This window comes from Methylocaldum sp. GT1TLB, assembly GCF_051027445.1.
In the GTDB taxonomy this organism is placed as follows: Bacteria; Pseudomonadota; Gammaproteobacteria; order Methylococcales; family Methylococcaceae; genus Methylocaldum.
This window is the reverse complement of record NZ_CP194898.1, coordinates 115,343-230,685: the sequence shown is the minus strand read 5'-3', so window position 1 is coordinate 230,685 and position 115,343 is coordinate 115,343. Positions and strand designations below refer to the sequence as shown.

The window sequence follows — 115,343 nt, the reverse complement described above, 5'->3', positions numbered from 1 at the left end:
AATTGTGCCACGAAGTACCGAATTTGCTGCGGGAACTTTTCCGCCATGCCAGCGCCAAGCTGGACGAGGAAACGGATCAAGTAATTGTCAACAAGCGCGCGGCAGAAGACCGGGTTGCCATGTTTATCCTGAATCTGTCCGACCGCCTTCGAAAACGCGGCTTTTCGCCGGTGGACTTCAATCTCACCCTTACTCGTCAGGAAATAGGCAATTTTTTGGGATTAGCACTCGAGACGGTCAGCCGTACCTTGCGGAATCTAGAAGATGCCGGGCTGATTACGGTCCGCCATAAACATATCCGTATACTGGATCTAGAGGCATTGAGAGCCACATATACCCACCGCTGATTCAGCCTAACCGCATTTTCAACAAGCCCGAATAATTCGGATCTTCGCGGGACGGCAATGTCCCTAGCGCCACGGGATACCGGCCGGCAACCCATAGAGAAATATCGCCTCACAAGACCTAAACGAAAAAAGGCGCGCAGAGCTGAACTCGGCGCGCCTTTAAGTAGAGACTGAAAAAGGATAATTATTTCTTCTCAGACTCTTTGAATTTCGTTAGAAGACCTTTCGCAGGCTTCGCTTCTTTAACGGTATCGGCAACCTGAAGGTATTTTTCTACCGTAGCGTCCAGATCAGCCGGTTGGCCCACTACCATCACGGCGCCCATGCGAGCACCCCAGTGCGGCGGACATTTGAAGACGTACAGACCCTCTTTCTCGACGGCATAGTCGTAATCGGCGCCCATAGCGGACAGCATTTTCGGAGCCCCTTCCGGCCACATGCCTTCTACGCTCTCCACGAAATGGGTCGCCATATTGCGGAACGAAATAACATCGCCAACTTTAGCGTGAATAAACTCGGGCGCGAATTTCACACCTTGGCCTTTTACTTCGATCGTCTCCGCGTTAACGGCGGCCGATGCCAGCATCGCCACACCCGCCACAGCAAGCATCGCTTTCTTAGCAAAAATCATTACATAACCTCCAACACTACTGTTTTTCGTTCTCACGGATACCAGGCAAATCGGACAACAAACCCTGTTTTGCCAAAGCCGTTTTCCTGAACTGATCCGATATATCACCGTACACCGCGGCGCAGGATGATACACCAATTTGGCTTAATTAGCTATGAATGATATTTAAGCCTGCGCATCGAAAACCGTATTTCCACGGCTCATCAGCCGAACTGTCCGGAATTTCCCTCAGAAGAGTCGTCGCCGTACAGATCGCTCATTTTATAAAAGCCATGAATATGCCGAATCATCACCATGATTACCGAAGCAACGGGCAATGCGAGCAACACCCCTAGGAAACCAAACAGCTGACCGCCCGCCAGAACAGCAAAAATGACCGCGACGGGATGCAGTCCGATCTTATTTCCTATCAGCCACGGGGTTAACCAAACGCCCTCAAGCATTTGGCCTACGCCGAATACAGCCAAAACCGGGACGATCGACCACAAATCTCCGAATTGTGCCAACGCCGCTATCGATGCAGCCACCACGCCGGAGATGGAACCCGCATACGGTATGAAACTGATCAGCCCGGAAAACATGCCGATAAGAAGCGCCAAGTCCAGTCCGGCCAGCCATAATCCGATACTGTAAATCGTGCCCAGAGCGGCCATGACCGCAAACTGACCTCGAAACACGGCACTCAACACTTCATCCGATTCTTCCGCCAATATGACGACAACCGGCGCCCAGCGACGGGGCAAGAGATCGTGGACACGGGCGACTATGTCATCCCAGTCCCTCAGCAGATAAAAGATGACCACCGGAATCAGCACCAGATTCATCAGCCACGAGATGACTACGGCGCCGGAATGCGACAAAGAGGACAGCACAGTGGTCGCCACCCCTCCCGCCTGCTGCCAATGCCCGCTCAAAACCCCGGCCACCTGTTCCAGATCGACAAACTTGATGCGGACTCCTAAATGTTTTTGCACCCAAGGGACAACGGACGTTTTAAACCAGCGGGTGTATGCGGGGAGATTATCGATGAACCGGCTGATCTGCTCCTCTAACATTGGGATGATCAGCAGAAGCACTAGACCGATAACCAAAACGATGACTGCAAACACGACGATGACGGCATTTTGACGTTTTAGTCCGAGCGCTTCCAAACGGTCGGCAAGGGGATCGCTCAGGTAGGCTATCAGCGCGCCGGCCACAAAAGGCGTCAAAATGGGCATCAATAAATAAATCAGCCAGCCGACTGCGAGAATGCCGGCTACTGCCATGCATTTGTTCAAATTAGCCATCCCCGCCCTGTTAACGGTTCACGAATATGACAAGCACCGGCGTCGACTCACCTAGACGAGCGCCCCGAAACGCATTCTATGCGTTTACGTTTGAGCGCCTGACAGGCCGCGGTTGCGTCCTCCTTCGTCATTCCGTTGAAAATGGCCAGATAGAGCTTTTTTCTGCCCTGTGAGCGCGCGGTCACCGTTGCACGTGCATGACGAAGCGGATATGGAGCGAGCTTCAAAGCCTTCGACAGCCGCTGTTCCGCCGGCTTTTCGGCGGAAAATGTGCCCACACGAATGTGCCAGGCCTGCTTTCCACGATTGGTGCCCGATTTCTCGCGTCCATCTCCTTCATCGGCGGAGCGCCTGTTGCCTCCCGCTAACTTGACGTTTTTCTTTCCGCCCGACTTCTCGACCGACCGTTCAGGCAATTTTGGACGCGAGAGTAAAGCAGGCGGTTCCGGTTGGTCAAAGGAGGCCGTACGCACCTCGTATTCCAATCCGTTGAGCTGCGCAAAGCCGTAGTCGAGTATATCCTGCATATGGGCATCCCTCGCCGAAGCGCTGGTTCCGCCAAAAACTACCCCTATCAGCCGTTGACCGCCTCGCCGCGCCGATGCAACGAGGTTAAAACCGGACGCATTGACGAACCCGGTCTTGATCCCGTCCGTTCCCGGATAGTTTTTCAGGAGATGGTTGTGATTATGAAAGCTACGGCCCTCGAACTGGAACTGGGTCGTAGAGAAGTAGGGATAGTACTGGGGAAAATGTTTGTACAGGGACTTCCCGAGCCGGAACTGGTCCCAAGCCGTCGTGACTTGATTGGGATCGGGCAAGCCGGACGCATTTCGGTAGACGGTGCGCTCCATGCCCAGCTCGCGAGCTTTCTCGGTCATCAGCTGCGCGAATGCGGACTCGGAGCCGGCCATTCCCTCGGCTATCACCGCCGCCGCATCATTTGCGGACCGGGTTACCAAAGCCAATATGCCTTGCTCGACCGTGATCGTATCGCCTGATTTCAACCCCAATCGCGACGGGGGACGAAGAACCGCAAACCGGGACGCCCGAAATAGGGTATCGGAAGATAGGCGTCCGTTAGCCAAAGCTTCGAAGACCAGATAAAGCGTCATCATCTTGGTGAGCGATGCCGGATGCCTCAACTCGTCGGCATTCCGCTCGAACAGTGGACGCTCGGATTCGACTTCCACCACTAGTGCCGCATAAGGACCGGCCTCCGCTCGATGAGCGAAGAAAAAGCCAGTCGCCAAGACCAATAAAGCCAAGACCAAGAGGTGATTGTGCTCAATCCAATGCATCGTTATCGTCAAATTCTTATGAATGCGTGATTTTTGCCAAATCTGCACGGGGCAGCCGGAAATTCACTCCTGAGGCAACCCGCTGGGCAGGAGAGACCAGATCCAAAAATTCAGTCTCAGCGCTGCTTCAATACGCGCTGCTTTTCGCGCTGCCAGTCCCTTTCCTTTTCGGCGGCACGCTTATCGTGCTGCTTCTTACCTCTCGCTAAACCGATTTCCAGCTTGGCACGTCCGCTTTTCCAATACAGCGCGAGCGGAATTAAAGTATAACCTTTGCGTTCCACATGACCGATGAGCTTGCTCAATTCTCGACGATGCAGGAGCAGCTTCCGGGTTCGGATGGGATCGGGTGTGACATGGGTGGAGGCAGAAGCCAGCGGAGAAATATGTGCTCCGAGCAGCCAGGCTTCGCCGTTTTTCAGCGTGACATAACTCTCCTTCAGCTGTGCTCTTCCCGCACGCAAGCTTTTCACCTCCCACCCTTGCAGGACTAGTCCCGCCTCGTAGCGCTCCTCGATGAAATACTCGTGCGTGGCTTGCCGGTTGAGAGCGATGGCGCCACTTCCGGCTGTATCCTTGTTTTTCTTTGCGGCCATGTACTTAAGACTAAATTGCCTGACTCGATGGAAAAATCTTGTTATTTTACCCCAACCTCGGGTTGCCCGGACCTTCGATTGGCTCAGCATAATAATTCGGAGAACACATGACCGATCAACGCTTTCTGCACAACCAATGGTCATCGCGCTTGGCGTTCGTTCTGGCTGCAAGCGGTTCGGCCATAGGCCTCGGGAATATCTGGAAGTTTCCCTATCTGGCCGGCGAAAACGGAGGCGGAGCGTTCGTCGCGGTTTACCTCTTATGCGTCGCTGCCATCGGTATTCCGATCATGATCGCAGAGACCATGCTGGGGCGCCGCGGTCGGCAAAATCCTATCAATACCATGTTGTCGCTGGCACAGGAAGCGAAAGCCGGTCCTGCCTGGCACTATGCCGGTTGGCTCGGCGTATTGTCGGGCTTCCTGATTCTGTCCTATTACTCGGTCATCGCCGGCTGGTCGATGGTCTACATCTTGAAGATGAACAGCGGCTACATGAGCCATATCAGCGCCGAAACCGCCGCACGGGTATTCGACGACCTCAAAAGCGCTCCGGAAATTCAGTTTATCTGGCACACTGTCTTCATGGCCGCCACGATGCTCATCGTCAGCCGCGGCGTCAGCGGCGGACTGGAGCGAGCCACGCGCTTCATGATGCCGGGCTTGTTCATCATGCTCATACTCCTGGACGGTTATGCGATGAGTTCCGACGGATTCGGCCAGGGAATGTCGTTCCTGTTCAAGCCGGATTTCAGCCGCATCAACGGCGAGAGCGTGCTGGTCGCGATGGGGCAGGCCTTTTTCTCTCTCGGATTGGGCATGGGCGCAATCATGATCTACGGCTCATATCTCCCTGATCATGTTTCGATTTCGCGGTCTACCATTTTTGTCGCCTCCGCGGACACCCTAGTGGCTTTATTGGCGGGTGTTGCCATTTTTCCAATCGTATTCGCCAACCACTTGGAGCCGACCATGGGCCCCGGCCTGATTTTTCAGACGCTGCCCATCGCCTTCGGTCAAATGCCCGGCGGTTCACTGTTCGGGGTGTTGTTTTTCGTTCTCGTATTTTTTGCGGCGATTACTTCCGCGATTGCCTTGATCGAACCGGCCGTGGCCTGGCTGTCCGAAAACCAGGCGATGAGCCGCGAGAAGGCCTGTCTTTGGAGCGGACTGGGCTGCTGGCTGTTGGGGCTCGGAACCGTATTTTCGTTCAATCTATGGTCCGGAAATACCTGGTTCGGCAAGAATTTCTTCGAGCTCGTGGATTTTCTCACGGCCAATATCATGTTGCCCGTTGGCGGCATCTTGGTTGCCTTATTTGCCGGCTGGATCATGAGGCGCGAGACCTCGGAAACGGAGCTCGAAATGGGGTCGGCTTATAACTATTGGCGTTTTACTATTCGCTACGTTTCTCCCTTGGCTGTCGCCCTCGTCACCCTTAGCGCCGTCGGCGTGATTTGATTCGGTAAAGATCGGACAAGCAGCAAAAGAAATGAAAGTCGAAGTCGCTTACGCGAAACCGGATGTACAGGTCATTCTCACCGTGAACGTACCGGAAAATGCGACAGCGGAAACCGCCATCGCCGCATCAGGTATCCTGGACCGTTTCCCGGAGATCGACCTGACAAAGGACAAGATTGGAATTTTCAGCAAGGTCTGCTCCATCGACCAACCGATAAAGCCGGGCGACCGAGTGGAGATTTATCGCCCCTTGATCGCCGACCCCAAAGAAGCTCGGCGCGCGCGGGCAGCGAAGAAGTAGAACCGCGGACCGAGACTCCTCGCACTCTACTAATCGCCTTTTCGGAACAAACCCGTGATCTTTTCCCACAAGCTTTTCTCGCGCTCGATCTTCGGGATATCGATCGTCACATCCTTGCCGGGTTCAATCTCGGGAAGGTTGCCCGGTCGGAAGTCACCCTGAAGCCCGATCAATTCATCCTTGTCGAAAACCAGGGTAATCCGCTTCTGCATCCGTTGCTTGCCACCGGGCTCGTTGGAATAGATATAGTCCCAGCGATCGTCGTGGAAAGGATCGACGACCAGTGGCGTACCCATGATGAATGCCACTTGCCGCTTGGTCATACCGGGCCGAAGTTGATCCACCATTTGCTGAGAAACGATATTGCCCTGATGGATGTCGAGCCGGTACACCCCAGGTAGGGACTCTTTAAGCTTTTCGGTGGAACAGCCGGCTAAAAACAGAGTCAGGCAGTAGGTTATTACGATGAAACGCTTCGGCATGTTATGATTGCGGAGAATCGGACCCAACGTCCAATCATACTCGATCGACAGAGTTAAAACACTGCGTAGGTTGCCGCTTTGGAAAGTCAAGACATACGAAACGCCGGGCTTAAAGTGACTCTCCCGCGCGTCAAGATTCTAGAGATGCTGGAAAACCGTAGCGGATCGGATCGACACCTGACAGCGGAAGAAGTCTACAAGTCGCTGCTCAGCGAGGGTGAAGAAATCGGCTTGGCCACAGTTTACCGAGTCCTGACCCAATTCGAGGCGGCGGGCTTGGTCAAACGCCATCATTTCGAAGGCGGAAACTCGATCTTCGAGCTAAACCGCGGCGAGCATCACGATCACATCGTATGCGTCAAGTGCGGCCGAGTCGAAGAATTCAGCGACGAGTTCATCGAGCGCCGCCAAAACGAAATAGCAAACGAGAAGCATTTTAAGCTGACGGATCATTCGCTCTGTCTCTACGGCATCTGCATGGATTGCCAAAAGGGCCAATCGCCTCTCTGATTCCCGACAACCTTCTTTTTCCCCATGAAGCTCACTTTTTGCGGAGCCCGGTCGATATCGGCGCATGTTTAAGCCACTGATCTTTTTCATCGGTCTGCGCTATACGCGGGCTAAGCGGCGCACGCGCTTCATTTCGTTCATTACCTTCACTTCGGTTCTGGGCATCGCCTTGGGCGTCACCGCCTTGATTACAGTACTGTCAGTAATGAACGGATTCGAAGCGGAACTTCGCGAACGCATACTGGGCATGACTTCGCATGCCTCCATCTCCGGCTTGGATGGCCAACTGCGGAACTGGCGCTCGCTTGAACCCCCGCTCGAACAAGACTCCCGTATTCTAGGCTGGGCACCTTATATCGAAGGTCAAGCCATGCTCAACTCGGACCGCCGAGTTAGCGGCGTGATGCTGCGCGGCATCATGACCGACTACGAACCGCGCGTGTCCGAGGTCGCCAACCGCATCGTGGAAGGCCACCTCGAAGCGCTCAAACCCGGCGAATTCGGCATTATTCTCGGTTCTGAGCTGGCTGATTATCTGGGTGTCCTCACCGGCGACAAGGTGACCGTCATCACCCCGCAACTTACGGCAACACCCGCCGGCATTCTGCCGCGCCTCAAGCGCTTTACGGTAGTCGGAGTTTTCCAGGTCGGGATGTATGAGTACGACCGGAATCTGGCGCTGATTCAGCTGGAAGACGCCGCCAAGCTGTTTCGCCTCGATGACGCCATATCGGGGCTTAGACTCAAGCTGGACGACGTATTTTACGCGCAGCGAGTGGCGCGGGACCTTGGCCCCAAACTCGATGGGCGTTATCAGATTGCCGACTGGACGCAGTCGCACAGCAACTTCTTCAAAGCCATACAAACCGAAAAGCGGGTAATGTTCATCATTCTCCTACTCATCGTCGCGGTCGCCGCTTTCAACATCGTCTCCACACTAGTTATGGTGGTCACCGACAAGCGTTCGGATATCGCGATCCTCCGAACCCAGGGCATGACTCCACTCGAAGTCATGGGAATATTTATCGTGCTCGGTACGGTCATCGGTACGTTCGGCACCTTGCTGGGCGGTGTCGGCGGAGTCTTATTGGCGTGGAATGTGGAAACCATCGTACCGGCGATCGAGCGGTTGTTCGGCGTTCATTTCCTGTCGGCCGACGTTTACTACATCAGCGAGCTGCCGTCGAAACTGATCTGGTCCGACGTGTACCGGATTACCGGCATGGCCTTCCTGCTTTCCATCCTGGCGACGATCTATCCGGCCTGGCAGGCATCTCGCATCAAGCCCGCCGAGGAACTCCGTTATGAATAAGCCGGTGCTGCAGTGCCGCGATCTGCACAAGCGTTATGCCCAAGGCAATCTGAGCGTCGATGTGTTGCAGGGCATAACGCTTTCCGTCGAACCGGGACAGCAGGTCGCCATTATGGGAGCGTCCGGCTCGGGCAAAAGCACGCTTTTGCACTTACTCGGGGGTCTAGACGCGCCAACCCGAGGGCAAGTCCAACTGGACGGCGTGGACCTGGGAACACTGAACGAACGCAAGCTCGCCCAACTGCGTAACCGGGTGCTTGGATTCGTCTATCAATTCCACCACCTGCTGGGTGAATTCACGGTACTGGAAAACGTCGCCATGCCGCTTTTGATAGCGAAGCTGCCGATACATGAAGCAAGAAAGCGCGCAGCGTCGATGTTGGAGCGGGTCGGACTCGGCAAACGTCTGGAGCATAAACCCGGAGAATTATCGGGCGGCGAACGCCAGCGCGCAGCCGTCGCCCGTGCGCTGGTCACGAAACCGAAGTGCGTTTTGGCTGACGAACCAACCGGAAATCTGGATCGAAAAACCGCGGAACAGGTGTATCAACTCATGCTGGAGCTGAACCAAGAAAACGGGGTGAGTTTCCTAGTCGTCACTCACGATCCGTCTTTGGCTCAGCGGATGGATACGATATTGCATTTGGAAGACGGACGGATCGTCAAGCCGGAAAACACATCCGAACCCGTCCGCCTAAAGCAGCATTACGATTAGCCTGCTTTCTTCGCGACAGGTTTCGCTGCTCCGATCAATCGATCGTTCTGATGCTTGTGCCGGTGTTCCAGGAACTTCTTGTACGACGCGTAGCTTTCCCGGACCATAATGGCCGTACTCAATTCCGCATTGCGGAACTTTCTCAATTCCACCTGATGTCGCACGGATCGCCGCCACATGAAAAGTATGCCGAAATAGCCTAGGACGGCCCCGAGGTGCATCAGAATGGCGCAACCAATCAGCAAGGGTGCCCCTAACTCCAATGCTTTTTCTATGGTGAACAGTTCCGAGAACTGATCGAAGTCGAAAGCTGCTTGTCCCATAACAAGCGCGCCTACCTTGTAGGCGAAGTAATACATCGGCACCCAGGTCAGCGGATTGGTAATCCAGACCAAGGCCACGGCGATAGGTAAATTGGCATTGAAATAGATCGCCAAAACCGCGGCGATGATTTGTTGCCAGGGCAATGGCGGGGTATACATGGCCCATAGCCCTATGGCAAAAGCCCGTGATACCGACCGACGGTTCAGATGCCATAAATTCGGCGAGTGAAGCTTATCCCCCAAAAACTCCAGCGATTTAATTTCCTTTACTTTTTTCGGGTCCGGCAAGTAGCGCTTAAAAAACTTTTTAGGCATAGCCCTTAACTGGGATGGTTGTGAACTATTTTTTTAGGTAAAAGGCGCGCTATTGTACGGATTTGAAATTCAAAGTTGAATGAAATTCTCCATCCACAAACCCGCAGCCCGCTGGTTCTTCCGCTAGCCATCGGCTTTGTCGGCGGGGTCAGCGCTGTCCAGCAACTTCCGTCTTTGCCCGGTGCCTGGGCTTTCGTCCTCTTGAGCTCCGCTTTCGGTCTAGCCGTTTATTATAAGCTGCGTTTTCCGGCAGCATTTGCGTTCGGCATCCTCTGGGCGCTTGCCTTTGCCGGAATTCGACTCGACCAAGGTCTTCCGACTGCAACTGAGAGACAAACGGCCGTCGTCGAAGGCGTCGTTCGTACCATTCCCCAGCCCGTGGACCACGGTTTCCGTTTCGACTTCGATATTGAACAAACTCTACAGCCCGACGACCTAAGTTCGCCGTCACGCGTTCGCCTGAGCTGGTATGACCGCGGAGTTTCGCCAAAAGCGGGCGAACGCTGGCAGCTCAGAGTAAAGCTCAAGCCGCCGCATGGAATGCTGAACCCGGGAAGTCTCGACTACGAACAATGGCTGTTTGCCCAGGGAATCCGCGCGGTCGGTTACGTCGCGAAGTCTCCGGACAATCGGCGGCTCGATGCGGGAGACAACCGGTATTCATTCGAAATTTGGAGGCAGGCCCTTTACGATAGCCTTTCGGCAACACTGAACGACGAACCCGCAGCCGGAATCATCAAGGCTCTGGTCATGGGAGTCGACGATGACATTACGCCCATTCAATGGGACGTGCTTCGGCGCACGGGCACGACTCACCTGGTTGCGATTTCCGGCTCGCATATCGGTTTAGTCGCAGGATTTGTCTTTTTCGTCATACGCCGAATGTGGTCGAGGTTGGGCATCATGCGCTGGTCGCCGCCGCCTGTTGCGGCCGTTTGTGCTTTTGCGGCCGCCCTCTTCTACTCGGCGCTGGCGAACTTCGCGATTCCCACTCAACGCGCCATGATTATGATCGGCATCGTCATGGGCGCCGTCATCGGCCAGCGGCATCTCAATAGTTTTCATGTCCTCGCGACGGCCTTGCTGGCCGTGGTGCTTTACGATCCGTTGGCGGTTCTTTCGGCGGGATTCTGGCTTTCCTTCACAGCTGTCGCTCTAATCCTTTTCGCTGTTTCATACAGAAGAGGCGAAATCGGCGGTTGGCGGGCCATGATGCGGGTGAACTGGGCCACCTCGCTAGGCCTTGCACCCATGCTGTTGTTATTCTTTCAGCAGGTTTCGATCATTTCTCCAATTGCCAACTTGTTTGCCGTCCCCGTGATCGGCTTGCTGCTGATTCCGGTTTGCCTGACCGGCGCACTGCTGTTACCGATACTGCCGGTGGCGGGCGAAGCGCTGCTGATCCTGGCATCACGCCTGCTTGAATGGACGTGGCCTTTTCTCCAATGGATTGCCGAACAGCCGGTGGCTCAGTGGACCCATGCCGGACCGCCGTTCTGGACCATTCCGCTGGCATTGAGCGGCTTCGTGCTGCTGCTATCCCCCAAGGGCATTCCGGCGCGCTGGCTCGGTCTCGTTCTGGCCGTTCCGGCCGTGACCGCGCAGCCCGATAGGCCGCCTCAAGCGGGCTTCCTGCTTACCCTGCTCGATGTAGGCCAGGGACTCGGCGTTGCCGTCGAGACTAGCGAACACCTCATGATCTTCGACACCGGAGCCCGGTTCGGGAGCCGGTTCGATATCGGCTCCGCCGTCATCGAGCCTTATCTCCGCCATCGCGGGATCGAGCGCATCGACGCCTTGATCGTAAGTCACGGCGACAACGACCACATCGGCGGCGCGCCGTCGCTGCTCAGACGATTTGTGGTCGGGCGGACTTATACCAGCGTGCCGGAAAAGTTATCGGAATTTTCGACTGAAACCTGCAAAGCCGAACAGTCCTGGGAATGGGACGGCGTCAAATTCGAGATGCTCGCGCCCATCGAAAAAAGCGAGCGCGAGAACGACAATTCCTGCGTATTGAAAATCAGCGGGCCCGGCGGCAGCGCACTATTGACCGGCGACATCGAAAAAACCGGTGAACGCCTATTGGTTGACCGTTACGGGCATCTTTTAGCCAGCGACATTCTGGTCGTCCCCCATCATGGCAGTAAAACCTCTTCAAGCTCCGCCTTTTTGGCTGCCGTGAAGCCTCGTTACGCTCTCATTCCCGCAGGCTATCTGAACCGATACGGGTTTCCTCATCGGGCGGTGCTGCAACGCTACGGAGACATGAACATACCGGTACTGAATACCGCCGAGACAGGCGCACTTACCGTGCTCGTAGGCAACCGGAAGGATGATCTAAAACTGGAAAGCTACCGCAGGGAAAACGGCCGATACTGGAATGCTCATTCCGCGGCGATGGCGGAATGGGCGGAAACGAAAAATCAAGTAAGACGATCAGAACTCGAGGACCTGAGTTTCCTTCAATAACGCAAGCACTTCGTCCGCTTCCATTTCATCGGCCGAAACATGGAGCGCGCTCAAACCGTCGCCACTCGGGCTTGCTTCGCAAGGACAGATGCAGATCAGTCCGGCATGGTTGATCTGCTCTGCAATGGCTTGAACCTGTACGCCCAGCGCCTCGTTATCCAAAACGGTGCTGGCATGCCCGACATCGAAGAGCTTCCGTTCGAGTTCATACGCCACATCGTGCCGGCGTTCGCCGGTAATCCATAGCGTCACCGCCTTTTGTCCGAAACGCGCGCTCCGCTCTTCAACCGTCACCCGCCGTAAACCGGATTCGCCGTCCGCCTGACTTAGGATCATGCCGGCGCCGACGGTGACGTTGGTCAGGCGATCGATGACGATGAACGATCCGGTGCCCTTGCAAACCTTGTAAGGATCGAACGCGATCGGCCCGCTCAGGGAGACCTCGCACAAGCCGATTTCGTTCAGCTTGAGCTGGTCCGCCGGAAGCTGCTCCAAGGTATTGATATCGACGCGGTGATGGATCTGAGAAACCGAGCCGTTGACCACCTTGGTCATCTGCTTCAGATAATACTGGCGGCCCGGAACCAAAGGCGCCTCGGTCATCCACACGATATGGGCCTTGAAACGGGTGCCGAGCATCGGCAAGTCATCGGAACGGACCAGCATGTCGCCGCGGCTCACGTCGATTTCATCCGTAAGCGTGATCGTAACGGCTTGAGGCGGAAATGCTTCTTCCAGTTCTCCGTCGTAAGTCACGATGGACTTGATGCGGCTGGTCTTCTTGGACGGCAGCACCGTAATCGGATCGCCCTTGCGAAAAACCCCCGCGGCCACGGTGCCGCTGTAACCGCGGAAATCCAAATTCGGTCGATTGACGTACTGCACCGGAAAGCGCGGATTCGTAAAATTCTGGTCCTTGGCGATCTCGATGGTGTCCAAAAGCTCCATCAGCGCCTGCCCCTGATACCAGGGCATTTCCTCGCTACGGCTGACGACGTTGTCCCCCTTCAAAGCCGACAGCGGGATAAAGCGGACATCGTGAATATCCAGTTTTTCGATGAACGCCAGGTAATCGCTGCGTATACGCTCGAATACATCGGAGCTGTAGCCGACTAGATCCATCTTATTGATGGCTACGACCACGTGCCTGATGCCCAGCAGGGACACGATAAAGCTGTGACGCTTGGTCTGCGTCATCACGCCGTGGCGCGCATCGACCAGAATGATGGCCAAATCGCAGGTGGACGCTCCGGTCGCCATGTTGCGGGTGTACTGCTCGTGCCCCGGCGTGTCGGCGATGATGTATTTCCGCTTCGCCGTGGAGAAATACCGGTAGGCCACATCGATGGTGATGCCCTGCTCCCGCTCGGCCTGGAGCCCGTCGACCAACAGCGCCAAGTCGATATCGCCGCCGGTGGTACCCGATTTGACGCTGTCCTTCTTGATCGCCGCCAGCTGGTCCTCGTAAATCATTTTCGAATCGTGCAAAAGGCGCCCGATCAGGGTGCTCTTGCCGTCGTCGACATTGCCGCAGGTCAAGAAGCGCAATAATTCCTTGCGCTCGTGCTGAGCGAGATAGGCGTGGATATCGGAACTGATGAGCTCGGACTGATGAGACATAGACTAATTCACTGGATGAATGGGTCAGACGCAGACGCCAACGTTGAATGCACGCTCGGCACCTTCCATAGCGAAAATCAGAAATAACCCTCTTTTTTCTTCTCTTCCATCGACCCCGCTTGATCGTGATCGATGACACGCCCTTGGCGCTCCGACGTCTTGGTCAGCAGCATCTCCTGGATGATGTCGGGCAAGGTGGCGGCGGTCGATTCGACGGCGCCGGTCAAGGGATAGCAACCCAGGGTACGGAAGCGGACCATCTTCATGATCGGCTTTTCGCCGGGTGCCAGCGGCATGCGATCGTCGTCCACCATGATCCATATCCCATCGCGCTCGACCACCGGCCGCTCTTTGGCGAAATACAACGGGACGATCGGAATGTTCTCCAGATAGATGTACTGCCAAACATCCAGCTCGGTCCAGCTCGAAAGCGGAAACACCCGGATGCTCTCGCCCTTGTTGATCTTGCCGTTGTAGAGATTCCACAGCTCCGGCCGCTGATTTTTCGGGTCCCAACGATGGTTTCGGTCACGGAAGGAATAAACGCGTTCTTTCGCCCTCGACTTCTCCTCGTCCCGGCGCGCGCCGCCGAATGCCGCATCGAACTGGTATTTGTTCAAGGCTTGCTTGAGAGCCTCGGTTTTCATGACATCCGTATGTTTCTTGCTGCCGTGAGTGAAAGGACCAATGCCCTGTTCCACGCCCTCCATATTGACGTGCACGATGAGATCCAGACCCAGATCGTGGGCGCGGCGATCGCGAAACTCGATCATCTCCCGGAATTTCCAGGTCGTATCGACATGCATGAGCGGAAAAGGCGGTTTGCCGGGAAAAAACGCCTTCATCGCGAGATGCAGCATGACTGCGGAATCTTTGCCGATCGAATAGAGCATTACGGGACGCTCAAACTCGGCAGCCACCTCGCGAATGATGTGAATACTTTCGGCTTCCAGCTGCTTGAGATGGGTAAGTGTGTGTTCGTTCATGGAAAAGAGTGTTGATCCCGAAACCCGGAAAGAGATTCATCCCATTGTTAATGGCGCTCAATACTATCATAAAAGCCGTCAGCCACTCCGGGGGAACAAATACTGGCATCCTATAATGATATTGATTATCATTATCTCACGCTTTTTCGATCGATTCCCCGTCCCAGGTTTTTCGCCGTGATCCAGATCCGAATTCTCCTTTCACACTTGGCGGTTCTACTGCTGTTTTCCGGAGCCGTGACGGCCAATTCGACGCGAACCTACTACATCGCCGCCGAAGAAATCTTGTGGGACTACGCCCCCTCCTATCCCGTCAATCCCATGCATGGCGCAGAATTCAACGAGGACGAGAAAGTCTTCGTCGAAGGGAATAACGCCGATCGGATCGGCCGACAGTATTACAAAGCGCGTTATATCGAGTACGCCGACGCCAGCTTTACCCAAATCAAGGAACGTCCGCCCGAGTGGCGGCACTTAGGGATACTAGGGCCTGTCATTCGTGCCAACGTCGGCGACACCATCAAAGTGGTGCTGAGGAATAAACTGGCAAACATGCCGATTTCACTCCATCCGCACGGCGTGCTTTACCGGAAGGACAGCGAAGGCACTCATTACGCGGACGGCACATCCGGAGATGACCGCAAAGACGATACGGTCGAACCGGGCGAAACCCATACCTATCTCTGGCAAGTACCTGAACGTTCGGGTCCGGGTCCCGAGGACCCGAGTTCGATCGTGTGGCTTTATCATTCCCATGTCAACGAGGTGGTCGACACGAATACCGGCCTGGTGGGACCCATCATCATTTCCCGCCGCGGGGTTCTGCAGAACAACGGTAAACTGAAAGGCATCGACCGCGAATTCGTCGTGCTGTTCACCGTGTTCGACGAAAACAAGAGTTTCTTTTTGGACAAGAACATCAGCACCTTCGCACCGGCCGCCACGGACAAGAAAGAAGACGAAAGCTTCGTCGAAAGCAACTTGATGCACAGCATGAACGGCTACGTCTATCACAACCTTCCGGGAATGACGATGAAAGAAGGCGAAACCGTGCGCTGGTATCAACTGTCCCTCGGAACCGAAGTCGATCTCCATACCCCGCATTGGCACGGCAATACGCTCACCGAGACCGGGCGCCGCGTAGATGTCGTGAATCTGCTTCCGGGAACCCACGTCACCGTCGATATGAAACCCGACAATCCCGGCGTCTGGATGTATCACTGCCACGTCAATGACCACATCGACGCGGGCATGATGGCCAGTTATACGGTCACGCGCCGAAAGTGACAATCAGGTCGCGCCTGCGGAATTCCGCAGGTCGAACCGACCGCACGATTGCACTATTGCCTTGCGATGCCAAAAGAGAGATGCTTCGAACCGTATGAAACCTGCCGAATAACACTTTCGGAGTGCCATATGGACCAGCAGATGCATAACTTCGAGCAAGTTAAAGATGTGCTCGACTACGGTATTCAACTACACAGCCAACTGACAGAACTTTACGATTCGCTGAACCAACAAAACGATCAGGCTCGGGTAAAAATGCTTTTGGATTACCTCAGCCGCCACGAAAAAAATCGGGAACAGGCGATGCAGCGGTTCGAAGATGGATCGCGCAAGAGCATCCTCAATTTCTGGCTCCAATATTCTCCAGGCTCCAACGTCGAACAACTGCTAAAGAATTGCGCCGTTAGGCCCAATATGTCCGTCGATGACGTCATAAAGATCGCCATGGCCTTCGACAACGCGCTGATCGAACTCTATAAAGGAGCGGCAATCATCGTCGACGATCCGCATGCCAAAGAAGTGTTCGCGAATCTCGCGGAGATGGAAGAACAAGAGAAACACCGCTTCGTCCGCGACGCGGAATGGATGGACGATCTCTGAAAGACTGAAAACCAGTTCTACTCACGGACTTGTCCGTGCTTAAGGCCGGAAACACCCTTCCGGCCTTAAGGAAGACTGCATCTCACGAGAGATGAGCGCATAGCGCCATGCCGCTTTAGCGTGATTGAAATTTGTCCCCTGCCGGTAGTCGCTAGCCTGCATTACCCGATCCCTTCAGCGTATCGCAACGTTCCGCCAAGAAAAGCTGTTTCGCACGATTATCGCGCCACGACTCAAACGCTGGTTGCTCGAAACTTTTTTGCCGTTATACTGTCTATCTTCCTGACCTAGGGGGCGACTTGGCTTCGACGAGGATCGCAAAACCCGAGGTGCATGCCGAGGTGCAGATAACCTCGTTAATCAATCTGCAACCAATATAGTTGCCAACGACGACAACTACGCTCTGGCCGCTTAATCCGGCCGGCCTCTGATCCGAAGCCCGCTTATAGGCGTCGGTTTTCGGGGGTAACCCAATTGTAAGCTCGCGATGAGGTCTGTCCGGGGCCGATTCGCTAAAACCTAACGGAACCGCCGGCCGTCTTCCCTGCCGCTCGGGTAGCGACCGGTTAAATCAATAGAGTCGGATAAGCATGTAGAGCCAAAGGCGGAGGATTCGCGGACGCGGGTTCAATTCCCGCCGCCTCCACCAAACACCCATTCAAAGACATCCAAAGAAATCCGTAAGCCCGCGTAAATGCGGGCTTTTTCGTTTATATTCCATCCATCGCGATCCTATAGAGTCCGTTGACATCCGGGGTAACTGGGGGCACTTTCGGGGTAATTCAGTTATCCTACAAGGCGTTACCTCCATGCTCTGACCGATACCGCGCCGCGATCCGCAATACAAAGGCCGGGGCAAAGCCGATCAAGCTGGAATGACTGAAAGTCTTACTCCATAAGGCTTTCGTCGATTTCCGATTGACGCCGCCTCAACGAGATGAAAACCGCGTCTGACCTCTTTCGGCGGCGCGTTTTACTTTGGATGTTCACAACTTACGCCGCTTTTCGTGCAACAACACTTTTACCTCGCGCACGTACGCCTCGGAAATCACGCCAGCCGTTTCTGGGCGAACCTGGTCCAGATCACCCGAGAAAGACTTTGATCTGGACATAGAGGGCACGACCGTCACGATCGCCCATATCGAGCGACCTCGAAAGGTATGTGGTGAGTGACGCCTCCAGCGGATCACGTCCAGGTATTGATGCACGACCTCTTCCGGTGGCTGGCGACCGGTGAAGAGCACTCTGATTACCAGTTCCGTGTTTCACTACGAGTTCAAGTTCATCCATCCCTTCACAGACGGCAACGGCCGCATGGGGGACCGTGGCAGACCTTAACCTTCCCGCTGGAATCCCTCGTTCGCCGGCATCCCGGTAGAAAGCCTGATCTATAAGCATCAGGCGAAGTACTACCAGGCACTGCAAAACAGCATGAAGCAAACCGACTCAGCTCCCTTTATCGAGTTCATCCTCAGGATGATCCTTTAGGTGAGGGCGGAAAACTTGCAACACAACAAGTGATAACCTGCCATGGCCTGAATTAGCGTTGGCGTTTCCGGCAGCCGCTCCGGCTTCGGACGGTGGTGCTCGGGGTGCTACACCACATTCGAAAATCCCCGATCCAACACACCCCGAGATCAGCGCCAAGCGCATTCGTCCGGATCGAGCGTGAGCTTTAGACACAGCGAGTACGGCATATCCCACAGATCCGCTCTACCTGGCTTTTCTTTTTTAGGCTTTACAACAACTTATAGACGTCAGAAAAATTTTTTCTATCGGAAGTGCGGGATTAGCCGCGCTCATACGTCATTAGGGATAAGAAGCAACAAAAAAGGAATCGTCATGAGGATCAAGCAAGGCCGCCCCGCCTCTAGCCGAAGGGTCGACCCGAACGGAACTCGAGCCTCGGAATCCGGGACAACGAGCGGACCGGAGTTTCCTTCGGCGCGCTATTTTCAGGTTCATTTCGAATATCTCGAGGAGTTGCTCGCCGACGTTCGCCTGCGCCTCGATGCGTTGCGACAGCAAGTCGCCGATTTTCAACAAGATTCCAGTTACAGTCCTGCCGATAACACCGGATGCCAGCCCTCCGGGCAAGACAGCCGGATTGCACGCCAAGTGCCGGAAGAGTGCGGGACGGAGGCACACCGCAACAAATCATCCTCCGTCGGACCGACACTCTCGCTCCAAGGCGTCGACAAGTGCCAGAAGTCGCGGCGCAAGACGACGAGCGCGGTCGCTCCCATATTCGGCACGGTGTCCCGAGAATGAGCACATATTTCTTTTCCGGGGACCCGCCGTTCGATGGTCCCGGAGGTACGCCGGTCACGATGGCCGAGATTCCCGTTACCTGGAAGCGACCGCTCGCGGTGGCTGCCGCCGCCGGACTGGCCGCCGTACTGCACGGTTTGCTTTTCTTCTGGTATCTCGCCCGCCCGGAACCTGTGCCCTTCACCGAAGCCGCGCCGCTGCCGATGATCGACATGGTTCTGTCCGCGCCTCCCGCACCGGCGGTGACCCAGCCGACCGTACCGTCCCCGCCGACACCTCCGAAGGAAGCGAAGAAACCCGATCCCAAGCCGGTGAAAAAACCCAAACCGAAACCGGTGCGCAAGGATTCCGCGGTCAAACAGGTCGAGCCGCAAAAGCAGGAACAAGCGGACACCGCACCGCCAGCACCGGCGGCACCTTCCGCACCGCCCCAAGACCGTGCCGCTGCTCCGCGCAACGACACCTATACGCCGGCCAGTTCGAACGCCAACTATCTGAACAATCCGAAACCGGTTTATCCGGGCATCGCGCGCCGCCGACACTGGGAAGGCCTGGTCCTGCTGCGGGTCTACGTTACCGCCGACGGCCGCTGCGGCGAGTTATCGGTGCAACGATCGAGCGGCCACGACGTATTGGACGAAGCAGCCCTCGAGGCGGTGAAAAAATGGCGCTTCGTGCCCGCCAAGCGCGGTGATGTCGCGCAGGCAAGTTGGGTTACCGTGCCCATCGAGTTCCAATTGGAATGACCCGGATGAGAGGAACGTTTCGTTAGGTGGCTAGGCGCGTCGGGCAGAGCTTTGTCTTTGACGGTCGGCCGTCGCCCGCCTTAACCATCGTTCGGGACTGATCGGTGAGTGATGCTGTGCGGCGAAGTTGCGACAGGCACGAGGGCGCAGAAACCGTGCGGCCCACAACCGCGCGAAACAAACGAAATCACAATCTTAAACGCGAGAGGAGATCATGTTTAACCTATCGGAAACCGCCATTGTCGACGGCACTCTGTGCATGCTCGGCTGTTTTTCTCTGCTGACCTGGAGCGTGATTCTGCTGAAAGCGGGGGAACTCGGTTTGAACAAGCTGCGCAACCATAGCTTTCTGAAAATTGTCAGGAACGGCTCGGAGCTCGGTATCGATCAAGAATCGGTAAGCCACAGCGCGGCTCAGCTCGCCCGGGTGCAGCAGACCGGGCTGAAAACCCTGGCGCGGGCCAAGGTACAATTGGCTTTCCGCGCCGATAAGCATGAAGCCTGGCACGACCTGATCGAACGCGCCATGCGTTTGCAGATTCAAAAGGAGAAGGCCCGGATGGACGCCGGTCTCGGCTGGCTAGCCAGCATCGGCAGCACGGCGCCGTTCGTCGGCCTGTTCGGCACGGTATGGGGCATCATGCACGCCCTCAAGGACATCGGCGCCAAGGGTTCGGCCAGTCTGGAAGTGGTGGCCGGCCCCATCGGCGAGGCGTTGATCGCGACCGCCTTGGGCATTGCCGTGGCGATTCCGGCAGTGATCGCCTACAACTTCTTCCTGCGTCAGAACCGGCGCATCGTCATCGCACTGGACCACTTTGCCAGCGAGTTCCTGCACGCGACAATCCAAGACCATCTGATCCAACAAACGGTGACCGAACATGGCCATACAATTGCCCAATGACGACGACGGCGGCGAAATGAGCGAGATCAACGTCACGCCTCTGGTGGATGTGATGTTGGTGCTTCTGGTGGTGTTCATCGTCACGGCGCCGCTGCTGACCCAGGTGGTTCGGGTCAAATTGCCCAAGACCGAGCAAACCGAACCGGCACCGGACCAACACATCGCCATCCTCAGCGTGAACGCGGAGGGACAGCCGATGCTGGACGACCGTCCGGTGCCGCTGGAATCCTTGGAGGCCGAGTTGAAAGCCCTACAGGAGCGCGATCCCGAGATCGGCATCCAGCTCCAGGCCGATCGGGCGGCAGTGTTCGATGCCGTGGCCAAGGTCATGGCCAGCGCCCAGCGTTCCGGGATAGGCAAGCTGTCGTTCGTGACCGTCCAGCAATGAGAGGGGGTTTTCGGCCGATCGGAACCCCGGAATCCTAGGTTCGTGGCGACGCATGCCGTCAAGCAAAACTTCCGCGACGCTTATTTTGCGGACCACATGTCCTTCCGGCCCAAGTATTGGAGGCTGCTCTTGCGATTCCTCGAATTTGCGGCATCGAAACTTAGCCGTTCCACGCCCGAGATGCAGCTCGTGTCCGGCTCACCGTACGGATCATCGAGGAAGGAGAGCATCACGCGTGTCCCGCAATGATCAGCCGGTTTATCGCCTTTGGCGCCAGCCATAAGCGAATTCAAAATCACGACGTGCCCGGCGTCGGGCACTGTGACGAACCGCTGATTGGGGCCATTCAAGTCCTCTCGAATCGGTATGGCTTCGGCCAGGGGAGTATTCGAGTCGATATCGCTGTTGAGCATCAACGCGGGGGCTCGCGTGTTAGCGTGCAGATCGCTCAATGGATCGCGGTACGCCGGCCAGACCTGCGCATCGGCCAATAGAGCCAGCGAGGGCGCCACGTTCAACCAGGCGTAGAATCCCTCCGCTTCGTTCATGATTTGCGCGAAAGAAGTACCTTCCCACAGCTCCGAAAGCGTGATGTGCGAACTAAGGGGTGCCGAGTACTTCACCTGTTCGTAAGGTACGAAGCCAGGTCCCGGATCGGCCGCGGGCGCTTCCGAATCCGCCGCCGAAAAGAGCGACTCCGAAGAGAGTGATCGGATCAGATGTTCCAGTGCCATAACGTCGTCCGGAACACAGCGATTCAGCCGTAACACCACGGCCGGCATCAATCCTCGCAGGTCGGTCCTCTCAATCATCGTACCGAATAAACTGCGTAAATAGGAACGGGTTAGGGGCGAATCCAGTCGCGCCTGCAACTCCGGGCACAGTTGCCCCTGATCGAGGCGCGCGAAAGTCACGCCGAGAGCGGTCCACGGATCGGCGGCGATGCCGGCCAGGCGCCGACGGCAGTCGGCGTCCTTCGCGCAGCGGTCCATCACCATTCGCGCCGCCGCATTGGTACCGCGTTCAATCGTGTCGTACGCTTCGTACCCGGTTGCGACGATCGAATCGAGAATTACCGCATCGGGCTGCTCACCGCGCAGGGCCAAGTACCGCTGCACCAAATACGTGCCGTAGGAGACGCCGTACACTACCACTTCCCGACCGGGCGGACGTAGCCGGTCGATGATGTGAGCGAGATCACGTGCGGTGTTGGTGACGGTAAAATCCTCGATACCCTCCGGCCAAGCTCGGCGCAACTCGGCCAGGCAGTCCAGCGCATCCTCGGGCGCAACGATCGCCTCGTCAGCCGCGGCGGCACAGTAGAGCGGCGCCGAATTGCCGATGCCGCGCTGCTCGAAGATGTAGTAGTCCCATTCCGGGCGCAGTTCCGCAAAGGATTGAGACTGTTGCGCGAACCCGATGGCCGATGCGCCCGGCCCGCCGGTGACAAACCATAACTGTCCGCGCTTTTCGGTTTCCGGCGCGCTGCCCCGCACTCGCGCAACGAATATCGGAGCCGTTCTACCGGGATTCGAGTATCTGAGCGGTACCGGAATGAAGGCGCATTCCGCAGCTACATCCTTAAATTCCGGGTAATCGGGACACTCGCCCCACTGGATCGACGGCTCGGACGTCGAACCGACAACACCACCGCTGACCGCCAGGACGCACAGGACTAAGGCCAAGTGCAGCGGATTCCTGAATGAGATTTCGAACCGAAGCGGCATGATTCCTGTCCTTGCCTGAGCTGTCCGTAGTAGTACTCGGATTACAACACCGACGCCTAGGTCCTTCGAGCAGCCCGTCACCGCCCGAGTCTTGCCTGACATCCACATCAATATGTATTAGACGAGCATCCTCGGCAAAGATCGCGATCCGATGGCACGTTCCCGATCGTCGTCCGGTGCCGGGGATTCGGTCTCGCGCACTAGGCCGTCCGAAATGTCATTCGCAGCGGAACCACTTCGCCATTCCGCTCTACCGCGGACCACAGATGAAATATATTTAGCGGCAGAGAGTCTGAACGATCATGGAGGTGCGCAGAATGAATATCGACGTATCGAATATCCGGAACGACAGGTCTCTCTCCTGTCTCCTTTATTTGTATCTGTGGCCGCTCTGGATCTTTGAAAACGTAAATGTGGGCTCCTTCCTGGAGCGCGCTGCGGCATACCGCCGCAACCGATCCAAGCGGGTCTACCTGCCAGGCTACACGGCGAAGTGGATTGTCATCTTCGCGATACTCATGGCCATGCTATCGGCGCTCGAATGCATGGGAAACGTCTTTGCCGCATGGAAATTCTCCTTCACCCTTCTGGCATGCGGAACGGGTATATTGGCAATTTTGGCTTTCGTTGTGGTTGTGATGACCGTCGCCATTTATTTGTTATTGACTCATTGGGAGTACTGAGATTCTACTTGCAAGAGTAATCGAATCGGCACGGGCGCCGGGGCCGTCATCCGCCTCCGGCGCTCGCCAGATGTAGCGAGCGGATATTCGTCACCATGCTCTTCAGGCACTGAGTTACGGCACAGCCAGCCGGCAGCATCCGACAAGATAGCCACACTTGCCACTTCGCTCCCGGCTCATCCCGCACCTTTCGAACGCTCACAGGCGTTCCCGTCATCCCGTGATCGAACAAACCGGAAAATACGCCAAAGATTGCTGCGGAGCACACACGGAGAGCGTAAATTAGACCTGCCGCTGATCGTGTGAAACCGCGATCAAAGGTCCTCGAATTTCCTTGAGAGGAAAAACCAATGTTGAGACAAAAGATTAAAGAACGGCTGAACGCCGACGCCAAAAAGCTCACCGAGAGCGATATCAAGCGAGTGATCGAAAAGGCCGACGACATAAAGCGGACGTTCGAATCCAAAGGTCCGCTCGGCCGTTTCCTGCGGGACGTCAAACTGATGATCGCACTGGTGCGGGACTATCGGAACGGCACCTATCGCCAAATCCCCTGGTATGCGCTCTCGGCGATTGTCGCCGCCCTCCTCTACGTCTTGAGTCCGGTCGATCTCATCCCGGACGTCATCCCGATTCTGGGCTACACGGACGATGCGCTGATGTTGAGCGTTTGCCTGCTTCTGGTCGAGCAACAACTTGCTGAATACGAGTCCTGGACCGCCGAAATGTCCACCTAAGCTAGCGATTTTCGCAAGATACGGCGAGTATCCGAATCGCATCATCTGCAAACCGCCGCTTCGATCACGGCCTAGGAAAACTCGGTTAGCCCGCATTTCTCATACCCCTTCGTAGCGAGGGCGTCGAGACGCCGCTGTGGCGCGCCGCACGGACTGAGTGACGGTGTCGTTGTAGGTCGGCAATCCTTTGCCGACGAGCGTGTGTCGGGAAAGGATTGCCGACCTACGATACGACGTCGAGCCGGCGTGAAGGGCTTCTCCGAGCGGGTGGCCAAGGAACGCCACCCCGAACTTGGCGCGGAGCCGGACGGCGCGTCACGGCGAGCGGATCGGCGTCCGCAGTAGGAAGGGCGGCTCCGGCGCTCCCGGCCAGCCCCTTCCCCGGATAACCGTTTGCGATTGGAAGGGTCGCGGCTAAAGCGACCGTTTGCGATTGGAGGGTATGAGAAATGCGGGCTAGGTAACCCCACGTATTGTCTTAACCTATTCCGAGCGATCTAATACCTGCCACTCGGCTCGGACATCCGCCATAACCCGCGGGACGCGCGGATTGATGCGCCGAGTGCGAAACGGGATGTTTCGTCCCAGAGAGCCAAGGGAATAGCGGTCTTCTGGACGTCTCCACGGATGGCGAGTATCAGCACTGAGTGATGACGGGGGTCAACGGGTGGGAGGCCACTCGGGCTCGCCGAAGTCGGCGGGAACACGGAGGTTCAGCCCGTCATCACTCAGTGGCTTTCCCGCGAACGTGCACGCGCAGCCATGATCCAAATTTCTTCCTCGTCGCGATTTCCCCGCTGGGCACGGACGGCAACCCGCATCTTCGTCGCCGGACAGTTGCTCAAGGCGGTTTCCCGGCTGACTGTAGGCAGCCCGGTGGCACGGGCCATAGCGCTCGTCAAAGTGATCCGGATGGTTCGGAACCGACGGCGCGTTTGATCGGTAATCGGATCGCCTCACGAATGAAGTCGATCTTCAACCGCTGGCGCCCATCTTCGACGCAACGTTCTTGCCGCCTCGACCATATGAGCCAGGGTTTGCTCCGCCTCCGGCCATCCGCGCGTCTTGAGTCCGCAGTCGGGATTGACCCAGAGCCGTTCCGGAGAAATGGCCTCGCACGCTTTTTCCAGAAGGCGCAGCATCTCCTCTTTGTCCGGTATGCGGGGAGAGTGAATGTCGTAGATACCGGGGCCGATGTCGTTGGGATAACGGAAATCGCGGAAAGCGGTCAGCAAATCCATGTCGGAGCGGGAGGTTTCGATGGTGATCACGTCCGCGTCCAGATCGGCGATGGCCGGCAAAATGTCGCTGAATTCCGAGTAGCACATATGGGTGTGGATCTGGGTATCGTCCGCCACGCCGGATGAAGCCAGGCGAAACGCTTTTACCGCCCAATCCAGATAGCCGTTCCGGTCCCGCCGCTTAAGCGGCAAACCTTCCCGAATAGCAGGTTCGTCGATCTGGATGGCCGCGACGCCCGCTTGCTCCAGGTCGTCGACTTCGTCGCGAATGGCCAGGGCGATTTGCAGAGCAGTGGTAGCTCGGGACTGATCATCTCGTACGAAGGACCATTGCAGGATAGTCACCGGACCGGTCAGCATGCCTTTAACCGGCTTTCGGGTCTGCTTCTGGGCATAGGCGATCCATTCCACGGTCATGGGCTTCGGCCTTGACACGTCGCCCACGATGATCGGCGGCTTGACGCAACGGGAGCCGTAACTCTGCACCCAACCCTGCCGGGTGAAGACGAAACCCTCCAGTTGCTCGCCGAAATACTCCACCATATCGTTGCGCTCGACTTCTCCATGCACCAGGAGATCCAACCCGAGCGCTTCCTGTTTGTGCACGGCTTCGCGTATGGCTTTGCGCATGGTTTCCCGGTACAGGGCGTCGTTCAGCTCCCCGTTGCGGTAATCGGCGCGGGCCTTGCGGATGTCCGGCGTCTGCGGGAAGGAACCGATCGTGGTGGTCGGAAAGACAGGCAGCCGCAGCCTTTTCTGCTGCAATGGGATCCGTTCGGGAAAGGGCGAGTAACGCCGAAAATCCGCTTCGGTCAACTGGTCGAGACGGGCCCCGACCGCCGGATTGTGAATCCGCGGTGACGTCGCCCGGTTCTGCAACACCCGATCCTGGGCTTCCAGTTCGGTCCGGATGGCATCCACGCCCAGCCGCAAGCCTTTGTCCATGATCGCCAGCTCATCGAGCTTCTGCACGGCAAAGGCCAACCAGTCTTTGATCTCTGGATCCAGTTCGGACTCCGGCTCCACGTCTACCGGTACGTGGAGCAGTGAACAGCTCGGCGCCAGCCACAGCCGCTTGCCCAGCTCGGCACGGGCGGTTTCGGCCAGCGCCAGCGTGCGTCTGAGGTCGGTACGCCAGATGTTGCGGCCGTCGATGAGCCCCAGCGACAGAATTTTGTCCGAAGGATACCCGTCGACGAAAACCGGCACCTGATCCGGCGCTCTGACGGCATCGATATGCAATCCAGCCACCGGCAGCGCCTTCAGCAAACTCGCCTGATCCGCCGCCGAATCGAAATAGGTCGCGAGGAGAATTTTCGGCCCCGCCGCTGCCAGAGCGCGGTAAGCCTCCCGATAGCCGGCGAGCCAATCCAGCGGCAGGTCGAGCACGAGGGCCGGCTCGTCCATCTGCACCCAGGCGACGCCTTGATCTTTAAGTCTCCGGAGGATTTCCGCATAGACCCGCACCAGATGGGGCAGTAATTCCAGCCGGTCGAACCCTTCTTCCTTCGCCTTGCCCAGAAACAAATAGGTCAAGGGACCGATCAGCACAGGCTTGGGATTGAGTTTCAGAGCCTTGGCCTCCTCCACCTCTTCGAACAACCACTCCGCGCCCAGGCGGAACCTCGTGTCGCGATGGAATTCCGGGACGATATAGTGGTAGTTGGTGTCGAACCACTTGGTCATTTCCATGGCCGGCTGATCCTTGCTGCCTCGGGCCAGTTCGAAATAGCGGTCGAGATCCGGAGGCTCGTCGCCGAAACCGAAGCGTTCCGGAACGGCTCCCAGCAATACCGCCATGTTCAGCATTTGATCGTAATAGGCGAAATCGCCCACCGGCACCAGGTCGATCCCGGCTCGGGCTTGGAGTTTCCAATGCCGTTCGCGCAACTGTCGGCCGGTTTGCTTCAAATCCGAGAGACCGATCTTGCCGGTCCAGTAAGCTTCCAGAGCCTGCTTCAACTCGCGCTTAGTCCCGATGCGGGGAAATCCCAAAGAATGCGTCACCGCCATGAGTCTGCTCCTCTTGTAGGTCGATTCGGAGCTGGCATGATCGGCTCGCGATGATTATTATTCAAACTCAACTTTTTCATAAACTTCATCGATTTTGTTCATGATTCAGTCGATTTTGGAGCTGCGCCATTTGCAAACCCTGCTGGCCCTGGTGGAAACCGGCACCCTGTCCCGAGCCGCGACCCGGATATATCTCTCCCAATCGGCGATCTCGCATCAGATCAAGCAGCTGGAGGAGCACTACGGCGTCAGCCTGTTCGAGCGCAAGAGCCAGCCGCTGCGGCTCTTGCCGGCGGGCCAGCGCCTGCATACGCTGGCGGAAACAGTCATGAAACTGGTCGGAGATGCGGAGCGGGACGTCGCGCGCATCGCCCAGGGCGAAGCCGGGCAGCTCCGCATTGCGGTGGAGTGTCACACCTGCTTCGATTGGCTCATGCCGGCCATGGACCAATTCCGGGAGCACTGGCCGGAAATCGAGCTGGATCTGGTCTCGGGCTTCCACACCGACCCGTTGGCCCTACTGCTGGAAAATCGCGCGGAACTGGTGGTGGTTTCCGAGCCGCAGCACCGCTCGGGGCTTGCTTTTCATCCACTGTTCAGTTTCGAAATCGTCGGCTTGGTGTCGCGGCAGCATCCGTTCGCGCCCAAACCCTTCCTGAAACCCGAAGATTTCGCCGCGGAAACGCTGATCAGCTATCCGGTGCCGGACGACATGCTGGACATCGTGCGCAAGGTCCTGAAGCCGGTCGGAATAGAACCGAAACGGCGCACCGCCGAACTGACGGTGGCTATCCTACAACTGGTGGCCAGCCGTCGCGGCATTGCGGCCTTGCCCAACTGGACGGTTCAGAGCTATCTGGAGCGGGATTACGTCTTGGGAAAACCGATCGGCAAAAAAGGTCTGTGGAGCGCCTTGTACGCGGCGACCACCGCGCCGATGGCGACATCGGCCTTTATGCTGGACTTCCTAGATACCGTACGTTCCAGCAGCTTCCGGAACCTGCGGGGACTTCAACCGCTGTCGTAGCCGGTTGGGTCTGCCCGAAGACGGCTCGTAGGTAATTTTACGTGCTTACAAGGCGCGCAAAGGAGGCTTGAATAGAGTCCTCTGTAAATTTGTCGCACCTTATCTTTGATTTCCTCAGTCACGACCCGAACCTGTTTCGGTATCGATTTACACCGACCACTCGTCGAGATCAGTTCCGCTCGATGTCGTCGACATTCCGATGCGGTTTGAGCGTATAATGGATAAATCTTCCACGGCTATGAATCCTCGATTGTCACAATCAAGCACCAAAATTCCCCTCGGTACGGCAGTACTGTATAAACCCAAACGACCGCGCTTTTTCAAGGACTCCTACCTCCCCGGTCAACCCGCCATCGTCAAACGCTATTCGCGCTTCAACAGCGACGACTGTTTTATCGAATTTCCTTCCGGCGGCATTTTGCGGGTACCCGAGAGCGACATCGAACCCGTGGTAGCGTAGCTACAATCTGGTGAATTCGGTAATCACCCCAAAATCGACCATGGGTCCAACGTAGCGATGTGGTTTGATGCCGCGGTTGCAGGCGTTCGGGTCCGTTGTGTGCCGTTGCTTCCGCCAGAGATCCCCGCGTTTTATGCCGGTGGCCGGTATGAAACGACTCAGCGCGGCGATTCCAAGATAGACGCTAGCGCCTCCGCCAACGCTCGGCACTGAGCGTCGGTGCCGACGGTGATGCGCAGGAATTGCTCTATCCGCGGCTGCCTGAAGTGCCGCACGATAATATGCCGCTGCCGAAGCAGCGCAGCCAGCTCCGCTGCGTCCCTATGGGGATGCCGGGCGAATACGAAGTTCGCGCCGGACGGCAATACCTCGAATCCCAATCCGGATAGCTCCCGAACGAGCTGATTCCGGCTCCGGATGATGGCTAGCCGCGTGCTCTCGAAATAGTCCCGGTCCTCGAACGCCGCCACCGCGCCGGCGATGGCCAAGCGATCCAGCGGATAGGAATTGAAGCTGCCCTTCACGCGCTCCAAAGCCTCGATCAAACCGGCGTCTCCGATGGCGAAACCTACCCGCAGGCCGGCCAGGGACCGCGACTTGGACAACGTTTGTATCACCAGCAGATTGGGGAAGCGTTCGACCGCCGCCACGGCGGATTCGCCGCCGAAATCGATGTAGGCCTCGTCTATCACCACGACCGATTCCGTGTTGTTTTCGAGCAGCGCTTTGATATGGGCGAGCGGCAGCAGGCAGCCGGTAGGCGCGTTCGGGTTCGGGAAGATGATCCCGCCGTTCGGGCGCCGGTAATCGTCGATCCGGATGTCGAAGCGCTCGGTCAGCGGAATGCAGGTGTGCTCGATGCCGTAAAGACCGCAGTAGACCGGATAAAAACTGTAGGTGATATCGGGAAACAGAATGGGCAAGTCGTGCTTCAGCAGCGCTTGAAAGGCATGGGCCAGCACCTCGTCCGATCCGTTGCCGACGAAGATTTGATGTTTCTCGACGCCATAAAATCGGCCAATGGCCTCTTTCAGGCGATCGGCATCGGGATCGGGATAAAGCCGGAGCGTTTCGCCCATCTCGCCACGCAAGGTTTCTAACACCTTGGGCGAAGGAGGATACGGATTTTCGTTGGTGTTGAGCTTGATGAGATCGTTCAACCTGGGCTGCTCGCCGGGCGTATAACGCGTCAAATCCCGAATGGCGGGACTCCAAAATTTATTCACGAATTACCGACTCCAGTTTCATGGGTATACAAATCACGCCCGAAACGTCGACCGCTTCGGATTGCCTGACGAATCCGAATTTTTCGTATACGGCGACGGCATAACGAGACGAATTCACGGTAAACACACCTGGATTTCCGGCACTGAGACTCGCGGCTTTGGCGACTTCCCAGAGCCTTCTGGCCACGCCCTTGCTCTGGAAACGTTCGGATACGAACAAATGATAGAGATGGCGATTGTCCCTGATTGCGATCACACCGGCCAATTCGCCATTTTCCTCGGCAAGGTGATAGCGGTAACCCGACTCCAGGTAGCTCCTGATCGCGACCTCGCTCATCGACTCGAGCAAGCGGCCGGCTCCTTCCTCGGAAAATTCGTGCGCGATGTACTTGCCGGCGAGATCGCGAAGGAGCGCGCTGATGCGTCGCGCATCATCCGGAGTGGCAGCTCGAATGTCCATTCATGGCTCGCCTGGAACCTCACTCGTAAGGCGTACCGTCTTTGCGGAAGAACCGATAAGAGCCGCGAACCGCACGCGCCTCCAAATCTTCGTCGGGATAGTTGGCAAGGTCCCCCGGAAGCCGGTCGCCGATTTCCAGATAGACCGCGACGGATTGTCCGCGGTTGATCAGCTGATGCCCGTCCGGCTGGCCGCCCGGAAATCCGGCACATAGTCCGTGGACTAGGATTTGCTCCCCTTGCTCGGTTACCAGGGTCAATTCCCCCTCCAGAACGTAGATGAACTCGTCCTGCCGGGTATGCCAATGCCGCAGCGCCGACACGGCGCCCGGCTCCAGTGTGACCAGGTTGACGCCGAAGGTCTGCAGGCCCAGCGCATCGCCGAGAGCCCTTTTGCTTCGTCCGGCGGTCAATGAACGGAGTCGTTCCGTCGGATAGGTCGAGGCGGTTCTGGCGGGAACACGGGAAGGGTCGAGCGCGGGTAATGTCAAAGATGTTTCTGTCTTCATCGGGCAAATTTCCAATTAGGCTGGTTCGAAGAGTGGCTCACCGGTCGTCGTGCTTGGGGAAATCTCCGCTGCATTCGATGATGCTCTATGCGGACTGGAGGTCTTTCTCCATGCCGTCAATACCTGCGCTGATAGCACCGCGCACTAGCTCGGCCACCGATGCGGCATCTTCGGGCTGCGATTCGAAATCGATAGTCCACACTACAACGCCCAAGCCATCATAAGACTTAAAGACTTCGACCGTCCCTTTGTAATAGGTTACGGGAAATGGAGATATCGGCCGAAGATATATCAATCGCATGTTTATGTCGTCGATTTCTTCAATAGTGTCTTTTATCTCGCCGCCGCCTGCTACGGTCATATATCGCAATGCGCCCTTTCCATCACCCTCTACTCTGCACGTTTCGATGAACGGAAACCAAACGTCGAGTCTTCCTATTTTTCGGATCGCTCCCCAAACCATATCGGCGGGGACATTTAGCTTTTTCGTAATCGGTTGTTTAGTAAACATCGACATCTCCTTAACCAGTTTTCGCGATCGAATGAACACCTTTGTGACAATGCCGCACCGTTCTATCGATCTACAACGACTTCAATCTACAACGAACCTTTTGGCGGCCCGTGCGGCGTACTGTAGCAACACGATCTATCGTTCGTATTGGAAAAAACCGACAAGCGGAAGCGGCACAGTCCTAAACAGCGTGGCCGAGCGTGAAACGGAGAGAAATATAGAGGCGCGAGAAATGGCCAAGAGGGTTCTTCGAGCGATAAAACAATCACCCTTAGAGCGTTTTCATCGCGCTCGTACGGCAAAACCGGCTTGGCGGACGTCGTTGGCGCCTTCGGCTCGGGTGAATGGATTCAAGTATTCGTAGGTCGGCAATCCTTTGCCGACGAAGACGCTCGCCGGGACGTGGCGTCGGGAAGGGGGGCTTCGGCGCTCCCGAAGACGCCGTTTGCGATTGGGAAGGATTCCCGACCTACTCGTGAGTGCCCGTACAGCAGATATGAAAATGCTCTAGCGTCCGGCTCCATGTAGATTCAATAATCCGGAAAACTGTATGGTTTTGGAAGCTTCCAATCGAGGATGGATGGATTCCGGCGACATCCCGTAAAGCTCATGGAAATCGCGAATCATGTGGCTCTGATCGTAGTAACCTGCTGCATATGCCGCATCCGCCCAATTTGAAAGCATTCGGCGCTGGAAAAGCGCGTTCCGCAAACGGACGATACGAGCATATTTCTTGGGCGTAGCGCCGACATGAAACTGGAACCGCCGTTCGAGCGTGCGTTCGGTCAAGCCTAAAGTTCGGGCGAGCTTCGAAATGGGATGATTTCCGTTTGACTTATCCAACTCCTTGCACGCTGTTTGAATCAGCAAATCCTCATTGTCCCGATTCAAAATCGAAAGCAAGAAATGCTCGACACATTGGACGCGCTCGCTAGCGCTCCTCTTAAGAGACAAGTTATCCTCGATTTCTTCTATCGAATATTTGGGGAAAATATCTCTACAGTCCACCCGCCTTTCGGCGCAATCTCTCACTATGCCGCGACAAAAAACATTTAACCCCCATGGGGTAAGGCGCGCCGAAACCCCGGATACTTTTCCAAAAGACCCAAGATCACTGCGAAAACTTTGAAAACCGGCGAGTCCGCTACGGGTTGTATAAATTCGGTCCTTGTGCGCCGTGGTCAATAAATCGGCATACAAAAAACATAAATAGGTTGCGGTATCCGGCAAGATCGTCAGCGCCGAGTTGTCAGCACCCATTAAATCGTCATAGTCCCAAATCGCCGTAACATAAGGTGCCAGCAAGCGAGATGGCCGAAAGATTCTTAAACTCATAATGACACACCTGTTTATCGAGCACGGCAGGCCGTGATCTCTCGGTTGTCCCTGCCCATGAGTCGCGACTTTGAGAGGCGGGTAATTGAGCTATCTTGGGCCCAGCGCATTTTCATCCCGATAGTACGGACACCGCGACGGGAGAGATGAACGCAATCCCCCCTGGCCCAATGCTGTTAAGTTAACTCGTCATTCCGGCAGGGATTGCTCACCCCATCCCTGGGGTTCGTCCTACGGACCGTGCTCCGCACGTCCAAATTTGCTCCTGGCAAATTTGTGCCGGACAAATCGGCAGGATGGCCGATTTGCACGCGAAGCGTCCGTAGGGTGCCGCACAGGGACTGTGCGGCATGAATCCAGGGCACAGGGAAATGACACGCCTCTGCCATCCATGGCTTCTGGACCCCGGCATTCCAATCGCAAACGGTGTCTTCGGGAAGGGCGTGGCCGGCGCTCCCGGCCAGGCCGTTTGCGATTGGAAGGGTCGCGACTAAAGCGACCGTTTGCGATTGGAAGGGTCATCCCAGCGCTCCTGGGATGACCGTTTGCGATTGGAGCACCGAAGCCACCCTTCCCTGCCGGGGTGACGTCATTCGCCTTAACTTAACGGCATTGCCCCCCCTGGCCCCTTTTGCAAAGGGGGGAATGACGCTTGCCTCCCCCCATTGTGAAAGAGGGATCGAGGGGGATTCAAAACGCCGGCCGAGCACCGGATCCCTGTCGGTTTTCTCATCGGACCGACACGACCTAACGTCCAGTAGATGGCGCGTTGCCGCGTAAGCCGTCGTCGGTAAGCGAAAACGCCATATCCGCCGCGAATCTACGCCGCCAAAGTATCCCCGTCAATTGCAAGCAGGTTGAGACTCAGCGCACAACTCGAGACGTCCGGCCCGATAAATTCCGGAATGTGGCGCCCCGTCTCTTTTCAAAGACATGGACCCGGTTTAGTGCCGTTCTTGTCGTTCCCGCTCTTTTTCCGGAATTTTCTCTTTGGATGTGGCGGCATCGACCAGTGCGTGGCACGCGCTGTCCTCGGCCAAGCCGAGTTCGATCCAGGGAATCAATGCTGCCGCCGGAGTCAGGAGCGCTCCCAGCGCTACGGAAGCTGCGCCGCGGGCGATCAGGGGCGCAGGCTCGGGATAGGGGCGCGGCTTTTTCAGGTTTCCTTCGATCTTGATCGGATTTCGCGCGCTGAACGGGCTGAAGTCCTTGGGATGGGCGGTCAGGCGGAGATCCAGGGCCTCGGTGGCCAGATTCACCTGGCCTTCCATCAGCACATTGGTATCGGTGGTATCCATCAGGAACAACTGAGTCTTCACCACGCCGTCGCTGACGATGAAGTCGGCGATGGTGCAGCGGACCGGAATGCTCGGATCCGTGCCGATGAGTTTCTGGAGACTCTCCGCGAAGTCGATACCGAACAGTTCCATCATCAGGTTGCTGATGCGGCCCTGTTCCATCAGGATGGTTATGCCGCCGTCCGCGTGAGCGGCCATCTCCGCCACCGAGTTGCCGGCGGTGGTCAGATTCACGCGGCCGAAAAAGGTGCCGGCGGTTTCTTCTTCGAACGGGGTTCCGGCCACCAGCCGCTTGAACGGCACCTTGTCGATTTTTCCTTTGACTTCGGTCTGTAATTTGTCGCCGCGTGCGTTCAGAGTCACATTGGATTCGATCGCCCCGAAGCCCACGGTAAGCTTTACCGGTTGGATCGTCAGCATGCCTTGATCCATTTTGACATGCACGGACACATCGTCCACCGGCATCCAGGGGGTCACGATATTGCTGCTTTGGAAGCGCACGTCCCCGTCGGCGGCGCGCAAGCCCTCCACGGGATACGGCTTGTCGGGAAGCAGTCTCGGGCGCTCCGGTTCCTCCGGGGACGGCGTCGGATCGGCACCGAAGACGCCCACGAAATCCTTGAAGTCGAGTTTGCGGGAAACCACGTCGCCTTGCAGGTAGGGCCGCTCGTCCCGCATCGTGAACATCAGGTCGCCGGTGAGATCGCTGTTGCCGAGACTGCCCTCGAACCCCTTCAACAGCCAGCGTTCGCCCTCACGGTTAATCTTTCCGCTGAACCGATACGGCGGCGTTTCGGGTATCCACATGGGCGCTATGGAGGCGAGCGCCGCGAGATCCGGCCCTTTCGCCTCGAACTGCAAATCGGGGCCCTGAAGCTCCAAGGGTTCGGCTATCGTGCCCGATACCTTGGCCTCGGTCTTGCCGTACTCGACTTCGACGTTAACCGGGAAAGGCTGATCTTCTTGCCAAAGATCCAGCACCGAACCGCCTCTGACCTTCAGCGTGAATTGTTCCTGCTGCAATCGGCCCTGGCCGCTCAGTTCGACCGCCTGCTCGTCCGACTCGCCGACCACCGTCGAAACGTTCATGTCCAAGCGGGTATCCGTGGTCGGATCGCGGAACAACAAGCGGCCGTCGTCGATGGCGAGGCTATCGATTTTCGGAACCCATCTTTCGCTAACGGGGGCTCCGGCCGGTTCCCGCTTCTCTTTTTTGTCGCCGAACTCCCAATTGGCCATTCCCTCGGGATTCCGTTCGAGCAATATGTGGGGTTTCGAGACGCGGACTTCCGGAAGCACGATGCGCCCTTTGAAGAGTTCCGGAATTCGGACGGCGAACGCCAGCCGGTCGAGGGTGAACATCTCCGGTTCGCTTCCCCAGGGCGCATTGGCCAGTTCCACGTCGTTGATCGTGAAGCGCGGCGTCCACGACCAGTCGGCGCTCAGATCGCCATTGATCGCGAATTCGCGGCCCAGGGACTTGCTGACCGCCGTGGATAGCGGCTCGCGAAGCCTGTTCAGGTCGAAGAAGGCTATGACGAGAACGATGGTAAGAATCAGAATCCCGATCAGGGCACCGATTCCGATAGCGATCCATTTCAAGACGCGCAGCATAAGCTTTCCCAAGGAAATCGGTTATCGGGCTGATCGGCAACCCGCCTGGTGAAGGCCGGTACCGCTCCAAGTTCCTCCCGGATTCCGCTCTCAATGTCCATAGTACCCTCGGCGCCGCGAGCGATTTACACGGTCCGTATCTTTCAAGCCTCGCTGCCGGCGAATCCGCTCGGTCGTACGATGCCTTGCCGGATAGACCTGTCGCCGTCCAAATTCTCTTAAGGAAGCTCTGAATAAGTGCGTTTTATTGGTGGCTCCGATAAACCGGCCGGGGCTACCAGCCGAAAAAGGTCGTTTTTCCCTCCCCAATTGGCGCCCGCTATCGGCGCTCTTTCCGCCCCTCGCCCCCGGTTTTCCGGGACGATGCACGGATTGATCCCTAGGCCGCCATCAACTCCTCCCGCACCTGGTAGAGATTGCCGAGGGCAAACAGCAGGTAGAGTTGCTGCCCGTTTTTGAAGAGTCCCCGGTACCGGACCTTGGTATAGCCGAATTGGCGTTTGACGATCCGGAATGGGTGTTCGACCACCGCCCGCAGCGCGGCCAGCATGCGGTTGTGAAGCGCTTGTTCCGCAGGCAAGTCCTCGCCCTTCTTACGCTTGAAGGGAAACGCCCAGACCGGCTCGCCCTCCTGGCGTTCGACCTCCAGATTGCGGTCCTTGCGGGTATAGGCCCGATCGCCCAGGACGACCTGCTCCTCGCCGTGCAACAGGGCATCGGTCATGACCCCGTCCGCCACCTTGGCGGTGGTGACTTCCATCGTGTGCACCAAGCCTGAATCAGCATCCACGCCGATGTGCGCCTTCATGCCAAAGTGGTAATTGTTACCCTTCTTGGTCGAACTCATCTCGCCATCCCGCTTCCGCTCGCGGTTCTTCGTGGACGGCGGGGCGGCGATCAGGGTGGCATCCACGATGGTCCCTTGACGCAACAATAAGCCCTTTTCCGCCAATAGTGCCGCCGTTTCATCGAATAGGGTTTGCGCCATCTGATGGGTTTCCAACAGGCGCCGGAACTTGAGGATCGTGGTTTCATCCGGCATGGCGTCCTCGCCCGCATCCAGCCCGGCAAACTCGCGTAGCATCGGAATGTCATGCAGCGCCTCTTCCATCGCCGGATCGGAGTAGCCGAACCAGTGCTGCATCAGGTGGATGCGCAACATCGTCTCCAAAGGAAAGGGACGCCTGCCCCGGCCGGCCGTCGGGTAGTACGGCGCAATCCGGCTCGTCCACAACCCCCAAGGAATCACCTGCTCCATGTCCTGGAGAAATTTCTGACGCTTGGTCAGCTTCGGTTTCTTCACAAACACGGTGGCACTGAGTCCGAGTTGCTTCATCTGGTATCGACCTGTCGAAAATTGGACGTTGGGCGTTATTTTATCGGGGCCAGGGACTTATTCAGAGTTTCCTTAAATCGTTATGACCGCCGATCCGGCAAAAAGGTCGTTGGAAAGACGCTTTCCATCCTTAGACAGTACGGATGATTGTTCCCCCACGATTTCGCTATCGACCCGATCCGCCCGCTCACGGAACTTTTGATTTAGTATCGCGTCAATACGATCGTCATCGCCTCGGTACCCCGCATTGGGTGGTGTAAGCCAGGCGTAAGTATCAACGAGATGAATCCGCGTCCTTGGAGATTTCTGGAGACAATCATGTTCAAGCTTTTCCCGCCGAATTCTAAAACCACGGGATCCGCCATCTTGGCCTTGAGCGCTCTAATTTTCTCGGCAACGACACTGGCTGACGAGCCGCCTGTCGAGGCCACATCCGATGCAGTCGAGTATTGCGAATCGCTCGGCATGGTGAGCGGGCACTCGGGCTACGGAAAACATGGCGGCGTGCACTGGGAGCGAGTCGCAAAAGGCCGGGCGCTACGGAAAGCGGACAATCTCGGAGCCACTCATATCGTATGGGAAAGCGCCACCCCTCGCGGTGCATTCAATGGTCATGTGACCGGCAACATCTACGAGTGTGAATGAGTAACCGGCTCCGCGAGAGGTGAAACGCCGCTCGCGGAGCCGATCGCGCAGGTCTTTCGCATCCCGCCGCGCGTTGGGGCAGAGGACTCGATACCGGTATCGAAGAAAATATCCGAACCGTACTCGATCACCGTTATCCGGGAGAGGTCGAAACGCTCTTCGTTTTCGACGACGCACACGAACCGGCGCTTCCCTTATTAATCAGGCCCGTAAATACCCTCCTGGTATTTCGGGCCGCCGCCCAGGCCGGTACACGCCCGGCCTGGGCTCACGCGGCTTGTCGCCGCGCCGGGGCATCCCTGCCCCGGATTAACCCGGCCTATATTTATAGGCCGGGTTAATAGTCGAAAAAGCGCTTGCCGAGCGGAAGCGAGCCGGACAGGCCGTCGACGCGCGAGTCATTCTTTGCGGCCACACGCCGATTCTCAAAACAGACGTCCGCGCCGAATCATTCGCTGGATACGCCTGCGCGAATGCCGTTCGCTAGCGGTTTTCCAGTCGGCTGAAGGTGGAATCCAGCGCTCTCTTCAGCTTTTCCGCGGCTCCGTTGACCGCCTGCTCGACGCTGTCGGCCCTGTGACTGACCGCTACCGGCTTCAGGCCCGCAGGGCGAGCCTCGAGCAGGCAGCGTATATCGTCTTGACCGATCTTGTGAGCGTTGATGTCACTGAGATGAGCTTCCACCCGGGTGACCCTTTCGCCGAAACGACCCAAAATCGCCGCTACCGAATCCTCGACCCAGTGGGCCAGTTCGTCGCGGCCTTCGATGTTGCTGTCGGTGTTGAACTGAATCTGCATGGACGCGTCCTTTTGCCTAGGCTATCCGGGAACGACCCTCTTAATAGCGATAAATCGCGGCAACCCCGGTCCCGGTGGGCATCCGCTCGGGGGGAACGACGACCACCTGGCCGCCGCTCCTCATGACCCACTCCGCGAGATCGTCGAGCAGATCATCGACCTCGGGGTGAGCCAGGTCGTCGAATTCGACCTGTCCGGTCGTGGAATCAATTCGGCCGGGAATCTCGCAGCCGGCGTCGATCAGCAAGCTCGTAACCCGACCGGCTACGGCCGCCTCGGCGACCTGGGCCGGATCGTCGGCACCGAGCCCTTTGGCTTTCGCCGCGCCGAATGCCTCCACCAGCTCGTCCAGCCTTGCCAGATAATAAGGCTCGACCGCCCGCCACGCGCGCTCCCGCAGTTCGTCGGCGGACACCGCGTCCGGATGGACATCGATGCCTTCCTCCAGCAGGAACGGGTTATGGCTCACCCGGCGGAAGAGATGATGGTGTTCCGGCAGCGCCGCGAGCACCAAGGGCAAGCCCGAGGGCCGCGAATGATGTTCCAGCACGGCGCGGTCGACGACGCGAAAGAACCGTTCCGCATCAAGGTCCACCTCGTCCTTTCTCCCGCCCTGGCCATGGTGCATCGCCGGACCGGCGGGGCCGGAGCCATAGGTGGAGACGGTCAGGTGCGGCTCGGTCAACTCCTCGCCCAGCGCTTCGATGATGGTGCGCGGGACCTCATCGGCCAGTTCGATTTCGTCCAGTGCGTCGCGATTCCCTTCAAAAAGCTTGATTTCCTTACGATTCAGTCCGAGAACCTGGTAGCGATCGGCCGACTGGAGGATGCGCAGCAGGGGTTTGGTGTGGAAGCTGTCGGCCACTACCGCCAATTCCGGAACCGGCCGCTGCAGCCTATAGGCTAGGAACAAGCCGGGCGCGGCCAGTACGGCTAGTCCATCCAGCGTGTGATTCCAGAAGCCGCGATCGGCGGCCAGGTTTCGAAACGGCTCGATGAGCGCTCGAATCTTTTCTTCCGGATAGGTCCGCCGCAACGAGTCTTCCAAGGCTTTCACCAGGTTCCGAAACCGGATTCGGTCCTGCTGGTTATCCGGATGGGACCGGTGAGTCGGCGCGTACAGCGAGAGGCATGGGGGCCCTTGAACGTCGAAGAAGAGCCCGGTGGGGTAATCATGTGCCGGTGAATCCATAAAGCCTCCGGGGCAAGGCGAAAGTCCTGAAAAATACCCAAGATGAATAAGTATCAATGACCAAGAACGTTCGCCAATCGTTCCCCTGCTTTCAGCCGGCCGCCTTCCGCTGCGATGATTCCCGTTGTTCCGGTCGGCGCGGCCTCCCCCGTCTCTCTATAGAGCCTGCCAGACAAACCAGAGTCCCAGACCGAGCGAGCCGAGGCCGAGCACGATCAGTCCGCCGGCCAGCGTGTCCGCCAGCAAGATCCAGCCGACGCCCAACCCGGCGCCGCGGTGCAAGTTGCCGAGCAGGGCGAAGACATTCGCTTCGCCGCGCTTGACGGTGACGAAAGCATTACCTTCCCAATATTCCGCTTGGAGGAAGCGTTGCGGCGTACGCGCGGCGATCTGCCAGCGCGCCGGCTGCCGCACCTCCACGCCGTTCCAGATAACGGTCTTGCCAGGCTCCTGCATGATCTTCGCCTTGTCGGATGGGAACTGCAGCGCTTCTGCTAGCCATAGTGCCAAGGCCTTGGGATCGGCGGGACGCGGTTCCGGCAGCGGCAGCTGTATCACGGTCTGCTCCATCCGGGCGGCCGGAATTTTCAACTTCTCGTGGTGATTGAGCAGAATTCCCGTGGTCCCGAACAAAAACCCCAACGCCGCGCCCCACAGCCCTATCCAGGCGTGAGTGCGGCGCAGCCATTTGAGGAATGCCCCGCGCGCCAGACGCCTCGGGAGGAACAAGTATCCGCCCGAGGGCTTGGAGCGCGGCGAGTGAGCCGGAAGACCGAACTCGGCGGGCTTCATCAGAATCTCACCCGCAGCGCGGCTGTGGCGGCAATCGGCGAGCCCGGCATGATGTTGTTGTTGCTGTGCGCCGAAGCGTAATACTCCTTGTCGAATAGGTTTTCGACGTTGACCTGCACCTGGACATTGTCGTTGACCGTGTAATAGACGGCCCCGTCGAAGCGGAGGAAGCCCGGCAGGGTGACGTTATTGTCGGTGGCCGCGTACATTTCGCTGCGGTATACCGCGCCGAGGCCGACGCCCCAATGAGGGGTAATGTCGTAGCGGTTCCAGAGCGAAACCGTGTGTTCCGGGACCTGGGCCACCTTGTTGCCTTTCGGAGCGCTGGCCGACAAGCTCTCGGTGATTTCGGCATCCTGGTAGGCGTATCCGCCGATCACGCGCCATTGGTCGGTGATGTTGCCGCTTATCCCCAGTTCTATGCCTCGAGTGCGCTGGCCGTCGACCAGGAACGACGTCGCGGGGTTATTGGGGTCGGTGGCGATCGCGTTGAGGCGATCGAGCTGATAAAAGGCCAGGGTCGCCGACAGATCGGGACGGATGTCCCACTTCGCACCCACCTCGTAGTTCTTGAACTCTTCCGGCTCCAACGAGCTATTGGCCAGTGTCAGCGAGGCCAATTGATCGCCCGCTCGCGGCACATAGGCCATGCTGTAGCTCGCATAGATCGAGAGCTCGTCGAACGGCTTGAAGATCAGGCCCCCGCGCGGCGACCAAAGGTCGTCATTGGTGTAGAAAGTCTGGCCGTTGCGGTTGTTGCGGAAATCGACCTCGAAGTTGTCGTAGCGAAGCCCCGCCACGAGTTGCCAGTGCTTGGTGAGCTCGATCTGATCCTGAAAATAGCCCGCCGCGATGGTCGCGAGGCCGTGGTTGTCCGCATCCGTGGCGCTTTGCCGGAAGGTGACGGGGCCGGTATATCTCGGATCCGCCACGGGAACCCTGGCCGATGTCGCATTGGGACCCACCGCCGTGAAATATCCGGTCTGGCGAAAGTTGTCGGTTTCCTGGTGACCGAACTCGGCGCCGGTCAACAGAGTGTGTTTGAACGGTCCGGTTTCGAGCTCGAACGTCAGATCGGTCTGGTTGAAGAAATTCTCGCGCTGGGTCGCGTTGTTGTAGGCCGAGATCGCCACCTGGTCGCCCGCGGCACTGACCGCCCCCGGGAAGATGTTCTGGTAGAACTTGTCGTAGATCGCATAACGGGTGCGGTTGCGGAACTTGATCCCGTTCCCGAAGTCGTGATCGATCAAGGCGTTGAACGCGTCGACTTTCGACCAGGTCGGACTGCGCCTCGGATCGCCGAAAAACGTGGAAACGTCGGCCTCGACCGGGCGGCCCGAGAACGAAGAAATGCCGCGGTCCGCGACACGGTCGTCCTCGTAATGCTCGTAGCCGAAGGTCACTTGGGTCTGATCGCCCAGACGCCAGGACACGGTTGGATTGACGCCCCAGCGCTCGGCATGGAAACCCTCGCGAAAGCTGCGTGAACTCTCCCACATGCTAGTGAGACGAACGGCGAAATTCTCGTTGATGGCTTGGCCGAAGTCCCCGGTTAACCGGAATTTGTCCCAGGAACCGACCTGAAAGCTCGCCTCGCGCGGGTTCTCCCAGTTCGCTTGCTTGGTTACCCGGTTGATCAGACCGCCGGAGCTGCCGCGGCCGAAAATCATCGCGTTCGGGCCTTTCAGCACCTCCACCCGATCGATGTTGTAAAGATCGCGGAAATACTGGACATCGTCGCGCATGCCGTCGACGTACATATCGCCGGTCGTGGCGTTGCCGCGAAAAATCACCGCATCCCGGTTGCCTTCCCCTTGCGACATCACGACGCCGGGCACGTAGCGGACCGTATCGGCGATGCTCTGCATGTTCTGGTCCTTGATCAGCTCCTGCGTGATGACGGTGATCGACTGCGGAACGTCGATCAGGGGAGTGTCGGTCTTGGTCGCCGTCGTGGTGCGTTTGGCCATGTAACCTTTCGTGTCGCCGCCCGCCTGTTCCACCTTGCCGACCACTTTGACCTGGTCGAGCGTGGTGAGATCTTCGTCCGCCGCGATGGCGCCATCCGTCGCGCACGCCAGGGCAAGCGCGAGTGGCGTTCCGGCCAACGCCGTGGATTTAAGCCGGTAGTTGTTATTCTTAGTCATGGATGTTTTCCCCAAGTTAACTGGTTCTGATGGCTGGCTACCTGGCTGGAAAACGGCTGGGTGGCTAATTCGTATGTCAAGGCTTGGCGTCGTTCGGATCGGAGACGAAGCCGATGCGTGTCACGCCGGCATTGGCCGAGGCGGCGAGCACTTCGGCGATGATCTGGTAGGCCGTGGCCTTATCGGCCCGGAGGTGCACCTCGGGCTGAGGCTGCTGCTGCGCCGCCGCCGCGAAGCGCTCGCGCATCCCTGCCCGGTCGATCGCTTCGTTGTTCCAGAAAAGCCGGCCGGCTCCGTCGATCGCCAAATCGACGTGCTCGGCCTGGTCCGTGCTCGGCTGGCTCGCCGCTCTGGGCAGATCGATCTTGACGTTGTGGGTGAGCAAGGGCGTCGTGATCATGAAAATGACCAGCAAGACCAGCATGATGTCGATGAGCGGGATCATGTTGATCTCGGCCGAGGGACGCATGCCGCCCTGCCCCTGGCTGAAGCTTCCGAACGCCATCACGCACCTCCCGCGACGGCCTGGCCGACCGCGGCGCTTCGGTCATCGGCTTCGGTCCCGACGCAATGCGCGCCGGTGGTCAGGAAGGCAAACAGGTCGTGGGCAAAGGCATCGAGCTTCGCCAGCAGCAGCCGATTGGAGCGGGCGAAGGCGTTGTAGGCCAATACGGCGGGAATGGCCACGGCCAGCCCGGCGCCGGTCATGATCAGCGCTTCGCCCACGGGACCTGCGATCTGATCGAGGCTCCCCTGCCCGCTCATGCCGATGTTGACCAGGGCGTGGTAAACGCCCCAAACGGTGCCGAACAAGCCGATGAAGGGCGCTGTGCTGCCGATGGATGCCAGCACGGTGAGCCCCCATTCGAGGGACGCGGTTTCCTCGTCGATGACCCGGCGCATCGAACGCGTCAGGAATTCCGCCGCCGAACCCGCTTCGTTCAGCCGCCCCGCGCCGTGCCGGGCATGATGCCGGGATGACACCAGTGCATGATAGGCGAGATGCGAAAACGGTTCGTCCGGGTGGTGCTCTTCCAATTGCAATTCCACGGCATGCAGGGAAGAGGCGTTCCAGAAGGACTCCAGAAAACGCGCCGTCCGGCGGCGCGCGATCAGCGCCTGCAGGTTCTTCGCCACGATGAAATACCAGCTCGCGACCGACATGCCGACGAGGATCGCGAAAATCGCCTTGCCGGCCGAGTCGCTTTGCGCCAGGAAATGGGTCAAGCCCAGGGTTTCTGTCGTTTCCATAGGATTATCCTTCGAGTGAGAATGAAATCGGGACCAACACCCACGCCGGCACGGACTTGTCTCCCTGGCGGGCGGGAACGAATTTCCACTGCTTTACGGTTTCGAGAGCGGCGGCATCGAGCCGGTCGTATCCGCTGGAGGTCTGGACGTTAACCGCTTCGGCGCCGCCGCCGGCATCCACCAGAACCCGAAGCACGACTTTGCCCTGTTCTTTTCGGCGGAGGGAACCGACCGGATAGGCCGGCGCCGGATTGCGCAGATAAGCCGCGTTGAAGCGTGGCGGAACGACCGGCCCCGGCGACGGAGCCGTCGCCGATACGGCTGATGGCGGCAGTACCGGGCCCGGCGCCGCTTCGGTCGAAGTTGGACGTGGAGACGGTTCCTGTTCGGCAGTCGTCTGCTGCACGGCTGCCTGGCTGGGCCTGGACAGGATCGGCGACCGCTTGGCCGACGGTCGGACCTGTTTCGGCTTGGGCTTCGCTTTCGGTTTGGGCGTTTCGGTCTTGGGCTTGACGGGTTCTACCGGTTTCTGTACGGCCTGGGGCGCATCGGCTTGCGGGTGCGCCGTCGAAATCAGGTCGACCATGACCGGCGCCGCTTGCGGACTCTGCACTGCCGGCACCGACTCGTCCTCTATCAGCATCGGTAGCACCGCGGCATGGACCAGGGCGGCCCCCAATATGCCGGCGGTGCGAACTCCCCAACAACGATCGACGATTGAGATGCCGGGCCAGAGACGGTCCGGCGGAAAAGTGGCTGCCCACATGATGCTGCCTCACCAACAGAAGCGTAACTAAACCAAACTGTCTGGCTGGCTACCTATGCCGTGAGGCCGGGTGGCTGGCTACGAGAGTGTGTCGGAACCTCCGACGCGTTCCACTAAGGTATTTTCCGATTCGGGGTAAGGGATCCCGATGTGTAGGTCGGCAATCGTTTGCCGACAGCAACAGTCCGGCCTGCGGGTTTGTCGGCAAAGGATTGCCGACCTACGCTCTCCCCTCCCGGGACGAGTCTCACACACACAAACTATTTCGTCAGAATGAGCTTGTCGTTGCTGGTTAGGCGCAGACGGTATTCGTCTCCGCCATGTTCGATCACGATTTCACGACCGGAGCCCAACAACTCCGCACTTGTGACTCTGCGCTTCGAATGAAAGGGCCCCGCATCACCCCGACGATGCGGGCGATCGGTTTCGGTTCGGTTGCTTGGGCTCATACTTTTTCCTCATGTCGTTCAGCGGCGGCGGACGGCACATCCACCCTGTCGCAAATGATATCCATTATCATTTTCATTGACAACCGTTCTTGCTGCGCCTGACTCGTCGAGCCATGGGAATCTTTATGCGACCACCGAGGTCATAGGAATCAAAGAACTCAAAAAAATCCGCCACTGGGGTATCCAATATGACAAGCGACGACGTCCCCCCCATAAGGACCGATGGATTCGAATTCATCGAATATACCGCCCGTGACACTCAAGCCTTGGCGAGACTTTTCGAGCAGATGGGATTCAAGGCCGTGGCCCGCCACCGGTCCAAGGATGTGGTTCTATACCGGCAGGGAGAGATCAATTTCGTCATTAATCACGAACCGGGGAGTTTCGCCCAGCGCTTCGCGGAGCGGCACGGGCCTTCGATTTGCGCCTTCGCGATTCGTGTCGAAAATGCCGCCTGGGCCTTCCGGCGCGCGCTCGAACTGGGCGCCAGGCCGTCCGCCAGCGAGGCTGGTCCCATGGAACTCAATATCCCGGCCATCCGAGGAATCGGACGGAGCCTGATTTATCTGGTCGACCGTTATGGAGAGCATTCGATCTACGATGTCGACTTCGTTCCCATCGAAAACGAGCCGGCGGAACCTTTCGGGGTCGGCCTGACCCGCATCGACCATTTGACCCATAACGTGCGCAAGGGCCACATGGACGAATGGGCCGATTTTTACGAGCGCGTCTTCGGTTTCAGGGAAATCCGCTATTTCGACATCCACGGCAAGGCGACCGGGCTGAAATCACGGGCGATGGCGAGCCCCTGCGGAAAGATCCGCATTCCCGTCAACGAGCCTTCCGATCCCAAGTCGCAGATTCAGGAGTACCTCGACCTTTATCACGGCGAAGGCATTCAACACGTTGCTCTGGCCACGGACGACATCTACGCCACCGTTGAGCGGCTCCGCGAGAACGGCGTCCGCTTCATGGACGTGCCCGATACCTATTACGAGCGGGTGAACTCCCGCGTTCCGGGCCACGGTGAGAATTTGGAGCGGCTGCGGCGGAACCGGATTCTCATCGACGGCCTGCCGGGCAACAAAGTGGGCCTTCTCCTGCAAATCTTCACCGAGACCGTGATCGGGCCGATTTTCTTCGAGATCATCCAGCGGAAAGGCAACGAAGGATTCGGCGAGGGCAATTTCCAGGCGCTGTTCGAGGCGATAGAAGACGATCAAATGCGACGGGGGGTAATCTGATGTTCCGCTGGATTTCACTGCCGAGAGTCGAGGGCGTCGCCGCCCGCCAGGCTCACGCCGATTTGCCCGAGGGCACTTACGAACGGGAATTGGGGCGGGAGGGCTTCTACGGCCCTTCCACGCAAATGCTCCACCGCCATCCGCCGACCGGCTGGATCAGCGTCGAGGGACCGCTCAGGCCGCGCGCCTTCGATACCAACCAGCTCACCGGAACCAGCGTCTCGCCATGGGACGCCACGCCGATGCTGGGCAATCTGAGCGTGAAAATCCGGTGCTGGCATACCTATTCCGCCATGGACCACCTGGTGCGGAACGGCGACGGCGACGAATTGCTGTTCGTCCACGAGGGCTCCGGGCATCTTTATTGCGACTACGGCCATCTCGCCTTTTCCGAGGGCGATTACCTGGTGATTCCACGGGGCACCCTGTGGCGCATCGAAACCTCCGGCATGGGCGTCTTCCTCCTGATCGAGGCGTCCAACAGTACCTACCGGCTTCCCGAAAAAGGCATCGTCGGAGCCCATGCCGTGTTCGACCCGGCGGTCTTGGACACGCCCAAGATCGACGACGCCTTTCTCGCCCAGCAGTCGGACCGGACCTGGCGGGTGCTGGTCAAGCGGCGGGATCGGCTCAGCGCCGTGACCTATCCCTTCAATCCGCTCGATGCCGTCGGCTGGCAGGGCACGCTGATGCCGGTCCGGCTCAACTGGCGCGATATCCGCCCGCTGATGAGCCATCGCTATCATCTTCCGCCTTCGGCCCATACCACCTTCGCCAGCGAGCGCTTCGTCGTGTGCACCTTCTGCCCGCGGCCGCTGGAAAGCGATCCGGGTGTGCTCCGGGTGCCCTTCTATCACAACAACGACGATTACGACGAGGTGATCTTCTATCACCGCGGCCATTTCTTCTCCCGCGACAACATCCATCCGGGCATGATGACCCTGCACCCCAGCGGAATCACCCACGGCCCTCATCCCAAGGCATTGGAGGCGGCTAAGGCGAGGTCGCGCACCGAAACCGATGAGGTGGCGGTCATGATCGACGCCCGCGACGCCCTCGAAGTGGCCGACCTGCCCCGCGGGGTCGAGTGGGCGGGCTACGTGGATTCCTGGAAATAGCCATGAAACTCGCTTCGCTGAAATCCGGAAGCCGCGACGGAACCCTGGTTATCGTCGACCGGGAGCTGAAAACGGCATTCCCCGCCCTGGAGTCCGGCTTCTCAACGCTGCAATCGGTACTGGAGAACTGGGAAGACGCCGCACCCGCACTGGAAACCACCTATCGCGCCCTCAATCAGCGCGAGCTCGATGCGCTCCCCTTAAGACCTACCGAGCTGGCGTCGCCCTTGCCCCGAAGCTATCAATGGCTGGACGGAAGCGCCTATCTGTCCCATGTCGAGAGGGTGCGAAAGGCCCGCGGCGCGCCCATGCCGCCTAGCCTGTACACCGATCCCCTGATGTATCAGGGGGGATCGGCGGCTTTCCTCGGCCCACGGGACCCGATCCGGCTCGCCGATGAAAGCTGGGGACTGGATTTCGAGGCGGAAGTCGCGGCGATCACCGACGACGTGCCTATGGGAACGACATCCGAGGAAGCGGCCTCGCACATCAAGCTGCTGATGCTGGTCAACGACATTTCGCTGCGCAACCTGATTCCCCAGGAACTCGCCAAAGGCTTCGGGTTCCTGCACGGCAAACCCGGACCGGCCTTCTCGCCGGTTGCGGTGACGCCCAACGAATTGGGAAATGCCTGGGACGGCGGCAAGATCCACCTTCCGCTGCTGACCCACCGGAGCGGTATTCTCGTCGGCAATCCCGACACCGGCCAGGGCATGCAATTCGACTTCCCCGCCCTGATCGCCCACGCCGCCAAGACCCGCCCCCTCCCCGCCGGCACCATCATAGGCTCCGGCACCGTCAGCAACGCGGACACCGGGCGGGGATATTCCTGCATCGTCGAAAAGCGCGTCCTCGAACAGATCGAATCCGGCGAAGCCCGGACGCCTTATCTCCGGCGCGGCGAGACGGTACGGATCGAAATGCTGGACCGGAACGGGCGCTCCGTTTTCGGCGCCATCGAACAGGACGTGCTGCAGTGATGGGCCTGGAACTGTATACCTACTTCCGAAGCTCGGCCGCCTACCGGGTCCGCATCGCGTTGAACCTCAAAAGATTGTCTTACCGGCCGCAATTCGTGCATCTCGCGAAGGGCATGCAGCGGCAACCCAAATATCGTGAAATCAATCCGCAGGGACTGGTACCGACCCTGGTGGACCGGGGAACGCCGTTCACGCAGTCCCTGGCGATCATAGAGTATCTGAACGACACCTATCCCGACCCGCCGCTGCTGCCACGCCGCCGCGACGAGCGGGCTTACGTCCGAGCGCTTGCGCAAATCATCGCCTGCGACATTCATCCCTTGAACAATCTTCGGGTCCTACGGTATCTCGCGGAGGTGCTGGGCCAGGACGAGCCGGCCCGAAACGCTTGGATTCGGTACTGGATCGAGGAAGGGTTCGGGGCGTTCGAGGAACAGCTCGCCCGCCACGGAGGCAGCAGCCGATTCTGCTTCGGCGACACGCCGACCCTTGCGGACATCTGCCTGGTGCCGCAGGTGTTCAACGCCCGGCGCTTCGGCTGCGATTTGAACGGGTTCCCCCGAATTCGAGCGATCGACGAAAGCTGCCTTGCGCTCACCGCATTCCGCGACGCGGCACCGGAGCAGCAGGCGGACGCCGAGTAGTGAATTTCTCGGGTCGGCGTAGCGCCGGGAGTGCCCATGTCGGCAACGGATTGCCGACCTGCCGGAGAAATTCGGAACGAATTCGCGGGTCAAATAAGTAGTTTTCCTTCTTATGTTATGAGGAGGTTCCATGATAGCCGTCGCCGACTCCAAACTTGAGCGCTATGCCGAGGAACACCGCTTGTCGGGCCTGACCGCTCCGACGCTCGAGGCGCTTGCGACGAACCGGACCGGGTATTCGGTCGACAAGGCCCAACGCTTTCTCGCCTTTCAGCGGCGCATCGACACCGAAATGCTGAGACACCGGATCATCACCGACAATCGTTATACCGCCTGGTTCAGCCAGGGCGAGCAGACCTTCGATCAGGTCCGGGCGTTCATCGTCCAGTTCTCGGTGTTTTCGAACCAGTTCCTGGTGGCCCAGCTTCAAAAAATAATCAATGCCGATTCTCTCGAAGGCATGCGGGCCTCCAAGGAAATTCTCGCCAACGAAATCGGCGTCGTCTTCAATGCCGGGCGGAAAAGGTCCGCCACGCGCGATCCCGACCATGAGGTCGATCCCGAACTGGTCTCCACCGAGGGCACGGTGGAAGGCGGCATATTCCATTTCCGTGCGGCGCATTTCGAGTGGCTGCTGCGAATCGCCGGGGAGCTCGGACTCGGATTTCAGGATCTCGGCGGCCGCAGGCACGGCACCCCCGCCACCCTCCATTTCTGCGACGAACTGATCCGGCTCTACGGCAACGAGAACTACGCAATCACCCAGGCCGCGAGCTATGCCGTGGAAAACTGGGCGGCGGCCGGTTTCTGGCAGGAACTGATCGACGGCTTGGTCCGCTACAACGCGCGTACCGGCTCGAACTTGCCGCTCGCTTTCTTCACCTGGCACAACCGCCTCGAAGCCCAGCACGCCCAGCATACCCAGGAGGAACTGGAAGAGCTTTATTTCACCCGCGACATCGACGAGGATGATTTCATACGTTACGGCAACGAAATGCTCGACGGCGTGGCGGTGTTTTGGGACGGTCTGGACGAGCAGCGGCGGGCGTTGGCGAAAGCGGCTTAAGCAGCGCTTCCCGCAAATCGTAAATATGAGGAGTCGCTTGCGCGACAGCTATTTGAATGTAGGTTTCCGAACCCACGGTCGGCTTACTTTCTTTTGCTCGGCCAAAAGAAAGTAACCAGAGGGAAGGCCGCCCGGTTGCCGCTTGGGTCCTGCGCTGCTACGAAAACCATCCTTGGTTTTCGCCCTTCGGGCCAGCGTACCGCTGTTCAAATTCGCTCCCGGCGAATTTGTCGCTTTCGGCGGGAGGCGCGGCAAACGGGATAAGAACACAAAACCGGAAACGCAGAACCTGTCCTGAGAAAAGTCGAAGGACTTATTCCGGCTATTGGAGTTTGCGTGAAGTAACGATCCACCGGCAAAGCCAGTGGCTTTCGACGGCTGGCCCCTCAAAGGGGCCTGACCGCCATCGGGCAAAAGCCATGTCGTCACCCCGGCAGGGAAGGGGCCGACTAAAGGCCCGTTTGCGATTGGAATGCCGGGGTCCAGTGACCACGGATGGTTTCGACCATTCACAATCCCTGTGAACTGGATTCATGCCGGGCGATCCTGCCCGGCACCCTTCGGGCGCGATGCGTGCAAACCGGCTGTCCTGCCGGTTTGTCCGGCACAAATCCGCCGGGAGCGGATTTGCATTTACCCGGAGGGCACCGGGCAGGACAGCCCGGTGTGAATCCCTGCCGGAATGACGGCCCAGCGAAATTGGGACAATACCTGACTCCCGGAAATGTCAAACTTTGCGAGTCCCCCGGCAGAACCGGGGGTTTTCCCGCGATAAATAATCTGGAGCGCCGTCTTGAATCAACTGCTCTGGCAACCCACCCGCTCGCGCATCGAAAGCACGAATCTGTACCGATTCACGCACATTCTGCGAGACCGATGGAGCATCGAATTGCCCGATTACGCTGCCCTTCACCGCTTCTCAATCGAGCAAATGGACGAATTCTGGCTGAGTCTGTGGGACCACGCGGGAGTCGTGGCGGAGACGCGCGGCGACCGCATTTTGGCGGACGGCGACAAGATGCCCGGCGCACGGTTCTTCCCCGAGGCGCGGCTCAATTTCGCCGAGAATTTGCTCAAACGCCGGGATGACGGAGACGCCATCGTCTTCTGGGGCGAGGATAGGGTGCGCCGGCGGCTGAGCTGGCGCGAGCTTTACGAGCGAGTCAGCCGTCTGGCGCAGGCTCTCGAAGCCGACGGCGTCGTGCCGGGAGACCGGGTCGCCGCCATCATGCCCAACCTGCCGGAAACCGTGATCGCGATGCTCGCCGCCGCATCGGTCGGGGCGGTCTTCACCTCCTGCTCGCCCGATTTCGGCGTACAGGGCGTGCTGGACCGGTTCGGGCAAGTCGGACCGAAGGTTCTCATCGCCGCCGACGGATGCTTTTACAACGGCAAAGCCCATTTCGCCGCCGACAAGCTCCGCACCATCGTGGCCAACTTGCCGAAGCTCGAACGCATCGTCCTCGTTCCCTATATCTCCGAGCGGCCCGAGCTAGAGGCGCTGGGCGAACGGGCGATTCGCTTCGACGATTATCTCGCGCCCTACCAAACGCGCGAGATTCCCTTCGCCCGGCTACCTTCCGACTCGCCGCTATACATTCTCTATTCGTCCGGCACGACCGGCATCCCGAAGTGCATCGTTCACGGCGCCGGCGGCACGCTGCTCAAACATTTGGAAGAGCTTCTGCTGCAATGCGATGTGAAACGGAACGATCGCGTGTTCTATTTCACCACCTGCGGCTGGATGATGTGGAACTGGCTGGCCTCCGCCCTCGCCTGCGGCGCGACGCTGCTCCTTTACGACGGTTCTCCCTTCCACCCCTCGGGCAATGTGCTGTTCGATTTCGCCGATGCCGAGGGCATGACCCATTTCGGCACCTCGGCCAAATACATTGACGCCTTGCTCAAGGCGGGATTGGAACCGAAGCGCACGCACCGGCTGACATCGCTGAGGACCGTTCTTTCGACCGGTTCTCCCCTGGCGCCGAACAGCTTCGACTACGTTTACGAGCGCGTCAAATCCGACGCCTGCCTGTCCTCGATCTCGGGCGGGGCCGATTTGATCGGCTGCTTCGTGGGCGGCAATCCGATGGGGCCGGTTCGGCGGGGCGAGATCCAGGCCAAGGTTCTCGGCATGGCGGTCGAAGTCTTCGACGAAAACGGCCAACCGGTCGTCGGCACGAAAGGCGAACTGGTCTGCACCAAACCCTTTCCTTCGATGCCGCTGGAGTTCTGGAACGACCCGGACGGAACCAAATACCGCGAGGCGTATTTTTCCATGTACCCCGGCGTCTGGCGGCACGGCGACTGGGCCGAGATCATGCCGCACGGCGGCATCGTCATTCACGGCCGCTCCGATGCGGTGCTGAATCCCGGCGGCGTGCGCATCGGCACTGCCGAGATCTATCGGCAAGTCGAAAGGCTCGACGAAATCGTCGAAAGTTTGGTCGTCGGCCAGAATTGGGATAACGATGTCCGCATCGTGCTGTTCGTGCGCCTGCGCGAAGGCCTGAAGCTGGACGAAGCGCTGGCGGCAAGAATCCGGAGGCAGATTCGCGAAAACGCGAGCCCGCGCCATGTTCCGGCCAAGATCGTGCAGGTCGCCGACATTCCCCGCACGCTCTCCGGCAAGATCGTCGAACTCGCAGTACGCGAGATCATTCACGGACGCCCCGTGAAAAACCGCGACGCGCTCGCCAATCCCGAGGCGCTGGAACTCTTCAGGAATTTGCCGGAGCTGGCGAGCTGAGGGATTTGAGCCGGGCGTGTCATGCCTGATGCCGTTCTCCCGCCCGGCCGAACGGGACGCGCGTTCGTGTCGGCAAAGGATTGCCGACCTACTTGGGTTTGCCTACAAGCGTAGGTCGGTAATCCTTTGCCGACGATGCCTGTATAACATCAATCAATCAAGCGGAGACACCCCGATGAATCAGCGCTCCACGAAAGAAATCTACTACGCCGACTACCTGCAACTCGAGCGTCTCTTGAGCGCTCAGACGCCCGAAAGCCGCCGGCATGGCAGGGAAGCCCACGACGAGATGCTGTTCATCATCACGCACCAGGCTTACGAGATCTGGTTCAAGCAAATCCTGCACGAACTCGAGTCGGTGCTCGGTGCATTCGCGGTCACGCCTTTGGACGAACACAGCATGGGCGTCATCGTCGCCCGTCTCGAGCGCGTCATTGCGATACAAAAGGTCTTGAATCAGCAAATCGACGTTCTGGAGACCATCACTCCGCTGGATTTTCTCGATTTTCGCGATTACCTGATCCCCGCTTCCGGATTTCAGAGCGTGCAATTCCGCGAGATCGAACTGCGCCTGGGGTTGGGCGTTCACGTTCCGCAACCGGTCACCGGCCGGCTCAGATCCGAGGATGTCGCATACCTGCGTGAAATCGCCAGCGAGCCAAGTCTTTTCGAACAGGTGGACGCCTGGCTGGCGCGCATGCCCTTCCTCAAGTTCGAGGGCTATGACTTTTGGGAAAGCTACCGTCAGGCGGTCATGGCTATGCTGGCGAAAGACCGGCGCTCGATCGAGACGAATCCTTTATTTTCCGATGCCGAGCGAAGCGCGCAGCTCGCCGAGCTGGAAAACACCCGGCGGAAATTCGATTACCTGCTCGATCCGGCAGGATTCGAGCGGCTCAAGGCGCAAGGCATGTTTCATCTCTGCCAAACGTCCGTGCTATCGGCCCTCTTCATCCAGCTTTACCGCGACGAGCCGATTCTGCACCTGCCGTTCCGCCTGCTCAGTCACCTGATGGACATCGACGAACAGTTCACCACCTGGCGCAGCCGCCACGCCCTGATGGCGCAACGCATGCTGGGGAGCAAAATCGGTACCGGGGGAAGCAGCGGACACGAATATCTCCAGGAAACGGTGGACAAGAAGCGGATCTTCAAGGATTTGTTCAACCTCTCGACCTTTCTGATCCCGCGCTCGTCCTTGCCGGCCCTGCCCAAGCGGCTGAAACAGAGCCTCGACTTCCATTTCACCGGAGAGCAATGTGTTTGAACCGGCGCCATTCTTGTCAGGACATTTCGGTAGCATCAGGCTCATTTTGGCGCCATCTCCCCCGCGGAAGCGGGCTTTAAACCGCGAGCGTTCGCCTAGGTGACTCATTCGGCGATAGGAATGTAGGGCGGGTTAGCGGAGCGTAACCCGCCGATTCGCGGTCGCTCGGTGGCTTACGGTCTAATCTGCCGTACAAAAATCAATCCCTTATTCAAGGCGATTTGGAATAAGGCGTCATGGCTCGGCTTCCAGCGCCAACGCCTGTTCCAGAATTCTGCGCTCCTCCTGATTGAGGTCCAGGAGGATGGTGCGATCTTTGCCACCGGCCTTGAGAAAATCGACGCCCGTCCGAAAGATGCGCAGAGGCACCCGGAATGCATCTATATCTCGACCGGCATCTTCCCAAGCCGAGGCCCAGAGTTCCAGGCTGTCCGAAGCGGGTAAGTCTTCCCCGGTGCGGTAGAGTGAACCCAAGTGGCTGGTCAACGCCTCCCCCAACTGGAGGATAGCGTTATGGTCCTGGTAGACCCGTACTAGTCCGCGGGTTCGCTCCCGGCGGATGCCAGGAGTCAGGGTGCTTTCGAAAAAGGCAGCGATGATACCCTCCGAATCGCCCACATAAGGCTGCTCCTTGGAAGCGCCCTGCGCCAGACCCTCCGCGAGCACGGAGATGGCAGAATCCCACCGTCCAGAAGCGATGCAGATCTTCGCGAGGGCGAAATGCGCCTCGACACGCAATGCAATCGGCGCTTCAATTAGTCCACGGACTTCCTCGAAGTCGTGCTCGGAGTGCTTCGCATCATTCACCTGCCAATAGGTCCAGCCCCGGCTATAGAGCGCCATTGCGACTTGCTCAACGGGTGCGTTCGGCAATGCGATGACGGCGCTGTAGTCGGCAAGGGCCTTCTCGGACTCACCGAGCTGTCCGTAGGTCCGGCCCCGGTTGTTGAGCGCTCTTGCGACTTGCTCGACGGGCGCGTTCGGCAATGCGATGACGGCGCTGTAGTCGGCAAGGGCCTTCTCGGACTCACCGAGCTGTCGGTAGGTCTCGCCCCGGCTAAAAAGCGCTCTTGCGACTGGCTCGACGGGCGCGTTCGGCAATGCGATGACGGTGCTGTAGTCGGCAAGGGCCTTCTCGGATTCACCGAGCTGTCGGTAGGTCCAGCCCCGGTTAAAGAGCGCTCTTGCGACTGGCTCGACGGGTGCGTTCGGCAATGCGATGACGGCGCTGTAGTCGGCAAGGGCCTTCTCGGATTCACCGAGCTGTCGGTAGGTCCGGCCCCGGTTAAAGAGCGCTCTTGCGACTGGCTCGACGGGTGCATCCGACATTCCAAAGATTGGGTACAGTGCCTCGATCGCTCGTGCAAACTCCCCCTCTTTGAAGTAAATCTCACCAGCAAGCAGACAGGCCGAAGCCCTCACGGACGCGGACTGGCCGCCGCTTTCATCGGCAATCTCCGCAAGCAGACTCAACGCCTGATCCTTGTTGCCTTTTGCCCATTCCCCGCACGCCAGGGCTAATTCTTCGGATTCCCGGGCATAGGATTCGATGCGCGAAAGCCATCGTTCACCCTGCTCATCGCCAAGCTCGGTTCGAAATCCTTCCACCAGAAGTTGCGCCCGCAAATCGCCCAGCTCCGAATTCTTCTCCATTGCAGCTTGCAGATAAGCGCGGGCTATACTGCCCGTGTCACACCCTTGCAGACGGGCCGTGAGATCGCGAGCGTCGTACCAGACCCTGAGAAAGTCCACCAGGAGACGCATGGGCTCGCTAGTCTGGTTCTCCTTCACTTCCACACAGATGCGCATCAAAGGTTCGGCGATCTCGTAGAGGGATTCGCGTCCTCGCTGGGCGGATTGGACATAGCCTTTATCGCGCAAGTCCTTGAGTTGGCTGGAAATGGTCTGATGACTGGCGAAAAGCCGCTTGGCCAACTCTTTGACCGGCGTGGGCCGCTCGCGAGTGCACAGGTACTCGACAATCTTCCGCTGCTGGGCGGGAAGCCAGCGGATGCGCTCCTGATAATAAGGCGTCATTTCGTCGATCATCTTGGAGAAAGGTCCTACCAGGGCGTCGATGTTGTCGCGCGTGATGAACTGGGACAGGACGATGTAAATCCGGTGGTTACCCCCGGACAGATGATGCAACGCACGGATGCGGGCGCGGCCGGTCGGACTGTGCAGAAAAGCGGCCACGTCGGGTTGTCCGTTCAGCGTTGCGATCTTGCCGAGCAATTCGGCGGCCTCTTCGACCGAAAGCGTCACGAGCTGCTCGGTTTGAAAGAATCCGAAGAAAACGCTATTGCGCTTGGTAATGTCATCTACAAGCCGCTGCGCTGTAGCAACAATGGTCAGCACCGGGTGCTCCTGAATCAAAGCCCGCAGCCGCTGTTGGCCCGGCTCGCCTAAACCTTCGAATAGGGCGTCCAGGTTTTCCATTACTACCAGCAGAGTCCGATCCTTCAATTGCTCCAGCAGCAAGTTTGCAAGCCAGTGCTCGGCGGCGTCAGGCTCCAAATCGTAGATGGGCTCCAAGGATGCCTCGCTGTAGTCATCCGGATAGCGTTTGACAAGAGCCAGATAGATCCGGCGCAGGAATTCGAGCAGTGTGGTACTGGTCTCATCTTCATTGAGCCAGGCGATATTCAGGTGCTTCTTGAGTTCCTCATCCTGACCGAGGCGGTGGACCAACAGTGTGACCAGGTGAGTTTTACCGGTACCGCGAGGCCCGACAAACAGCAGATGATGCTTGTTGCCGGTAGTAGCGCTCTCGCGGACCCGCTCCACGGCATCGTCCAGCATCGCCTGGCGCTGCACGAAGATCGCCTCAAGATCTTCCGGCGCGGTGCGACTGGGGGTGAATACAGAGAGAAATGTACGATCGTTCATGGCCGGCTCGTCTCAGAGTCCTCGGGAAAGCATCCACCAGCGCTTCAGCAGCGGAAAGCGGAACTGGTAGCAACCATGGGCGTCCCGCGACAGATAATGATCTTGCTCGACCAGTTTAAGCAGGCCTATCAGGCTCTCCCGTTCGGAGAGAGTGCCCGTGCCTTTCAGTTCGGTTAGCAGTTCATTGACGGAAACCGGCTGGTGGCGAACCGCGATACCGTCGAGGATGCCAAGTACGGCTGATTCGTTGTCCTTGCCGTAGTAAACCGGGATGCGCTCGCGGTAGTGACTTAGCTCCCAGGGATCGTTGGTGTCCAGCAGTTGACGGGACACAATCGTTTCGACGGCATCTGGCGTTGCCTCCCGGCCGGAAAGCTTGAGCGCCTTGACGATGTGGTGGATGTAGAAAGGAAACCCATCCGAGATTCGGGCGATGGTGTCGGCGACAGCCTCCGGAGCCTTGGTCGGGATACCCTCGCCTGTGATCAGTTTCGTGGCCAATTCGGCGGCTGCCACCGAGTCCAGGGGCAGAACCTCGAGAGGGAAGGTGTCGTTCAATGGTGAGTTGGCATAATTCTGGCGCTTGAGGCTATGGATAACATGGTGGAATCCAATGGAACCGGTGAGAATCATCCGGAGCCCCCTGTCACCCTCGCCTTGACGTAGCGCGCGCAGAGTATCGAGTACCTCCATGGCCATGATCTCTCCCTCGCGATCGCTGATGCTTTTTAGCATGTAAGGGACTTCATCCCACAAAAAAAGCGGGCGTTCGTCGTGCTTCTCTCGTTCTTCGACCAAGTCTTCGATCGCCTTGGTAAGGATCTCCTTCCAGGGCGCCTGAGCTCCAAACGGAGGCAGCTTGAACACGCCTCCGACCTCGGTCCCGCCCATAGTGTTGAGAAAGTCCCGAACGCGTCGGGCCGTCCATTGACGAGCCGAGAGAAAGCCATCGACCTCTCGATAAACAGCGAGGGCGAACTCCAGGGCCGTGTGGCACTTCTCCAAATCCTGAAAAATCGGAACCCAGCCGCTAATCGGCTCTGCGCAAAGCTTTTTGATGATCGTCGTCTTGCCGATGCGCCGCTCGGCATTTATACGAATCGATTGTTGATCGATAGTGTCCCAGATTTGCTTGATGATCTCGTCACGACCAACAACCTCGTTTAGATCGATCTGACCGCCCGGATTAGCTTTCATATTAGTCCTTTAAGCGTTTATGTTTTTCATCATTGTACGTTATCTTTAACGTACGTCACATTCAATGTATTTAATTAGACTCTAACCAACTCTACATTTTCAGAGTTTCCTTCCGTGACATCGCCGACCTAAGGCTAAGTGAGCGATAATTTCGGATAATTGTCGATCCTACCCGGCTGTCTGACTCACCCGCTTTGAATACATCCATGGCCGATTTCTCCGCCAGCGAACCGACGCCCTTCGAAGGATCGCTCACTCGTCCGGTGATGCGCGCCCTCCCCGAACTGCGGGAGCTTCTGATACTCGCGGAGCACGTCGCGGATGCGGGCTGGGATTGGGCGCGGGTGGAAGTTTTGGCGGAATTGCATCACGGTGAGGAATCGTTTCCGCTGCTGGCCTTTCGCTTCGGTCCGTCCGATCCCGCCTTGCCGGCTCTGGCGCTATTCGGCGGGGTCCACGGGCTCGAACGTATCGGCACGCAGGTCGTGACCTCATATCTCCGGACCCTGGTGGAAATGGCTCGCTGGGACCGGGTGACCCGAGACATGCTCTCCACCACTCGCCTGCTGATCATGCCACTGGTCAATCCGGTCGGCATGTATCTCAAACGGCGATCCAATGGCAACCGGGTCGATCTCATGCGAAACGCGCCGGTACGGGCGGAAGGATTATCCCGTTGGCATCTATTCGCCGGCCATCGCATTTCTCCCGCATTACCCTGGTATCAAGGGCAGGAAGACGCGCCCATGGAGATCGAAGCGCAAACCCTTTGCGATTGGGTGCGCCGCGAGATCTTTCCCGCCCGAACCGCACTCAGCATCGACGTGCACTCCGGCTACGGGAAGGTAGACCGCCTGTGGTTTCCCTTCGCGAAAACCCGGAAGCCCTTTCCGGCACTGGCGGAAGCCGTCGCCTTGAAGCACCTGATCGACAAGACCCATCCCAACCACGTCTATTGCATAGAGCCCCAGTCCCGCCAGTACCTCGCCCACGGCGACCTGTGGGATTACCTCTACGACGAATACAGAACCGTCCGGCCCGACGGCCGCTATATTCCCTTCACCCTGGAGCTGGGTTCGTGGCTTTGGGTGAAGAAGAACTGGTCGCAGGCATTCTCGGCCCTCGGCGTCTTCAATCCGCGCCTTCCTCACCGCGTGCGGCGGACCCTAAGGCGTCATCTTTTGCTGTTCGAGCTTTTCTACCGCGCCGTACGCTCGCCCGAGCCATGGACCGAGCTCGACGAAGCCGAGCGAGAGCGGTTAAGGCGTCAGGGCTTGGAATGGTGGTATGACGGATGATGAGACGCGCAGCCGCCGGACCAATCGGCCGGGTGTCGATTGGCACGCACTGTGCCCATATGATTCGCCGACGCATATTCTGGTCTACGGTACATTTTCGTGCGTGCTGAATTCTCCTGTATGACGCGCAGGATCAGCGCGCCGCCGGGTTGTCTGCTGATTTCGCATCCTCCCTGGCGCTCGCCCGCTGGGCGCTTCACGCATCCAAATCGACTCCCGCCGGTGAAGTTCCTCTGCCGACCGCCGAACTTCCTGGCGATTTGGATCGCACGCTTACCCTTGATGTAGCCCACCACGTTCGAAACCGCATACTTCGGCGGAATGCTGATACACATATGAACGTGGTCGCCCATCAGGTGACCTTCAACAATTTTCGATTCCTTGTGCCCGGCGAGCTCATGAAATATCTCTCCAAGATGCCGCTTGAGCGCACCAAAAATCAATTTCTTCCGCCGCTTCGAACCGTCCCCGCCGCAGAAGACCTGCAACAGGCCGCGCACTCCCCCTGGTTTTGCATGCTCTCCTCGATGGCCGCACCGGCGCGGCCTGCGTCGGCCAGGTCTTGAGCCGCTGTGAGCTTGGATGTCAGGGAGTCGGCGCTCCCCAAGCTGCCGATCGTCCCGAGTTCCTCTCCTGGAGCGGGCTGATCGTCTGCATGGTGCTGGGGATCGTAGTGACGACGTTCACGGTCACGGGGGCCGCGTGCGCGACCGAGGTCCCCGGAAACCCGACGATCCACAGCGTGTACGTGCCGGGCGTGACGGTGGACGCGACACCGATGGTGAGCGTGAAAGAGAAGGACCCATTGGGCGGGAGGGAGCCGATGTCCTGGGGGAAACCGGGCGCCGTGAAGCCGGCCGGCAGCGCCCCTCCGGTCGGCTGGGCGAAGATCCCGAGCTTCACGGCCTCTCCCGTGAACCCGTTCAGCGAATTCACCGTCACCGTCGCCAGGCCCTGTCCGCCTTGGGTGACGTTGATCGTAGGAAGGGGCGAGAAGGAGTAGTCGCTGACGAGGACGAGTTTGTCGGCGAAGCCATCGCTGGCGCCACCGCCGTACCTCGGCTGAGCGGCTCCCATCTGGTCTGCGTTGCTCGGTGGGATCTCGCCCGCCAGATAGACATTGAACCCCGAGATGGACGGCGGAACGGCGAGGGCGGTCGCGACGTCGGACGATCCAAAGGAGAAGAAGACCGAGTTCTGGAGGACCGCCGGGTCCGCGGTCGGGAATGTTTCGGCGAAGGCCTTCAGGTCGTACCCGAGTACCCACAGGAAGGCATCAGGGCCGGTGATCCCCTCCGGGTCTGTATCGAACGACCCCGCCACATTGACGACCGGTCCGAAGAACGAGCCGCCGATACCCAGCGCGAGCACCCGATCGAAGCCGCCGGCTCCCACAAAGCTCGCCTGGATCACGCTCGCCAGGCTGGAGTTGAGGCGAGCCACGAAGCCGTCCGTGGCCCCTCCGAACGTCGGTGTGTGCCCTCCCAGCGTTCCGGGGAAACTCGAGGCAGTGGTCTCTCCCCCCACGAAGACGTCCGGCCCTGAAACGGCTATGGCGTGCGCGATGTCCTGACCAAGCCCCCCGAGGTAGGTGGCCTGCACGAGCGAGGTCAAATCGCTGGTCAGGAGCGCCACGAAGGCGTCGGACTGGCCGTCGGGATAATGGATCTCCTGAGCGCCCCCTCCTGTCTTCGGAAAGTCCGTCGAGACGGTTTCCCCCGTCACGTAGACGAACCCCGCCGAGATCGCGATGGCGTTGATGAAATCGGAGGAGCGACCTCCCAGGTACGTCGCCTGCGTCAGGTTCGTCAGATCAGCGGAGAACGCGGCGATGAAGCCGTCGTTCGTATTCTGCCCGACGGGGCGGATGATCGGGTCCCCGTTCAGCGGCTGAGCGCTGTCGAGGGTCCCGACGAGATCGTGCGAGGCCGTCCGGCCCGCCACGAACACGGCATAGGCGCCCCCGAAAAGAGCCACGCTGCTGGCGGCGTCCTCGTCGGTCCCTCCGAAGTAGGTCGCCTGGGTCAACGCCTTCAAGTCCGAGGTAAGGAGCGCGGCGAACGCGTCTTTGCCCCCCGCGCTCTGCGGTCGGGCGCCTCCGGTCGTTCCCGGAAAGTCCGTCGATGTCGTCGAACCTGTGACGTAGATGCCGGCTTCCGAGACCGCGACACCGCTCACGGCGTCGTCGCCGGCCCCCCCCAGGTACGTCGCCTGGATGATCGTCTTCAAGTCCGAACTGAGGAGAGCGACGAAGCCGTCGCTCGGACCCGCCAGGGCAGGTCGAGCCCCTCCCGCCGTCCCCGGGAAGTCCGTCGAGTCGGTAGTCCCCGCCACGAGCACGTTCGACGCCGTGGCCGCTGCGGCGGTGACGCGGTCCCCTCCCGATCCCCCGAGGAAGGTGGCTTGGATCAAAGGGTCGATCTCGAGGTCCTTCGTCCGATCGTACTGCCCGACTTCGAAGCGGTAGCTCTTTCCCTCCACCGCATAGGCGACCTCCACAGGGTGTGCGCGGCCCGCGACCGTCTGGTAGGCCTTCGGCCTGCTGAACACGACCGTGCCGAGCCCCGTGCCGACCTCCAGCTCGCCCTTGTCGTTCGCCCGGAGGAATGTCGCGCCAGAAATCCTCACTCCGATCTTCTCGGGCCTCGCGCCAGGCCTGACGTGGAAGAGTTTCTCGACGGTTGCGCCCGCCGCCCTCAGCTCGAGCTCGATCCCCGCGTACACCTCACCGAGGGTCACGCGATCGTAGGTCGGGACGTTCGTTCTCCAGGCGGATTCCTCACTCCCGATCAGATAGTTCACCTCGGTTGGGGCCTTCTCTGCGCCGTCCACCAAGGCAGCGGCGCCGCCGACGAGCGCCTCCTTCAGGGACCAACCCGTTGTCCCGGTCTTGCCGGACACCTTCGGGAGGTCGTACACGATCTCGCCGATGCGGGTGACATAGACAGTGCCGCCGTCGATCCCCGCATAGAACCTCACCCGCTCGTCGGTCTGCCCCTGGTTCGCGATGAAGGGGACGCTCGGATGAATGAGCTTCCCGCTCACCTGCGGCGAGGGCGAGCTCGAAGCGTCATGCGGCTCACCGCCATGCTTGGGCCGGGCGAGCAGGATCGCCCCCAGCAAGGCCAGCAGCCCCAGGAAAAAGTACCGTAAGCCCGGAAACCGGCCGCGGGAGCTCGGCTTCCTGTCCCTTTGCCGCGTCGAGTATTGCATGATTCCCTCTCCGGGATCGGACCTGTCCATGGCGCTCACCCCCCGTTTGGGCAGAATCTTAGCCTCGCAGAGTTTGAGTCCAGGAAAAATAAACGTCCTTTTTCTAATTCCTATGACCGGCTTCGCGGCATCAAATTCCGATCAGGGCTGTTCAATGCTTGATGCCCTGAGAGTTTATGAATCAGGCCCGTAAATACCCTCCTGGTATTTCGGGCCGCCGCCCAGGCCCGGTACACGCCCGGCCTGGGCTCACGCGGCTTGTCGCCGCGCCGGGGCATCCCTGCCCCGGATTAACCCGGCCTATATTTATAGGCCGGGTTAATAAGATGCGCTCCAGGTTAATGGCGTTGTCATAGAGAGCGGCAGCGATATTGGGGGCTGATCCCAAAATGGGAAATATAGTCCGCGTTGGGCGCAATAGGGTACTCCCGTATTGCGCCGCATGAGGAAGTTTCCCATGCGGCTCTACGGCCCTGTTCGATCTGTTCTACCGCGCCGTCCGCTCGCCGGAACCCTGGGTCGCGCTTGGCGACGCCGAGCGCGAGCGGTTACGGCGTCAGGGGTTGGAATGGTGATATTAGGTGCCGCTGACGCGGCGCCCCCTTCAATCATGCTTCCAACCGTCGACCGCCAAGACGAAAAATACTCCGAGCCAAAACGGATCGCCTGCGGCGCTTGTCATCATTTCGTCACCAAACCGCAATATTTGCGTCATACCGCCTCCGTAAAGTGCCTTTCCATCGAAGCACAGACGGAAGGCTTACATGTCAGTACAAGACGCTATTTCTCTCTCGTCCCGTCCTCGCCGTTACGCCGCCGAAGTCGCCAGCGATCCGGCGACCGTCCGCGCAACCCAAGCCCTGCGCTACCACGTTTTCGCCGAAGAGATGGGCGCGCATCTGCATACCCGGATCGAGGGTCTCGATTATGACGAAATCGACGATTACTGCGATCATCTCTTGGTGCGCGACACCCAAACCGGGCAGATCGTCGCTTGCACTCGTTTGCTGGACGACATCCAGGCTGCGCGCCTGGGACGTTTCTACTCCGAGGGCGAATTCCAACTCGACGAGGTTCTGGCCTTGCCCGGACGCTTCCTGGAGATCGGCCGCACCTGCGTCGATCCGTCCCACCGCGGCAGCGTGGTTCTCGGAACCTTGTGGAACGGGCTGGCGGAATACGTCTACAACGGCCGTTTCAACTACCTGATGGGCTGCGCCAGCATCCCGCCTGGCCCCAGCGGCTTCGCCGTCGATGCGGTCTATCGGCAGATCGAGCCGCACCAGTTCGGCCCGTCGGAACTCTTGGTAAGGTCCAAAAATCCGGTTCCTGCGCACAAGCGCTGCGTCCAGGACGAAAGCGGCATTCCGCCTTTGTTGCAGGCTTATCTCAGGCTGGGCTGCTGGGTCTTGGGCGATCCTTTCTGGGACGAGGATTTCAACGTCATGGACGTGTTCATTCTGCTGGACCTCTCCCGCATGCAGGCCCGCTACGAAAAACGCTTCATCGCCAGCAAACAGGAAAACTCGCGTGCAGCGCTGTCGGCAGTGGTTTAAAGCTCTGGCCATCGCCGCCATGTTCGTGGCCGGCATCGTGGCCGTCAGCACGATCATGCCGGCCCTGAGGCTGCTATTGGGGAAGAAGTCGGCCGCCTTGAACGACGCCATCGTGGTGAGCTGGAACCGTGCCGTCTGCCGGATTCTCAATCTGCGCTTGCACATCCGCGGGCGGCCCGACGCGAACGCCCGATTAGTGGTGGCCAACCACATTTCCTGGCTGGACATCATCGCCCTCGGAGCGCAAGGCCCCTGCTTGTTCGTCGCCAAACGGGAAGTGGCGGATTGGCCGGTCATGGGCTACCTGGCGAAAGGCATCGGCACGCTTTTCGTCCAGCGCGGCGATACCGGGCAGAGCGCAGCCGTGGCCGAACGGATGGCCTGGCAATTGCGCCAGGGGAAACGCCTGGTGCTGTTCCCGGAAGGCACGACAACCACCGGCGACCGCGTGCTGCGTTTTCACGGCAAGCTGCTCCACCCGGCGCAGTTGGCGGGAGCGCACGTCCAGGCGGTCGCCCTGCGTTACGACGGCGCGGCGAAAGAATGCGCACCCTTCGTCGGCGAGGACGAATTTCTGCCGCATCTCCTCGACATCCTCAAGCTGGAACGGATCGATCTCCATGTGCACTATTGCCCCGCCGTTCCGCCCGGACCGGGCCGGAACGAGTTGGCGCAAACCACGCGGCAACAGATCGTGGCCGCGCTGGATGCCGGCCATTCTTGCCGCGGACTGGCCGTCATGAATTCTTAACCGGTCCGTCACGGCGCTTTAAGAAAATCGGTTTAAGTTCTTTGCCAGTTTCAACCGCAGCGAGGACTATCCATGAAGCTGAAATACCGTACCGTCTGGATTTCCGACGTACATCTAGGGACGAGGGGCTGCAAGGATGAATATCTCCTCGATTTTCTGCGGCACATCGAATGCGAACGCCTTTATCTGGTGGGCGATATCATCGATTTCTGGAAGCTCAAGAGCGGTGTTTACTGGCCCCGCCTGCACAACGAGATCGTCCGCACCGTCATGGCGATGGCGGCTCGGGGCACACGGGTGATTTACATTCCGGGCAACCACGACGAAATCTTCCGCGGCTATATCGGCACGGTGTTCAACGGCATCGAGATCCACGCCAGCGCGGTCCACGAGACGGCGACCGGACGCCGGCTTCTGGTACTGCACGGCGACGAGTTCGACGGCGTGGTCTGCTCCAGCCGCTGGCTGGCGGTTCTCGGCAGCGGCGCCTACGACTTCCTGATCGAGGTCAACCGCTGGTTCAATCACGTCCGCCGCATTCTCGGCTTTCCCTACTGGTCGATGTCGGCCTACATCAAGCACAAGGTGAAGAACGCCGTGAACTTCATCTTCGATTTCGAGCGGGCGCTGATTCACGAGGCCTATGAACAAAATCTGGACGGCGTGATTTGCGGCCACATTCACCACGCCACGATCCGGACGGCCGAGCACGGCACGCTGTACGGCAACTGCGGCGACTGGGTGGAAAGCTGCACCGCCTTGGCCGAAAGCCACGCCGGAACGCTGTCCGTCATCCGCTGGCTGGAAGAAAGCACCCAACTCCTGGAGGATCTCGCACTTGAAACTCGCCCTGATCACGGACGCCTGGCTCCCACAAACTAACGGCGTCGTCACCACGCTTCGCACGATCTCTGAGCAGCTCCGCGCGATCGGACATACGGTCGAAACCTTTACGCCGGATCAGTTTCGCAACTGGCCGTGTCCGAGCTATCCCGAAATCCGTCTGGCGCTGGGCTGCGGCTCGAAACTCCGAGCCCGGCTGGACGAATTCCAGCCCGATGCCATTCACATCGCCACGGAAGGCCCGCTCGGCATGGCCGCCCGGAGTTTTTGCAAACGGCGCGGGCTTCCCTTCACGAGTTCTTTCCATACCCGATTCGCCGAATATATCCATCTCCGCACCGGTCTGCCGCTCGCTGTCGGCTATTCCTTTCTGCGCTGGTTTCATGGCGAAAGCGAGCGCCTGATGACTGCGACGCCCACCTTGCTGGAGGAGCTCAAGGCGCGAGGCTTCAAGAACCCGGTGCTGTGGTCGCGCGGAGTGGACACGGACTTGTTCCGTCCCCGAGACAAGGGTTTTCTGCCCGATGCCCGCCCCGTGCTGCTCTATGCCGGCCGGGTGGCGATCGAAAAGAATATCGAGGCTTTTCTCAAGCTGGATCTGCCGGGCGCCAAGTACGTGGTCGGCGACGGACCGCAGCGGGAGGAGCTCGAGAGCAAATATCCCGATGTCCGCTTCGTCGGTTACAAATACGGCGAGGAACTGGCCCGCTATCTCGCGGCCGCCGATGTTTTCGTTTTTCCGAGTCGAACCGACACTTTCGGCCTGGTGATGCTGGAAGCTCTGGCCTCTGGCGTTCCGGTCGCGGCCTTTCCGGTGGAAGGCCCGAAGGACGTGATTCTGAGCGGTCGGGTCGGCTGCCTGGACGAAGACCTCAAGAACGCTATCACCGAGGCGCTGAAACTCGATCCCAAAGACTGCCGCCAGTATGCCCTGCGCTATTCCTGGCGCGATTGCGCCCTCCTGTTCGAAAGCTATCTGGCGCCGATTCCGAAAAACGGCGCGCGTTCGACGGCGTGGTGGCAGCGGTATTCGTGATCTCCGTGCCCGAGCCATGGGCATCTGCACCCTCGCGATTGATGCCTGTCCTGAGCCTAGTCGAAGGGCGCTCCACTTCGTTCAGCACATCCTACGAGTTCTAAGCGCTGTCATGGATCGTTCATCTTTCCGTCACCGGATTGTCATCTGCCCCGGCTAAGGTTTAGGAGTAGCCCTTAGGGAGTAGCGTGCCATGAAATTCATGCAGACGATCCAAACCTACGACGTCAATCTGTTTCTCTGGGTAACGCAACGGAAATCCCGGCGCGTGCTGGTTCGCGGTGCGCGATGCGTCTCGAAGACCGGCGACGGGCACTTGTACCTGATCCTCGGCCTGGTGCTGGCATGGTCCGGGCAGCCTGCGGGCTCGGTTCTGCTGGCTTGCCTGTTAACGGGCTTCGCCATCGAGCGTCCGGTCTATTTCATCCTCAAGAATCTGTGCCGGCGCGACCGGCCCCAAGCCGCGCTGAATATTCCGAGCTTCATCATTCCGTCCGACCGTTTCAGCTTCCCGTCCGGGCACACCTCCGCGGCGTTCCTGGTGGCGACGTTGCTGAGTTTCTTTTATCCGGCCCTTGCGCCTCTGCTCCTAACCTGGGCTGTGCTGATGGGCATGGCGCGGGTGGTGCTCGGCGTTCACTTTCCCACCGACACGCTGATCGGCGCGCTGATGGGAATCCTTTTGGCCCTTCTGAGTTTAGAGATCCATCTTACGTGAAAGTGTTCTATGGCGTTCAGGCCACCGGCAATGGTCACATTACCCGAGCGCGAGCCATCGCGCCCAAACTCGAGCAAGCCGGAGCCGAAGTCACTTACCTGTTTTCCGGCCGCCCTTGGGAAAAGCTGTTCGAAATGGACGTCTTCGGCGACTACCAATGGCGTGCCGGTCTTACCTTCGAAACCAAAGCCGGCAATGTGCGGTACATCAAGACCGCATTTCGCAACAATCTTCCGAGCTTCGTCCGCGACGTCAAATCCCTGGACTTGAGCCAGTACGACATCGTCGTCAGCGATTTCGAACCGGTTACCGCCTGGGCCGCACGGCTGCAGGGCATCAAAACCGTCGGCATCGGCCATCAGTACGCCTTCGGCTACGATATCCCCAAGGCGAATGCCGATGTCATGGGAAATCTGGTGCTCAAGTATTTCGCGCCGGTCACGGTGGGCCTGGGCGTGCACTGGCATCATTTCCATCATCCCATCCTCCCGCCCATCATCGAGACCGATCTCGAACCCGCGGCGGTTCAGCCGGACAAAATCGTCGTCTATCTGCCCTTCGAAGACATCAATCAGGTCGTCCGCTTGCTGAAGCCGTTCCACGATCGTCAGTTTCACATCTACAGTTCGACCATGCCGGACGAACGCCATCCGCGGCCCGAGCACATCCACATCAAACAGCTTTCCCGGAAGGGATTTCAGCACGACTTCGCCGACGCCGCCGGCGTGATATGCAACTCCGGGTTCGAATTGACCAGCGAAGCGCTTCATCTCGGCAAGAAGCTCCTGGTCAAGCCGCTGCACGGCCAGATGGAACAGAACTCCAATGCGCTGGCCCTGGAGGTCTTGCAGCTCGGCCAAGTGATGCAGACCTTGGACGGCCCCACCGTCGAGGCCTGGCTGCAACAGAGCCGGGCCACACGGGTCGTCTACCCCGATGTGGCACGGGCCGTCGCCGATTGGCTGATGCAAGGCGATCTGAGGGTCGACAAATCCTGGGTGGATAATATCTGGAGCCAGGTTCACCGAACCGATGGGTAAATTCGAAATCATGGCAGGTCAGAATCTCACCGGCTGGTCCCGCATTCATGCGGCGTTTTTCAACTCCATGAAAGGACTCAAAGCCGTCTGGCTGAGCGAGGAAGCTTTCCGCCAGGAAATTTATCTGCTCATCGTTACCGGACCTTTGGGATTCTGGCTCGGACAAACCGGTTTCGAAAAGGCATTGCTGGTGGGCAGCATTCTCCTGGTCCTGATCGTCGAACTGCTCAACACCGGTATCGAAATCGTGGTCGACCGGATCAGCTTCGAGCATCACGAACTGTCCGGCCGGGCCAAGGACGTGGGTTCCGCGGCGGTGTTCCTCGCCCTGACCTTGGCCGGCATCATCTGGCTGCTCGTGCTGCTGCCGAGATTCGGCTGACGGTGACCGTTTTGTCGGCAAGGGATTGCCGACCTACGAACCACGGCCGCATAGTAGGTAGCGAATCCTTTCACGACATTAACGGGTCGGCCAGCAGGTTTTATCGGCAGAGGATTGCCGACAAGCTTCCTACGCCTTTGCCGGAAACGCTTCGCTTATTCATGCCTACGACTAGGACATGGTGAGCAACGCCCTAAAGCGCCTTGATTCCGACGATCACGAAAGCCGCCATGGCCCCGATCGATATCGCCAGGCTGGCGGCGCTTCGCCGTCTCAATACGAACTCCACGCCGTAGAGCACCACGGCCGACTGAATCGCCAGCTTGGCGTAGTTCACTTCGCCGAAGACAGGCAGGTTGGCTGCCGCCAGCAGGATGAATACGACCAGAAAGTCCGACGGGGTAACGGAAAAATAATAACGTCCGGAGAAGCGCACACCCACGGCGGTAACGGCCGCCAAGACCGGGAAAAAGTATTTCAGCCCGATGTGCCAAAGACGCCGTTCCGTAACGCCGGAGAGCTCGATCGAATAGATCACCAGGATGACGCAGGCATAAATCACGAACCGCTCTATCCATCTGGCCGCTGGCAGTCGCGATACGCGGGCGACCAGCCAGGCCGTCATACTGACGGCTACGAAGTAACGGATATCGGACGCCAGTTCCCTGGCTACCACGGCCCCCATGATCAGAAATCCGGTAATGAGCAGGCTCAATACCAGATTCGGGGTTTCGTCCAGTCTCGCCCGGTCGCGCGCGCGCTTGAGAAAACCCGTCACGGGCGAGGTGCCGCCATGCAGCCGCCATCCGAACTTTCGGGCGAGCGGGTAAAACAGGACGACCGCCGCGCTCAGAGCCAGATAAAGCGCCGCGATCAGCCAGTAGGATTCGTACCGGAACAGATAAGCGGATACCACGAATAGGGATTGAACGGCGTATATGGCCAGCACCGCTTCGTACTGATCGAACCCTAGGGCCAATAGCTTGTGGTGAAAATGGCTTTTGTCCGGTTTGAACGGGGATCGGCCTTCGGCCATCCTTTGCGTCATTACCATCAAGGTATCGATGATGGGCAATCCGAGAATGGGCAAGGCGAGTCCCGGCGTCAGCGCGGTATTGACTTGCTCGGTCAGCATGAGCACCAGCACGCCTAGGCTGAAACCGAGAAACTGGCTGCCGGTGTCGCCCATGAACACCATGGCCGGATGGGTGTTGTAGCGGAGAAAGCCGAGCGTCGCGCCGATGATGGCCAGGCTCGTAAAAACCAGCTCGTCGCCTTCCGCGAGATCGGCCAGGGAAGCGATACAGGCGAGACTCAGGAGACTCAAGCCGGCCGCGAGCCCGTCGAGGCCGTCCGACAAATTAGTGGCGTTGGTGGTCCCGAGGAGAAAGAAGACGGTCAAGGGATACGAAACGAACGCCGGAATTTCCCGGCTCTCGAACCCCGGCAATCGTTCGACCGCCACACCTCCGAGCCAAACCACCACGGCGATCGCCAATAGCTGCCCGGCGAATTTGGTCCGGTAATCGAGATTGACGCGATCGTCCCACATGCCGAAAACCGTGATCACGCCAATGCCGAAAAGAAACATCTCGGTGCTTCGGCTCAAATCGATCCAGGCCAAAACGGACGCTACAGCGCCCAAGACCATCCCGATACCGCCGATCCGCGGAATAACCGCATGGTGAATCTTGCGTCCGTCCGGCACGTCGACAAACCTCAGGCGGGGCGCCAGCCGCATGAATACCGCGACCAACACCATCGCGACGAACAAGGCGGTGAGAAAGACGAAGAAATGAAACATAAACCGAGGCAGCCCCACACATCCTTTGCAGTGATATCGACGGCGACTCGCCGTAGTAGCCTCTCATTCCCCTAGCACTCCGCTTTCCGCCCGACTTCCGCTCCGGAGAGATCATGGGATGGACGTCGATGCGAGTGCCGCTTTGCCCACGCATGGGATTCCGGCGTTCAGTTCGCGACGTACCGGTCCAATCGCGGTATCAGCGAAGCGAGAAAACTGACGAGGCGCTTCTCGGTCACCGCGAGATCCTCGCCCGGAGGTGCGCGGGTCGTAAGTCGCACCAGCGCGCCGTCGCTACGGTTCAGGGTCAGCGCGTCCCAGAACAGATACCACTTGACGAGATATTCATTGGTCAGATTCCGGCCACGCTGCTGAAACCAGTAATGAACCAGTTGCCTTTCGTCGCCTTTCTGAATCAGGACCCGATTGACCCTGAGATCGCCGGCGTAAAGCCAGATGCCCGGAATCGACACCGTCTCCAAGGACTTGATCTGCCATCCGCCGCCCGGTATGCAGGAACGCGGGGAATGCACCGACTCGCCCTTGCGCTGCGAGGCGTAATAGGCCGCGTAGAAATTCACCGGCGGCGCGCCGCCCTTGCTGAAATCGGCCAAGATGTAATCGTCGAACTTCAAGGCATCGACATACTGCTGTTCCATGATCTCGCGCCGTCCCTGCCAGGCGTCCATTTGCATCGGAAACTCGGCGAACGATGTGCGCGGCGGAACCGATTCCGCCCGCTTCTCCAGAGACAGCGACAAGCCGGCCGCAACGATCAGCATGCCTCCGACCGTCCAGAACTCCCGAGGCAGCTTCCGCTTCCGAGGTGCGATACCCTCGTCGGGCCCTTCGGGCCACCGTCTCCCGGAAGGAGAAGGAGCCAAGGCGCGGCCCTCGGCCGCATATTTTCGGGCAGGCTCGGGAAAAGCGATGTCGAAAAGCTCACTCAGCGGGCGCTTGTCTTCACCGATCCGCGCCAGCAAGCAAATCTCGCCGATCAGAATGGCGGTACAGGCCATGAAGATCGCCCAGCCCTCGAAATCGTGCAGGAAGCCCTCCGCCATCGACGGGCCCCGATATTCCACGAGCACCCCGATGAGCCCTACGCGCAGGCTGTTCATCAGAACGGTAATGGGAATGCTCGACAGGAACACGAGCACCCGCTTCCAAAGCGCCGCTTTGAAAAGGTAAGCGCAGATGAAGGCCAGCCCCATGAGAGGGAACAAGTATCTTAGCCCGCTGCACGCTTCCACGACCTGGAGCTTGTACGCGCCGAGGTCGATGACGTTGCCCTCGAGGTAGACGCTGATATCGCACAAGCGGATCAAGCCGACCCCTAGCCGGGAAGAGAGCAGTTGCAACTCCGAAGACAGTCCCTGATAGATGAAACTGGGCAACGGGATCGCGAAAAACAGAAAAAACAGCGGAACCCGGACAAGCCGGAAAATTTCCGGTCCCAGAGCGGTGATAACCACGCCGAAAAGCACGATCAGGAATGCGTACTGCTCGATGATGAGCAGCGTGCTCAATTCGCCCAGAAAGAAGAACGCCAATCCGGCGACGACGAGCGATGAACCGGGCGGATATCCGGATATCCTCGCGGCCGCGATATCGTTCTTTTTTTGCCAGATGAGAAAAGCCGTGACGAAGGGGATGAGGATGCCGTGGCTATATTCATCCGAATTGAGCCAGGCATCGACCGTATAGGTCAACGCGTCGAAAAAGATGATGGCTATCAAGACACCGAGTATGGCGAGCCTCGACCAGACCCGGCCCGATGCCCTCCGTTGTAACTCGGAGTGAATTCCCTTCACGATATGTTGATCCATCGAGGCATCCTGCCCGGAGCGATGATGCATCAGTTCATCGCTACGCCCGAGCGATTCGCCCACTTCTCGCGCATCACGCGCCATGCGAATTTCGGCAGTTCGGCTTGCCGCCGGAGTCTTTGGGGCTCGCGGGCGAGCCGGTAAAACCACTCGAGATGCATGCGCCTGAACAGCGCCGGAGCGCGCCTCACCTTTCCGGCAATGACATCGAAACTGCCGCCCACGCCCTGACACACTTTTACCGAGAGCTCGGGGGCGTGCTGCATCATCCAGAACTCCTGCCGGGGGCTTCCCAGTGCGACGAACAGAATCTCGGCCCTCGATGCGTTGATGTCGGCCACGAGCTTCGGCATATCGGGTTCGCGGACATAGCCGTGCTGAAAGCCGGCGATGCGAAGTCCCGGATACCGCTCGGGAAGAATCCGCGCCACCTTTTCGTTCACTTCGGGGCTTGCTCCGAACAGAAAGACGTTTCGCCCTTGGGCCGCGCCGATTTCGCAGATGGCCGGCATCAGATCGGCTCCCGGCACCCTGCTCGGGCAGCCCAGCCCCAGCCAGCGCGCGGCCCAGACCACGCCGATGCCGTCCGGGATGAGCAGCTTCGCGCTCTTCAATGCCTGCAAGAGCCGCGCGTCGTCGCGGGCCCGCATGATCTTTTCCGGATTGACCGCCGCGATAAATCCGCCCCCACCGCATCGAAGGATATCGTCGACGATCGCCAGCGCCCTGGGGAAATCGACGACGTCCACGGGCACGCCGAAAATATCGATTCTCTCGTTATTCATGGAATCCCTTCCCTGACGAGTTCTACAGATCGAGAACGACTGACTCCACCCGTCGATCCCTGCTTATCGCGGGTTATCGACGCTCATACCATATCGACACGATCCGCAGTGAAATCGTCACACCCCCAGTAATGCTACGTATCGTTTTCGTATCGAATGGCAAGCTCAAGTGACGTCGTCAGGGCACGATTCAGGGACTTATTCCAAATCGCTTTCAATAAGGAATTCATGTTTGTAGGGTGGGTTAGGCGCACATCAGCACTGACCGACCGCCGATCACTGCGCTTCGCGTGCGCCGTAACCCACCGAGCGACCGTCAATCGGTGGGTTACGCGGAGCCTGTCCTGAGCTTGTCGAAGGGCCTGTCCCGAGCGGAGACTAGGGGCCTGTCCTGAGCCTGTCGAAGGGCTAACCCGCCATCGATGGGTTTCGCTTCGCTCTGCCCATCCTACGATGAATGTTCATTCGAATGCCGAATGGAATTACATGGTTTTCAAAGGCTCCATCGCGCGCTCCAATAACAATTCCAAAGCCGCCATTCCGTCGCGATGTGTATCATCGAAAGAGAGCGCAGTGTGGAATTGGTGGGGAAATTCGCCGGCATATCGGACCAGAATGGAAACCGCCGGCTTTCGGACTCCGTAACACCGAGACTGCCAGCCGAGTATGGGATCCGTTTCTCCGCGGTGCAGGGTCATGACGCCTCCGGCAAGATCCAGCCGGGCGCCGATGTCGTTGCCGCTCAAGACGAACCCCGCTCCGGCGGGCGCCGCCTCGACGCCGAGATGCCAGATCAGTTCGGCGACATGATGCCCCTGCCCGGCCAGATAATCCCGGATCAGCAAATGATCCGATCCGTCGAAGGCGATCGCCCGCCAGTGGGTGATTCCTAACCGGCGATATCCGTCATGCCGGGCCAGCAGCAGAATTCTTCCGCTTTCGTCGCGATGACACTTCACCAGGGAAGCGTCGTGGCCGTTCGACCATTGGAACGACGTTTCCTGTCTCGCCTGATCCCGCCCGTCGACGCGCACGGTATTGTGGGCGGCGGTGCTTCGAAACCAGCGCCGCCAGGTCGGATCGCCGGTATAGGTGTATGTGTTGGGATCGATCAGAAGCTCGCAGCCGCCGACCTTCACATGAAGGGACAATGCATCGGCATGGGCGTGCCCGAAGCCCGGCGCCATGCCGAGCGGACCGTGATCGAAGATCAACCGCACCGGCCGTTCGCCGCGTCCCCTGACGACCGTATAACCCGTATTCGGAAAGATCGCGGGATTTTCCGCCGGCGCCGGTCCGCTCCAGCTGATGCGGAGATGGCGGGACAGCGCGTAGCCGTCGTCGCAATCCCCTATTCGTGGCAAATCGTCCGGACCGTCGGCCAGTGCTCTCAAGAAGCGCCGGCCACGGCGAACGGCATCGGCCAAGGCTCGCGGTACCCGGTGCCGGCGGTGTTCGAGCAGCGCTTCTACCAGCCCGAGCAAATCGACGATGAAAAGCTGATACCAGAAGGCCTGCTCGATTCCGCCCCCGTCCGGGAGCACCTGGCGCTCGGCTTCGTGCTGGAGAATGCGAAGTCCCCGCGTCCGCCATCGAAAGGCATCCGGCAGCTCCGGGAACAGGGTTCCGGCATAGACCAGCCCCGCAGCCTCCGCGACGGTGTGATTGCCGGCCGAGGAATGAAGCGACAACCTTTTCGCGATGAGTGGCGCGTGGGACGAAACGAGCCTCAACAGATTGCCCCAGGTCTGTTCGGGCGCCGTTAGGCGATCTCTCGTCAGATCCAGCGCATGGCACGCGGCGATCACCCGCAGTGCGCATTCCATGGCGGACACGTAATGAATCCCGGTCAGGGGCGGATTGGCCTTCACCCAGGAATCGAGCACGGCTTCCATCAGTTCGACCGCTTCCCGCGCCCGGTCCTCGTCCGCGTTCGCCAGCAGCGCCAAATTCACCAATTGCTGTAGACGGGAGGGTTCCCACACCACGCGCGCATCGCCATACGGATTGCCCTGTCGATACGCAATCGATCCGAAGAAGGTTTGCGGCCAAACGTGGCCGGTATCGGGGGCAACATGCCAAATGCCCGGATCGGGTGCCCAGGCCCACCGGCATCCCAAGGCCGGCCACTCCCCGGCCAGCCAGCTTTCGGTTTCGGCAGCGGTCGGCAGAAAGGCAAAGGGAAAATCGGGCATCTGCCGGACGGAGCCACGACAGAACGTGAAGCCGTCCGGACGACGGTCCGCATGCCGGCCGCCAAGGCGATGCTCCCGCCGCAACCGCCGCAGCGTCCACAGCTCGTTGAGCCGATGAACGATCTCCCCGCCGCTCATGACGCCGAGGCGTTTGACGTACCAGATGATGCTTTCCATAGCTTTATGGGCGCCTATCGGAGTTCGAATCGGCTCCTATCCCTGGGAAACGATGATTCGCCGCGTCTTGTAAAAAAGGAGCGCATACATCACGGCCATGCCGATGGCATATGAGAGCACCGCCGTCGTCAAACCGATGTCGTAGTGTCCGCTCGCCGAAAAAATCGCGATCACGACTAGCGTTCTCGCCAGGTCCCAGAAAAACAGCCATCTTTCATAACGCATGATCGTGATGAGGGACGAAAGCGGCGACGCGATGATCTGGGCGACGACGAAGGGCGTCAATGCGGCGAGAACTTTACCCGCGCCGCTCCATTCTTCCTTTCCAAAAATCAGGCCCACATACCAAGGACCGGCAAGACACGCCATTGCCACCGGGATACTAAGAAGCATCAGTCGGCTCGAAGTCCGCTCGAAAAGTGCCCGAAGCGCTTTGGGATTGCTATTGGCCAGACTCCGCGCCTCACCCCAGAAACTCTGCCCGACCGCGCCGGTGAGCGTGCCAACGGGACCCGTGGCGAGACGCTGCATGAGTGCGTACCACCCCAACTCGACGGCCGAAAAATAGTGGGAAATCATAATGGCGGGCAATAGCAGCCCGCTTACATTGATGACGCCTGTACTTCCGGAAACGATCGTACGCCTCCAGATCGATCTAGCTTTCGCGAACAGTGCGAGCGCGCGGATATTAGCAAGGCTAAGCGACAGGTCATTCCGGGCGTGCCGGTACAGACCTCCGACACCGATGAAGGCGCCGAGCACGGTGGCCCCGATCAGTCCCAGCGCCCCGAGAGAATAGATACCGCCGATCAGACCGAGTACGACCACGGCCAGGCTTTGTCTCACTCGTGCCCGTGCTACCGGGGTGAGATGGGCCGCGCGAATGAACCAACCCGAAAACAGGGTGTGAAGACCGCTCCCGAATACCGCCACAGGCATGAGCCAGAGAAAAGGGTCGATAATCTGCCAGTCGACGAATGCGATCTTATGATGGAGACCGAAAAAGGAGACGCCGAAATAGGCTAAGGACATCAGCAAGAGATAGAGGATACCGATCACCTCGATATAGGCGGCCGATTTTTGTGTGTGGGCCGCGGCGACCAGCCAATCGAAGCGCATGGTGGCGATGGCCACCGCGACACCCAGTATGGCGGCAAAAAGAGCGAGAACGCCGTAATCGTGCGGCGAGTACAAGCGAGTCATGATCGGAGAGACCAGTACCGGCAAGGCCTGGGCAAAGAGGCTCGCCGAGGCGACTTTAAGAAAGTTTTTCTTGAAGCGCGAAGAGGCATCGAAACGTGCGTGCAGTTTTCGGCGCCACCCATAGAACATTTCCATTCCGTAACCGCGCAAGAAAATACTCAATCAGCGGAAATATTCATTTTTCCAAGATATAGAAGAGATGATACTTGTTGTCGCTGGCGAAAAATCGGTAAGCGATACGCCCCACCCTGGATATGGAATTTTCAATCCGCCTCCTTGAATAGAATTTCGTGCCTATTTCCCAGTAATGCTGTCCGTCGAATTTCCAATCCTGCCAAAAGCAAGGCAAAGTCAAATTGAGCGAGATCCGCGGCGTCTTCGGCAATTTCATCCGCAAACCGGCAAGCGTCACGTGAGCGTAGGGAAGGCTTAACACGACCCGATTTCTGGCAATCCCTAAAATCCCTTTGAGCGTTTCTTCGAAATGTTCGTACGGCAGATGTTCGAGAACTTGGCAACACACGACGACATCCGCACTGCCGACGGGCACGATCGAAGCGATTTCCCGCACGTCTCCGGTGAAATCGCAGCCAAGACTCGGATCGAAATCGAATCGCTTTACCCTGATGCCCCGCGCCTCCAGAACTTTCGGCACGATGTCGTCTCCGATCCCGATGTAAAGCACATCATCCGGCTTCGCGGCAACAACCTCCCTGATTTGGTGCCAGTATGAGTTCCACCGGGCGGGCGTAACGTAGCTCTCGAAGCTGTAGTGTTGCGGCGGCACTTGGCTGGGCATCGCGGATCTTCCTTGAAAGCGCGCGGAATCAGGTTAGAGCCGCAGAACTTACGCCCGGCACGACCGTGGTCGTGCCTATCGGATAACATTCGCCGGTAACGAAACCCCGTTCGGCCGCGATGCAGGCGCGCGTCACCGCCTCGATTTCGTCGAAAGCCGGTAATACGACATCGGGCCTGAGCAGGCTCGCGCAAAACAAAGCCATCTCTTCAAAGAAACCCTTCTCCTGTTTCCTGGTGCGGAAGGCATGCCGCCTTCCGCCCGAGTAGAGTTCGGTCGACGTGAAATCGTCTATGACGGCGGCTCTGCCGCCGCCGAACGCCTCGAAGCGCTCCTTGGCCAATCCGGTATCCCCCGCCGCCGCGTAGACCAGCGTTCCCACAGAGCCGTCGGCGAATTCCAAGGTCATGATGCTCTGGTCGTTGGTAATGCCGGTTTGGTGATATCCGATCGAAACGCTTCGAACCGTCGTCACCGGAGAACCGCAAACGGACTGCATCAAATCGACGAAGTGACAGCCTTCGCCGATGATGCGTCCGCCGCCGACGGTACGGTCCTGAATCCAATGGCTCGGATCGATCGCTCCGGCATTGACCCGGTAAACCATGACCAGGGGACTCGTGCGCCCGTCGAAGTGGGCTCGGACCTTTCGCGCATGCGGCGAATGTCTTCGGTTGAATCCCACCATCAGCCGCAGACCCGAATGCGCCGCGCGGACGTAGACCTCCGCGATCCCGTCGAGTTCGTTTTCGTCGAGGCACAAAGGCTTTTCGACGAAGACGTGTTTGCCGGCGCCCAGCGCCTTTACGACCATGGCCGCATGGCTGTCGTGGCGGGTCCCGATCAGAACGGCGTTGATGTCCCTATCGTCCAATATCGCTTCGTAATCGTTCGAACAGTAGGCCGCTTGAAGCTTGTCCGCCACCGCGCGGGCACCGATCCCGCTGCCGGTGCACACGGCACGGATTTCCACGCCGGGCCGGCCCCGAAGATGCGGAATCAGCATGTCTTTAACGTGGTTGCCGGCGCCGATGATGCCCAGGCGCACGCGGGATTCGCTCCTGGCCGGCCGCAGCTCGACCACCCGAGCCGGCCGGTCTCCGGCAATCGCCGGATAATCCAGCACGATGCCGAGATAGGGCTCGGTCTCTTCCATGATCAGGGTGTAAGCGTCCGTCGCACGTTCGATGGGAAAGCGATGGGTCGTCAGTCGCTTCAGGTCCAGATGCCGTTTTCGGACCAGGTCCAAGAAGGCTTCCATGTTGCGCCGCTCGGTCCAGCGGACATAGGCATAGGGATAATCCACTCCCTTCTCTTCGTAGACCCGATCGTGGCGGCCGGGGCCGTACGAGGTCGAAAGCCGGAGATCGATCTCCTTGAGATAAAACGGCTCGCGCGGAAGATTCATGCTCACCGCGCCGACCACGATCACGCGGCCGCGCTTGCGGCAGACCGCCGCGGCCGTGCGCACCGGTCCGTTGTCCTTGGCGCTCGCCGTGATGATCGAGGCGTCCACCCCCTGCCCTTTCGACAGGCTTTCCGCCGCTTCTTCGAGTTGCCCCGGCAGCACGGCCATTGCACCGGACTCTCGGGCCATTTCCAGCTTGTAGGGGTCCGGATCCGATCCGATCACCGTGCAACCGTTGGCCAACAACAGCTGAACCGTCAACTGGCCGAGCAGTCCCAAGCCGATGACCGCGACCGTTTCTCCCAACCGCGGCTCGGCCTGGCGAATGCCCTGCAAGGCGATGGCGCCCAGGGCAACATAACTCGCGTCCTGGAAATCGACCCCCTCCGGGAGTTTTACGCACAGATTCTTCGGGACGAACACGATTTCGGCATGGGACGCATAGTTCTGTCCGGCGCAGGCGACGCTATCGCCGACCCTGAAACCTTGTACCTCGTCCCCTACTTCGATCACCACCCCGGCGCAGCTGTAGCCCAATGCCACCGGAGCATCCAGGCGATTGAGAACCAGTTTAGCGGTTTCCACCAATCCTTTCTTCTTCACCTGGTCCATCACTTTCCTGGCCTGATCGGGTCGTTCCATCGCCTTGCCCATCAGGCTTCTCTGTGCGACCCGCACGCTCGCCCGCTCGGTGCCGGCACTGATCAGCGAGCACCGGCTCGCGACGATCAATCCGCCCGGCCGCACCATCGGCGCGGGTACCTCGCAAACCCTCAACAATCCCTTACGATAGTTTTGTACGAGCTGTTTCATTCCTCGGCGAACCTCCCTGTCTTTCGGAGTGAATGTTGATCGTCGAAGGGCTAAGTACATTCAGGGAAGTCTTGCGGCATAGGCAACCTGCAGGACAACCCCGCCAATCAAGCCAATCAGTCGAGATTCCGCAAATATTTGCGGAATGTACTTAGAGCATTTTCTAATCAGACGTACGGCATTACTGAATCGTCCCGTATGGCGCGCCCGAGCATCGCCGGCTGGAGTCGGAACCGCCCGAAGGGGCGCGCAAGGGATTGCGCGCGGCGACAAAGGCACCTGGACGTGCCTTTTGTCGCCCCCGGCTCCAGCCGGCGACGCGCAGGATCAGCGCGCCATCCGGGTGCCCTTTTCTTTGGTTTCTTTCTTTTGGGCAAGCAAAAGAAAGAAACTCGCCCGCGGGGCGAGACCCGCTTCAAACTCACTGGCTGCCAAAGGCAGCCTCCTTTTCGAGCGTACATCCGAGATGAAAACGCTCTAACCCACCCTACCAAATCCGGTAACGCTGACGTCCGATGTGCGAGGCCCGGCGGCCGCCGTCAGCCTGTAGGCTTCCGGCTCGGTCAGCGACAATGTGCTCATGCCGCGCCGGGCCATTTCCGACGCAGCCAGATACATCCTGCATACCTGAAACAAATCCTCCGCCGGATACGACGGCGGCATCCGATTCTCGACCGCCTTCAGATAATCCCGATACATTTCGGCATGGCCCTTGTTTCGGAACCAATAACGAAATACCTGATGTCGCGCCCCAACCTGAACCTCCAGCTTCAGAAAATCGTGGATGGTCAGAGTCATATCCCCTCGCCGTATATCGACGTACTCCTGTACCCCGCGCAAGGAATTGCCCCGGTCGGTCGAGACCAGCGTCGCCTTGGAGCCATCCCTGAACGCAATGACAATGGAAACCTCGTCTCCGGCCGGAATCCCGCTCGGCGAGGCGAGCGTTATCCCGACGGGCGGAGCGCCGATCAGGTAATAGGACAAGTCGATCCAGTGGCACAGGTTTCCGGTAATTCTCGTCCCCTGTGCCGGCCAGTAATACCAGTGGCTAGCGGGAAGACCCAGCTCCTTGACGATGCAGGTCACGGTAATCGGACCGCTCCCAAGGGACAACAGATCCCGGCACCGTTCGATGATCCGGCTGTGTCTCCGGTTGAATCCGATTTCGATGAAGGCGCCCTCCTGCCGGCGCAGATCGGAGAGCCGGCAAAGCTGCCGATAATCGGTTACCGGGGGCTTCTCCATGAATATCCTGGAACGTTCGTTGATCGCCAGGGCTCGCTCCGCCAGTTCCAGATGGGTGGAGTGATAGGTACAGATGACAACGCAGGGTTCGTCCAGATGGCGCAACCTCGCCAAGGGCCGCGTGGCGGAGGTATCCCAGTAACCAAACCCTTCCCTTGCGCCGACCACCGCCGCCGCGGCGGGATTCAGATCGACGACGGTATGCCTCCGCAGAGGTCTCAGGCTGGGCAGGACGTAAGCTTGGGCATAGGCGCCGGCGCCGATCAGGAAAAGCGCTCTTTCATTTCCCATCGTTGGCTCTTTTCGTTGGAACCGGGATTTTCGAGGGGACGGCTTGTACCGCCGCTCGATCATCGCATCGTTGCCGTTGTCAGCGGCGTGCGAATCGAGGTCTTGGAGAAGGTTTTCCAAATCGAACTCGACATGGGTCCCGGAGTAAGGCGACCAGCCGTACACCGCCTCGAACCGCTCGGGATGTTCGCTCAAATACCGGAGAACGCGGTGCAAAACCGGCCGCCATCGCTCCCGGTCGGGAATCTTGACGCACCAGCGCCGGGGAAAGGCCAATACCGACGAATAGGGATATTCCTGAGGTCCCAGACCTACGAACAGATCCGAGCCTTCCCTGATTTTTCCGTAGGCCAACACCAAGGCACGCTTTGCGTGGAGCCGCCGCTGGAATCCGGCGGCTCTCGCTTTCGACAACGCGAGCCTCGGGCCCTCGCGCAAAAGAAAGAAGATGATTTTGGACAGGCGGTTCGGATAGTCGAAGCGGTGGGCTTCCGACTGAACCGGCTTCCTGAAAGCGATGGCTTCTTCCACCTCGATCGAGACCGACGCGTAAGGGGGCTCGGGATCGGGCAGAAGGTACGACTTGTCGGCGAATTCAATTTCCATTGGCGCTGGCTATCCCTTCCAACGATAGGCTTGTGTCCGTTCGATATCCGAACCGGCGACTTCGTCCGAGATCAATAAACTACGGTTCGACAGGGTGACGTCAGGCGGTGCTAGCCGTCGACTCGCCTCCGGCGCTATCGAACACCGATACCATGTCCTTGATAAAACGCTCCTTGGTATACAGGGCCTCGTATCGCTTGCGCGCATTTCGCCCCATCTCTTCCCTGCCCGGCCGGTTGTCCATCATCCATACGATGCGTCTTGCCAAGTCTTCCGCATCGTTCGCCCTCACCTCCAGTCCGGTGACGCCCTCGATCACGGTTTCCCGAAGGCACCCGCGATCGGAGTACAAGACCGGCAACCCCGCCGCCATGGCTTCGAGGACGACCAGAGGTTGGCCTTCCTGCTGAATGCCGGCGAACACGAACAGATCGGCGGAGGCATACAGTCTCTGCTTTTCTTCTCCGGAAACCGGTCCGGAAAACGTGACGGCAGCGCTCAAGCCATGCTCCCGAACAAACGCCATGGCCTCATCCCGATCCTCGCGATTCGACCATTCGCCGGCAATGACGAATTCCGCACGATTCCCCTCGGCTCGCAGCACCTGCGGAACGGCCGCCAAAAGCGCCAATGTGCCTTTGGCTCGGTTGAGCGTACCGACATGGAGAACCCTGAATCGCGCATCCTGTCTGGGACGCTCATAGTCTTTGACATATTGACGAGGCCAATCGATGCCGTTCGACACCACCGCGACCCGCCCGGCATCCGCCAATCCATCGAATATCGGCCTCAGCGAATCGCCGAGCACGACAATGCGTTCGGTTCTCCGCAGAAAAGCGCTTACGTACGCCTTGACCGGTTTCCCCTGCGCCTCGTACCACGTCCTGAGATTGCCGCCGTGCAGATGGATCACCAGGCGGCATCCGAACGAGTAAGCGAGCCAGAAAAACAGGCTGTCCCTCAAAATGCCCAGGGTGGATTGAGATATCGGCAGATAAGCCAAGTGCGGCCGCTCGGTGAATACGATCTTGGCCAGGCTGAGCCATTCCTTTACGAACAGAACCACGTCGTAGGCATCGGGCTTGTATACATTCGCGATGCCCCGCCTATCGGCCGTATCCACCAACGATACCTCGAACGCACGGGCAAGCTCGGAGTGGAGCAGCATATCGGTCGCAACGGCCACGCCGTGATACGGCGGCGGCGTCGGTCCTATGATCAGGAGCTTCCGTTTCATTCCTTGAACCATCATCTATGTCTGATAGCGCGAGAGGCTCCAGGTTTCACCTTCGAGTGGAAAAATTCGATCATCCGCCGGGCCGAACCCTCGATGCCGATGTTTCGGACCCGCAAGAAAGCCTCGCGTCCGACTCGGCGCAGCTCCTCCTCGGGCATGGCGAGAACCTTCAATATGGTTTGGATTGAGCCGGAAATATCGAGGGGGTCGATGACAAACCCGGTTTTGCCCTCCTCGATCAGATCTTCCGTGGCAGCGGCATGGATCGACGAAATGACCGGAAGTTCAGCCGCCATACCCTCTGCGATAACGGCGCCGAACGTATCGGCGAGGCTTGGAAAAACGACGATGTCGGCGATCGCGTAATAGGTCATCAAATCCCGCCACTGAACGTGTCCGACCAGATGCAGGTTGCCCCACCCGCGCGCTGCGATATGGTTTACATACCGTTCTCTCTCCGGACCGTCTCCGACCACCAGGAGCGTCGTTTCCGGCCGCGTCTTCACGATCTCCGCGTACATGTCGAACAACTGCGGATAACCCTTGGCGTCGATGAGCCGCGCGACCGACAGCAGGACCGGCCCCGGATACCGGCTCTTGATGTCCCGAAACCCGGGATGCGCTCTGCACGCCGCCACTTCCGAATTGACGTAGTCCACATCGATCGGCATCGGTGCCAACAGAATGTCTTTTTCGTCGATTCCATAGTGCATGAAAACATGCTTCGCTTCGCTCGAAGACGCGATCGCTCCCGAGGAAAGCCCGCAGATCAACCGCCTGAGCCCATGGCGCAGTCGACTGCCGCCGGTGCCGCTCCTAAGCGCCAACTCGCCCCAGGCCAAATACGGTTTTCGATGTTTCGCGCAATACAGAAGAGCCCCCCAATTGGCGGGGGCGAATCCGCCGCTAAGAACGAGATCGGGATTCAGTCGCCTTAGCCGCTCGGTTACTCCGTAGTTCATGTGAACGGCAGTCTCACGGCCCCGGATCGGCAAATGAAATCCCGGCAAAACGTCCGCATCGAAACGGTAAGCCTCCAGAATCCAATCCCGGTTCTCCTCGGTTTCCGCCATGAGCAAGACCGATAAACGGTCTACTTGCCGGGATATCGCCTCGAATAACGGAATCCGATACGGCGTCAGTATATTCGTTACGATGGCCAGGTTCATACCTGCTCCATACTGCCCCGGACAAAATTCATGACCTGCCATTTAATAACCGCATACCAGGGAATAAAATCATAAATCCTCGCCCATTTCGGCAGCGGTAAAATAGTTCTGGCTCGGCGCCGGATAATCCGTAAATTATGCAGATAACTTATTGAACTCTTGGTTTTGAAGAAACTCGAGGGATTTCGATAATAAATGACCGCCGGCAGCGGGAGTAATACCACTCCGCCATGGCGCATCGCACGAATGAAAAGATCGTAGTCTATGCACATCTCCAGGCTTTCGTCATACCCTTTGACGCGTCGCCATATCGATCTCGGATATATCGCCGTGGAATGAACCAATGGGTTACTGCGATAGAGTCTGGCTACCGTAATTGAAACCGGCCGTTCTCCCGCGGCGGCCGCGGGCTGGCTCGATATTTCGGGGATGGTCGCCGGAAAATGATCGGCCGGTATATATCGGGTAGCCGCGATCGCCACGTCCGGATTATCGAGCAGAAATCCGACCACGTAAGACAGACGCCAAGAAACGCTCAAATCGTCGGCGTCATTAATCGCGATATAGTCCCCGGATGCCCTTCGAATCGCTTCGTTAAGCGCTCGCGACCGGCCCATGCGTTCGCACCTGATATAGTGGAAACGCGGATCCTTTATCGCTTTGCAAATATTTTCCGTCGCGTCGGATGATCCGTCATCCAGAAAAACCACTTCGAAGTTCGCATAATCCTGAGCCAGGGCGGCGGATATCGAGGATTCGATATACCGATCGGCATTGAATGCCGTCATGACGATCGATACCTTTGGCGGTTCGGGTCTATTTTCCAATGATGAGCTCATACATTCCCTAATCATCAAACCCTGGCCCGCCTCCAAGACGGCTTCGCCTTGGCTCGAAAAACCCCTTTTCGCAGAGTCTCGATCTGCCGCTCGCTCAGCTGTCCGTAAAGATAAACAGCGACGCCATTCCCCTTCGATAAGGCTCGCGCTTTAGAGATAAGCTCGGACAGCCGATCGGGACGGCGATCGACCACCTTGTTCCCCGGACCGACACGGTCGAAATTTCCGACCATGACGACCATCGCCTCGGGACGCTTCATTTTGGATTGAATGGTTTTGATGATGCCGAAATCCGGATTGGCGTGATATTGCATGGAATAAACGACATCCACGATTCCTTCGTCGGCCCATTTCGGAGCGTTTTGACCGAAGGTTTTTATATCGTCCTTCCATGGGGCGGCATCGACACTGACCACCAAATTCGGTTTCAAACGTTTTCCTTCCTTATATATTCTCCCTATAACCCCTGATATCGCGCGCTCCGCTTCGTCGGCCCGCTTGCCCTGCGGTACCGAAAAGCGAACATAATCGAGATTCACGCCGTCGACGGGATATTTCGCGATCACTTCCAACACGATCTCGGTAATTCGATCCCGAAACGCGGGCTTATACCAGTCGAACGATTTCGCGCCCTTTACCGCCAATTCCGGGAATAAATCGTCCCGGTTCCGGAGCCCCATCGAGAACCAGGGATGAACCTCCAAATCATGTTTCCTCGCGGTATCCAGCAAGATGCGCACCGGGTCGAACTGTTCGCCTTGGCCTTTGATATAACCCCGCAGCCGCTCGTCTCGGGGTGCCAGACGGCTAGGCCATGTGGTTCCCCGGCCGTCCCAGATACACGGCACCAGCACATTGAAGCCGGCTTCTTTCACCCGGCGGCATATCTTTTCCGCGTTCGAATGCCCCAGCCAATGCAATCCCTCGTCGAGAATCGCCCGGCTTTCGTTCATCTCTTCGGCGGAGCCGCCGGACAGCGGATAAACGCAGAAAGACGCGGTTGCCGCCAAAAATTGCCGACGATTCAACCTCATCGGGCACCTCCATGTTTCTCGGACAATTCGTTCGCTTTTTCGGCCATGGCGACCAAAGAAAACACGAATATCGCGAATTGCGTCACGTAATCGAAACCGTTATCCGTGGCGATGAAAATCACATAAGTCGTCAAGCCTCCGACACCGGCAAGCGCATATTTCCTGGTTTGAGAATCGTCACGAAACCGCAAGATACGAAACAATCGCCATAAATAGCCAAGGATGACCAATATGAATAAGGTCAGACCCACGACACCGATTTCGCTCAGCATCCTCACGTATTCCGAGTGAATGACACCCAATCCGCCCGCTGAGCGTTCGTAAAAGAAATCCTGGGTCGCCCCGATCCCGGAGCCCAGCAAGGGATGGGGTTCGAAAAATCGATTCAGCACCATTTCCCAGGCGTCGAAACGGCCGGAGCCATGAATTCTTCCCACGGCATCCTCAGGATTCGCGATTACCGTATCGAAACTCATTTGCTCGCCGCCGATAAACATCCTGCTTCGGAATTTCGGGCTGAGCAAAAACAAGGCCGGGAAACTCACGATGCTGAATACGGGAAGAATAATTCTGCCGATACCTCGGCGGCCCAGGAACAGAATCACCGAAAATCCGATGAATATCGCGGCTATCGTGATACGGGTAAACGCGGCCATCACCACGATCGAGAATCCGATAATCATTAGTCCTCTGGATAAGGTTTTATCGGCAACGGCAAACCCGGCCATGGCAAGCATGCTCACGGCGACGATATGGGCAGAAAACGTGGCCGGGCTGGTATGAGGAAGCGTAAGTCTCGGATCGGAACTCAGACCGAAGAGCCGCGCCATCAAGGCCAACACCACCATGACGATGCCGCTCGCCAGGATGATTCGCTCCGTCTGCAGAAGCTGGCGCGTTGAGGACACGGCGGTCATGACGAGCATCACGAACAGAAGCGGCGCGCTCAATTTGGCGATCATCCTGAGACCGAACGACAAGCTCGGCGCCCACAAGATCGACGTCAGGCAGAACGCGAGAAACAGCAAGTGAAGCTTGTAGCGGGACAGGTATTTGAGCGTCTTCGACAGGCGGGGAACCAAAACCAGGCAAACGGCAACCCATAGCCCGAACAACCGCACGGCTGCGAGACTCATGTGCCCCATAGGCGTCGAGCTGATCTCATCGCTCCCGGGCGTCAACGGAATCGGCCCCGTCAGCAACGCATAATTGAGCAGGAATACCGGGGACCAAAGAGCCAGCAGGCCATACAGGCCCACGGCGACGAGAAGCAATACGAAAAACATAAGGGATTACGTCGGCATACTGTGGAATCATTCCAATAAACCACTGAGCTACCTTGCAATTCGGCTTCGGACTATGCGAGCCGCGGCCGAAACGTACTGCCGAAAAATGACGCCGGTCGGCCTCGGATCAACCCGAGTGGCAATCCTACCGGTTCGGGGCGCATACCACGACCTCAGACTGCGTCTTGAGGCCGGGACTAGAGCGTTTTTCACCGCCGCTTAGCGGCGAGGATTAGGAAAATCGTTGGTCGGCAATCCCTTGCCGACACACAGGATCGGCCAGGGACTTTGTCGGAAGGGTCGCGACTAAAACAACCGTTTGCGATTGGGAAAGGATTGCCGACCTACAGCACCTCGGAGCGTGATGCCAAACCGGAAAATACTCTAGAAAAAATCCGGCTTTCGCCTTCGCATAAGCTCCGTTTACTTCGCTTCGCGCCTCCTGCGATGAACTTGTTCAGTCGGCACGCATAGCGTCCGAAAGAACGGATAGAATTCGGGCCGATGCTTTACCGTCCCATAACTCCGGCTTTTTCCTTGCCGCACCCGATCCACTCAGCACTTTTCGAGCTTCCGCCACGATACGCGCAGGATCGGAACCCACGATCACGTTCGTACCCTCTTCCACCGTAATCGGGCGTTCCGTGTTGTCGCGCAGGGTAATGCAAGGGACGCCGAGCGCCGTGGTCTCTTCCTGAATGCCGCCGCTGTCCGTCAACACCATCCTGGCGTCTTTGAACAGGTTCAAGAATTCCATGTAGGACAGAGGTTTCGTGGTGACGATGGAATCGGGAATCGTCAGGCCGAATTTCTGGATGTTCGCCTGAGTGCGGGGGTGTATGGGAAATATCAGCGGCAATGCGGTGCTCACCTCCGTCAATACCTCGACGATGCCGGCTAGCGTTTCCGGACTATCCACGTTGGAAGGCCGATGCAGCGTGACTACGCCATAGGACGGATTCCGCTGCTTGAAGATCGTCGTCTCGAATGCCGTCGGCGCGAGGTGTTTCAGCTTCTCCACCTGATGAAACAGATTGTCGATCATCACGTGGCCCACGAAGAAGATGCTGTCCTTCCGTTTGCCTTCAGCCAACAAATGGCTTACGCCGCTTTTTTCGGTCACGAAGAAATAGTCGGATATCGAATCGGTCACGATGCGGTTGACCTCCTCCGGCATCGTGATGTCTCCGCTCCGAAGTCCAGCCTCCACGTGAGCCACCTTGATCCCGAGCTTCTTCGCCACGATCGAGCAGGCCAGCGTCGAATTCACGTCGCCCACCACCATCACCAAATCGGGCCGGTCCTTCATGCAGATCTCCTCGAAACGGACCATCACTTTCGCCGTCTGCTCGGCATGGGAACCGCTGCCCACCTCCAGGTGATAATCCGGCGACGGTATCTCCAATTCTTCGAAGAACACGTCGCTCATTTCCTTGTCGTAGTGCTGCCCGGTATGGACCAGCTTGTATTCGAACGGATACGAGCCGCGCCGAAGCTCCCGGATGATCGGGGCGATCTTCATGAAATTGGGCCGCGCACCGGCGACGATAAACATCTTGTAGGTCTGGGCGATTGTATTCAAAGCATGGTCTCTCTTCGGTTTTTCGTGTTAGCACTGCACCAAACGGCCATTCGCATTACAACGATTCCGCGCCACACGCTTCGAGAATTGAACAATCGCCGAGCGATGTAACGAGTTTATGCGTGGACGTACTAAGAAGTTTATACGTAAGAGCGCTTAAATCGCCCCCAAGCCTTGTACCGAACAAACTTCCCCTCATTTCTGGTGGCGGTAGCCGCAGGCCGACAAAACCCTTTGCCGGCAATTCTGTCGGGAAGGGATTCCCGACCTACAACTGACTTAGTGTCGTAGGCCGGCAATCCTTTGTCGACGCTTCCGCCGGCGCTTCTTTGAACGTTTAGAACAAGCCCGTAATCCGGCCGTTGTCGTCCACGTCTATGGCCTCGGCCGCCGGCATTTTGGGCAGTCCCGGCATGGTCATCATGCTGCCGCAGACGGCCACCACGAACTCGGCGCCGTGGGAGGGCCGCACTTCGCGGATGGAGAGCACGTGGCCGGACGGCGCTCCCTTGAGATTCGGATCGTTCGAAAACGAGTACTGCGTCTTGGCGATGCACACCGGGAAATGGCTGTATTCCTCGCTCAAGCGCTCGAGCTGCTGACGGGCCTTGCTGTCCGCGGTGATATCCGCCGCCCCGTACAGCCGGGTGGCGATCGTCTTGATCTTGTCCCAAAGCGGCGCTTGCTCTTCATAAAGGAAACTGAAATTCGACTGGCCGGCATCGACCATCCGGACGACTTCCCGAGCCAGGTCTTCCGCGCCCTTTCCGCCCTCGGCCCAGTGCCGGCAGACGATGACCTTGGCCCCCATCTCCTCGACCTTGCGCTTGAGCAGCGCGATTTCGGCGTCGGTGTCCGAGGTGAAATGATTGATGGCGACGACGCAGGGCAAGCCGAACCGCTGCTGCACGTTGCCGAGGTGCCGTGCGAGGTTCACGAACCCGGCTTCGAGGGCTTCCAGGTTCTCCTGTTGCAGTTCCTTGACCGGCACGCCGCCATGCGACTTGAGCGCCCGCACGGTCGCGACCAGCACCACGCCGTCAGGCTTGAGGCCGGCCTTGCGGCACTTGATGTCGATGAATTTCTCCGCCCCGAGATCGGCGCCGAAGCCTGCTTCGGTCACCACGTAATCGGCCAGCTTCAAGGCTGTCTTGGTCGCGACCACCGAGTTGCAGCCGTGAGCGATATTGGCGAAAGGACCGCCGTGGACGAATACCGGATTGTTTTCCAGAGTCTGGACCAGATTCGGCCGCAGAGCGTCCTTCAGCAGCGCGGCCATGGCGCCGTGCGCCTTGAGATCGCGGGCGAAAACCGGCTTATTGTCGAAACGGGTATAACCCACCAGGATGTTTCCGAGGCGCTCTTTCAGTTCTTTCAAGGAGCTCGACAGGCACAGGATGGCCATCACTTCTGAGGCGGCGATGATGTCGAAGCCGTCTTCGCGCGCAAAGCCATTGGCCGTTCCGCCCAGGCCGATGACGATGTCGCGCAGTGCGCGGTCGTTCATGTCGATGACACGCTTCCAGGCGATCTGGCGCGGATCGAGGTTCAACCGGTTGTCGTGGTGGATATGGTTGTCGATCATCGCCGACAGCAGGTTGTGGGCGACGCCGATGGCGTGGAAATCTCCCGTGAAATGGAGATTGATGTCCTCCATCGGCACGACCTGAGCGTAGCCGCCGCCGGCTGCGCCGCCCTTGACGCCGAAACACGGCCCCAGAGCGGGCTCCCTGAGACAGATCATGGTTTTCTTGCCCAACCGGTTCAGCGCGTCACCCAAACCCACGGTCGTGGTGGTCTTGCCCTCCCCCGCCGGCGTCGGGCTGATGGCGGTGACCAGAATCAGCTTGCCGTTGGGCCTGTTCTTGAGACCGTCGATATAGTCCAGGGATAGCTTGGCCTTGTAGTGGCCGTACGGGTCGAGATGTTCTGGCGCTATACCCAGCCTGTCTTTGGCCAGATCGATGATCGGCAGCATCTTGGCTTTTTGAGCGATTTCGATGTCGGACATGAATGCACCTTTTTATCTATCTCGGTCGTGGATATGGAAGTCGGGATCAAAAGGGCAGCGAGCACAAGGCGTCAAACGCCGTAACCGAACCCTCGAAGTTGGCAGATATTAACAAGTTGCCGGAAGCAACGCAGCAAGCCGGCCGAGTTCTTGGCTACACTATCGCATTGGGCTTTGTCGCGAGCCGACGACGCGTTCGGCTTGCATGCTCTCCATACGTCAGCCGGAATGAGCGTCCTTCAGGGATGGCTTGCGAATTGCTTTACGGCCGAGCGGATAACAACAATCACTTTTCGACAATAAGAGGCAACCATGTCGGCGACGAAAACGTCACCCGTATTCGATCGGTTCAACCCATTCGTTCTTCTCGGCGGAATCTTTTTGGCGCTTAGCCTGAGTTTTCCTCAGGACGCGTACAGCGATCCCCCCGACTGGGCGCCGGCCCACGGCTACCGGAGCAAACACAAGGACAGACATCGCGATGACTACGACGACCGTTACGAACACCGCGAAACCCGTCATTACCATGACCACGATCACGACTACGGCGTAAGATCGGGCCGCTGCGACCGCACCATGGTCGGCAAGGTGCTGGGCGGCGTTGCGGGAGGTGCGCTAGGCGGCGTCATCGGCTCCAAGGTCGGAAACGGCGACACTGCTTCGACGGTCATTGGCGCCGTCGCCGGCACGGTGATCGGCGCGATCATCGGAGACCAGATCGCTCGCCGCATGGACGCGAGCGACATGTTCTGCACCGGACGGGCGCTCGATTTCGCCGACGACCGCCGCAGCGTCCATTGGATGAACCCGGACAACCAGGTGGACTACCTGGTCACGCCCTTGCGGACCTTCAACGACAACGGAGAGCGCTGCCGCGAATTCTCCACCCGCATGACCTACGGCAAGCAGCGCGACTCGGTCAACAATATCGCGTGCCGCCAGCCGGACGGGAGCTGGGTGATTCGGAATTGAGCAGGGGCAAGGCCCGCAATGCCCGTACGGAATCGATCGGAAGGCATCCATCCTTCTTACGGGCTGGCCTTTCGGCGGGTTACGCTTCGCTAACCCGCCCTACGAGTTCTTAACACTCATCAGCTCGCAGGTTGAACATCGCAAGCGAGAATCGGGCCGCGCAGTAAATTCTTTCACATCCGTCCGGTTCGTAGGGCGAAACAGCGCAACCTATTCCGCCTTACGGGTACCGCCGGTACACGGCGGTACCCTATCGCCTTCACGCCGCGTCAGACTCCGTCGGCTGCGGGGCCAGCAAACGCTCCACGACCTCCAACTGTTCCGGATTTCCGAGCAGGCCGATGCGGTCGCCCGGAAGGAATACGGTCTGGGTAGACGGGTTGACCATCAGCTCGTTCTTGCGCTTGATCGCCACCAGGGTGGCGCCGGTCCGGGTACGGAGGGCGGCCTCGCCCAGCATCTTCCCGGCCAGCGGACTTTCCTCGGGTACTTTTCGCCAGGCGATGTCGATCAATTCGGAAGCATCGAGCAGGTCCCTGAGTAAGGCGTGCTCGCCCTGCGACTTGACCAGGGCCTCGTAGTTTTCGCGGCGCACGGTATCCGCGTAGCGCCGCACGTCGTGCAGGGGAAAACCCAGTTGCAGCAGCGTGTGCCGCAGCACCTGCAGGCCGCCTTCCAACTCCGGATGGATCACCAGCTGTGCGCCCAATTCCGAGAGTCGCTTGACCCCGGCTCGGGTGGCGGCGCGGGCGATGATCGGGAGATCCGGGGCAATGTCCCGGGCAGCCGCGACGGTCAATTCGGTGGCCGCTTCCTCGGGCAAAGTCACCACCAGCAGACGGGCCCGGTGCAGCGCCGCATGGGTCAGGATGTCGGAGTTGGCCGTATCGCCCAGGAGCGTGGGGACGCCTCGTTTGGCCAATTTTTCGATCCGGCTGATACGGAAATCGATGACCAGATAGGGAATGCCCAGCTCCCCCATCACGTCGACGATATGCGAACCTACCCGTCCGTAGCCGACCACCACCACGTGGTCGGCGACCGACTCCTCCACCGGCGTCTGCGTCGAGCCGTGGCGGTCCAGCCATCGCCATAACGGCTGGACCCCTCTTAAGCTCCGTTGCAGCGGATGAACGCTGTGCAGCATGAACGGGTTCACGACGATGGACAGAAGAGCGGCCGCCAATATCAGCGCGTGTTGGCCCTTATCCAGTATGCCGAGACTCAAGCCGGTCTGATCCAGGATGAAGGAGAACTCGCCGATTTGGCAGGAGCCGGCCGCAACCACCAGCGCGGTGCTGGCCGGACGCGGGAACGGCAACACCCAAAGCCCCGAGACGATGAACTTTCCGATGACCACCAGAGCGGTAAGAATCAGGACCGGTTCGAGGTGCTCCACCAGAAAGCCGGGATCGAGCATCATGCCGACGGACACGAAGAACAAGACGGAAAAGGCTTCGCGGAACGGCAGCAGATCGGATGCGATGCGGTGACTGAGCGGCGACTCGCTCACCACCGCTCCCGCGACAAAAGCGCCCAGCGCCAACGAAACGCCGAACAATTGCGATGCACCCAGAGCGATTCCCAAAGAAATGGCCAGGATAGCCAGAATGAACAGCTCGCGGGAGCGGGTATGGGCCACCCGCAGCAGCAGCCAGGGAATGAAGCGTTTGCCCGCAAACAGCATGAACACGAGAAAGCCCAAAGCCGACAGCAGCGCGAGGCCGAGAGTGCGCCATTCCATGGGCTTGCCGGTGTCGGCCAGGTTGGGCAGGATCATGATCATGAGAACGGTGGCGATGTCTTCCATGACGCGCCAGCCGACCGCGACTTGCCCGTCCGGGGTGTTCAGCCAGCCGCGGTCCATGAAGCCGCGCAGCATGACGATGGTGCTGGCGATGGACAGCACCAGTCCCAGCACCAGTCCGGACTTGGGCGTCCAGCCCCAGTATTGGCTCAGGCCATAACCCAGGGCCGCCATGGTCAGCATCTGTCCCAACGTCCCGACGATGGCGATATCTCGCACTTTCCACAGATCGGCAAAGGAAAAATGCAGCCCCACGCCGAACATCAGGAAAATGATGCCCAGCTCGGCCAACTGGTTGATGGTTTCGGCATCGGCCAGATAACCCGGCGTGAACGGGCCGATGACCACGCCCGCGAGCAAATAACCGACAATGGACGGCAGGCCGATGCGTTGAACGATCAGCCCTCCTAGAAAGGCAACGCTCAGCGTAACGGCGATATTTTCGAGCAAACCCAGGTTATGCATGAGATATGTGGAGTATGGTGCAGGCAGGTAGCCAAGAAGTTTATCAGGGTGCGTCGATCAGCGCCGATTTCCCGCGCCTTGAATCGCCGACACTCATAAAGAGCTCAGGCACGATCGACACCGGTGGACAGCAAACTGTACGGCAACGGCTTGCAACGCTGCTCAAAAGGGCTCCCCATGCCTTCAGGCGTTCTTGAGTCAGGCTTGATTTGGAAAGGAAACAACCGCACCGCCGCGGTTGAACCGACTCCCGGATGATGCGGCGGCCCTATCGGTCGGTCATGCGTTATGCGGCGGGCGAGCCGGTAGCCGTGGAACCCTCGTGCACGATCAGCACGTCGCACTTCGAATCGGAAAGGATGCGACGCGTCACGCTGCCCAGGAGCATTTCCTCGACGACGTTTTTGCCGTGTTTGCCCATGACGATCAGGTCCGCCCCGAACGATTCCTCCTTGGCGAGAATCAGGCGAGCGGCATCCTCGAGCTCCACGAATCGGAAGAGCCGACGCGAACCCTCGGCCACCTCATCGATCAGGCTGCTGATGCGGCTCATTGCCTCCTGCTGAGCCTGACCGCGGAATCTCTCTATCTCGTCGTCCAGCACGCCGCCCTGCCGAAGCATCCCCTCGAAAGGAACGGCGGAAGCATGGACAACCATGATGTCGGCATTTGGAGCGACCCGCATCGCCGTATTCAGCGCGGCGATGGAGTGGGGGGAGAAATCCACCGGAACCAGTGCACGCCGATAGCTTGCCTCCGGCGGGCGCTTGACGACGAGAACCGGCCGCGTGCACATACGCAACAAACGGTCCGCGGTCGTACCCAGAAACATTTCGCGCCAACGGTTAGAGCCGTGCGCTCCCAATACCAGCAAGTCCGCCTGTTCGGCGGCCGATAGAATCTCGTCCAGCACCGCTCCGATGGCGATTCGGGAAACCGCGGCCATCCGGGTATCCTCCGCGATCCGCGATCCCAGGGCATCCAGCATGCGTTGCGCGTCATCGATCAGCTTCGTCTCGGCGTCGCCGTGCGATGGAATCAATTCGCGCACGGCCTTCAGGGACGTTTCACTCAAGACATGCAGCAGCTCCAATCGCCCCTGTTGTTCCGCGGCTAGGAAGGCCGCCCGGTAGACGGCGTTAGTGGCATCATCCGAGAAATCGGTTGCTGCCAATATAGTTCTGAACATATCCACGCAGCTCTCCTCTTTGGGTATGCATGGGGATTCCATTCCCGTTTTGGCGGCAGGCAGCGGCGGTGCCTGCTTCTGAATCTGCAGCGTCCTCGGTCCACGCCGGCCCTCCGAATGGAGCCGTTCGGTCGCCTGCCTGGCGCCGTTGCCGAGAAAAACCGTAGAACGAACCCATACGTCCAGTGTCATCGGCCGCAAGGGAAAAGTTAGGATAAAAACATGCCGAGCTTACACGCACCTTACGGAGCGATTGGCTCGCAGCCTGTTTTCCCCGTGGAATGGCGCGGTGTTGTGAAACCGACGACTAGATACACCCCGGCGGCTTGGGCAGTCCCGCGATCAAACAGGCGTACTTCAACGGGCTTTCCGGAAACAGCCGGTGCAGATAGCGGGAAGTGCCTTTTTCTTCCCCGAATTCCTTCCGCACCGCCTTGACGAACATGCGGGTGTTGGGGAGATGGTGGAATCTGAGATAGTAGCTGCGGATGAAGCGCACGATCTCCCAATGCGCTTCGGTCAATGCTATGGGTATGCTCGCTGCCAGAGCGGCGGCGACATGCTCGTCCCAGGCGTTCGCATCGGTCAGAAATCCGCTTTCGGTCGTTTCCAGAATCTTGCCGTTCACTTCGATCATGGCTCAAAACCACGACTGGACAAGCCGGTAATCGGCGGTCAAATCGACGAATCCACCGTAGTCGACGATTCGAATCGTCTCGGCGACCTCGGAAGTTTCCACGCCGCGCGCGTCGAGATCCGGCCCCAAGGCATAAAACCTGACGCGCCCCATAGCCGACTTCAGGACGGCTTCGGAATCCGCGCCTTTCACCGCGGCGTAAACCCCGTTTTCGATCAGCAGAACCGCATCGCCCTCGCCCGCCCGGACGAGACAATCTTCCAGGGCGCGGCTTTCCTGGGGCGAACGGCTAACTATATGCAGGACTGCCATCAGCATGAGATTACGATGTCATGTTCCGCCGTCAATCCGGCGATTTCCGTCCTGTCCACGACGCGCACGGGGATGACGAGATCCTCGGTCGTCAAATGCCTTCCCCGCAAAGACTCCCGCTCGACAAAAACATCCTCCACATCGTACAAAGCCAAAGCTTCGAACAAGGGAGCGACGGGTTTCAGCCCGTTCGGTTCGAACCTCTGACCCCGTTTGAGCAGGAACACGCCATCGTCCAGCATCAGGAGCCGTACGGCCTGATCGAAAGCGGCGGCGGTCATGGCCATGTCCAGCGATTCCCGGACTCTTGCGCCGTCCCGAGGGGCACTGCGCATCACAAACAAGAATTTTTTTTGCACCGATTCAACCACCAAAAACCAATACCCGGTCGGCCTTCAGACAGGCGTCCACCCATTGTCCCAAGCCGCCGATCCGAAAACCGTCCGCCCCGGTTGCCGGCATGCCGCGCCGCTGCGCGGCCGAAACGCACAGCACCAGGTCGATCCCGTGCTTATCGGCGAGATCGGGCCAGGGCGGAACCGAATCTTTGTCCTCCGCCGATAAACCGGATCGCAGCGCGTTATAAACCCCGTCATGGTAAAAGAACACGCACACGATTTCGTGATCTTTATCCAACGCGGCTTTGATAAACTGATAGGCAGTGCGCGCCGATTGAGCGGAACAAGGCCCGGCATTGACCTGAATGGCGTATTTCATCGCGGCGACACCCTTTCGAAAAAACGGTTCATCGAGTAACCGTACACCGTGGACTCATTCACACCCGCGCCGCACACGGCGCTGAAACACCATGAAATTCGACAAACTGCTTGCATCGCTGTTGATTCTCAGCTACGGCTCATTGGCGCTGCAACCCGCCCATGCGCAACTCAACCTGGAGTTGCCCGAAATCGGCGACCCGACCGGAACCCTCATGACGCCGCAGCAGGAGAAGGAACTCGGCGCAGCCTTCTACCGCAAGTTGCACGCCCAGCTCGAAGTCAGCCAAGATCCGGAAGTCAACGATTACATCCAGTCCATAGGGCAGAAACTGGCCGGGTCCAGCGACAACCCCGCGCAAGCGTTTCATTTCTTCGTGGTCAGCGATCCCACGGTCAACGCATTCGCGGGGCCGGGCGGATACATCGGCGTCAACTCCGGACTGATCCTGACCTCGGAAGCCGAGAGCGAACTCGCTTCGGTACTGGCCCACGAAATCGCGCACGTCACGCAGCGGCATCTTTATCAAACATTCCAGGCCGCCGGCCGCCTGGCGCTGCCCACCGCCGCGGCCATGCTGGCCGCCGTTCTGCTGGGCGCGAAATCCGCGCAACTGGGCCAAGCCGCCTTGATGGCCGCGCAAGCCGCCAATATCCAGTATCAAATCAATTTTACCCGCGACAACGAGGCCGAAGCCGATCGCGTCGGCATGCAGATTTTATCGAAGTCGGACTTCGACCCGCGCGCCATGCCGACGTTCTTCGAAAGAATGCAGCAATCCACCCGCTTCGTCGGCCGAGAATTGCCGGAGTTCCTGCTGACCCACCCGGTGACCGTGTCCCGTATCTCGGATACGCGGGGACGCGCGGAACAGTTTCCGTATCGGCAATATCCGGATTCTTTCGCCTATCAGCTCGTCCGCGCCAAGCTGCGGGTGCAGACCGCCGCCCGCCCGCAGGACGCGCTGAATTATTTCAAGGCGGTCAGCGGCCAGGGCACCAAGCTGCAACAGGATGTTTCCGCCTACGGTTTAGCCTTGGCACTGATCGCCAACGCGCGTGCGGGGGAAGCCAAACCGATCCTGCAGCGGCTGATGGAGATTTATCCCGATCAGTCCCATTTCGCCAATGCGCTGGCCAGCGCCGAACGGGAGACCAAGAATTACCCGCGCGCGATCCAGCTTTACGAATCGGCCCTGCAACGCTTTCCGGAAAACCGGGCGCTGACGCTCAACTATGTCCGCACGCTGCTCACCACCGGCAAAGCGGAACAGGCGCGCAAGCTGCTGCAGAACTACGCCCGCCGCCATCCGCCTACTCCGGAAGTCTACAACCTGCTGGCGCAAGCCTATAGCCAGCTCGGGAACGATGCCGAATCGCACCGCTATGTCGCCGAATCCTATTACGCCTCGGGCCAGAACCGCGCCGCCATACTGCAACTTCGGCTAGCCAGAAAAACGGCCGGCGACAATTTTTATCTGAATTCCGTCATCGACGAGCGCTTGAAGCAGCTGCTCGCCGAAGAGGAAGAGCGCAGAAAGCAGTGAGGCATAGAAACCGCGGCGGCCGGAGTTTATTCCAGATCCTGCACGCCACGCTCGATTTCGCCGTGCTTTCGAAGCTGCCGCTTGAGGATCTTGCCCGCGGCGTTTTTCGGTAACTCCGGCTGAAAGACGATCTTGCGGGGAATTTGATGCCGCCCGAGGTGCTCCCTGCAGAAAGCGCGGACTTCGCTTTCCGTGATCGGCTTGGACTCGTCTATCGCGATATACGCGACCGGAATTTCGCCGTGCAAATCGTGCGGCTCCCCGACCACCGCGGCCTCGCGGATCGGCGGAAAGCGGTATAGTACCTCCTCGATCATGCGTGGATAAACGTTCATGCCGTTGACGATGATCAGATCCTTCTTGCGATCGACGATGCTGAAATAGCCGTCTTCGTCCCGCGTACCGAGATCGCCGGTCAGAAGCCATTCGCCGCGAAACACTTCCCGGGTCGCGTCCGGCTGCATCCAATAGCCCTTCATCACGTTGGCACCGCGTACGGCAATCTCGCCGACTTCGCCGCACGGCAACTCGCGCCCGTCTTCGTCGACGATTTTCATCTCGACTCCGGGAACCGGCAAACCCACCGTTCCCGGTTTGATGAGGCCGTCGATCGGATTCACGCAGGTTACCGGGGAACATTCTGTCGGTCCGTCGCCCTCGTAGATCCTGATGCCGAATTTTTCTTCGAAGCGCCGCAACACGTCGACCGGAAGCGCAGCGCCGCCGGAAACGCAATAGCGTATGGAGGAAAGGAGCGGCGCACGCTCGTCTTTGAGTCGCAACAGTACCGAATACATGCTGGGCACGCCGAGAAAAATCGTGGCTCGGCTGGCATGGATCGCGTCGACGACCTGATCGGGCTCGAATCGCGGCAGGGGAATGAACGCACAGCCGTTGGTCAGGGGCGTGAGCATGCCGACGGTTGCCGCGAATGCGTGAAACATCGGAAGAACCAGCAGCACGACATCCTGCCCCGGACGCCAGTGCATGGCTTCGCGGACGCTGCGCGTGTTGGCGACCAGATTGCCGTGGGTCAGCATCGCCCCCTTGGGACGGCCGGTGGTTCCCGAGGTGTAGAGGATGACGACCAGATCCTCTTGCGGGTCGCAATCGATATTCGGTACCGGCGCGTCGGATCTTAGAAAAGCATCGAACGCCTCGGCGCCTTCGACTTCTCCGCCGATGGATACGCGAAACTCGATTCCCGGCGCAGCCTGAAGCGCGGATTCCGCCTGTTTCGAAAAGGCTTGATGGAAAATCAAGCCCTTGGCGCCGGAATCGTTGAGAATGAAGCCGATTTCTTCCGTGTTCAGCAGCAAATTGATCGGAACGACCGTGGCCCCGGCTTTCACGATGCCGGTATAGGCAATGGCGAATTCCGCCGAATTGGGGCAGTAAAGGGCAATCCTGTCCCCTTTGACCACGTCTCGGGCCGCCAAGGCCGCCGCCACGCGATCCGATCGGTTGCCTATGGTGGCATGATCGATGACCTGAGAGCCCTGGATTACCGCGGGCCGATCAGGATAAAGCCGGGCGCTCTCCCGGAGTGCATGGATCAATGACGACATCCTGGCACCTTCTCGTCGGTTTATGCCCTCGTCAGGGCAGCAAAAACGGAAAAAATAATCCCGCCGGGCTAGAGGCACAACGGCGGGATTATTTTATTTGACCGATTGCTTACTTAATTGACGACTCTGTGTCCCCGATTGCGGAGGCAATTGATGTAAGACCGCTTGTATTGATCGTCGCCCGAGACCCCGCTGTAACCAGCGCCGCCGAGGCCGCCCGCGGCAGCGCCGATCGCGGCACCGCCGCCGGGATTGCCAGCGACAGCGCCGACCGCGGCGCCCGTTGCGGCACCTAGCAATGCGCCTGCAGCAGCACCCTTCGCCGCTTCCGTTCCGGTACTGCCCGCTTGGCGAGCGAGCATTTTGCACTCTTCCATATCCTGCTGCAGCCGATAGGCATTCGGATCGTTATACGTGTCCACCACAGGCTCCCATCCGGTGTAGGTTGCGCAACCGCTCAGAGTCAACACGGTGCAAAGAAATACAGGTAGCTTTTTGACCATAAGTCGTTTCACTCGTATAGGACGTTAATCGATATCTCAGCAACAGTATCCGGAACACAGGTACTGAATTGCTCTGCCTACTATAGCAAACTCACTCTGCTCAATCCGCAGGAATACGTATCGTAATGTTTCCGACCGTCATTCAACCCAGAATGGCTTCGCCACGGGCCAAATTCGGGAGCTGGCCGCCCAAGCCCATCGCGTATCGCATGACCAATTTCTTGGCCGGCGTGATTCGCTCCGCCAAACCCAGCCCCAGATTCCGAATGAATCGGAGCGGACGGTTCGCGTTTCCGAACACGCGATAGAACAGGTCCATCGTCGTCATCATGACCAGGTTGTTGCTGCGGCGCATGCTTTCGTAAGTTTGCAGCACATGGGCTGCGCCGATGTCCTGGCCATTCTTGTGAGCGCCGACCAGCACCTGCGCCAGCGCCGCAGCGTCCAGAAGACCGATGTTGACGCCCTGCCCCGCCAGCGGATGAATCATGTGGGCCGCATCGCCGATCAAAGCCACGCCCTCTTTACTGTAACTCAAGGCATGCTGACGCTTGAGCGGGAAGCTGCCTTTCGCCTCGATACGCTTGATCTCGCCCAGAGCCGAGGGGAACGCAGCGATAAGCTCCCGGAGCAGCGCGTCATCCGGCAAAGCCTTCAGGCGTTTGATGTCCTCCGGCGCCTCGTACCAGACGAGAGATGCATGAGGCCCGTCCAGCGGCAGGAAAGCCTGGGGTCCCTTGGGGGTAAAGCGTTGCCAAGTGATGTCCTGCTGGCTGTATGCGGTTTCCACCGTCAGCACCAGGGCGTGCTGCTCGTAATCCCAACCGCTTACTCCCATGCCGGCCACTTGCCGCACCCGGGAATAGCCGCCATCCGCGGCAACCAACAAGCGCGCCGACAAGACGCGGCCGTCGTCCAATTCGACGGTCGAGCCTTGCGGCCCGTAATCGATCATTTTGGTTCTGGCGGGACAAAGAAAATCGATATTGGAAAATTCGACCAGGCGGTCGAGTAAAGCCAGCTGGATTACCCGGTTCTCGACGATATAGCCCAAGACCGGCTCATCGATGTCCTCGCTCCGAAACTCGACATCGCCCGACTCTTCCCATACCCGCATCCTCCGGAACGGGCAAAACCGGCGCGAAGCGATGCCTTTCCATGCGCCCACGGTTTTGAGAATGCTGGCGGACGCGATGCTGATCGCGGACACGCGAAGATCGTGGGGCTGCTCCGACGCAAACGCCGGCGGCGGGGCATCCTCGATCACGGCAACTCGCAGACTGCTTCCTCCGAGGCCACAGCCCAAAGCGGCACCGACCATGCCGCCGCCCACAACGATCACGTCATATTTTTCGGTCATTCTCTATTCCTCATGCTTGGCTTGGCGCGCATGCTCAACCACGCTGCGAAACCGCCTCGAATTTCCGGCCATAAAGTAAAGGTAACCGGGCTCGGCAAGCAATACCGGCTTTGTCTCGCCGGCTCGGGGGCGGACGGTCGGGCGGCGAGCGGGTCCATTCTCTATCGAAACCAATCATCGCACCACCTTAATTCATAACAAACACCGAGCGTGCAAGCTTGGCGCCCTTGAAAAGACCGGCCGGATTCTTTATATTTCTTGCCCATTTTGGCTAAATGGGCGGCTTCACGTCGCCATTTCGGATATTTCAAAACCAACTGCGAACACGAATTCTTGACTGTCGCGGCGGTCCATTACTGGAGCCGCAATATTCTCTTGTAAACCGCGAACCGGCAAACGACAGACCACACCCCTGACAGAGGTACACCATGAGTTTCAACGCCATACCCGCCAAGCAAGGTCTATACGACCCGCGCAACGAACACGACGCTTGCGGCGTAGGTTTCATCGCTCACATCAAAGGCCATAAAAGCCACGACATCGTCTGCAAGGGGCTGGAAATTTTAAGAAACCTGACTCACCGCGGAGCGGTAGGCGCCGATCCGTTGGCGGGCGATGGGGCCGGCATTCTCATTCAAATACCGGATGCTTTTCTCCGCGACGAATGCTCTACACTCGGGATCGCCCTTCCGGATTACGGTCACTATGGCGTCGGCATGCTGTTTCTGCCGCGCAATCCGGAACATCGCGCGACCTGCGAACAAGTCGTCGAAGATTTCATTCGCACCGAAGGCCAAACCGTTCTCGGCTGGCGCGATGTTCCGGTAGACAACTCGACGCTCGGGGAATCGGTCAAGACAATCGAACCCGTGATTCGCCAGGTTTTCGTGGGGCGGGCGGAAAGTTGCCGGGATCAGGACGCGTTCGAGCGCAAGCTGTTCGTCATCCGCAAGCAGATCGACAAGAAGATTCGCGCCTTGAATCTCGAGGAAGGCAAGATGTTCTACATCCCTTCCTTCTCGTCCCGCACTTTGGTTTACAAGGGCATGCTGCTGGCCGATCAGGTCGGCGTGTTTTACCGCGACCTCCGCAACGAGCAAATGGTGTCGGCGCTTGCCCTGGTGCACCAGCGGTTCTCCACCAACACCTTCCCGACCTGGGATCTGGCCCATCCTTTCCGAATGATCGCCCACAACGGCGAAATCAACACCTTGCGCGGCAACATCAATTGGATGGCCGCTCGGCGCCATTCGATGTCGTCCGAAGTTCTGGGCGAGGATCTCGACAAGATCTGGCCGCTGATCGCCGACGGCAAGTCTGATTCCGCCAGCTTCGACAATGCGCTGGAGCTTCTGGTCATGGGGGGCTATTCGCTGGTCCACGCCATGATGCTGCTGATCCCGGAAGCGTGGGCCGGCAATCCCTTGATGGACGAAAAACTCCGCGCCTTCTACGAATACTACTCGGCCCTGATGGAACCCTGGGATGGTCCGGCCGCCGTGGCCTTTACCGACGGACGGCAGATCGGCGCCACGCTCGACCGTAACGGCCTGCGTCCGGCGCGCTATCTCATCACCGACGACGACACCGTGGTGATGGCCTCCGAGATGGGCGTGCTGACCATTCCGGAACACAAGATCGTCAAGAAATGGCGTTTGCAGCCCGGCAAGATGTTCCTGATCGACCTCGAACAGGGCCGCATCATCGACGATGCCGAAATCAAATCGGAACTGGCCAATCGCGAGCCGTATCAGCAGTGGCTCAACGATACCCAGATTCAATTGGAGAAGCTGCCGGCCGAAATCGCCGCGATGCCGCCCGATTCGGAGACCCTGCTCGATCGGCAGCAGGCTTTCGGCTACACCCAGGAAGACATCAAGTTTTTCCTGACCCCCATGGCCTTGAGCGGTCAGGAACCGGTCGGCTCCATGGGCATCGATGCGGCGCTCGCGGTGCTCTCCAAGCGTTCGCGATTGCTCTACGACTATTTCAAGCAGGGTTTCGCGCAAGTTACCAACCCGGCCATCGACCCGATCCGCGAAGAACTGGTCATGTCGCTGGTGTCCCACATCGGCCCGCGGCCGAACTTGCTGGCGCTCCACAATGGCGGCAGCCACAAGCGGCTGGAAGTGCATCAGCCGATCCTGACCAATAAGGATCTGGAAAAAATCCGCCGTATCGAGGCCCGCACCGGAGGCGCGTTCAAGACCAAAACCATCAGTTTCTGCTACTCGGCCGATACCGGCGCCGGCGGCATGGAGCCGGCGTTGAAAGCCTTGTGCGCACGCGCCGAACAGGCGGTGCACGAGGGCAACAACATTCTGGTGCTGTCCGATCGGGAGATCGATGCGGAGCACATCGCGATTCCGGCCCTCCTGGCCACCTCCGCGGTTCATTATCACCTGACCCGGACGGGCCTTCGTACCAAGGTCGGCCTGGTCGTGGAAACCGGCGAAGCGCGCGAGGTACACCATTTCGCGCTGCTGGCGGGCTACGGCGCCGAAGCCGTCAATCCGTATCTGGCTTTCGACAGCCTGTCCGATCTGCGCGAGAAGCTGCCGGAACAGCTGTCCGAAGACGAGGTGCACAAGCGCTATATCAAGGCCATCGGCAAAGCCCTGCTCAAGATCATGTCCAAGATGGGCATCTCGACCTATCAGTCGTATTGCGGCGCTCAAATCTTCAATGCCGTGGGCTTGAGCGAAGAGTTCCTGGACGAATATTTCACCGGCACCGTCTGCACGATCGGCGGCGCGGGACTCCGAGAAATCGCCGAGGAAACCGTGCGCCGGCATCGTGTGGCTTTCAGCGATGCCCCGCTGTACCGGAATGCCCTGGACGTAGGCGGCGAATACGCCTACCGCGTTCGCGGCGAAGATCATGTGTGGACTCCGGAGACCATTTCCAAGCTGCAGCACGCCACACGCACCAACAGCTGGGAAACCTATGTGGACTACACCCGCTCGATCAACGAGCAGAGCGAACGTTTGCTCACGCTGCGCGGCTTGATGGACTTCAAGTTCGACGAACGGGAGTCGGTACCGCTGGATGAAGTGGAACCGGTCGCGGAAATCGTCAAGCGCTTCGCCACCGGCGCCATGTCGTTCGGCTCGATTTCATACGAAGCCCATACCACGCTGGCGATCGCCATGAACCGCATCGGTGGCAAATCCAACACCGGCGAGGGCGGCGAATTGCCGGAGCGATTCAAACCGCTGCCCAACGGCGATTCCATGCGCTCAGCCATCAAGCAGGTAGCATCGGGCCGTTTCGGCGTAACCGCCGAGTATTTAGTCAATGCCGACGATCTGCAAATCAAGATTTCGCAGGGCGCCAAGCCCGGCGAAGGCGGCCAGCTGCCCGGCCACAAGGTGGATGCCATCATCGCCAAGGTGAGGCACTCCACGCCAGGGGTCGGTCTCATTTCCCCGCCGCCGCACCACGACATCTACTCGATAGAGGATCTGGCGCAGCTTATCCACGATCTTAAGAACGTTAACCCGGCCGCGCGCATCAGCGTCAAGCTGGTGTCCGAAGTGGGCGTCGGCACGATCGCTGCGGGCGTCGCCAAGGCTCATGCCGATCACGTCACCATCGCCGGCTACGACGGCGGCACCGGCGCCAGCCCGATCACCTCGATCAAGCACGCGGGGCTCCCTTGGGAAATCGGCTTGGCCGAGACCCACCAGACTCTCGTATTGAACAAGCTGCGCGGGCGCATCTGCGTGCAGGCGGACGGCGGCATGCGCACCGGGCGCGACGTCGTGATCGGCGCGCTTTTGGGCGCGGACGAATTCGGCTTCGCCACGGCGCCGCTGATCGTCGAAGGCTGCATCATGATGCGCAAATGCCATCTGAACACCTGCCCGGTAGGCGTCGCAACCCAGGACCCGGAACTCCGCAAGCGCTTCACCGGACAGCCGGAGCATGTCGTCAATTTCTTCTTCTTCATCGCCGAGGAAGTGCGCCAGCTTATGGCAAAACTTGGTTTCCGCCGGTTCGAGGAAATGATCGGGCGCTCCGACAAGCTCGATATGCGCAAGGCCATAGCCCACTGGAAAGCGGCCAAGGTCGATCTGTCCAGGATTTTGTACCGGCCGGAGCCCGGTGAGGGCGTGGCCATCTCCAATTGCGAACCGCAGGATCATGGCCTGGACAAGGCACTGGATCACAAGCTGATCGAACTGGCCCGCCCCGCACTCGACGAACGCAAGCCGGTCCGCATTGAAATGGGCGTGCGCAACTACAACCGCACGGTTGGCGCCATGCTGTCCGGCGAATTGGCGAAGCGTTACGGCCATACCGGTCTGCCCGAAGATACCATTTACATACGGATGAAAGGCACGGCCGGGCAAAGCTTCGGTGCTTTTCTGTCGGCCGGCATCACTCTGGAGCTTGAAGGCGACGGGAACGATTACGTGGGCAAAGGGCTATCGGGTGGGCGCATCGCCATCTATCCGTCCCCGGAATCTCCGGTGGTGCCCGAGGAAAACATCATCGTCGGCAATACCGTGCTGTACGGCGCCATCAGCGGCGAATGCTATTTCCGCGGCGTCGCGGGAGAACGCTTCGCGGTGCGGAACTCCGGCGCCATCGCCGTCGTCGAAGGCGTCGGCGATCACGGCTGCGAATACATGACCGGCGGCGTCGTCGTGGTTCTGGGCTCGACCGGCCGTAACTTCGCTGCGGGCATGTCGGGCGGTGTCGCCTACGTGCTCGACGAAACCGGCGATTTCGAGCATCGGTGCAACCTGGCCATGGTCGAACTGGAACCGGTTTTGGCCGAGGACATCGCCCTGGAAAATCTCGATCACCAGGGCGGCGATCTGGAAACCCACGGAATGGTGGACATCATGCATGACATGACCCGTCACGACGTTCAGCGCCTGCGAACCCTGATCGAAAAGCACCGCCGTTACACGGGCAGTGGACGAGCGAAGCAGATTCTCGAGAACTGGTCGGCTTACGCGCCGCGTTTCGTCAAGGTCATGCCGGTCGATTACCGTCAGGCGCTCGAAAAAATGCAGAAGACAAAAACGCAGACCGAAGTTCACCACTAGACGCGGGGGGGCGTGGCGTAAACGCGCCCCTCGCCGACCCGGACCGATCGGAAAAATGGAAGGCACTTCGGCAAACAAGACCCCGAGGTCTAGAGCTTTCTCGTGCAATAAAGCACAGTAACGAGGTAGAAACAGAATGGGCAAACCCACGGGATTCATGGAAATCTCACGTCAGGACAGACGCTACAAGCTGGTGGCGGACCGTCTCCAGCACTACCAGGAATTCGTCGTCCCGCTGACCGAAGAGGAAGTCAGCCGTCAAGGCGCGCGCTGCATGGATTGCGGCATTCCCTATTGTCATCAGGGCTGCCCGGTCAATAACATCATCCCCGACTGGAACGACCTCGTTTATCAAGGAAATTGGCGTGAAGCCATCGAGGTACTGCACAGCACCAACAACTTTCCCGAGTTCACCGGCCGTATCTGTCCGGCGCCGTGCGAAGCGGCCTGCACGCTGAATCTGACCGACGAACCGGTCACGATCAAAACTATCGAGTGCTCCATCATCGACAAAGCTTGGGAGATGGGCTGGGTCAAGCCGCTGATACCCCAGCATCGAACCGGCAAAAAGGTGGCGGTAGTGGGTTCCGGTCCCGCCGGTCTTGCCTGCGCGCAACAATTGGCCCGCGTCGGCCACAGTGTCGTGGTTTATGAAAAGGCCGACCGCATCGGCGGACTGCTGCGCTACGGCATACCCGATTTCAAGATGGAAAAGCATCTGATCGACCGACGCATCGCGCAAATGCAAGCTGAAGGCGTGGTGTTCCGCCCCAATAGCCATATCGGCCGAGACGTTCCGGTTCAAAAGCTGCTCGACAACTACGATGCCGTCATATTGGCCGGCGGCGCGGAAAAACCGCGCGATCTGAACGTACCGGGCCGCGAGCTCAACGGCGTTCATTTCGCCATGGAGTTTCTGCCCCAGCAGAACCGCCGCGTGGCCGGAGATACGCTTTCCGACGACACCAGCATTTGGGCGACGGACAAGCATGTCATCGTCATCGGCGGCGGGGATACCGGTTCCGACTGTATCGGCACCTCGGCACGGCACGGTGCGGCCTCCATCACCCAGTTGGAAATCCTGCCGAAGCCTCCGGAAAAGGAGAAAAAAGAGGTCACCTGGCCGAATTGGCCCAACAAGCTGCGCACGTCCAGCTCCCACGAAGAAGGCTGCGAACGTTTCTGGAGCGTCGCCACGAAGTCGATCGAAGGGGAAGACGGTCGCGTTACCCAAATCCGCTGCGTCAAGCTCGAGTGGAAGCAAGAGGGCGGACGCTGGGTTATGAACGAAATCCCCGGCAGCGAATTCACCTTGAAAGCGGACCTGGTACTGCTTGCCATGGGCTTCGTCCATCCGGTGCACGAGGGCATGCTCCAGGATCTCGGCGTGACTCTCGACGAACGGGGCAACGTCAAGGCCAATACCATAGACTATCGCAGCTCGATGGATAAGGTTTTCACCGCCGGCGATATGCGCCGCGGCCAGTCGTTGGTCGTCTGGGCCATCCGCGAAGGCCGCCAGTGCGCCCGAGCCGTCGACGAATACCTGATGGGACACTCGGATCTCCCTCGGTAAGTTCCTCCTCTCAGCCGCCGATTCATGTGTTTGATGAGTCGGCGGCTTGTCGACCAGGCGTCGAACCGCGGCGGGGTACACCCAGCCTTGTATGCCTGCCAAACTCAGCCCAGTTTTTCTCACGGCGTCGCGTCAGTCCCGCAGGCCGGATTACGTGGAACCGGCCGGAAGTGCCGCCGTCCAACTGCAATTGATCGCGCAATCCCGCCGACTCATTCCGCCGTCCGTGGCACACTGTCCAAGATCGATTTGTCCCAATACTCAGCAGCTAAAGGACAATCGCACAAACCGCAAACCGTGGAGCACGTCATGGCAAAACCATCGTTCACCCCCGAGGAACTGGAGCAACTGCGCTGGGCGTATCAGCATCTGGAACACCCCTCCTTCGCCGCGCGCCTAAGCAACGTGATCGGCACGCCGATCGAACAAACGCTCAAACTATTGCCGAAGAGCTGGCACCAACGAGTCAATAGAGCAGCCGAATTTAGTATCCGTCAGGCTATGAGCATGGCGGTAAAGACTCTCGACGCGCGCGCGGTTTCCGGAGCGCGTGACACCTACCACAAGTTTGCGGCATTCACAGCCGGAGCCGTCGGCGGCTTTTTCGGTCCAGTAGGGTTGACGGTCGAGTTACCGGTCATAACCTTGCTGATGCTGCGTTCGATTGCCGATATCGCGCGCAGCGAGGGCGAGGACTTGGATACGCTCGACGCGCGCCTCGCTTGCGTGGAGGTGTTCGCCTTGGGAGGGCGATCGACTGAAGACGATGCAACCGATACCGGCTACTATGGGTTGCGATCCACATTGGCTTTCCATTTCGCCGGTGTTGCCAATTATGGCGGAGCCTCCGGCCTCAACGTTCCTGCCGGCGTCGAGTTGATTCGCGGAATTTCCGCCCGTTTCGGCGTCGTCATTTCGGACGAGGTCGCCGTGCAGATGGTGCCGGTAGCCGGCGCCGTCAGCGGCGGCCTGTTGAACCTCGTATTCATGCAACACTTTCAGGACGTGGCACGCGGTCATTTCACCCTGCGCCGTTTGGAACGAAAATACAAGCCGGACGTTGTGCGGAAGGAATACCAGCGGATTCAAAAAGACGAAATTGAATCGATCAAGGGATTTAGCCACTTGGAAGGATGGTGAATGGATCGTGCGGGGCTCCACTTCGAACCTTATTAGGGCCTGGCGCTTTTATCTCGCTTCATCTTCTCAAAGCTCGCCATAAAACAGATAAACGATCAGCGTCATGCCGAGCAGAACGACGACCAGATTCGCGAGTATCCCCAGACCGGCCCGATAACCGCGCGGAATCTCCACGGGCTTCAGCGTTTTCAGGACCTTTCGATACTGAATCGTGGACAGTATCGCAATGACGACTCCGAAAAACACAAAAGCGATGCCGAGCCAGAACGAAATGCCTTTTTGCAAGGGCTCGCCGGGTTTCGAAAAAACCAGATGCACGAATAAACCGAAGCGCTCGATCACAAATCCGAACGCCATCCAGGCCAAGCTGGTCCGGTTCCAGGCGAGAAGAGTGCGCTCCGCCGCAAAAAATACGCGCGGGTCATTAAGCTCGGACATTCGGATAGTCTAGCGGTAATTTTGTCGAATGGATTAAACGATACGGCCACAACTGGCTCGGTCACATTGCGAAACGTACATCGGCCAGCGACCGGCGCAAGCGGTGGCTTCCCACATAAAGTGCTCAGTGTGACATTCCCGGCGCATTTGTGACAGAATTGCAAGTTTAATTAACCACGGAGTCCATGACATGCGCGTGATCCTTCTCGGAAGCCCCGGGTCCGGAAAAGGCACTCAAGCCAAAGCCATAATGGAAAAATTCAACATTCCGCAGATCTCGACGGGCGACATGCTGCGCGCTGCCGTGAGAGAAGGCACGCCATTGGGTCTCGAAGCGAAGAAGGTCATGGACTCGGGCGCCCTGGTCTCGGATGAAATCATCCTGGGACTGATCAAGGAACGCATTGCCCAGGACGATTGCAAGAACGGTTTTTTGTTCGACGGATTCCCCCGAACCATCGCTCAGGCGGAAGGGCTCGCGGAGATGGGCGTCGATATCGACCATGTCATCGAAATCGTGGTGGACGATGAGGAAATCGTCAAGCGCATGAGCGGTCGGCGCGTCCATCCTGCTTCCGGACGCACATATCATGTCATCTTCAATCCGCCCAAGGTCGAGGGACTGGACGATGTCACCGGCGAACCCCTGATTCAACGGGACGACGACAAAGAAGAAACCGTGCGCAGGCGTCTTGAGGTTTATCACGAACAGACCAAGCCATTGGTCGGCTATTACAAGCAAAAGGCCGAACAGGAAGCCGTCAAATTCTCCAGCATTGACGGCGTCGGCAGCGTTGAAGCCATTCGCGATAAGATTTTTTCGCTGTTGGAATAACTTCGGTTTATCGGACAAACCCCAACATCCATGGGAAGCCGCCCCTGAGTAATTAGCTGGAGCGCAGCATTCCCCGTGTAAAACCCGCCACTCATAAGAGCCCATGGCCGCCAAAACCCTTTATGACAAATTATGGGACGATCACGTGGTTTACTCCGAACCGGACGGATCGACTCTCATTTACATCGATCGCCATTTGATTCACGAGGTAACCTCGCCGCAGGCCTTCGAAGGGCTGAGGCTCGCGGGCCGTAAGCCCTGGCGGGTTACAGCCAATCTGGCGACGGCCGATCACAACGTGCCGACGGCCGAACGCGAACATGGCCTCAGCGACCCCATTTCACGGCTTCAGGTCGAAACGCTGGACCGGAACTGCGCCGACTTCGGCATTACCGAATTCGGCATGAACGACGATCGCCAAGGCATCGTCCACGTGATCGGCCCCGAACAGGGTGCGACCCTGCCCGGCACGACCATCGTCTGCGGCGATTCCCATACCTCGACGCACGGAGCCTTCGGCGCTCTCGCCTTCGGCATCGGCACATCCGAAGTGGAGCATGTGCTGGCCACGCAATGCCTGGTTCAGAAAAAAGCCAAGAACATGTTGGTCAAGGTGGAAGGGAAGCTCGGCCAAGGCGTCACGGCCAAGGACATCGTACTGGCCGTGATCGGCAGAATCGGCACCGCCGGCGGCACCGGATATACCATCGAATTCGCAGGATCGGCGATCCGCAGCCTATCGATGGAAGGACGCATGACCGTGTGCAACATGGCAATTGAGGCCGGAGCCCGAGCTGGACTGGTGGCCGTCGACGAGGTGACGATCGCTTATCTGAAAGACCGGCCTTATGCTCCGAAAGGGAATTTGTGGGACAAGGCGGTGGCGGCTTGGCGGCAACTTCGAAGCGACAAGGGTGCCGTATTCGACAAAGTGGTCGAGATCGATGCCGCCGCTATCAACCCCCAGGTCACCTGGGGCACTTCGCCCGAGTTGGTATTGCCCATCGATGCCGCGATACCCGACCCTGAACGGGAGCCGGACCCCGTGAAACGTGAAAGCATGAAGCGCGCCCTGCAATACATGGATTTGAAGCCCGGCACGGCCATAACCGATATTCGCATAGACAAGATTTTCATCGGTTCATGCACCAACGCCCGGATCGAGGACTTGCGCACTGCCGCCGAGGTGGTCCGCGGCCATAAGCTCGCGAGCAACATCAAGCAGGCCCTGGTGGTTCCCGGATCGGGCTTGGTGAAACGCCAGGCGGAACAGGAGGGCCTCGACCGAATTTTCCGGGAGGCAGGTTTCGAATGGCGAGACCCCGGATGCTCCATGTGCCTCGCGATGAATGCCGATCGCCTGGAACCGGGCGAGCGCTGCGCGTCCACATCGAACCGCAACTTCGAAGGACGCCAGGGCTACGGTGGCCGCACCCATCTGGTGAGTCCCGCCATGGCGGCGGCGGCCGGTATCTACGGGCATTTTGTCGACATCCGTCAACTGCCGTTGATGCCGTCTCCCGCAAGCGAACCCAAAAAAGCACCGGCCAAGAAAGCGCCGGCGAAAACCGCCGCCGCATCGAGGACGAAATCGGCTGCTGCCGTAAAAACGTCCAAACCCGCCCCTACGACCCGAAATCAGTCCGCGCGAAAGAGGAAATCCGAGCAATGAAAGCTTTTCGCCGTTTCGCGTCCAGAGTCGCCCCTTTGGACCGCGCCAACATCGACACCGACGCGATCATTCCTAAACAATTCCTGAAATCCATTCGCCGCAGTGGTTTCGGTCCCTATCTATTCGACGAGTGGCGCTACCTGGATCGCGGCGAACCCGACATGGATTGCTCGTATCGCCCTTTGAACCCGGATTTCGTGCTCAATCAACCGTGCTACTTCAGGGCGCGAATTCTGTTGACGCGCGAGAATTTCGGCTGCGGCTCGTCGCGCGAACATGCGCCCTGGGCTCTGGCAGATTATGGTTTCCGCGTAATCATAGCCCCGAGCTTTGCCGATATTTTCTACAACAACTGCTTCAAGAACGGCATTCTGCCCATCGTACTCGATGCCGAAATCGTCGACCGCCTTTTCGAGCAAGCGGGTCCCGGCGTCGATCTCACCGTAGATCTGGAAACACAGACGATCGCCACCCATTATGGCGACAAAATCCATTTCGAAATCGATCCTTCGCGGAAATACCGCCTGCTCAACGGCCTGGACGACATCGGCCTGACCCTTCAGCATGCCGACAAGATCCGGGCTTACGAAGCGAGCCGCCGCCAAACCGCGCCTTGGCTGTTCCCGGAATACGCTTAGTTTCCAAAAAACAAAGAGAGACTCATCAATCGCATGACCAAGAAGATCGCAGTGCTGCCCGGCGACGGCATCGGCCCGGAAATCGTCGCCGAGGCATTAAAGGTGCTTGACTGCCTGAGACAGGAATTCGGGCTTGACATTGAAACTGAAGACGCTTTGATCGGCGGTGCCGCATACGACGCCAAAGGCACGCCGTTTCCGGAAGAAACCCTGACCCTGGCGAAAGCGGCCGATTCCGTGCTTTTGGGCGCGGTCGGGGGTCCGAAATGGGAACCGCTGGACTATTCGGTGCGACCGGAACGCGGCCTTCTGGGAATACGTGCCGAATTGGAACTGTTCGCGAATCTTCGCCCAGCGATTCTCTATCCCCAGTTGGTCGCCGCTTCGACGCTGAAACCGGAAGTGGTCTCGGGACTCGATATCATGATCATCCGCGAACTGACCGGCGGCATCTACTTCGGCAAACCGCGGGGCCGCCGCATCAATGAAAAGGGCGAACGGGAAGGCTTCAACACCTTGATTTACAGCGAATCGGAGATCCGCCGCATCGCCCATATCGCGTTCCAGATCGCTCAAAAGCGCAACAAACGGCTGTGCTCCATCGACAAAGCCAACGTGCTGGAGTGCACCGAACTGTGGCGCGAGATCGTGATCGAGGTCGGCCGCGAGTATCCGGACGTCCAGCTCAGCCATATGTACGTCGATAACGCCGCGATGCAGCTGGTGCGCGCGCCCAAGCAGTTCGACGTCATGCTGACCGACAATATGTTCGGCGATATCCTTTCGGACTGTGCCGCCATGCTGACCGGCTCCATCGGCATGCTGCCTTCGGCGTCGCTCGACAAAAACGGCAAGGGCATGTACGAGCCCATTCACGGTTCGGCACCGGACATCGCCGGCAAGGGCGTTGCCAACCCCATCGCCACCGTACTGTCGCTGGCCATGATGCTGCGTTACAGTTTCAACGATGCCGCCTCCGCAGACCGGATCGAAAACGCGGTGATAGCCGCTTTGGACGCAGGCTACCGAACCGCCGATATCTACTCCGAAGGCATGAAGAAGGTCGGAACCGCCGATATGGGCGATGCCATCGTATCCGCTTTACGATCATTGAACCGCTAATCCCGAACGAGTTTCCCCATGAGCAAGACTTACGATATTGCAGTATTGGGCGCCACCGGCGCGGTGGGCGAGACCATGCTGTCCATCCTGGAGGAGCGCAACTTTCCCGTTGGCCAGGTGTATGCCCTGGCTAGCGCACGCTCCGCCGGCCAGCGCGTGGAATTCAAAGGCGGCTATCTCACCGTGCAGGATGTGGCCGAGTTCGATTTTTCCAAGGCACAGATCGGCCTGTTTTCCGCAGGCGCATCGGTTTCCGCCGTTTACGCCCCTAAAGCTGCGGCAGCCGGCTGCGTGGTCGTGGACAACACCTCCTGTTTCCGCTACGAGACGGATATCCCCTTGGTCGTGCCGGAAGTCAATCCGGAGGCCATCGGGCAGTACAAGCCCCGGGGAATCATCGCCAATCC

The 115,343-nt window shown here is 58.9% G+C and carries 98 protein-coding genes, 1 other RNA gene and 1 pseudogene (2 of these 100 running past the window's edge); 46 read left to right on the top strand and 54 right to left on the bottom strand.

Going from position 1 to position 115,343, the window contains the following annotated elements:
* On the top strand, positions 1 to 347 hold the 3' portion of the coding sequence (locus tag ACR2R1_RS01020) for a helix-turn-helix domain-containing protein (RefSeq protein ID WP_240502472.1). The gene continues 319 nt to the left of window position 1, outside the view; 347 of the gene's 666 nt are visible here — the last part of the coding sequence; the start codon falls outside the window, past its left edge; the stop codon is at positions 345 to 347.
* A gap of 184 nt (positions 348 to 531) precedes the next feature.
* Here ACR2R1_RS01020 and ACR2R1_RS01015 read toward each other — a convergent pair whose 3' ends face one another.
* The 4 genes from ACR2R1_RS01015 to smpB all read right to left on the bottom strand — a co-directional run bounded on the left by ACR2R1_RS01015 (position 532) and on the right by smpB (position 4,164).
* On the bottom strand, positions 532 to 978 hold the full coding sequence (locus tag ACR2R1_RS01015; protein ID WP_077729881.1) for a plastocyanin/azurin family copper-binding protein: 447 nt from the start codon (positions 976 to 978) through the stop codon (positions 532 to 534).
* 203 nt (positions 979 to 1,181) lie between these two features.
* Positions 1,182 to 2,267 (bottom strand): AI-2E family transporter, encoded by a 1,086-nt coding sequence (locus tag ACR2R1_RS01010; protein ID WP_077729882.1) that lies wholly within the window; start codon positions 2,265 to 2,267, stop codon positions 1,182 to 1,184.
* Between the two features lie 47 nt (positions 2,268 to 2,314).
* Entirely contained in the window at positions 2,315 to 3,568 is a 1,254-nt protein-coding gene (locus ACR2R1_RS01005) for a D-alanyl-D-alanine carboxypeptidase (RefSeq protein ID WP_166642680.1), read from the bottom strand.
* A 116-nt stretch (positions 3,569 to 3,684) separates the two neighbouring features.
* Positions 3,685 to 4,164 carry an SsrA-binding protein SmpB gene (smpB, locus tag ACR2R1_RS01000; RefSeq protein ID WP_434112268.1) on the bottom strand — a complete coding sequence of 160 codons (480 nt, stop codon included), beginning with the start codon at positions 4,162 to 4,164 and terminating at the stop codon, positions 3,685 to 3,687.
* 107 nt (positions 4,165 to 4,271) lie between these two features.
* On the opposite strand from smpB, the gene ACR2R1_RS00995 reads away from it, so the two are divergent.
* Both ACR2R1_RS00995 and ACR2R1_RS00990 read left to right on the top strand, forming a co-directional pair.
* The gene (locus tag ACR2R1_RS00995) at positions 4,272 to 5,624 is read left to right on the top strand and encodes a sodium-dependent transporter (protein ID WP_086135020.1); all 1,353 of its coding nucleotides are present in this window, start codon (positions 4,272 to 4,274) and stop codon (positions 5,622 to 5,624) included.
* A 31-nt stretch (positions 5,625 to 5,655) separates the two neighbouring features.
* On the top strand, positions 5,656 to 5,925 hold the full coding sequence (locus ACR2R1_RS00990) for an RnfH family protein (RefSeq protein WP_077729886.1): 270 nt from the start codon (positions 5,656 to 5,658) through the stop codon (positions 5,923 to 5,925).
* 29 nt (positions 5,926 to 5,954) lie between these two features.
* Here ACR2R1_RS00990 and ACR2R1_RS00985 read toward each other — a convergent pair whose 3' ends face one another.
* Positions 5,955 to 6,407: an outer membrane protein assembly factor BamE gene (locus ACR2R1_RS00985; protein ID WP_086135079.1), complete on the bottom strand. Its 453-nt coding sequence runs from the start codon at positions 6,405 to 6,407 to the stop codon at positions 5,955 to 5,957.
* Positions 6,408 to 6,485: 78 nt separating this feature from the next.
* On the opposite strand from ACR2R1_RS00985, the gene fur reads away from it, so the two are divergent.
* The 3 genes from fur to lolD all read left to right on the top strand — a co-directional run bounded on the left by fur (position 6,486) and on the right by lolD (position 8,944).
* Positions 6,486 to 6,917 (top strand): ferric iron uptake transcriptional regulator, encoded by a 432-nt coding sequence (gene fur / locus ACR2R1_RS00980; RefSeq protein ID WP_077729887.1) that lies wholly within the window; start codon positions 6,486 to 6,488, stop codon positions 6,915 to 6,917.
* Positions 6,918 to 6,981: 64 nt separating this feature from the next.
* Positions 6,982 to 8,229 (top strand): lipoprotein-releasing ABC transporter permease subunit, encoded by a 1,248-nt coding sequence (locus tag ACR2R1_RS00975; protein ID WP_077729888.1) that lies wholly within the window; start codon positions 6,982 to 6,984, stop codon positions 8,227 to 8,229.
* Positions 8,222 to 8,944, top strand: coding sequence for a lipoprotein-releasing ABC transporter ATP-binding protein LolD (lolD, locus tag ACR2R1_RS00970; RefSeq protein ID WP_133718668.1), 723 nt, complete (start codon positions 8,222 to 8,224; stop codon positions 8,942 to 8,944). The genes ACR2R1_RS00975 and lolD overlap by 8 nt, the downstream gene beginning before the upstream one ends.
* Here the strand turns inward: lolD and ACR2R1_RS00965 are convergent.
* The gene (locus tag ACR2R1_RS00965; RefSeq protein ID WP_077729890.1) at positions 8,941 to 9,582 is read right to left on the bottom strand and encodes a DUF2062 domain-containing protein; all 642 of its coding nucleotides are present in this window, start codon (positions 9,580 to 9,582) and stop codon (positions 8,941 to 8,943) included. The two genes, lolD and ACR2R1_RS00965, sit on opposite strands and share 4 nt — an antisense overlap.
* Positions 9,583 to 9,657: 75 nt before the next feature.
* On the opposite strand from ACR2R1_RS00965, the gene ACR2R1_RS00960 reads away from it, so the two are divergent.
* Positions 9,658 to 12,054, top strand: a complete 2,397-nt coding sequence (locus ACR2R1_RS00960) for a DNA internalization-related competence protein ComEC/Rec2 (RefSeq protein WP_434112264.1) — start codon at positions 9,658 to 9,660, stop codon at positions 12,052 to 12,054.
* Here the strand turns inward: ACR2R1_RS00960 and cysN are convergent.
* Together cysN and cysD are read right to left on the bottom strand one after the other, a co-directional pair.
* A complete protein-coding gene (gene cysN, locus ACR2R1_RS00955; protein ID WP_077729891.1) occupies positions 12,022 to 13,674 on the bottom strand; it encodes a sulfate adenylyltransferase subunit CysN in 1,653 nt (550 codons plus the stop codon). The genes ACR2R1_RS00960 and cysN overlap by 33 nt on opposite strands.
* A gap of 77 nt (positions 13,675 to 13,751) precedes the next feature.
* Positions 13,752 to 14,660: a sulfate adenylyltransferase subunit CysD gene (cysD, locus tag ACR2R1_RS00950; RefSeq protein WP_434112262.1), complete on the bottom strand. Its 909-nt coding sequence runs from the start codon at positions 14,658 to 14,660 to the stop codon at positions 13,752 to 13,754.
* Between the two features lie 177 nt (positions 14,661 to 14,837).
* Here cysD and ACR2R1_RS00945 point away from each other — a divergent pair, with 177 nt between their 5' ends.
* The 8 genes from ACR2R1_RS00945 to ACR2R1_RS00910 all read left to right on the top strand — a co-directional run bounded on the left by ACR2R1_RS00945 (position 14,838) and on the right by ACR2R1_RS00910 (position 20,856).
* On the top strand, positions 14,838 to 15,947 hold the full coding sequence (locus tag ACR2R1_RS00945) for a multicopper oxidase domain-containing protein (RefSeq protein WP_434112260.1): 1,110 nt from the start codon (positions 14,838 to 14,840) through the stop codon (positions 15,945 to 15,947).
* A gap of 129 nt (positions 15,948 to 16,076) precedes the next feature.
* Positions 16,077 to 16,547, top strand: a complete 471-nt coding sequence (locus ACR2R1_RS00940) for a hypothetical protein (protein ID WP_077729893.1) — start codon at positions 16,077 to 16,079, stop codon at positions 16,545 to 16,547.
* 290 nt (positions 16,548 to 16,837) lie between these two features.
* Positions 16,838 to 17,196: a transfer-messenger RNA gene (gene ssrA / locus ACR2R1_RS00935) on the top strand.
* 584 nt (positions 17,197 to 17,780) lie between these two features.
* Positions 17,781 to 17,885 (top strand): Fic family protein, encoded by a 105-nt coding sequence (locus tag ACR2R1_RS00930; RefSeq protein ID WP_205780690.1) that lies wholly within the window; start codon positions 17,781 to 17,783, stop codon positions 17,883 to 17,885.
* Positions 17,886 to 18,389: 504 nt separating this feature from the next.
* Entirely contained in the window at positions 18,390 to 18,818 is a 429-nt protein-coding gene (locus ACR2R1_RS00925) for a hypothetical protein (protein ID WP_086135480.1), read from the top strand.
* A complete protein-coding gene (locus ACR2R1_RS00920; protein WP_086135479.1) occupies positions 18,815 to 19,564 on the top strand; it encodes an energy transducer TonB in 750 nt (249 codons plus the stop codon). Before ACR2R1_RS00925 ends, ACR2R1_RS00920 begins: the two co-directional genes overlap by 4 nt.
* A gap of 214 nt (positions 19,565 to 19,778) precedes the next feature.
* Positions 19,779 to 20,468, top strand: coding sequence for a MotA/TolQ/ExbB proton channel family protein (locus ACR2R1_RS00915; RefSeq protein WP_077729138.1), 690 nt, complete (start codon positions 19,779 to 19,781; stop codon positions 20,466 to 20,468).
* Positions 20,446 to 20,856 carry an ExbD/TolR family protein gene (locus ACR2R1_RS00910; RefSeq protein WP_077729139.1) on the top strand — a complete coding sequence of 137 codons (411 nt, stop codon included), beginning with the start codon at positions 20,446 to 20,448 and terminating at the stop codon, positions 20,854 to 20,856. The genes ACR2R1_RS00915 and ACR2R1_RS00910 overlap by 23 nt, the downstream gene beginning before the upstream one ends.
* A gap of 80 nt (positions 20,857 to 20,936) precedes the next feature.
* Here the strand turns inward: ACR2R1_RS00910 and ACR2R1_RS00905 are convergent, their stop codons facing one another.
* A complete protein-coding gene (locus ACR2R1_RS00905) occupies positions 20,937 to 22,583 on the bottom strand; it encodes a hypothetical protein (protein WP_434112257.1) in 1,647 nt (548 codons plus the stop codon).
* A 317-nt stretch (positions 22,584 to 22,900) separates the two neighbouring features.
* On the opposite strand from ACR2R1_RS00905, the gene ACR2R1_RS00900 reads away from it, so the two are divergent.
* From ACR2R1_RS00900 to ACR2R1_RS00890, 3 genes are all read left to right on the top strand, one after another.
* Entirely contained in the window at positions 22,901 to 23,266 is a 366-nt protein-coding gene (locus tag ACR2R1_RS00900; protein WP_077729141.1) for a hypothetical protein, read from the top strand.
* 350 nt (positions 23,267 to 23,616) lie between these two features.
* Positions 23,617 to 24,003: a YkvA family protein gene (locus tag ACR2R1_RS00895; RefSeq protein WP_077729142.1), complete on the top strand. Its 387-nt coding sequence runs from the start codon at positions 23,617 to 23,619 to the stop codon at positions 24,001 to 24,003.
* Positions 24,004 to 24,765: 762 nt separating this feature from the next.
* On the top strand, positions 24,766 to 24,942 hold the full coding sequence (locus ACR2R1_RS00890; protein WP_156879397.1) for a hypothetical protein: 177 nt from the start codon (positions 24,766 to 24,768) through the stop codon (positions 24,940 to 24,942).
* Between the two features lie 17 nt (positions 24,943 to 24,959).
* Here ACR2R1_RS00890 and metE read toward each other — a convergent pair whose 3' ends face one another.
* The gene (gene metE, locus ACR2R1_RS00885) at positions 24,960 to 27,257 is read right to left on the bottom strand and encodes a 5-methyltetrahydropteroyltriglutamate--homocysteine S-methyltransferase (protein ID WP_434112253.1); all 2,298 of its coding nucleotides are present in this window, start codon (positions 27,255 to 27,257) and stop codon (positions 24,960 to 24,962) included.
* 100 nt (positions 27,258 to 27,357) lie between these two features.
* Between metE and ACR2R1_RS00880 the strand changes: the two genes are divergently transcribed.
* Positions 27,358 to 28,284, top strand: coding sequence for a LysR family transcriptional regulator (locus ACR2R1_RS00880; RefSeq protein ID WP_434112250.1), 927 nt, complete (start codon positions 27,358 to 27,360; stop codon positions 28,282 to 28,284).
* Between the two features lie 250 nt (positions 28,285 to 28,534).
* The gene (locus tag ACR2R1_RS00875; RefSeq protein ID WP_156879394.1) at positions 28,535 to 28,744 is read left to right on the top strand and encodes a hypothetical protein; all 210 of its coding nucleotides are present in this window, start codon (positions 28,535 to 28,537) and stop codon (positions 28,742 to 28,744) included.
* Between the two features lie 158 nt (positions 28,745 to 28,902).
* Here the strand turns inward: ACR2R1_RS00875 and hisC are convergent, their stop codons facing one another.
* The 7 genes from hisC to ACR2R1_RS00840 form a co-directional block, all read right to left on the bottom strand.
* Positions 28,903 to 29,970 (bottom strand): histidinol-phosphate transaminase, encoded by a 1,068-nt coding sequence (gene hisC / locus ACR2R1_RS00870; protein ID WP_434112247.1) that lies wholly within the window; start codon positions 29,968 to 29,970, stop codon positions 28,903 to 28,905.
* Complete coding sequence (locus ACR2R1_RS00865) at positions 29,963 to 30,430, bottom strand: GNAT family N-acetyltransferase (RefSeq protein ID WP_077729147.1); 468 nt, start codon at positions 30,428 to 30,430, stop codon at positions 29,963 to 29,965. Before ACR2R1_RS00865 ends, hisC begins: the two co-directional genes overlap by 8 nt.
* A 19-nt stretch (positions 30,431 to 30,449) precedes the next feature.
* A complete protein-coding gene (locus ACR2R1_RS00860) occupies positions 30,450 to 30,938 on the bottom strand; it encodes a cupin domain-containing protein (protein ID WP_156879393.1) in 489 nt (162 codons plus the stop codon).
* Positions 30,939 to 31,023: 85 nt separating this feature from the next.
* Positions 31,024 to 31,449: an SRPBCC family protein gene (locus ACR2R1_RS00855; RefSeq protein ID WP_077729261.1), complete on the bottom strand. Its 426-nt coding sequence runs from the start codon at positions 31,447 to 31,449 to the stop codon at positions 31,024 to 31,026.
* Between the two features lie 507 nt (positions 31,450 to 31,956).
* A complete protein-coding gene (locus tag ACR2R1_RS00850; protein ID WP_077729149.1) occupies positions 31,957 to 32,784 on the bottom strand; it encodes a helix-turn-helix domain-containing protein in 828 nt (275 codons plus the stop codon).
* 944 nt (positions 32,785 to 33,728) lie between these two features.
* Complete coding sequence (locus ACR2R1_RS00845) at positions 33,729 to 35,696, bottom strand: AsmA family protein (protein WP_077729150.1); 1,968 nt, start codon at positions 35,694 to 35,696, stop codon at positions 33,729 to 33,731.
* Between the two features lie 379 nt (positions 35,697 to 36,075).
* Entirely contained in the window at positions 36,076 to 37,032 is a 957-nt protein-coding gene (locus tag ACR2R1_RS00840; protein ID WP_434110401.1) for an IS5 family transposase, read from the bottom strand.
* Between the two features lie 318 nt (positions 37,033 to 37,350).
* Between ACR2R1_RS00840 and ACR2R1_RS00835 the strand changes: the two genes are divergently transcribed.
* Positions 37,351 to 37,677: a hypothetical protein gene (locus tag ACR2R1_RS00835; RefSeq protein ID WP_077729151.1), complete on the top strand. Its 327-nt coding sequence runs from the start codon at positions 37,351 to 37,353 to the stop codon at positions 37,675 to 37,677.
* A 483-nt stretch (positions 37,678 to 38,160) separates the two neighbouring features.
* Here ACR2R1_RS00835 and ACR2R1_RS00830 read toward each other — a convergent pair whose 3' ends face one another.
* The 8 genes from ACR2R1_RS00830 to hemP form a co-directional block, all read right to left on the bottom strand.
* Positions 38,161 to 38,475: an HPF/RaiA family ribosome-associated protein gene (locus ACR2R1_RS00830; RefSeq protein WP_077729152.1), complete on the bottom strand. Its 315-nt coding sequence runs from the start codon at positions 38,473 to 38,475 to the stop codon at positions 38,161 to 38,163.
* Positions 38,476 to 38,515: 40 nt separating this feature from the next.
* Positions 38,516 to 39,667 carry a hypothetical protein gene (locus tag ACR2R1_RS00825; protein ID WP_086135476.1) on the bottom strand — a complete coding sequence of 384 codons (1,152 nt, stop codon included), beginning with the start codon at positions 39,665 to 39,667 and terminating at the stop codon, positions 38,516 to 38,518.
* 156 nt (positions 39,668 to 39,823) lie between these two features.
* Entirely contained in the window at positions 39,824 to 40,459 is a 636-nt protein-coding gene (locus ACR2R1_RS00820) for a PepSY-associated TM helix domain-containing protein (RefSeq protein WP_434112243.1), read from the bottom strand.
* Positions 40,459 to 42,606, bottom strand: coding sequence for a TonB-dependent receptor (locus ACR2R1_RS00815; RefSeq protein ID WP_434112240.1), 2,148 nt, complete (start codon positions 42,604 to 42,606; stop codon positions 40,459 to 40,461). The genes ACR2R1_RS00820 and ACR2R1_RS00815 overlap by 1 nt, the downstream gene beginning before the upstream one ends.
* A gap of 76 nt (positions 42,607 to 42,682) precedes the next feature.
* Positions 42,683 to 43,111, bottom strand: coding sequence for an ExbD/TolR family protein (locus ACR2R1_RS00810; RefSeq protein ID WP_434112238.1), 429 nt, complete (start codon positions 43,109 to 43,111; stop codon positions 42,683 to 42,685).
* A complete protein-coding gene (locus ACR2R1_RS00805) occupies positions 43,111 to 43,857 on the bottom strand; it encodes a MotA/TolQ/ExbB proton channel family protein (protein WP_434112236.1) in 747 nt (248 codons plus the stop codon). Before ACR2R1_RS00805 ends, ACR2R1_RS00810 begins: the two co-directional genes overlap by 1 nt.
* A gap of 4 nt (positions 43,858 to 43,861) precedes the next feature.
* Entirely contained in the window at positions 43,862 to 44,623 is a 762-nt protein-coding gene (locus ACR2R1_RS00800; protein ID WP_434112234.1) for a TonB family protein, read from the bottom strand.
* A 260-nt stretch (positions 44,624 to 44,883) separates the two neighbouring features.
* Positions 44,884 to 45,072, bottom strand: a complete 189-nt coding sequence (hemP, locus tag ACR2R1_RS00795; protein WP_086135471.1) for a hemin uptake protein HemP — start codon at positions 45,070 to 45,072, stop codon at positions 44,884 to 44,886.
* Positions 45,073 to 45,260: 188 nt separating this feature from the next.
* On the opposite strand from hemP, the gene hppD reads away from it, so the two are divergent.
* The 7 genes from hppD (at position 45,261) to ACR2R1_RS00760 (ending at position 54,140) form a co-directional block, all read left to right on the top strand.
* Complete coding sequence (gene hppD, locus ACR2R1_RS00790) at positions 45,261 to 46,316, top strand: 4-hydroxyphenylpyruvate dioxygenase (RefSeq protein ID WP_077729160.1); 1,056 nt, start codon at positions 45,261 to 45,263, stop codon at positions 46,314 to 46,316.
* Entirely contained in the window at positions 46,316 to 47,434 is a 1,119-nt protein-coding gene (locus ACR2R1_RS00785; RefSeq protein ID WP_086135470.1) for a homogentisate 1,2-dioxygenase, read from the top strand. Before hppD ends, ACR2R1_RS00785 begins: the two co-directional genes overlap by 1 nt.
* A 2-nt stretch (positions 47,435 to 47,436) precedes the next feature.
* Positions 47,437 to 48,414, top strand: a complete 978-nt coding sequence (locus tag ACR2R1_RS00780) for a fumarylacetoacetate hydrolase family protein (RefSeq protein ID WP_133718643.1) — start codon at positions 47,437 to 47,439, stop codon at positions 48,412 to 48,414.
* Positions 48,414 to 49,058 carry a maleylacetoacetate isomerase gene (gene maiA, locus ACR2R1_RS00775; protein ID WP_434112231.1) on the top strand — a complete coding sequence of 215 codons (645 nt, stop codon included), beginning with the start codon at positions 48,414 to 48,416 and terminating at the stop codon, positions 49,056 to 49,058. The genes ACR2R1_RS00780 and maiA overlap by 1 nt, the downstream gene beginning before the upstream one ends.
* 130 nt (positions 49,059 to 49,188) lie before the next feature.
* Positions 49,189 to 50,124, top strand: a complete 936-nt coding sequence (locus ACR2R1_RS00770) for a hypothetical protein (RefSeq protein ID WP_156879389.1) — start codon at positions 49,189 to 49,191, stop codon at positions 50,122 to 50,124.
* 793 nt (positions 50,125 to 50,917) lie between these two features.
* Positions 50,918 to 52,873 (top strand): acetoacetate--CoA ligase, encoded by a 1,956-nt coding sequence (locus tag ACR2R1_RS00765; RefSeq protein ID WP_156879388.1) that lies wholly within the window; start codon positions 50,918 to 50,920, stop codon positions 52,871 to 52,873.
* 175 nt (positions 52,874 to 53,048) lie between these two features.
* Positions 53,049 to 54,140 carry a tryptophan 2,3-dioxygenase family protein gene (locus ACR2R1_RS00760; protein ID WP_434112229.1) on the top strand — a complete coding sequence of 364 codons (1,092 nt, stop codon included), beginning with the start codon at positions 53,049 to 53,051 and terminating at the stop codon, positions 54,138 to 54,140.
* Positions 54,141 to 54,374: 234 nt separating this feature from the next.
* On the opposite strand, the gene ACR2R1_RS00755 is transcribed toward ACR2R1_RS00760, so the two are convergent.
* Both ACR2R1_RS00755 and ACR2R1_RS00750 read right to left on the bottom strand, forming a co-directional pair.
* On the bottom strand, positions 54,375 to 57,029 hold the full coding sequence (locus tag ACR2R1_RS00755) for a tetratricopeptide repeat protein (protein WP_434112227.1): 2,655 nt from the start codon (positions 57,027 to 57,029) through the stop codon (positions 54,375 to 54,377).
* A gap of 12 nt (positions 57,030 to 57,041) precedes the next feature.
* Positions 57,042 to 58,226, bottom strand: coding sequence for a hypothetical protein (locus tag ACR2R1_RS00750; protein ID WP_434112225.1), 1,185 nt, complete (start codon positions 58,224 to 58,226; stop codon positions 57,042 to 57,044).
* A gap of 206 nt (positions 58,227 to 58,432) precedes the next feature.
* On the opposite strand from ACR2R1_RS00750, the gene ACR2R1_RS00745 reads away from it, so the two are divergent.
* Positions 58,433 to 59,524, top strand: coding sequence for a M14 family zinc carboxypeptidase (locus ACR2R1_RS00745; RefSeq protein WP_434112223.1), 1,092 nt, complete (start codon positions 58,433 to 58,435; stop codon positions 59,522 to 59,524).
* Positions 59,525 to 59,742: 218 nt separating this feature from the next.
* Here the strand turns inward: ACR2R1_RS00745 and tnpA are convergent.
* A pseudogene (gene tnpA, locus ACR2R1_RS00740) lies at positions 59,743 to 59,982 on the bottom strand (IS200/IS605 family transposase); the annotation flags it as partial.
* Positions 59,983 to 60,109: 127 nt separating this feature from the next.
* Positions 60,110 to 62,737: a hypothetical protein gene (locus ACR2R1_RS00735; protein WP_434112221.1), complete on the bottom strand. Its 2,628-nt coding sequence runs from the start codon at positions 62,735 to 62,737 to the stop codon at positions 60,110 to 60,112.
* 764 nt (positions 62,738 to 63,501) lie between these two features.
* Here ACR2R1_RS00735 and ACR2R1_RS00730 point away from each other — a divergent pair.
* The 7 genes from ACR2R1_RS00730 (at position 63,502) to ACR2R1_RS00700 (ending at position 69,063) form a co-directional block, all read left to right on the top strand.
* Positions 63,502 to 64,293, top strand: coding sequence for a GNAT family N-acetyltransferase (locus ACR2R1_RS00730; protein ID WP_077729168.1), 792 nt, complete (start codon positions 63,502 to 63,504; stop codon positions 64,291 to 64,293).
* Entirely contained in the window at positions 64,268 to 65,044 is a 777-nt protein-coding gene (locus ACR2R1_RS00725) for a lysophospholipid acyltransferase family protein (RefSeq protein WP_156879385.1), read from the top strand. The genes ACR2R1_RS00730 and ACR2R1_RS00725 overlap by 26 nt, the downstream gene beginning before the upstream one ends.
* Before the next feature lie 72 nt (positions 65,045 to 65,116).
* Complete coding sequence (locus tag ACR2R1_RS00720) at positions 65,117 to 65,926, top strand: metallophosphoesterase (RefSeq protein WP_133716791.1); 810 nt, start codon at positions 65,117 to 65,119, stop codon at positions 65,924 to 65,926.
* Complete coding sequence (locus ACR2R1_RS00715) at positions 65,883 to 66,923, top strand: glycosyltransferase family 4 protein (protein WP_077729171.1); 1,041 nt, start codon at positions 65,883 to 65,885, stop codon at positions 66,921 to 66,923. The genes ACR2R1_RS00720 and ACR2R1_RS00715 overlap by 44 nt, the downstream gene beginning before the upstream one ends.
* Positions 66,924 to 67,116: 193 nt before the next feature.
* A complete protein-coding gene (locus ACR2R1_RS00710; RefSeq protein ID WP_077729172.1) occupies positions 67,117 to 67,641 on the top strand; it encodes a phosphatase PAP2 family protein in 525 nt (174 codons plus the stop codon).
* A complete protein-coding gene (locus ACR2R1_RS00705) occupies positions 67,638 to 68,681 on the top strand; it encodes an MJ1255/VC2487 family glycosyltransferase (RefSeq protein ID WP_086135462.1) in 1,044 nt (347 codons plus the stop codon). Before ACR2R1_RS00710 ends, ACR2R1_RS00705 begins: the two co-directional genes overlap by 4 nt.
* On the top strand, positions 68,674 to 69,063 hold the full coding sequence (locus tag ACR2R1_RS00700; RefSeq protein ID WP_434112218.1) for a diacylglycerol kinase: 390 nt from the start codon (positions 68,674 to 68,676) through the stop codon (positions 69,061 to 69,063). Before ACR2R1_RS00705 ends, ACR2R1_RS00700 begins: the two co-directional genes overlap by 8 nt.
* Before the next feature lie 193 nt (positions 69,064 to 69,256).
* Here the strand turns inward: ACR2R1_RS00700 and ACR2R1_RS00695 are convergent, their stop codons facing one another.
* The 15 genes from ACR2R1_RS00695 to ACR2R1_RS00625 form a co-directional block, all read right to left on the bottom strand.
* Entirely contained in the window at positions 69,257 to 70,867 is a 1,611-nt protein-coding gene (locus ACR2R1_RS00695; RefSeq protein ID WP_434112216.1) for a glycosyltransferase family 4 protein, read from the bottom strand.
* Positions 70,868 to 71,034: 167 nt separating this feature from the next.
* The gene (locus ACR2R1_RS00690) at positions 71,035 to 72,780 is read right to left on the bottom strand and encodes an exosortase C-terminal domain/associated protein EpsI (RefSeq protein ID WP_434112214.1); all 1,746 of its coding nucleotides are present in this window, start codon (positions 72,778 to 72,780) and stop codon (positions 71,035 to 71,037) included.
* A complete protein-coding gene (locus ACR2R1_RS00685; protein WP_086135459.1) occupies positions 72,726 to 73,481 on the bottom strand; it encodes a WecB/TagA/CpsF family glycosyltransferase in 756 nt (251 codons plus the stop codon). Before ACR2R1_RS00685 ends, ACR2R1_RS00690 begins: the two co-directional genes overlap by 55 nt.
* 482 nt (positions 73,482 to 73,963) lie before the next feature.
* The gene (locus ACR2R1_RS00680; RefSeq protein WP_434112211.1) at positions 73,964 to 75,853 is read right to left on the bottom strand and encodes a heparinase II/III domain-containing protein; all 1,890 of its coding nucleotides are present in this window, start codon (positions 75,851 to 75,853) and stop codon (positions 73,964 to 73,966) included.
* A gap of 36 nt (positions 75,854 to 75,889) precedes the next feature.
* Positions 75,890 to 77,185: a lipopolysaccharide biosynthesis protein gene (locus ACR2R1_RS00675; protein ID WP_434112209.1), complete on the bottom strand. Its 1,296-nt coding sequence runs from the start codon at positions 77,183 to 77,185 to the stop codon at positions 75,890 to 75,892.
* 46 nt (positions 77,186 to 77,231) lie between these two features.
* Positions 77,232 to 77,855, bottom strand: coding sequence for a hypothetical protein (locus ACR2R1_RS00670; protein WP_434112207.1), 624 nt, complete (start codon positions 77,853 to 77,855; stop codon positions 77,232 to 77,234).
* 28 nt (positions 77,856 to 77,883) lie between these two features.
* Positions 77,884 to 80,076 carry a bi-domain-containing oxidoreductase gene (locus ACR2R1_RS00665; RefSeq protein WP_434112204.1) on the bottom strand — a complete coding sequence of 731 codons (2,193 nt, stop codon included), beginning with the start codon at positions 80,074 to 80,076 and terminating at the stop codon, positions 77,884 to 77,886.
* Positions 80,077 to 80,553: 477 nt separating this feature from the next.
* Complete coding sequence (locus ACR2R1_RS00660) at positions 80,554 to 82,221, bottom strand: Gfo/Idh/MocA family protein (protein ID WP_434112202.1); 1,668 nt, start codon at positions 82,219 to 82,221, stop codon at positions 80,554 to 80,556.
* A gap of 100 nt (positions 82,222 to 82,321) precedes the next feature.
* Positions 82,322 to 83,458 (bottom strand): glycosyltransferase family 4 protein, encoded by a 1,137-nt coding sequence (locus ACR2R1_RS00655; RefSeq protein WP_434112200.1) that lies wholly within the window; start codon positions 83,456 to 83,458, stop codon positions 82,322 to 82,324.
* A gap of 11 nt (positions 83,459 to 83,469) precedes the next feature.
* Entirely contained in the window at positions 83,470 to 84,627 is a 1,158-nt protein-coding gene (locus ACR2R1_RS00650) for a glycosyltransferase family 4 protein (RefSeq protein WP_434112198.1), read from the bottom strand.
* The gene (locus ACR2R1_RS00645; RefSeq protein WP_434112196.1) at positions 84,624 to 85,466 is read right to left on the bottom strand and encodes a glycosyltransferase family 2 protein; all 843 of its coding nucleotides are present in this window, start codon (positions 85,464 to 85,466) and stop codon (positions 84,624 to 84,626) included. Before ACR2R1_RS00645 ends, ACR2R1_RS00650 begins: the two co-directional genes overlap by 4 nt.
* A gap of 14 nt (positions 85,467 to 85,480) precedes the next feature.
* Positions 85,481 to 86,500: a family 10 glycosylhydrolase gene (locus ACR2R1_RS00640; protein ID WP_347258097.1), complete on the bottom strand. Its 1,020-nt coding sequence runs from the start codon at positions 86,498 to 86,500 to the stop codon at positions 85,481 to 85,483.
* On the bottom strand, positions 86,497 to 87,786 hold the full coding sequence (locus tag ACR2R1_RS00635) for an O-antigen ligase family protein (protein WP_156879378.1): 1,290 nt from the start codon (positions 87,784 to 87,786) through the stop codon (positions 86,497 to 86,499). The genes ACR2R1_RS00640 and ACR2R1_RS00635 overlap by 4 nt, the downstream gene beginning before the upstream one ends.
* Positions 87,787 to 88,243: 457 nt before the next feature.
* Positions 88,244 to 89,368, bottom strand: a complete 1,125-nt coding sequence (wecB, locus tag ACR2R1_RS00630) for a non-hydrolyzing UDP-N-acetylglucosamine 2-epimerase (protein ID WP_434112194.1) — start codon at positions 89,366 to 89,368, stop codon at positions 88,244 to 88,246.
* Between the two features lie 337 nt (positions 89,369 to 89,705).
* The gene (locus ACR2R1_RS00625; protein WP_434112192.1) at positions 89,706 to 91,379 is read right to left on the bottom strand and encodes a formate--tetrahydrofolate ligase; all 1,674 of its coding nucleotides are present in this window, start codon (positions 91,377 to 91,379) and stop codon (positions 89,706 to 89,708) included.
* A gap of 312 nt (positions 91,380 to 91,691) precedes the next feature.
* Here ACR2R1_RS00625 and ACR2R1_RS00620 point away from each other — a divergent pair, with 312 nt between their 5' ends.
* Positions 91,692 to 92,351: an RT0821/Lpp0805 family surface protein gene (locus tag ACR2R1_RS00620; protein ID WP_077729188.1), complete on the top strand. Its 660-nt coding sequence runs from the start codon at positions 91,692 to 91,694 to the stop codon at positions 92,349 to 92,351.
* A 259-nt stretch (positions 92,352 to 92,610) separates the two neighbouring features.
* Here ACR2R1_RS00620 and ACR2R1_RS00615 read toward each other — a convergent pair whose 3' ends face one another.
* The 6 genes from ACR2R1_RS00615 to tusD form a co-directional block, all read right to left on the bottom strand.
* Positions 92,611 to 94,623: a cation:proton antiporter domain-containing protein gene (locus ACR2R1_RS00615; RefSeq protein ID WP_133716807.1), complete on the bottom strand. Its 2,013-nt coding sequence runs from the start codon at positions 94,621 to 94,623 to the stop codon at positions 92,611 to 92,613.
* Positions 94,624 to 94,909: 286 nt separating this feature from the next.
* Entirely contained in the window at positions 94,910 to 95,812 is a 903-nt protein-coding gene (locus ACR2R1_RS00610) for a universal stress protein (protein ID WP_434114163.1), read from the bottom strand.
* Positions 95,813 to 96,119: 307 nt separating this feature from the next.
* Positions 96,120 to 96,449 (bottom strand): TusE/DsrC/DsvC family sulfur relay protein, encoded by a 330-nt coding sequence (locus tag ACR2R1_RS00605; RefSeq protein ID WP_434112190.1) that lies wholly within the window; start codon positions 96,447 to 96,449, stop codon positions 96,120 to 96,122.
* Between the two features lie 3 nt (positions 96,450 to 96,452).
* Complete coding sequence (gene tusB / locus ACR2R1_RS00600; RefSeq protein WP_434112188.1) at positions 96,453 to 96,767, bottom strand: sulfurtransferase complex subunit TusB; 315 nt, start codon at positions 96,765 to 96,767, stop codon at positions 96,453 to 96,455.
* On the bottom strand, positions 96,761 to 97,120 hold the full coding sequence (tusC, locus tag ACR2R1_RS00595) for a sulfurtransferase complex subunit TusC (protein ID WP_434112186.1): 360 nt from the start codon (positions 97,118 to 97,120) through the stop codon (positions 96,761 to 96,763). Before tusC ends, tusB begins: the two co-directional genes overlap by 7 nt.
* A gap of 4 nt (positions 97,121 to 97,124) precedes the next feature.
* On the bottom strand, positions 97,125 to 97,478 hold the full coding sequence (gene tusD / locus ACR2R1_RS00590) for a sulfurtransferase complex subunit TusD (protein ID WP_434112183.1): 354 nt from the start codon (positions 97,476 to 97,478) through the stop codon (positions 97,125 to 97,127).
* A 91-nt stretch (positions 97,479 to 97,569) separates the two neighbouring features.
* Here tusD and ACR2R1_RS00585 point away from each other — a divergent pair, with 91 nt between their 5' ends.
* Positions 97,570 to 99,024: a M48 family metalloprotease gene (locus tag ACR2R1_RS00585; protein WP_077729193.1), complete on the top strand. Its 1,455-nt coding sequence runs from the start codon at positions 97,570 to 97,572 to the stop codon at positions 99,022 to 99,024.
* A 26-nt stretch (positions 99,025 to 99,050) separates the two neighbouring features.
* Here ACR2R1_RS00585 and ACR2R1_RS00580 read toward each other — a convergent pair whose 3' ends face one another.
* From ACR2R1_RS00580 to ACR2R1_RS00570, 3 genes are all read right to left on the bottom strand, one after another.
* A complete protein-coding gene (locus tag ACR2R1_RS00580) occupies positions 99,051 to 100,592 on the bottom strand; it encodes a long-chain-fatty-acid--CoA ligase (RefSeq protein WP_077729194.1) in 1,542 nt (513 codons plus the stop codon).
* 113 nt (positions 100,593 to 100,705) lie between these two features.
* Positions 100,706 to 101,095, bottom strand: a complete 390-nt coding sequence (locus ACR2R1_RS00575; RefSeq protein WP_077729195.1) for a glycine zipper family protein — start codon at positions 101,093 to 101,095, stop codon at positions 100,706 to 100,708.
* A gap of 142 nt (positions 101,096 to 101,237) precedes the next feature.
* Positions 101,238 to 102,455 (bottom strand): UbiH/UbiF/VisC/COQ6 family ubiquinone biosynthesis hydroxylase, encoded by a 1,218-nt coding sequence (locus ACR2R1_RS00570; protein WP_086135441.1) that lies wholly within the window; start codon positions 102,453 to 102,455, stop codon positions 101,238 to 101,240.
* Positions 102,456 to 102,883: 428 nt separating this feature from the next.
* On the opposite strand from ACR2R1_RS00570, the gene gltB reads away from it, so the two are divergent.
* From gltB to ACR2R1_RS00555, 3 genes are all read left to right on the top strand, one after another.
* A complete protein-coding gene (gltB, locus tag ACR2R1_RS00565) occupies positions 102,884 to 107,515 on the top strand; it encodes a glutamate synthase large subunit (RefSeq protein WP_434112181.1) in 4,632 nt (1,543 codons plus the stop codon).
* 136 nt (positions 107,516 to 107,651) lie between these two features.
* Complete coding sequence (locus tag ACR2R1_RS00560) at positions 107,652 to 109,091, top strand: glutamate synthase subunit beta (RefSeq protein ID WP_434112179.1); 1,440 nt, start codon at positions 107,652 to 107,654, stop codon at positions 109,089 to 109,091.
* Between the two features lie 309 nt (positions 109,092 to 109,400).
* The gene (locus ACR2R1_RS00555) at positions 109,401 to 110,231 is read left to right on the top strand and encodes an EcsC family protein (protein WP_077729199.1); all 831 of its coding nucleotides are present in this window, start codon (positions 109,401 to 109,403) and stop codon (positions 110,229 to 110,231) included.
* A gap of 66 nt (positions 110,232 to 110,297) precedes the next feature.
* Here the strand turns inward: ACR2R1_RS00555 and ACR2R1_RS00550 are convergent, their stop codons facing one another.
* Positions 110,298 to 110,669, bottom strand: a complete 372-nt coding sequence (locus ACR2R1_RS00550) for a YidH family protein (RefSeq protein WP_077729200.1) — start codon at positions 110,667 to 110,669, stop codon at positions 110,298 to 110,300.
* A gap of 190 nt (positions 110,670 to 110,859) precedes the next feature.
* Here ACR2R1_RS00550 and adk point away from each other — a divergent pair, with 190 nt between their 5' ends.
* The 5 genes from adk to ACR2R1_RS00525 form a co-directional block, all read left to right on the top strand.
* Positions 110,860 to 111,504, top strand: a complete 645-nt coding sequence (gene adk / locus ACR2R1_RS00545) for an adenylate kinase (RefSeq protein WP_077729201.1) — start codon at positions 110,860 to 110,862, stop codon at positions 111,502 to 111,504.
* Between the two features lie 103 nt (positions 111,505 to 111,607).
* Positions 111,608 to 113,176, top strand: coding sequence for a 3-isopropylmalate dehydratase large subunit (gene leuC / locus ACR2R1_RS00540; protein ID WP_086135439.1), 1,569 nt, complete (start codon positions 111,608 to 111,610; stop codon positions 113,174 to 113,176).
* Complete coding sequence (gene leuD, locus ACR2R1_RS00535) at positions 113,173 to 113,814, top strand: 3-isopropylmalate dehydratase small subunit (RefSeq protein ID WP_077729203.1); 642 nt, start codon at positions 113,173 to 113,175, stop codon at positions 113,812 to 113,814. The genes leuC and leuD overlap by 4 nt, the downstream gene beginning before the upstream one ends.
* 33 nt (positions 113,815 to 113,847) lie before the next feature.
* Positions 113,848 to 114,936 carry a 3-isopropylmalate dehydrogenase gene (gene leuB / locus ACR2R1_RS00530; protein WP_077729204.1) on the top strand — a complete coding sequence of 363 codons (1,089 nt, stop codon included), beginning with the start codon at positions 113,848 to 113,850 and terminating at the stop codon, positions 114,934 to 114,936.
* A gap of 18 nt (positions 114,937 to 114,954) precedes the next feature.
* Positions 114,955 to 115,343: the 5' end (the start) of an aspartate-semialdehyde dehydrogenase gene (locus ACR2R1_RS00525; protein ID WP_077729205.1), read on the top strand. It continues 634 nt past the right edge of the window; the window shows 389 of its 1,023 coding nt (coding positions 1-389); the start codon lies at positions 114,955 to 114,957; the stop codon falls past the right edge of the window.

Excerpts from the sequence above, each read along its gene's own strand:
- cysN (WP_077729891.1), bottom strand. The coding sequence starts at position 13,674 with ATGTCTCATCAGTCCGAGCTCATCAGTTCCGATATCCACGCCTATCTC.
- ACR2R1_RS00720 (WP_133716791.1), top strand. The coding sequence starts at position 65,117 with ATGAAGCTGAAATACCGTACCGTCTGGATTTCCGACGTACATCTAGGG.
- ACR2R1_RS00660 (WP_434112202.1), bottom strand. The coding sequence starts at position 82,221 with ATGGAAATTGAATTCGCCGACAAGTCGTACCTTCTGCCCGATCCCGAG.
- ACR2R1_RS00855 (WP_077729261.1), bottom strand. The coding sequence starts at position 31,449 with ATGTTTACTAAACAACCGATTACGAAAAAGCTAAATGTCCCCGCCGAT.
- ACR2R1_RS00805 (WP_434112236.1), bottom strand. The coding sequence starts at position 43,857 with ATGGAAACGACAGAAACCCTGGGCTTGACCCATTTCCTGGCGCAAAGC.
- ACR2R1_RS00645 (WP_434112196.1), bottom strand. The coding sequence starts at position 85,466 with ATGAGCTCATCATTGGAAAATAGACCCGAACCGCCAAAGGTATCGATC.
- ACR2R1_RS00865 (WP_077729147.1), bottom strand. The coding sequence starts at position 30,430 with ATGGACATTCGAGCTGCCACTCCGGATGATGCGCGACGCATCAGCGCG.
- ACR2R1_RS00685 (WP_086135459.1), bottom strand. The coding sequence starts at position 73,481 with ATGAATAACGAGAGAATCGATATTTTCGGCGTGCCCGTGGACGTCGTC.
- ACR2R1_RS00760 (WP_434112229.1), top strand. The coding sequence starts at position 53,049 with ATGAATCAGCGCTCCACGAAAGAAATCTACTACGCCGACTACCTGCAA.
- ACR2R1_RS00830 (WP_077729152.1), bottom strand. The coding sequence starts at position 38,475 with ATGCAGATTCAGTTCAACACCGACAGCAACATCGAAGGCCGCGACGAA.
- ACR2R1_RS00910 (WP_077729139.1), top strand. The coding sequence starts at position 20,446 with ATGGCCATACAATTGCCCAATGACGACGACGGCGGCGAAATGAGCGAG.
- ACR2R1_RS00730 (WP_077729168.1), top strand. The coding sequence starts at position 63,502 with ATGTCAGTACAAGACGCTATTTCTCTCTCGTCCCGTCCTCGCCGTTAC.
- ACR2R1_RS01015 (WP_077729881.1), bottom strand. The coding sequence starts at position 978 with ATGATTTTTGCTAAGAAAGCGATGCTTGCTGTGGCGGGTGTGGCGATG.
- ACR2R1_RS00655 (WP_434112200.1), bottom strand. The coding sequence starts at position 83,458 with ATGAAACGGAAGCTCCTGATCATAGGACCGACGCCGCCGCCGTATCAC.
- tusB (WP_434112188.1), bottom strand. The coding sequence starts at position 96,767 with ATGCTGATGGCAGTCCTGCATATAGTTAGCCGTTCGCCCCAGGAAAGC.
- ACR2R1_RS00665 (WP_434112204.1), bottom strand. The coding sequence starts at position 80,076 with ATGAAACAGCTCGTACAAAACTATCGTAAGGGATTGTTGAGGGTTTGC.
- gltB (WP_434112181.1), top strand. The coding sequence starts at position 102,884 with ATGAGTTTCAACGCCATACCCGCCAAGCAAGGTCTATACGACCCGCGC.
- ACR2R1_RS00965 (WP_077729890.1), bottom strand. The coding sequence starts at position 9,582 with ATGCCTAAAAAGTTTTTTAAGCGCTACTTGCCGGACCCGAAAAAAGTA.
- ACR2R1_RS00575 (WP_077729195.1), bottom strand. The coding sequence starts at position 101,095 with ATGGTCAAAAAGCTACCTGTATTTCTTTGCACCGTGTTGACTCTGAGC.
- ACR2R1_RS00845 (WP_077729150.1), bottom strand. The coding sequence starts at position 35,696 with ATGCTGCGCGTCTTGAAATGGATCGCTATCGGAATCGGTGCCCTGATC.
- ACR2R1_RS00755 (WP_434112227.1), bottom strand. The coding sequence starts at position 57,029 with ATGAACGATCGTACATTTCTCTCTGTATTCACCCCCAGTCGCACCGCG.
- ACR2R1_RS00925 (WP_086135480.1), top strand. The coding sequence starts at position 18,390 with ATGAGGATCAAGCAAGGCCGCCCCGCCTCTAGCCGAAGGGTCGACCCG.
- ACR2R1_RS00675 (WP_434112209.1), bottom strand. The coding sequence starts at position 77,185 with ATGTTCTATGGGTGGCGCCGAAAACTGCACGCACGTTTCGATGCCTCT.
- adk (WP_077729201.1), top strand. The coding sequence starts at position 110,860 with ATGCGCGTGATCCTTCTCGGAAGCCCCGGGTCCGGAAAAGGCACTCAA.
- lolD (WP_133718668.1), top strand. The coding sequence starts at position 8,222 with ATGAATAAGCCGGTGCTGCAGTGCCGCGATCTGCACAAGCGTTATGCC.
- ACR2R1_RS01010 (WP_077729882.1), bottom strand. The coding sequence starts at position 2,267 with ATGGCTAATTTGAACAAATGCATGGCAGTAGCCGGCATTCTCGCAGTC.
- ACR2R1_RS00905 (WP_434112257.1), bottom strand. The coding sequence starts at position 22,583 with ATGCCGCTTCGGTTCGAAATCTCATTCAGGAATCCGCTGCACTTGGCC.
- ACR2R1_RS00580 (WP_077729194.1), bottom strand. The coding sequence starts at position 100,592 with ATGTCGTCATTGATCCATGCACTCCGGGAGAGCGCCCGGCTTTATCCT.
- ACR2R1_RS00815 (WP_434112240.1), bottom strand. The coding sequence starts at position 42,606 with ATGACTAAGAATAACAACTACCGGCTTAAATCCACGGCGTTGGCCGGA.
- ACR2R1_RS00640 (WP_347258097.1), bottom strand. The coding sequence starts at position 86,500 with ATGAGGTTGAATCGTCGGCAATTTTTGGCGGCAACCGCGTCTTTCTGC.
- ACR2R1_RS00990 (WP_077729886.1), top strand. The coding sequence starts at position 5,656 with ATGAAAGTCGAAGTCGCTTACGCGAAACCGGATGTACAGGTCATTCTC.
- ACR2R1_RS00635 (WP_156879378.1), bottom strand. The coding sequence starts at position 87,786 with ATGTTTTTCGTATTGCTTCTCGTCGCCGTGGGCCTGTATGGCCTGCTG.
- ACR2R1_RS00840 (WP_434110401.1), bottom strand. The coding sequence starts at position 37,032 with ATGAAGCAACTCGGACTCAGTGCCACCGTGTTTGTGAAGAAACCGAAG.
- cysD (WP_434112262.1), bottom strand. The coding sequence starts at position 14,660 with ATGAACGAACACACACTTACCCATCTCAAGCAGCTGGAAGCCGAAAGT.
- ACR2R1_RS00770 (WP_156879389.1), top strand. The coding sequence starts at position 49,189 with ATGATAGCCGTCGCCGACTCCAAACTTGAGCGCTATGCCGAGGAACAC.
- metE (WP_434112253.1), bottom strand. The coding sequence starts at position 27,257 with ATGGCGGTGACGCATTCTTTGGGATTTCCCCGCATCGGGACTAAGCGC.
- ACR2R1_RS00975 (WP_077729888.1), top strand. The coding sequence starts at position 6,982 with ATGTTTAAGCCACTGATCTTTTTCATCGGTCTGCGCTATACGCGGGCT.
- ACR2R1_RS00820 (WP_434112243.1), bottom strand. The coding sequence starts at position 40,459 with ATGAAGCCCGCCGAGTTCGGTCTTCCGGCTCACTCGCCGCGCTCCAAG.
- ACR2R1_RS00555 (WP_077729199.1), top strand. The coding sequence starts at position 109,401 with ATGGCAAAACCATCGTTCACCCCCGAGGAACTGGAGCAACTGCGCTGG.
- leuC (WP_086135439.1), top strand. The coding sequence starts at position 111,608 with ATGGCCGCCAAAACCCTTTATGACAAATTATGGGACGATCACGTGGTT.
- ACR2R1_RS00780 (WP_133718643.1), top strand. The coding sequence starts at position 47,437 with ATGAAACTCGCTTCGCTGAAATCCGGAAGCCGCGACGGAACCCTGGTT.
- ACR2R1_RS00835 (WP_077729151.1), top strand. The coding sequence starts at position 37,351 with ATGTTCAAGCTTTTCCCGCCGAATTCTAAAACCACGGGATCCGCCATC.
- hppD (WP_077729160.1), top strand. The coding sequence starts at position 45,261 with ATGACAAGCGACGACGTCCCCCCCATAAGGACCGATGGATTCGAATTC.
- ACR2R1_RS01005 (WP_166642680.1), bottom strand. The coding sequence starts at position 3,568 with ATGCATTGGATTGAGCACAATCACCTCTTGGTCTTGGCTTTATTGGTC.
- ACR2R1_RS00825 (WP_086135476.1), bottom strand. The coding sequence starts at position 39,667 with ATGGATTCACCGGCACATGATTACCCCACCGGGCTCTTCTTCGACGTT.
- ACR2R1_RS00895 (WP_077729142.1), top strand. The coding sequence starts at position 23,617 with ATGTTGAGACAAAAGATTAAAGAACGGCTGAACGCCGACGCCAAAAAG.
- ACR2R1_RS00625 (WP_434112192.1), bottom strand. The coding sequence starts at position 91,379 with ATGTCCGACATCGAAATCGCTCAAAAAGCCAAGATGCTGCCGATCATC.
- ACR2R1_RS00750 (WP_434112225.1), bottom strand. The coding sequence starts at position 58,226 with ATGAAAGCTAATCCGGGCGGTCAGATCGATCTAAACGAGGTTGTTGGT.
- ACR2R1_RS00560 (WP_434112179.1), top strand. The coding sequence starts at position 107,652 with ATGGGCAAACCCACGGGATTCATGGAAATCTCACGTCAGGACAGACGC.
- ACR2R1_RS00690 (WP_434112214.1), bottom strand. The coding sequence starts at position 72,780 with ATGGCGCGTGATGCGCGAGAAGTGGGCGAATCGCTCGGGCGTAGCGAT.
- hemP (WP_086135471.1), bottom strand. The coding sequence starts at position 45,072 with ATGAGCCCAAGCAACCGAACCGAAACCGATCGCCCGCATCGTCGGGGT.
- ACR2R1_RS00585 (WP_077729193.1), top strand. The coding sequence starts at position 97,570 with ATGAAATTCGACAAACTGCTTGCATCGCTGTTGATTCTCAGCTACGGC.
- ACR2R1_RS00710 (WP_077729172.1), top strand. The coding sequence starts at position 67,117 with ATGAAATTCATGCAGACGATCCAAACCTACGACGTCAATCTGTTTCTC.
- ACR2R1_RS00570 (WP_086135441.1), bottom strand. The coding sequence starts at position 102,455 with ATGACCGAAAAATATGACGTGATCGTTGTGGGCGGCGGCATGGTCGGT.
- ACR2R1_RS00915 (WP_077729138.1), top strand. The coding sequence starts at position 19,779 with ATGTTTAACCTATCGGAAACCGCCATTGTCGACGGCACTCTGTGCATG.
- ACR2R1_RS00700 (WP_434112218.1), top strand. The coding sequence starts at position 68,674 with ATGGGTAAATTCGAAATCATGGCAGGTCAGAATCTCACCGGCTGGTCC.
- ACR2R1_RS00890 (WP_156879397.1), top strand. The coding sequence starts at position 24,766 with ATGATCCAAATTTCTTCCTCGTCGCGATTTCCCCGCTGGGCACGGACG.
- ACR2R1_RS00860 (WP_156879393.1), bottom strand. The coding sequence starts at position 30,938 with ATGAAGACAGAAACATCTTTGACATTACCCGCGCTCGACCCTTCCCGT.
- leuB (WP_077729204.1), top strand. The coding sequence starts at position 113,848 with ATGACCAAGAAGATCGCAGTGCTGCCCGGCGACGGCATCGGCCCGGAA.
- ACR2R1_RS00650 (WP_434112198.1), bottom strand. The coding sequence starts at position 84,627 with ATGAACCTGGCCATCGTAACGAATATACTGACGCCGTATCGGATTCCG.
- ACR2R1_RS00810 (WP_434112238.1), bottom strand. The coding sequence starts at position 43,111 with ATGGCGTTCGGAAGCTTCAGCCAGGGGCAGGGCGGCATGCGTCCCTCG.
- ACR2R1_RS00785 (WP_086135470.1), top strand. The coding sequence starts at position 46,316 with ATGTTCCGCTGGATTTCACTGCCGAGAGTCGAGGGCGTCGCCGCCCGC.
- ACR2R1_RS00800 (WP_434112234.1), bottom strand. The coding sequence starts at position 44,623 with ATGTGGGCAGCCACTTTTCCGCCGGACCGTCTCTGGCCCGGCATCTCA.
- ACR2R1_RS00610 (WP_434114163.1), bottom strand. The coding sequence starts at position 95,812 with ATGTTCAGAACTATATTGGCAGCAACCGATTTCTCGGATGATGCCACT.
- ACR2R1_RS00745 (WP_434112223.1), top strand. The coding sequence starts at position 58,433 with ATGGCCGATTTCTCCGCCAGCGAACCGACGCCCTTCGAAGGATCGCTC.
- smpB (WP_434112268.1), bottom strand. The coding sequence starts at position 4,164 with ATGGCCGCAAAGAAAAACAAGGATACAGCCGGAAGTGGCGCCATCGCT.
- ACR2R1_RS00920 (WP_086135479.1), top strand. The coding sequence starts at position 18,815 with ATGAGCACATATTTCTTTTCCGGGGACCCGCCGTTCGATGGTCCCGGA.
- ACR2R1_RS00680 (WP_434112211.1), bottom strand. The coding sequence starts at position 75,853 with ATGGAAAGCATCATCTGGTACGTCAAACGCCTCGGCGTCATGAGCGGC.
- ACR2R1_RS00605 (WP_434112190.1), bottom strand. The coding sequence starts at position 96,449 with ATGATCGAAGTGAACGGCAAGATTCTGGAAACGACCGAAAGCGGATTT.
- ACR2R1_RS00900 (WP_077729141.1), top strand. The coding sequence starts at position 22,901 with ATGAATATCGACGTATCGAATATCCGGAACGACAGGTCTCTCTCCTGT.
- ACR2R1_RS00850 (WP_077729149.1), bottom strand. The coding sequence starts at position 32,784 with ATGAGTTTAAGAATCTTTCGGCCATCTCGCTTGCTGGCACCTTATGTT.
- ACR2R1_RS00880 (WP_434112250.1), top strand. The coding sequence starts at position 27,358 with ATGATTCAGTCGATTTTGGAGCTGCGCCATTTGCAAACCCTGCTGGCC.
- tusD (WP_434112183.1), bottom strand. The coding sequence starts at position 97,478 with ATGAAATACGCCATTCAGGTCAATGCCGGGCCTTGTTCCGCTCAATCG.
- ACR2R1_RS00695 (WP_434112216.1), bottom strand. The coding sequence starts at position 70,867 with ATGTTTCATTTCTTCGTCTTTCTCACCGCCTTGTTCGTCGCGATGGTG.
- ACR2R1_RS00615 (WP_133716807.1), bottom strand. The coding sequence starts at position 94,623 with ATGCATAACCTGGGTTTGCTCGAAAATATCGCCGTTACGCTGAGCGTT.
- ACR2R1_RS00985 (WP_086135079.1), bottom strand. The coding sequence starts at position 6,407 with ATGCCGAAGCGTTTCATCGTAATAACCTACTGCCTGACTCTGTTTTTA.
- leuD (WP_077729203.1), top strand. The coding sequence starts at position 113,173 with ATGAAAGCTTTTCGCCGTTTCGCGTCCAGAGTCGCCCCTTTGGACCGC.
- ACR2R1_RS00735 (WP_434112221.1), bottom strand. The coding sequence starts at position 62,737 with ATGCAATACTCGACGCGGCAAAGGGACAGGAAGCCGAGCTCCCGCGGC.
- maiA (WP_434112231.1), top strand. The coding sequence starts at position 48,414 with ATGGGCCTGGAACTGTATACCTACTTCCGAAGCTCGGCCGCCTACCGG.
- ACR2R1_RS00550 (WP_077729200.1), bottom strand. The coding sequence starts at position 110,669 with ATGTCCGAGCTTAATGACCCGCGCGTATTTTTTGCGGCGGAGCGCACT.
- ACR2R1_RS00620 (WP_077729188.1), top strand. The coding sequence starts at position 91,692 with ATGTCGGCGACGAAAACGTCACCCGTATTCGATCGGTTCAACCCATTC.
- ACR2R1_RS00940 (WP_077729893.1), top strand. The coding sequence starts at position 16,077 with ATGGACCAGCAGATGCATAACTTCGAGCAAGTTAAAGATGTGCTCGAC.
- ACR2R1_RS00670 (WP_434112207.1), bottom strand. The coding sequence starts at position 77,855 with ATGCCCAGCCAAGTGCCGCCGCAACACTACAGCTTCGAGAGCTACGTT.
- ACR2R1_RS00995 (WP_086135020.1), top strand. The coding sequence starts at position 4,272 with ATGACCGATCAACGCTTTCTGCACAACCAATGGTCATCGCGCTTGGCG.